This window comes from Kosakonia sp. N21 (genome assembly GCF_050587465.1).
Taxonomy (GTDB): domain Bacteria; phylum Pseudomonadota; class Gammaproteobacteria; order Enterobacterales; family Enterobacteriaceae.
Genome location: NZ_JBOBHR010000002.1, coordinates 287,113 through 402,455 on the forward strand (window position 1 = coordinate 287,113; position 115,343 = coordinate 402,455).

At 55.3% G+C, this 115,343-nt stretch carries 97 protein-coding genes and 1 tRNA gene (1 of these 98 running past the window's edge); 62 read left to right on the forward strand and 36 right to left on the reverse strand.

Annotation, left to right across the window (positions count from 1 at the left end; genetic code table 11):
- The first annotated feature begins 623 nt into the window (after positions 1–623).
- The 5 genes from entD to ACQ3G7_RS05150 all read left to right on the forward strand — a co-directional run bounded on the left by entD (position 624) and on the right by ACQ3G7_RS05150 (position 5,581).
- Positions 624–1,271, forward strand: coding sequence for an enterobactin synthase subunit EntD (gene entD, locus ACQ3G7_RS05130; RefSeq protein ID WP_430889072.1), 648 nt, complete (start codon positions 624–626; stop codon positions 1,269–1,271).
- Between the two features lie 131 nt (positions 1,272–1,402).
- A complete protein-coding gene (locus ACQ3G7_RS05135; protein ID WP_430889073.1) occupies positions 1,403–2,344 on the forward strand; it encodes a D-ribose ABC transporter substrate-binding protein in 942 nt (313 codons plus the stop codon).
- Between the two features lie 12 nt (positions 2,345–2,356).
- Positions 2,357–2,965, forward strand: coding sequence for a DUF2291 family protein (locus ACQ3G7_RS05140; RefSeq protein ID WP_430889074.1), 609 nt, complete (start codon positions 2,357–2,359; stop codon positions 2,963–2,965).
- Entirely contained in the window at positions 2,965–4,491 is a 1,527-nt protein-coding gene (locus ACQ3G7_RS05145; protein ID WP_430889075.1) for a sugar ABC transporter ATP-binding protein, read from the forward strand. Before ACQ3G7_RS05140 ends, ACQ3G7_RS05145 begins: the two co-directional genes overlap by 1 nt.
- Before the next feature lies 1 nt (position 4,492).
- Complete coding sequence (locus ACQ3G7_RS05150; RefSeq protein ID WP_263097620.1) at positions 4,493–5,581, forward strand: ABC transporter permease; 1,089 nt, start codon at positions 4,493–4,495, stop codon at positions 5,579–5,581.
- A 78-nt stretch (positions 5,582–5,659) separates the two neighbouring features.
- Here ACQ3G7_RS05150 and ACQ3G7_RS05155 read toward each other — a convergent pair whose 3' ends face one another.
- Both ACQ3G7_RS05155 and ACQ3G7_RS05160 read right to left on the reverse strand, forming a co-directional pair.
- On the reverse strand, positions 5,660–7,336 hold the full coding sequence (locus ACQ3G7_RS05155; protein ID WP_430889076.1) for a methyl-accepting chemotaxis protein: 1,677 nt from the start codon (positions 7,334–7,336) through the stop codon (positions 5,660–5,662).
- A gap of 314 nt (positions 7,337–7,650) precedes the next feature.
- Positions 7,651–8,604 carry a sugar-binding transcriptional regulator gene (locus ACQ3G7_RS05160; RefSeq protein WP_263097622.1) on the reverse strand — a complete coding sequence of 318 codons (954 nt, stop codon included), beginning with the start codon at positions 8,602–8,604 and terminating at the stop codon, positions 7,651–7,653.
- A 318-nt stretch (positions 8,605–8,922) separates the two neighbouring features.
- Here ACQ3G7_RS05160 and ACQ3G7_RS05165 point away from each other — a divergent pair, with 318 nt between their 5' ends.
- From ACQ3G7_RS05165 to ACQ3G7_RS05205, 9 genes are all read left to right on the forward strand, one after another.
- On the forward strand, positions 8,923–9,753 hold the full coding sequence (locus ACQ3G7_RS05165) for a transketolase (RefSeq protein ID WP_430889077.1): 831 nt from the start codon (positions 8,923–8,925) through the stop codon (positions 9,751–9,753).
- Entirely contained in the window at positions 9,746–10,690 is a 945-nt protein-coding gene (locus tag ACQ3G7_RS05170; protein WP_430889078.1) for a transketolase family protein, read from the forward strand. The genes ACQ3G7_RS05165 and ACQ3G7_RS05170 overlap by 8 nt, the downstream gene beginning before the upstream one ends.
- 36 nt (positions 10,691–10,726) lie before the next feature.
- Positions 10,727–12,145, forward strand: a complete 1,419-nt coding sequence (locus ACQ3G7_RS05175) for an L-fucose/L-arabinose isomerase family protein (protein WP_430889079.1) — start codon at positions 10,727–10,729, stop codon at positions 12,143–12,145.
- Positions 12,146–12,165: 20 nt separating this feature from the next.
- Positions 12,166–13,671, forward strand: a complete 1,506-nt coding sequence (locus ACQ3G7_RS05180) for an FGGY family carbohydrate kinase (RefSeq protein WP_430889080.1) — start codon at positions 12,166–12,168, stop codon at positions 13,669–13,671.
- A 173-nt stretch (positions 13,672–13,844) separates the two neighbouring features.
- Positions 13,845–15,413 (forward strand): ABC transporter substrate-binding protein, encoded by a 1,569-nt coding sequence (locus tag ACQ3G7_RS05185; protein ID WP_430889081.1) that lies wholly within the window; start codon positions 13,845–13,847, stop codon positions 15,411–15,413.
- A gap of 469 nt (positions 15,414–15,882) precedes the next feature.
- Positions 15,883–16,893 (forward strand): ABC transporter permease, encoded by a 1,011-nt coding sequence (locus ACQ3G7_RS05190; RefSeq protein ID WP_430889082.1) that lies wholly within the window; start codon positions 15,883–15,885, stop codon positions 16,891–16,893.
- Positions 16,893–17,726 carry an ABC transporter permease gene (locus ACQ3G7_RS05195; RefSeq protein WP_430889083.1) on the forward strand — a complete coding sequence of 278 codons (834 nt, stop codon included), beginning with the start codon at positions 16,893–16,895 and terminating at the stop codon, positions 17,724–17,726. The genes ACQ3G7_RS05190 and ACQ3G7_RS05195 overlap by 1 nt, the downstream gene beginning before the upstream one ends.
- Positions 17,719–18,537: an ABC transporter ATP-binding protein gene (locus ACQ3G7_RS05200; RefSeq protein ID WP_430889084.1), complete on the forward strand. Its 819-nt coding sequence runs from the start codon at positions 17,719–17,721 to the stop codon at positions 18,535–18,537. Before ACQ3G7_RS05195 ends, ACQ3G7_RS05200 begins: the two co-directional genes overlap by 8 nt.
- A gap of 3 nt (positions 18,538–18,540) precedes the next feature.
- Positions 18,541–19,245, forward strand: coding sequence for an ABC transporter ATP-binding protein (locus tag ACQ3G7_RS05205; RefSeq protein ID WP_263097631.1), 705 nt, complete (start codon positions 18,541–18,543; stop codon positions 19,243–19,245).
- A 35-nt stretch (positions 19,246–19,280) separates the two neighbouring features.
- Here the strand turns inward: ACQ3G7_RS05205 and ACQ3G7_RS05210 are convergent, their stop codons facing one another.
- A complete protein-coding gene (locus tag ACQ3G7_RS05210) occupies positions 19,281–19,994 on the reverse strand; it encodes a GNAT family N-acetyltransferase (RefSeq protein ID WP_430889085.1) in 714 nt (237 codons plus the stop codon).
- A gap of 159 nt (positions 19,995–20,153) precedes the next feature.
- Positions 20,154–21,491 carry an aspartate aminotransferase family protein gene (locus ACQ3G7_RS05215; protein WP_430889086.1) on the reverse strand — a complete coding sequence of 446 codons (1,338 nt, stop codon included), beginning with the start codon at positions 21,489–21,491 and terminating at the stop codon, positions 20,154–20,156.
- A gap of 181 nt (positions 21,492–21,672) precedes the next feature.
- On the opposite strand from ACQ3G7_RS05215, the gene ACQ3G7_RS05220 reads away from it, so the two are divergent.
- The 11 genes from ACQ3G7_RS05220 to ACQ3G7_RS05270 all read left to right on the forward strand — a co-directional run bounded on the left by ACQ3G7_RS05220 (position 21,673) and on the right by ACQ3G7_RS05270 (position 34,737).
- A complete protein-coding gene (locus tag ACQ3G7_RS05220) occupies positions 21,673–22,440 on the forward strand; it encodes an SDR family NAD(P)-dependent oxidoreductase (protein ID WP_430889087.1) in 768 nt (255 codons plus the stop codon).
- A gap of 503 nt (positions 22,441–22,943) precedes the next feature.
- Complete coding sequence (locus tag ACQ3G7_RS05225; RefSeq protein ID WP_263097635.1) at positions 22,944–23,783, forward strand: ABC transporter ATP-binding protein; 840 nt, start codon at positions 22,944–22,946, stop codon at positions 23,781–23,783.
- Entirely contained in the window at positions 23,773–24,669 is an 897-nt protein-coding gene (locus ACQ3G7_RS05230; protein ID WP_430889088.1) for an ABC transporter permease, read from the forward strand. Before ACQ3G7_RS05225 ends, ACQ3G7_RS05230 begins: the two co-directional genes overlap by 11 nt.
- On the forward strand, positions 24,669–25,745 hold the full coding sequence (locus tag ACQ3G7_RS05235) for an ABC transporter permease (RefSeq protein ID WP_430889089.1): 1,077 nt from the start codon (positions 24,669–24,671) through the stop codon (positions 25,743–25,745). Before ACQ3G7_RS05230 ends, ACQ3G7_RS05235 begins: the two co-directional genes overlap by 1 nt.
- Positions 25,746–25,799: 54 nt before the next feature.
- The gene (locus ACQ3G7_RS05240) at positions 25,800–26,813 is read left to right on the forward strand and encodes an ABC transporter substrate-binding protein (RefSeq protein WP_430889090.1); all 1,014 of its coding nucleotides are present in this window, start codon (positions 25,800–25,802) and stop codon (positions 26,811–26,813) included.
- A gap of 42 nt (positions 26,814–26,855) precedes the next feature.
- Entirely contained in the window at positions 26,856–27,503 is a 648-nt protein-coding gene (locus tag ACQ3G7_RS05245; RefSeq protein WP_430889091.1) for a TetR family transcriptional regulator C-terminal domain-containing protein, read from the forward strand.
- A gap of 221 nt (positions 27,504–27,724) precedes the next feature.
- Positions 27,725–29,119, forward strand: coding sequence for an NAD(P)-dependent oxidoreductase (locus ACQ3G7_RS05250; RefSeq protein WP_430889092.1), 1,395 nt, complete (start codon positions 27,725–27,727; stop codon positions 29,117–29,119).
- Complete coding sequence (gene preA / locus ACQ3G7_RS05255; protein WP_430889093.1) at positions 29,112–30,416, forward strand: NAD-dependent dihydropyrimidine dehydrogenase subunit PreA; 1,305 nt, start codon at positions 29,112–29,114, stop codon at positions 30,414–30,416. The genes ACQ3G7_RS05250 and preA overlap by 8 nt, the downstream gene beginning before the upstream one ends.
- Positions 30,417–30,445: 29 nt before the next feature.
- Complete coding sequence (gene hydA, locus ACQ3G7_RS05260; protein WP_430889094.1) at positions 30,446–31,894, forward strand: dihydropyrimidinase; 1,449 nt, start codon at positions 30,446–30,448, stop codon at positions 31,892–31,894.
- Between the two features lie 25 nt (positions 31,895–31,919).
- The gene (locus ACQ3G7_RS05265) at positions 31,920–33,203 is read left to right on the forward strand and encodes a Zn-dependent hydrolase (RefSeq protein WP_430889095.1); all 1,284 of its coding nucleotides are present in this window, start codon (positions 31,920–31,922) and stop codon (positions 33,201–33,203) included.
- A gap of 298 nt (positions 33,204–33,501) precedes the next feature.
- On the forward strand, positions 33,502–34,737 hold the full coding sequence (locus ACQ3G7_RS05270) for an EAL and HDOD domain-containing protein (RefSeq protein WP_430889096.1): 1,236 nt from the start codon (positions 33,502–33,504) through the stop codon (positions 34,735–34,737).
- Here ACQ3G7_RS05270 and ACQ3G7_RS05275 read toward each other — a convergent pair whose 3' ends face one another.
- The gene (locus ACQ3G7_RS05275) at positions 34,738–35,634 is read right to left on the reverse strand and encodes a LysR family transcriptional regulator (protein ID WP_430889097.1); all 897 of its coding nucleotides are present in this window, start codon (positions 35,632–35,634) and stop codon (positions 34,738–34,740) included.
- Positions 35,635–36,383: 749 nt separating this feature from the next.
- On the opposite strand from ACQ3G7_RS05275, the gene ompC reads away from it, so the two are divergent.
- Together ompC and ACQ3G7_RS05285 are read left to right on the forward strand one after the other, a co-directional pair.
- On the forward strand, positions 36,384–37,511 hold the full coding sequence (gene ompC / locus ACQ3G7_RS05280) for a porin OmpC (RefSeq protein WP_430889098.1): 1,128 nt from the start codon (positions 36,384–36,386) through the stop codon (positions 37,509–37,511).
- Positions 37,512–37,689: 178 nt separating this feature from the next.
- Positions 37,690–37,944 (forward strand): YdgH/BhsA/McbA family protein, encoded by a 255-nt coding sequence (locus tag ACQ3G7_RS05285; protein ID WP_430889099.1) that lies wholly within the window; start codon positions 37,690–37,692, stop codon positions 37,942–37,944.
- A gap of 81 nt (positions 37,945–38,025) precedes the next feature.
- Here the strand turns inward: ACQ3G7_RS05285 and ACQ3G7_RS05290 are convergent, their stop codons facing one another.
- From ACQ3G7_RS05290 to ACQ3G7_RS05320, 7 genes are all read right to left on the reverse strand, one after another.
- A complete protein-coding gene (locus ACQ3G7_RS05290; protein WP_430889100.1) occupies positions 38,026–39,414 on the reverse strand; it encodes a heavy metal sensor histidine kinase in 1,389 nt (462 codons plus the stop codon).
- Entirely contained in the window at positions 39,411–40,103 is a 693-nt protein-coding gene (locus ACQ3G7_RS05295; protein WP_263097647.1) for a heavy metal response regulator transcription factor, read from the reverse strand. The genes ACQ3G7_RS05290 and ACQ3G7_RS05295 overlap by 4 nt, the downstream gene beginning before the upstream one ends.
- Before the next feature lie 154 nt (positions 40,104–40,257).
- On the reverse strand, positions 40,258–40,590 hold the full coding sequence (locus tag ACQ3G7_RS05300) for a helix-turn-helix domain-containing protein (protein WP_263097648.1): 333 nt from the start codon (positions 40,588–40,590) through the stop codon (positions 40,258–40,260).
- A 131-nt stretch (positions 40,591–40,721) separates the two neighbouring features.
- On the reverse strand, positions 40,722–42,338 hold the full coding sequence (locus ACQ3G7_RS05305; RefSeq protein ID WP_430889101.1) for a methyl-accepting chemotaxis protein: 1,617 nt from the start codon (positions 42,336–42,338) through the stop codon (positions 40,722–40,724).
- A 261-nt stretch (positions 42,339–42,599) separates the two neighbouring features.
- The gene (locus tag ACQ3G7_RS05310; protein WP_263097650.1) at positions 42,600–42,908 is read right to left on the reverse strand and encodes a YciI family protein; all 309 of its coding nucleotides are present in this window, start codon (positions 42,906–42,908) and stop codon (positions 42,600–42,602) included.
- 17 nt (positions 42,909–42,925) lie between these two features.
- Complete coding sequence (locus ACQ3G7_RS05315; protein WP_430889102.1) at positions 42,926–43,549, reverse strand: FMN-dependent NADH-azoreductase; 624 nt, start codon at positions 43,547–43,549, stop codon at positions 42,926–42,928.
- Positions 43,550–43,579: 30 nt separating this feature from the next.
- The gene (locus ACQ3G7_RS05320) at positions 43,580–44,347 is read right to left on the reverse strand and encodes an alpha/beta hydrolase (protein ID WP_430889103.1); all 768 of its coding nucleotides are present in this window, start codon (positions 44,345–44,347) and stop codon (positions 43,580–43,582) included.
- Positions 44,348–44,476: 129 nt separating this feature from the next.
- Between ACQ3G7_RS05320 and ACQ3G7_RS05325 the strand changes: the two genes are divergently transcribed.
- Positions 44,477–45,487, forward strand: coding sequence for a GlxA family transcriptional regulator (locus ACQ3G7_RS05325; RefSeq protein ID WP_430889104.1), 1,011 nt, complete (start codon positions 44,477–44,479; stop codon positions 45,485–45,487).
- A gap of 79 nt (positions 45,488–45,566) precedes the next feature.
- Here ACQ3G7_RS05325 and yjbE read toward each other — a convergent pair whose 3' ends face one another.
- Positions 45,567–45,821, reverse strand: coding sequence for an exopolysaccharide production protein YjbE (gene yjbE / locus ACQ3G7_RS05330; protein WP_430889105.1), 255 nt, complete (start codon positions 45,819–45,821; stop codon positions 45,567–45,569).
- A gap of 303 nt (positions 45,822–46,124) precedes the next feature.
- On the opposite strand from yjbE, the gene ACQ3G7_RS05335 reads away from it, so the two are divergent.
- Entirely contained in the window at positions 46,125–46,691 is a 567-nt protein-coding gene (locus ACQ3G7_RS05335) for a LuxR C-terminal-related transcriptional regulator (protein ID WP_430889106.1), read from the forward strand.
- 632 nt (positions 46,692–47,323) lie between these two features.
- Positions 47,324–48,175 (forward strand): Vmh family MBL fold metallo-hydrolase, encoded by an 852-nt coding sequence (locus ACQ3G7_RS05340; RefSeq protein ID WP_430889107.1) that lies wholly within the window; start codon positions 47,324–47,326, stop codon positions 48,173–48,175.
- Positions 48,176–48,214: 39 nt separating this feature from the next.
- Here ACQ3G7_RS05340 and ACQ3G7_RS05345 read toward each other — a convergent pair whose 3' ends face one another.
- Positions 48,215–49,099: a LysR family transcriptional regulator gene (locus ACQ3G7_RS05345; protein ID WP_430889108.1), complete on the reverse strand. Its 885-nt coding sequence runs from the start codon at positions 49,097–49,099 to the stop codon at positions 48,215–48,217.
- Between the two features lie 162 nt (positions 49,100–49,261).
- Here ACQ3G7_RS05345 and ACQ3G7_RS05350 point away from each other — a divergent pair, with 162 nt between their 5' ends.
- Both ACQ3G7_RS05350 and ACQ3G7_RS05355 read left to right on the forward strand, forming a co-directional pair.
- Complete coding sequence (locus ACQ3G7_RS05350; protein ID WP_263097658.1) at positions 49,262–49,495, forward strand: KTSC domain-containing protein; 234 nt, start codon at positions 49,262–49,264, stop codon at positions 49,493–49,495.
- Positions 49,496–49,598: 103 nt separating this feature from the next.
- On the forward strand, positions 49,599–49,697 hold the full coding sequence (locus ACQ3G7_RS05355) for a YoaK family small membrane protein (RefSeq protein WP_139109644.1): 99 nt from the start codon (positions 49,599–49,601) through the stop codon (positions 49,695–49,697).
- 8 nt (positions 49,698–49,705) lie between these two features.
- Here ACQ3G7_RS05355 and ACQ3G7_RS05360 read toward each other — a convergent pair whose 3' ends face one another.
- Positions 49,706–50,941, reverse strand: a complete 1,236-nt coding sequence (locus ACQ3G7_RS05360) for an MFS transporter (RefSeq protein ID WP_430889109.1) — start codon at positions 50,939–50,941, stop codon at positions 49,706–49,708.
- Positions 50,942–51,147: 206 nt separating this feature from the next.
- Here ACQ3G7_RS05360 and eitA point away from each other — a divergent pair, with 206 nt between their 5' ends.
- From eitA to ACQ3G7_RS05380, 4 genes are all read left to right on the forward strand, one after another.
- Entirely contained in the window at positions 51,148–52,158 is a 1,011-nt protein-coding gene (eitA, locus tag ACQ3G7_RS05365; protein ID WP_430889110.1) for a siderophore ABC transporter substrate-binding protein EitA, read from the forward strand.
- Positions 52,155–53,195: a FecCD family ABC transporter permease gene (locus ACQ3G7_RS05370; protein ID WP_430889111.1), complete on the forward strand. Its 1,041-nt coding sequence runs from the start codon at positions 52,155–52,157 to the stop codon at positions 53,193–53,195. The genes eitA and ACQ3G7_RS05370 overlap by 4 nt, the downstream gene beginning before the upstream one ends.
- A complete protein-coding gene (eitC, locus tag ACQ3G7_RS05375; RefSeq protein ID WP_430889112.1) occupies positions 53,192–53,950 on the forward strand; it encodes a siderophore ABC transporter ATP-binding protein EitC in 759 nt (252 codons plus the stop codon). Before ACQ3G7_RS05370 ends, eitC begins: the two co-directional genes overlap by 4 nt.
- A 132-nt stretch (positions 53,951–54,082) precedes the next feature.
- On the forward strand, positions 54,083–55,015 hold the full coding sequence (locus ACQ3G7_RS05380) for a nucleoside recognition domain-containing protein (protein WP_430889113.1): 933 nt from the start codon (positions 54,083–54,085) through the stop codon (positions 55,013–55,015).
- A gap of 63 nt (positions 55,016–55,078) precedes the next feature.
- On the opposite strand, the gene ACQ3G7_RS05385 is transcribed toward ACQ3G7_RS05380, so the two are convergent.
- Entirely contained in the window at positions 55,079–55,369 is a 291-nt protein-coding gene (locus ACQ3G7_RS05385; protein WP_263097663.1) for a YciI family protein, read from the reverse strand.
- 129 nt (positions 55,370–55,498) lie between these two features.
- Here ACQ3G7_RS05385 and ACQ3G7_RS05390 point away from each other — a divergent pair, with 129 nt between their 5' ends.
- A complete protein-coding gene (locus ACQ3G7_RS05390) occupies positions 55,499–56,362 on the forward strand; it encodes a LysR family transcriptional regulator (protein ID WP_430889114.1) in 864 nt (287 codons plus the stop codon).
- A 62-nt stretch (positions 56,363–56,424) separates the two neighbouring features.
- On the opposite strand, the gene ACQ3G7_RS05395 is transcribed toward ACQ3G7_RS05390, so the two are convergent.
- From ACQ3G7_RS05395 to ACQ3G7_RS05415, 5 genes are read right to left on the reverse strand one after another with little or no spacing between them, the layout of a single operon-like run.
- Positions 56,425–57,939 (reverse strand): ABC transporter substrate-binding protein, encoded by a 1,515-nt coding sequence (locus ACQ3G7_RS05395; RefSeq protein ID WP_430889115.1) that lies wholly within the window; start codon positions 57,937–57,939, stop codon positions 56,425–56,427.
- Positions 57,920–58,954, reverse strand: coding sequence for an ABC transporter ATP-binding protein (locus ACQ3G7_RS05400; protein WP_430889116.1), 1,035 nt, complete (start codon positions 58,952–58,954; stop codon positions 57,920–57,922). Before ACQ3G7_RS05400 ends, ACQ3G7_RS05395 begins: the two co-directional genes overlap by 20 nt.
- Entirely contained in the window at positions 58,954–59,934 is a 981-nt protein-coding gene (locus ACQ3G7_RS05405; RefSeq protein WP_263097667.1) for an ABC transporter ATP-binding protein, read from the reverse strand. Before ACQ3G7_RS05405 ends, ACQ3G7_RS05400 begins: the two co-directional genes overlap by 1 nt.
- Entirely contained in the window at positions 59,931–60,776 is an 846-nt protein-coding gene (locus ACQ3G7_RS05410) for an ABC transporter permease (RefSeq protein ID WP_430889117.1), read from the reverse strand. The genes ACQ3G7_RS05405 and ACQ3G7_RS05410 overlap by 4 nt, the downstream gene beginning before the upstream one ends.
- Positions 60,773–61,711, reverse strand: a complete 939-nt coding sequence (locus tag ACQ3G7_RS05415; protein WP_430889118.1) for an ABC transporter permease — start codon at positions 61,709–61,711, stop codon at positions 60,773–60,775. Before ACQ3G7_RS05415 ends, ACQ3G7_RS05410 begins: the two co-directional genes overlap by 4 nt.
- A gap of 266 nt (positions 61,712–61,977) precedes the next feature.
- On the opposite strand from ACQ3G7_RS05415, the gene ACQ3G7_RS05420 reads away from it, so the two are divergent.
- Both ACQ3G7_RS05420 and ACQ3G7_RS05425 read left to right on the forward strand, forming a co-directional pair.
- Entirely contained in the window at positions 61,978–62,733 is a 756-nt protein-coding gene (locus tag ACQ3G7_RS05420; protein WP_263097670.1) for a LuxR family transcriptional regulator, read from the forward strand.
- 84 nt (positions 62,734–62,817) lie between these two features.
- A complete protein-coding gene (locus tag ACQ3G7_RS05425) occupies positions 62,818–63,711 on the forward strand; it encodes a proline iminopeptidase-family hydrolase (protein WP_430889119.1) in 894 nt (297 codons plus the stop codon).
- Positions 63,712–63,751: 40 nt separating this feature from the next.
- Here the strand turns inward: ACQ3G7_RS05425 and ACQ3G7_RS05430 are convergent, their stop codons facing one another.
- Positions 63,752–64,357 carry a helix-turn-helix transcriptional regulator gene (locus ACQ3G7_RS05430; RefSeq protein WP_430889120.1) on the reverse strand — a complete coding sequence of 202 codons (606 nt, stop codon included), beginning with the start codon at positions 64,355–64,357 and terminating at the stop codon, positions 63,752–63,754.
- Between the two features lie 842 nt (positions 64,358–65,199).
- On the opposite strand from ACQ3G7_RS05430, the gene ACQ3G7_RS05435 reads away from it, so the two are divergent.
- From ACQ3G7_RS05435 to ACQ3G7_RS05455, 5 genes are all read left to right on the forward strand, one after another.
- Positions 65,200–65,901, forward strand: a complete 702-nt coding sequence (locus ACQ3G7_RS05435; RefSeq protein ID WP_263097673.1) for an oligogalacturonate-specific porin KdgM family protein — start codon at positions 65,200–65,202, stop codon at positions 65,899–65,901.
- A 72-nt stretch (positions 65,902–65,973) separates the two neighbouring features.
- Positions 65,974–67,683, forward strand: coding sequence for a pectate lyase (locus ACQ3G7_RS05440; RefSeq protein WP_430889121.1), 1,710 nt, complete (start codon positions 65,974–65,976; stop codon positions 67,681–67,683).
- Between the two features lie 374 nt (positions 67,684–68,057).
- Positions 68,058–70,652 (forward strand): bifunctional diguanylate cyclase/phosphodiesterase, encoded by a 2,595-nt coding sequence (locus ACQ3G7_RS05445; protein ID WP_430889122.1) that lies wholly within the window; start codon positions 68,058–68,060, stop codon positions 70,650–70,652.
- A gap of 258 nt (positions 70,653–70,910) precedes the next feature.
- On the forward strand, positions 70,911–72,560 hold the full coding sequence (locus ACQ3G7_RS05450) for a methyl-accepting chemotaxis protein (RefSeq protein WP_430889337.1): 1,650 nt from the start codon (positions 70,911–70,913) through the stop codon (positions 72,558–72,560).
- Between the two features lie 175 nt (positions 72,561–72,735).
- Complete coding sequence (locus tag ACQ3G7_RS05455; protein ID WP_430889123.1) at positions 72,736–72,933, forward strand: hypothetical protein; 198 nt, start codon at positions 72,736–72,738, stop codon at positions 72,931–72,933.
- 51 nt (positions 72,934–72,984) lie between these two features.
- Here ACQ3G7_RS05455 and ACQ3G7_RS05460 read toward each other — a convergent pair whose 3' ends face one another.
- The 4 genes from ACQ3G7_RS05460 to ACQ3G7_RS05475 form a co-directional block, all read right to left on the reverse strand.
- Positions 72,985–74,076 (reverse strand): NADH:flavin oxidoreductase/NADH oxidase, encoded by a 1,092-nt coding sequence (locus ACQ3G7_RS05460; RefSeq protein ID WP_430889124.1) that lies wholly within the window; start codon positions 74,074–74,076, stop codon positions 72,985–72,987.
- 165 nt (positions 74,077–74,241) lie between these two features.
- A complete protein-coding gene (locus tag ACQ3G7_RS05465; protein ID WP_430889125.1) occupies positions 74,242–75,057 on the reverse strand; it encodes a phosphate/phosphite/phosphonate ABC transporter substrate-binding protein in 816 nt (271 codons plus the stop codon).
- Positions 75,023–75,988, reverse strand: coding sequence for a fatty acid desaturase (locus ACQ3G7_RS05470; protein ID WP_430889126.1), 966 nt, complete (start codon positions 75,986–75,988; stop codon positions 75,023–75,025). The genes ACQ3G7_RS05465 and ACQ3G7_RS05470 overlap by 35 nt, the downstream gene beginning before the upstream one ends.
- Before the next feature lie 146 nt (positions 75,989–76,134).
- The gene (locus tag ACQ3G7_RS05475; protein ID WP_430889127.1) at positions 76,135–76,884 is read right to left on the reverse strand and encodes an SDR family oxidoreductase; all 750 of its coding nucleotides are present in this window, start codon (positions 76,882–76,884) and stop codon (positions 76,135–76,137) included.
- A gap of 171 nt (positions 76,885–77,055) precedes the next feature.
- Between ACQ3G7_RS05475 and ACQ3G7_RS05480 the strand changes: the two genes are divergently transcribed.
- Together ACQ3G7_RS05480 and ACQ3G7_RS05485 are read left to right on the forward strand one after the other, a co-directional pair.
- Positions 77,056–77,973 carry a LysR family transcriptional regulator gene (locus ACQ3G7_RS05480; protein WP_430889128.1) on the forward strand — a complete coding sequence of 306 codons (918 nt, stop codon included), beginning with the start codon at positions 77,056–77,058 and terminating at the stop codon, positions 77,971–77,973.
- 434 nt (positions 77,974–78,407) lie between these two features.
- Positions 78,408–80,672, forward strand: a complete 2,265-nt coding sequence (locus tag ACQ3G7_RS05485; RefSeq protein ID WP_430889129.1) for a TonB-dependent siderophore receptor — start codon at positions 78,408–78,410, stop codon at positions 80,670–80,672.
- A 460-nt stretch (positions 80,673–81,132) separates the two neighbouring features.
- Here ACQ3G7_RS05485 and ACQ3G7_RS05490 read toward each other — a convergent pair whose 3' ends face one another.
- The gene (locus ACQ3G7_RS05490) at positions 81,133–81,327 is read right to left on the reverse strand and encodes a hypothetical protein (RefSeq protein ID WP_430889130.1); all 195 of its coding nucleotides are present in this window, start codon (positions 81,325–81,327) and stop codon (positions 81,133–81,135) included.
- Between the two features lie 134 nt (positions 81,328–81,461).
- Between ACQ3G7_RS05490 and bamA the strand changes: the two genes are divergently transcribed.
- The 3 genes from bamA to ACQ3G7_RS05505 all read left to right on the forward strand — a co-directional run bounded on the left by bamA (position 81,462) and on the right by ACQ3G7_RS05505 (position 84,923).
- On the forward strand, positions 81,462–83,885 hold the full coding sequence (bamA, locus tag ACQ3G7_RS05495; RefSeq protein WP_430889131.1) for an outer membrane protein assembly factor BamA: 2,424 nt from the start codon (positions 81,462–81,464) through the stop codon (positions 83,883–83,885).
- A 46-nt stretch (positions 83,886–83,931) separates the two neighbouring features.
- On the forward strand, positions 83,932–84,225 hold the full coding sequence (locus ACQ3G7_RS05500; protein WP_263097685.1) for a hypothetical protein: 294 nt from the start codon (positions 83,932–83,934) through the stop codon (positions 84,223–84,225).
- 293 nt (positions 84,226–84,518) lie between these two features.
- Positions 84,519–84,923 (forward strand): H-NS family histone-like protein, encoded by a 405-nt coding sequence (locus ACQ3G7_RS05505; RefSeq protein WP_263097686.1) that lies wholly within the window; start codon positions 84,519–84,521, stop codon positions 84,921–84,923.
- A 38-nt stretch (positions 84,924–84,961) separates the two neighbouring features.
- Here the strand turns inward: ACQ3G7_RS05505 and ACQ3G7_RS05510 are convergent, their stop codons facing one another.
- Complete coding sequence (locus tag ACQ3G7_RS05510; RefSeq protein ID WP_430889132.1) at positions 84,962–86,542, reverse strand: carbohydrate porin; 1,581 nt, start codon at positions 86,540–86,542, stop codon at positions 84,962–84,964.
- Between the two features lie 196 nt (positions 86,543–86,738).
- A complete protein-coding gene (locus ACQ3G7_RS05515; RefSeq protein WP_430889133.1) occupies positions 86,739–88,628 on the reverse strand; it encodes a beta-glucoside-specific PTS transporter subunit IIABC in 1,890 nt (629 codons plus the stop codon).
- 457 nt (positions 88,629–89,085) lie between these two features.
- Here ACQ3G7_RS05515 and ACQ3G7_RS05520 point away from each other — a divergent pair, with 457 nt between their 5' ends.
- Positions 89,086–90,501 (forward strand): DUF1593 domain-containing protein, encoded by a 1,416-nt coding sequence (locus ACQ3G7_RS05520; protein ID WP_430889134.1) that lies wholly within the window; start codon positions 89,086–89,088, stop codon positions 90,499–90,501.
- Between the two features lie 84 nt (positions 90,502–90,585).
- Here ACQ3G7_RS05520 and ACQ3G7_RS05525 read toward each other — a convergent pair whose 3' ends face one another.
- The 3 genes from ACQ3G7_RS05525 to ACQ3G7_RS05535 all read right to left on the reverse strand — a co-directional run bounded on the left by ACQ3G7_RS05525 (position 90,586) and on the right by ACQ3G7_RS05535 (position 93,775).
- Positions 90,586–91,989, reverse strand: a complete 1,404-nt coding sequence (locus ACQ3G7_RS05525) for a glycoside hydrolase family 1 protein (RefSeq protein ID WP_430889135.1) — start codon at positions 91,987–91,989, stop codon at positions 90,586–90,588.
- Between the two features lie 148 nt (positions 91,990–92,137).
- Entirely contained in the window at positions 92,138–92,965 is an 828-nt protein-coding gene (gene licT / locus ACQ3G7_RS05530) for a BglG family transcription antiterminator LicT (RefSeq protein WP_263097691.1), read from the reverse strand.
- 207 nt (positions 92,966–93,172) lie between these two features.
- Positions 93,173–93,775, reverse strand: a complete 603-nt coding sequence (locus tag ACQ3G7_RS05535) for a FlhC family transcriptional regulator (RefSeq protein WP_430889136.1) — start codon at positions 93,773–93,775, stop codon at positions 93,173–93,175.
- Positions 93,776–94,365: 590 nt separating this feature from the next.
- Here ACQ3G7_RS05535 and ACQ3G7_RS05540 point away from each other — a divergent pair.
- From ACQ3G7_RS05540 to ACQ3G7_RS05565, 6 genes are all read left to right on the forward strand, one after another.
- The gene (locus ACQ3G7_RS05540; RefSeq protein ID WP_430889137.1) at positions 94,366–95,169 is read left to right on the forward strand and encodes an efflux RND transporter periplasmic adaptor subunit; all 804 of its coding nucleotides are present in this window, start codon (positions 94,366–94,368) and stop codon (positions 95,167–95,169) included.
- Entirely contained in the window at positions 95,166–96,485 is a 1,320-nt protein-coding gene (locus ACQ3G7_RS05545; protein ID WP_430889138.1) for an efflux RND transporter periplasmic adaptor subunit, read from the forward strand. Before ACQ3G7_RS05540 ends, ACQ3G7_RS05545 begins: the two co-directional genes overlap by 4 nt.
- An 11-nt stretch (positions 96,486–96,496) precedes the next feature.
- Positions 96,497–98,605 carry a site-2 protease family protein gene (locus ACQ3G7_RS05550; RefSeq protein ID WP_430889338.1) on the forward strand — a complete coding sequence of 703 codons (2,109 nt, stop codon included), beginning with the start codon at positions 96,497–96,499 and terminating at the stop codon, positions 98,603–98,605.
- 248 nt (positions 98,606–98,853) lie between these two features.
- Positions 98,854–99,768 (forward strand): phage tail protein, encoded by a 915-nt coding sequence (locus ACQ3G7_RS05555; protein ID WP_430889139.1) that lies wholly within the window; start codon positions 98,854–98,856, stop codon positions 99,766–99,768.
- Between the two features lie 221 nt (positions 99,769–99,989).
- Positions 99,990–105,656: a putative Ig domain-containing protein gene (locus tag ACQ3G7_RS05560; protein WP_430889140.1), complete on the forward strand. Its 5,667-nt coding sequence runs from the start codon at positions 99,990–99,992 to the stop codon at positions 105,654–105,656.
- A 60-nt stretch (positions 105,657–105,716) separates the two neighbouring features.
- Entirely contained in the window at positions 105,717–107,225 is a 1,509-nt protein-coding gene (locus ACQ3G7_RS05565; RefSeq protein WP_430889141.1) for a TolC family protein, read from the forward strand.
- A gap of 174 nt (positions 107,226–107,399) precedes the next feature.
- Here the strand turns inward: ACQ3G7_RS05565 and ACQ3G7_RS05570 are convergent, their stop codons facing one another.
- The 3 genes from ACQ3G7_RS05570 to ACQ3G7_RS05580 all read right to left on the reverse strand — a co-directional run bounded on the left by ACQ3G7_RS05570 (position 107,400) and on the right by ACQ3G7_RS05580 (position 109,737).
- Entirely contained in the window at positions 107,400–108,290 is an 891-nt protein-coding gene (locus tag ACQ3G7_RS05570; protein ID WP_430889142.1) for a diguanylate cyclase, read from the reverse strand.
- Between the two features lie 211 nt (positions 108,291–108,501).
- Positions 108,502–108,984, reverse strand: a complete 483-nt coding sequence (locus tag ACQ3G7_RS05575; RefSeq protein ID WP_430889143.1) for an anti-virulence regulator CigR family protein — start codon at positions 108,982–108,984, stop codon at positions 108,502–108,504.
- A 285-nt stretch (positions 108,985–109,269) separates the two neighbouring features.
- Positions 109,270–109,737 carry an Hsp20 family protein gene (locus tag ACQ3G7_RS05580; RefSeq protein ID WP_430889144.1) on the reverse strand — a complete coding sequence of 156 codons (468 nt, stop codon included), beginning with the start codon at positions 109,735–109,737 and terminating at the stop codon, positions 109,270–109,272.
- 595 nt (positions 109,738–110,332) lie between these two features.
- Between ACQ3G7_RS05580 and ACQ3G7_RS05585 the strand changes: the two genes are divergently transcribed.
- On the forward strand, positions 110,333–110,581 hold the full coding sequence (locus tag ACQ3G7_RS05585) for a hypothetical protein (protein WP_430889145.1): 249 nt from the start codon (positions 110,333–110,335) through the stop codon (positions 110,579–110,581).
- A gap of 39 nt (positions 110,582–110,620) precedes the next feature.
- Here ACQ3G7_RS05585 and ACQ3G7_RS05590 read toward each other — a convergent pair.
- Positions 110,621–110,697: transfer RNA gene (locus ACQ3G7_RS05590), tRNA-Arg, on the reverse strand.
- A gap of 278 nt (positions 110,698–110,975) precedes the next feature.
- Between ACQ3G7_RS05590 and folD the strand changes: the two genes are divergently transcribed.
- The 5 genes from folD to ACQ3G7_RS05615 form a co-directional block, all read left to right on the forward strand.
- Complete coding sequence (gene folD, locus ACQ3G7_RS05595) at positions 110,976–111,842, forward strand: bifunctional methylenetetrahydrofolate dehydrogenase/methenyltetrahydrofolate cyclohydrolase FolD (RefSeq protein WP_263097718.1); 867 nt, start codon at positions 110,976–110,978, stop codon at positions 111,840–111,842.
- Between the two features lies 1 nt (position 111,843).
- Positions 111,844–112,056: a ribosome-associated protein YbcJ gene (gene ybcJ, locus ACQ3G7_RS05600; RefSeq protein ID WP_263097719.1), complete on the forward strand. Its 213-nt coding sequence runs from the start codon at positions 111,844–111,846 to the stop codon at positions 112,054–112,056.
- A gap of 266 nt (positions 112,057–112,322) precedes the next feature.
- Entirely contained in the window at positions 112,323–113,822 is a 1,500-nt protein-coding gene (locus ACQ3G7_RS05605) for a PTS transporter subunit EIIC (protein WP_430889146.1), read from the forward strand.
- A gap of 86 nt (positions 113,823–113,908) precedes the next feature.
- Positions 113,909–114,925 (forward strand): Mal regulon transcriptional regulator MalI, encoded by a 1,017-nt coding sequence (gene malI / locus ACQ3G7_RS05610; RefSeq protein ID WP_430889147.1) that lies wholly within the window; start codon positions 113,909–113,911, stop codon positions 114,923–114,925.
- Positions 114,926–115,035: 110 nt separating this feature from the next.
- A protein-coding gene (locus ACQ3G7_RS05615; protein WP_263097722.1) for a metal-dependent hydrolase crosses the window boundary here: on the forward strand, positions 115,036–115,343 show its 5' portion. Its footprint extends 214 nt past the window's final position; 308 of the gene's 522 nt are visible here — the first part of the coding sequence; its start codon is at positions 115,036–115,038; its stop codon lies beyond the right edge, outside the window.

Consider the following 115,343-nt stretch of genomic DNA (forward strand, 5'->3'; position numbering starts at 1 on the left):
CACAGGTCTGCAACGTTCGGTCCCCTCTCCCTTCCCGTAAGAGGGAGAAAACCGCAGATCTGCAGCGTTCGGTCCCCTCTCCCTTCCAGGGAGAGGGTTAGGGTGAGGGTAAAAATTCACAGAACTGTGACGTACTGCCCCCTCACCCCGGCCCTCTCCCCCGAGGGGCGAGGGAGAAAACCGCAGATCTGCAACATTCGATCCCCTCTCCCTTCCAGGGAGAGGGTTAGGGTGAGGGTAAAAAACCGCAGAACGGTGACGTGCTGTCCCCTCACCCCGGCCCTCTCCCCTGAGGGGCGAGGGGGAAAACCACAGGCCTGCAACGCTCTGCGCTCTCCCTTCCCGTAAGAGGGAGAAAACCGCAGGCCTGCAACATTCGGTTCCCTCTCCCTTCCAGGGAGAGGGTTAGGGTGAGGGTAAAAACCCGCAGAACGGTGACGTGCTGCCCCCTCACCCCGGCCCTCTCCCCTCAGGGGCGAGGGAGAAACCCACAGGCCTGCAACGTTCGGTTCCCTCTCCCTTCCCGTAAGAGGGAGAAAACCGCAGATCTGCAACATTCGGTCCCCTCTCCCTTCCAGGGAGAGGGTTAGGGTGAGGGTAAAAACACCAGGCAAGGATCCAACATGCACACCACGCATCGCACCGTTTCACTCGCCGGGCACACCCTGCACCGTATCGATTTCGCCCCCCTAACCCTTACTCCCGGTGATTTACTCTGGTTGCCCCATCACACTGAACTGACACACGCCGGACGCAAACGCCAGGCTGAACACCTCGCCGGGCGCATTGCCGCTGTCCACGCTTTGCAGCCCTTTGGTATTACAGCGGTGCCGGGAATGGGCGCGCAGCGCCAGCCCTGCTGGCCAGCAGGTTTGTTTGGCAGTATCACGCACTGTGACAACCACGCGCTGGCGGTGGTTGCCCGCCATCCGATCGGCGTAGACAGCGAATCGCTGTTCAGCAGCGAGTTATGTGCAGAGCTCACAGACAGCATTGTCACCTCCGCCGAACGAGCGGTACTGGAAGCAAGCGGTTTGCCGTTTCCCCTGGCGCTCACGCTGGCGTTCAGCGCGAAAGAGAGCCTTTATAAAGCGTTTTCTCACCGTGCGTTGCCGCTTCCGGGCTTCGCCAGCGCGGTCATCACCCATATTGATCCCCGGTGCCTGACGCTGCGTTTTCTGGCGGAATTTTCTCCGCAACTTGTTGATCAACAAGCTACTGTGTACTGGCAAGCCGGTCACGCGAACGTGGTGACGCTGGCTGTCGGTTAAGCCGCGGATCGTGATCCTTTTCTCCTTTTAAGAAATTAGCTGCGCAAACCGTAGACAGTTTGCCGTCATCGAATTATCGTTACTTTGAATAATAAATCATTATTGAATATATATTCAATGTGGAGAAAAAGATGAAAAAGTCCCTACTGCAATCTGTTGTACTGGCTTCCATGATCGCCGCATCTGGCTCACTGTTCGCTGCGGATGGCGGCCTGATCGCGATTATTACCCCCTCACACGACAACCCGTTCTTCAAAGCGGAAGCCGATGGCGCGGCAGCAAAAGCGAAAGAGCTTGGCTATACCACGCTGGTGGCCTCCCACGACGATGACGTGAACAAACAGAATCAACTGATCGAAACCGCCATCGCCCGTAAAGCGAAAGCCATCATCCTTGATAATGCGGGTGCCGATGCCACCGTCGGCCCACTGGAAAAAGCCAAAGCGGCGGGCGTTCCGGCCTTCCTGATCGACCGGGAAATTAACAAAACCGGTGTCGCCGTGGCGCAAATTGTCTCTAACAACTATCAGGGCGCGCAGCTCGGCGCAGAGAAATTCGCCAAATTGCTGAACGGCAAAGGCAAATACGTTGAATTACTCGGCCGCCAGTCAGACACCAACGCCAGCGTACGGTCGCAGGGTTACCACGATGTGCTGGACGATTATCCGGATATGAAAATGGTTGCGCAGCAGACCGCCAACTGGAGCCAGACCGAAGCCTTCACCCGTATGGAAGCCATTTTGCAAACCCATCCGGACATTGTTGGCGTTATTTCCGGTAACGACACCATGGCGCTGGGCGCAGAAGCCGCGCTGAAAGCCGCCGGAAAAACCAACGTGATCGTGGTCGGTTTTGACGGTAGCGACTACGTCCGCGATTCGATCATCAACAAAGGCAATATCAAAGCCACCGTGCTGCAACCTGGCTGGCAACAGGCGCAAATGGCCGTTGAACAGGCTGATTACTTCCTGAAAAACGGTAAAGCGCAGAAGGATGAGAAACAGCTGATGGACTGCATGCTGATCGATGACAGCAACGCCAGCAAACTGAAAATGTTCAACCTCAGCAAATAACGCGGAGGCGATATGTCGTTAAAACAATGGGGCGCCATCCTGACAGGGTGCGCCGCCCTGTTGCTCACGGCCTGCACCGTGGTGGATCTGGATGAAAACGGCAAGCCGATTATGCCTGCCGATCCGAATGCGAAAGCCAGCTTCGACAACCTGACCCCACAGCAGATCGCGCAACAAACCTGGCAGGAACGCGTCATGGACGCCGCCCAAAAACATGCGCTGGACGCCAACACGCTCGCCACGCAAATGAAAAACAGCAGCACCACGCCGCAAAGCGTGTTTGTCAGACTCACCAGCCAGATTGAACGTGTCGACACCAGCAACGACCGCGAGCAACAACTGGTGGTCACCGTGAACGGGCAGCCGCTGACTATTCAGCTCGGCCCGGTAGTACGCGGCAATGCCATCCGCGATGCGACCGGCTTTAAATTTGAGGATTTCACCAACCAGGTTCAGTTTGCGCAGCTCTCCCGCGCCTATAACCGTGAAGCCGTGAAGCTCCTGCCCAAAGTCGATGCCAGTTGGGCGGGAAAACCGGCCACGGTGCTGATGGCAGTGACCATCCGCGGCGGCAAAGCGGATGACGCCGTGGCCCTGACGTTGAAACAGGAGGCACAGTAATGAGCGAGGTACCTGTAGACGACATTATCCTGCGCACCAAAGGCGTGTCGATGCTGTTTCCCGGCACCGTCGCGCTGGATAACGTGGATTACAACGTCTGGCGCGGCAAGGTCAACGTGATTATTGGCGAAAACGGCGCGGGTAAATCCACGCTGATGAAAATCCTCGCGGGCGTACAGCAGCCGAGTCTGGGCGACATTCTACTGAATGGCGAGAAAGTGCATTTCGCCGATACCCGCGCCGCTGCCGCCCACGGTATCGGCATGGTGCACCAGGAGCTGAACCTGTTTGAAAACCTCAACGTCGCGGAGAACATTTTCCTTGGCCGTGAGCTGCAAAAAGGGGTCGCGCCCATTAACGAGGCCGAGCAGGAAAAGCGCACTGCCGAACTGCTCAAACGGCTGGATCAACCGATTTCGCCACGCGATCTGGTCGGTAATTTAAAAGTCGGTCAGCAGCAACTGGTGGAGATCGCCAAAGCGCTGGCGGAAGACGCGGATATTTTGATCCTCGACGAACCCACGTCGGCGCTGAGTAAGACCGAGGTCGACATTCTGTTTCGGGTGATCCGCGAACTCACCCGCCAGGGCGTATCCATTATCTATATTTCGCACCGTCTGGAAGAGTTGATGGCGATTGGCGATGTCATCACCATCCTGCGCGATGGCAAATTCCAGGCCGAAGCCCGGGTTTGCGATATCGACGTGCCGTGGATCGTGCGTGAAATGCTCGGCAACGATCCGGTGAGCAACTTCTTGTCACCGGGGCGCACGTTTGGCGCACCAATCCTTGAGGCGGAGAATATCACCTGCGTCAATGCCAGCGGCGTGGCGACGGTCAACGACGTCAGTTTTAAAGTGCATGCGGGCGAGATTGTCGGCATTTACGGCCTGATGGGCGCAGGGCGCACCGAACTGTTCGAGTGCATGCTCGGCACAGAGCGCAACTATCTCGGCAAGATATGGCTCGACAGTAAACCGGTGCCGCAACGGCTTACCCCGGCGGAACGCATCCGCATGGGCATGAGCCTGGTGCCGGAAGATCGCAAACGCACCGGGATCTTCCCGATCTCGTCGGTGGCGACCAACCTGACCATCGCCAGCCTGTGGCGTCGCTTACAGCGCGGCTTCGCCATCGCGCAAAAAGATGAACGGGAAGTGGTTACCAGCACCATTGGCAATCTGTCGATCAAAGTCTCTTCTCCGGAGGTGGAGATCCAGGCACTGAGCGGAGGGAACCAGCAAAAAGTGGTGATTGGCCGCTCGCTGCTCACCAATCCGAAGGTGCTGTTTCTTGATGAACCGACGCGCGGTATCGATGTCGGGGCGAAAGCGGATGTCTTCCGCATGATGGTGCAACTGTCGCAACAAGGGATCGCCGTGGTTTTTTCCACCTCCGATCTGAAAGAAATTATGGCGGTATCTGACCGCATACTGGTGATGTCCGGCGGCAAACTCACCGCCGATATCGTGCGCGATCGGGCCGAGGAATCGGCGCTGGTAACGGCAAGTGCTCAGGGGTTCTGATATGAAAACGACACAAACTGTGGCGCTGACGCCACGCGCGGGCGCGTCGCTATCACGCGAAAGTGTGATCCTGTTATTGCTTAAGCTGCGCACCTTTATTGCGCTGTTCCTGATTGTGGGCTTTTTTACCGCCACCGTGCCGGGTTTTCTCTCCACTGGCAGCCTGGTGATCATGATTAAACATATTGCCATCAACGCCTTCCTGGCGCTGGGCATCACTTTTGTCATCATCACGGCGGGCATTGACCTGTCGATTGGCGCGACGCTGGGTCTGTGCGGCATGCTTGCCGGTTGGATGATCACCAAAGGCATTGTGCTGCCGATGTTCGGTATCGCCATTTTCCCCAGCGTCTGGGTGATTGTGCCGCTGGTGCTGCTCATTGGCGGGTTTATTGGCGCGATAAATGGCTGGATCATCACCCGCTACAACGTCGCGCCGTTTATCTGCACCCTCGGCACCATGTACGTGCTGCGCGGCGCGGCGATGCTCACCTCCGACGGGCAAACTTTCCCCGGTCTTGCCGGCAACCCGCTGCTGGGCAATACCGGTTTTGATGAGATTGGCGCCGGTACGCTGTTTGGTATTCCGTGGGCTATCTGGCTGATGATTGTGCTGGCGGTGGCGATAGCCTACGTTGCGCGTCGCCTGCCGTTTGGTCGCCATGTGTATGCCATTGGCGATAACGAGCGCGCCGCGGAACTCTCCGGCGTGCGGGTCAAACAGGTGAAAATCTGGGTCTACACCCTCTCCGGATTATGCGCGGCGCTGGCAGGCATTGTGGTTTCGGCGCAGCTACTCGCCAGCCACCCGGCCAACGGCACCGCGTTTGAGATGAACGCCATTGCCGCCGTGGTGCTCGGCGGGACCTCGCTGGCAGGCGGTCGCGGAACCGTGCTCGGTACGCTGATCGGCGCATTCGTCATCGGGTTTCTGGCCGACGGGCTGGTGATGATGGGCGTCAGCGAGTTCTGGCAGATGGTGATCAAAGGCATTGTGATCATCGTGGCGGTCATTATCGATCAGATGCAAAACCGCATGCAGCAAAAAGCCGCGGTCGTCGCGCAAAAAGCCGTTATGGAAGGAAAATAAAACCAGCTTGCCCGGGGCGTTCCCCCGGGCCTTTTGTGTAGGCCCGGTGCGCTCACCGGGCATTTTTTTACGGTCTTATCAGAAGGATTCCCACTCGTGTTCCTGGCTGTGGCTCTTCGCTGCTGCTGACGTGCGCGAGGCGGATTTGCCCGCTTTTGTCGCAGTCGGGCGCGCGGCGACATTTTTTTGCGCTGCATCGCCAGGCAGGCGGAACACCGAGACAATTTCCGTTAACTGGAAGGCCTGCTGTTCCAGCGAGCTGGAGGTTGCAGAGGACTCTTCCACCAGCGCGGCGTTCTGCTGAGTGACGCTGTCCATCTGCGAAATCGCCGTACCAACCTGGCCGATGCCTTTGCTCTGCTCGGTAGAAGCAGAGGCAATCTCACCCATAATGTCCGTTACGCTGGTGACCGAACGCAGAATATTGTCCATCGACTCACTGGTGAGGGTGACCTGGTCAAAGCCGTTGTTAACGTTGACCACCGACTCATCAATCAGCGTTTTGATCTCTTTGGCGGCCCCGGCACTACGCTGCGCCAGGTTGCGCACTTCGCTGGCGACCACCGCAAAACCACGCCCCTGCTCACCGGCGCGCGCCGCTTCCACCGCAGCGTTGAGCGCCAGGATGTTCGTCTGGAATGCAATGCTGTCGATCACGTTGATGATGTCGGTAATTTTCTGCGAACTTTCGGTAATGTTCTTCATGCTGGCAATGACCGCCTGCACGCGTTCCTCACCTTTGTTCACTGCCGCCGAGGCGGTTTTCGCCAGTGAACTGGCTTCGCTGGCGTTATCGGCATTCTGTTTCACCACCGCGCTCAGCTCTTCCATGCTGGCGGCGGTCTGCGTCAACGCGGCGGCTTGTTCTTCGGTACGGGAAGAGAGATCGGTGTTCCCGGAGGCAATCTCGCTGGCGCCCTGGTAAATCTCACCGGCGCTGTTGCGAATCTGCGTCACGGTATTTACCCAGTTTTGCTGCATTGTCTCAAGGAAAGGGATCAACTGCCCCACTTCGTTGTGACCCAGGTTTTTGGTCGGTTTGTCGAGGTTACCCACCGACAGCACCTGCAAATGCTCTTTTACCCACTCCAGCGAACGCGCCAGGCACAGCGCCAGGTAACGCTCAGACATGACCAGCATGGCCAGACCAATGATCATCGCCACAATGATGATGGCGCGCGTTTGTGAAACCCAACTGGCAATGCGGTCGTTAGCGGCGGCTTTGAGATCGTGAATCTCCTGATTGTAGGCAACGATCGCCTGAGAGAAACCGCTGCGCAACGGGCTGAACTGATCTTTTGACAACTGCGTGTAGCTGTCGACGTTGTTGACTTTCACCGCTTCAAACATCGGTTTTATGGCCTGATTAAACAACGTCAGCGAACTGTTATAAATATTATCGGTCGAGTTGTTGCTGATATTGGCGTGGTCGGTGACTTTGAATTGATTTAACCCGCCTTGCAGAAAATCGATATCTTTGCCAATACGGTCAATGGTTTGCTGGTAATTTTGCGTATCGTTATTCGCTTTAAAAACCAATGCGCGATCCATCAATAACTTCACCTGGTAATAGCGATCGCTGGCATTGTTAATGATGTCGCCGTTAACTTGTTGCACGTTGGTGAGCGCGACTTCTTCCGTCAACCCGCTCAGCGCATGCAGCGAGAAAAACGACACACCGCCCCAAAGAAGAGTGAAAATGATTAAAATCGCAAGCATCACGAATTTAATCTTAACATTATGAATAAATTGCATATAAACCCCGACCATTGCTGTGAAATAAGAGCGTTAAGGACAGCAAAAAACACGCCTGTCTGAGATTCCATCGGCGCGGTTACGGGGTTAATTAAGATTAAAAAGAAGTAAGGCAATAACTTTTATTTAAAATAGTGATAACACTGCCTGTGAAATAGATGTAGTGAATATATCTTTCAGGGACGGCGACAAAGCGCAACATCACACCCCGTGTTATCAGCCTGATAAGCAAAGCGCCATCCGGCACTGTGCACTCAGGCATTCTGCCGGATGGTGGCTTGCGCCTTATCCGGCCTGTGCGCCAAATCGCGCCGTTATTCGCCTGTCACCAGACTGCGCGCGGTGGGGTAATCGGTAATTAACACATCAATATAGTTGCCCTGTAACGCGCCGCGAATGGCGTTGCGTTTCTCTTCTCCGCCCGCCAGCGCAATCACATGCGGGCAAGCGCGGATCTGCGCCAGCTCCATGCCAATAACCGGATCTTCGTCGTGACTGAGCACCGGGTTACCTGCCGCATCGTAATAATGCAGACAGATATCGCCCACCGCGCCGCGCGCCGAGAGCAGTTTGAGCATATCTTCGTTATAGTAGTTACCGGAGTTTTTCAGCAACTGCGACGGCTCCAGCTCACCAATGCCGACAATCGCCACATCCACTTCAGCGAATTTACCCACTACCGTCGCCACATCCGGACTGTTGACCAGCCGTGCGCGCTCCTCCACCGAGTGTTCAATACTTTGTGATGGCAGTAGCCACGCCGGGCAGCCAAGATGCGCCGCCAGTTGCTGCGTCAGGATCGTCGCCTGCACATTGCCGTTCGGCCCTACGCCGCCGAGTAACTGGATCACACCCGCAGCGCGAATATTTTGCGGGTGCATCTCATCGACCATACAGCGAATCGTGCTGCTCCAGGATGAAATCCCCACCAGGTCTTCCGGCCGCAGACGCGTTTCCACATAGTGCGCCGCCGCACTGCCGATGGCGTGTTTGATCTGCGCATTTCCCGCATTTTCGCCCACGTCCACCACAACCGCCTGGCGAATGCCATACTGCTGCTCAATGGCCTTTTCCAGCCCGACAAAGATATTCGTCGGCTGGACAACGGTGATCTTCACCAGCCCCTCTTTCTGGCAACGGGTTAACGCGCGTGACACAAAAGATTGCGAAAGATGGAGTAATGTGGCGATATCAGACTGTTTTTTATTTTCGTTGTAATAAAGCGTGGCGATCTTCACCAGTAACCGCTGTTCATCCTGCTTTGACATGGGGATCCCCTTAAATTCATTACCTGATATTTTATTCATCGCTGAATAGATAACAAGCCAGCGCAACAACCCTGCCGCGATCCAAATGTGATCCTTTTCTCCTTTCTTTCAAATTTGCCGATCCCGGACGTAGACAAACCTTAGCACAAGGCATATCTTTAATCATGAATATTAAATCAATAGTGAATATATATTCCAAGTAACAGACAACTCCCTGTCGTCGCTTGTAATAACTGCCAATAACATCCTGTGTGGATGTGTTTTTTCACTCTGATTGAATATTTATTCAAGACAGATTATACATTCAAGAGGTGTCTTATGAATCCGTTTTCGCTCTCTGTTGAGGAGCTTGAAAAAAAAGCACGCGCGGTTCGCCGTCGCATCATCGTGCTGAACGCCGAAAGCCCGGCAGGCGGGCATACGGGAGCCGATTTATCACAGGTGGAGCTACTGACCGCGCTCTACTTCCGCATTCTGAACTGCTCGCCGCAAACCAAAGAGAGCGCTGAACGCGATATCTACATTCAGTCAAAAGGTCACGCGGTGGGCGGTTATTACTGCGTTCTGGCGGAGGCCGGGTTTATCCCCGTCGACTGGCTGTCAACCTATCAGCACGCGGATTCGCATCTGCCGGGTCATCCGGTGAAACATAAAACCCCCGGCATTGAGCTGAACACCGGCGCGCTCGGTCATGGTTTACCGGTCGCCGTGGGCATTGCGCTGGCGGCGAAACGCAGCAACAGCGCACGCCGCGTTTTCGTGGTTACCGGCGACGGTGAACTGGCAGAAGGCAGCAACTGGGAAGCCGCGCTGGTCGCGGCCCATTATCAGCTGGATAACCTGATCATCATTAACGACAAAAACAGTCTGCAACTGGCTGGTCCCACCAAAGAGATCCTCAACACCGACCCGCTGGATGAAAAATGGCGCGCATTTGGAATGCAGGTCACTGAATGTCGCGGCAACGATATCGCGGATGTGGTTGCCACGCTGGAAGGCTTACGCCCTGAAGGCAAACCGCATGTGGTGATTGCGCACACCACCAAAGGCGCAGGCGTCTCCTTTATTCAGGGACGTCCGGAGTGGCACCACCGGGTGCCGAAAGGTGAAGAGATCGCGCAGGCGCTGGAGGAACTGAAAGATGAGTAATAGCGAACACCTGGCAACGGTGATGGTTAACGCCTTTATCGACGCGGTAGATAATGGAGTGGATCTGGTGCCGGTGGTGGCTGACTCCACCTCCACGGCCAAAATTTCACCGTTTATGAAAAAATTCCCGGGCCGCGTAGTGAACGTCGGCATCGCCGAACAAACGCTGGTAGGCGCTGCCGCCGGTCTGGCGCTGGGCGGCAAAGTCGCCGTCACCTGTAACGCCGCGCCCTTTTTGATCTCCCGCGCGAACGAGCAGATCAAAGTCGATATCTGCTACAACAACACCAACGTTAAACTGTTTGGCCTGAACGCCGGAGCCAGTTACGGGCCGCTGGCCAGCACCCACCACAGCATTGACGATATTTCGGTGCTGCGTGGTTTCGGTAATATAGAAATTTACGCCCCCTCCAGCCCGCTGGAGTGCCGGCAGATCATTGAGTACGCCCTCAACCACGTTGGTCCGGTGTATATCCGCCTCGACGGCAAAGCACTGCCGGAGCTGCATGACGAAAGTTACCGCTTTGCGCCGGGAAATATTGATGTACTGCGCACCGGGAAAGATATCGCGCTGGTGGCCATGGGATCGACGGTACATGAAATTGTCGAAGCCGCCACACAACTGGCAGCAGAAGGTATTGATGCCAGTGTTATCAGTGTACCGTCTATTCGCCCCTGCAATACATCACAGTTGCTGGCACTGCTGCAACCGCACCGCGCCGTGATCAGCGTCGAAGAACATAACATTAACGGCGGCGTCGGCAGCCTGGTGGCGGAAGTGCTGGCGGAAGCGGGCTGCGCCCTCCCCTTGCGCCGACTTGGCATCGCCGATGGACAATACGCCATCGCCGCCGATCGCGCCGCTACCCGCGCCCGTCATGAGATTGATGCCGCCGGGGTGGTAAAACATGCCCGCACGTTACTGGCAACGCGGTAATAACAATAAAAAGAACATCTTACTGGAGAGAGAACAATGTCCCGAATCCCGCAAAAACTGACCATGGCGGTCATTATCGGCAACCGCGGTTTCTTCCCGAGCTACCTGGTGGCGGAAGCGCGCGAACAGGCTATCGCACTGTTTGACCGTCTTGGTATTAACACCATTATGCTCAATGAGACGCAAACCGAACTGGGCGGTGTGGAAACCCGCCAGGACGCGAAAATTTGCGCCGACCTGTTCCGCGCCCACCGCGATGAGATCCACGGCGTCGTGGTACTGCTGCCTAACTTTGGCGATGAAAAAGCCGTGGCGGAAACCCTGCGCCTTTCCGGGCTGAATGTTCCGGTGCTGGTGCAGGCCGAAGAAGATAATCTGGATAAAATGGGGCTGGCGACGCGCCGCGACAGCTTCTGCGGCAAAATCTCCCTGTGCAACAACCTGCGCCAGTACGGCATCCCCTTTACCCTCACTACACAACACGTTTGCGCCTTGCGCGGTGAAGTGTTTGAGAACGATCTCAAACGTTTTGAGCAGATCTGCCGGGTAGTCAGCAGCATGCGCGGTGTGCGCGTGGGTGCCATCGGTGCGCGCCCTGCCGGGTTTAACACCGTGCGCTACAGTGAAAAACTGCTTGAGCGGCTGGGGATTGCGGTAGAAACCCTCGATCTTTCGGAAGTCTTTACCCGCATCAAAACCCTGCGCGATGACGATATCCGCGTGGATGAAAAACGCCGCCTGTTAATGGACAACGCCGACGCCAGCGCCATTCCCGCCGACAAACTGGTCACCATGGCGAAGCTGTTTGTGGTGATCAGCGAATGGGTCATCGCCAATGATATCGACACTACCGCCATCCAGTGCTGGACGTCGTTGCAGGAGAATCTGGGCATTAACGTCTGCTCCATCATGAGCGTGATGTCCGGCCAGCTCATGCCGTCCGCCTGCGAAGTGGATGTGATGGGCGCGCTGTCGATGTACGCGCTGGCAAGCGCCAATATGAGCCCGGCATCGATTGCCGACTGGAACAACAACTTTGGCGACGACCGCGATAAATGCGTGCTGTTCCACTGCGGTAACTTCGCTGCCGCCAGCCTCGACACACCGCATATGGGCACGGCCGATATCATCGGCACGACCGTTGGCAAAGAGAACACCTGCGGCGCGGTGCACGGTCGTCTGAAAGCCGGGGCGCTGACCTACTTCCGTTTAAGCACTGACGATCTGAGCGGTGAGATCAAAGCCTATGTTGGCGAAGGTCAATCCGTGGACGATCCGCTGGATACCGTTGGCTGCCGTGCGGTGATTCAGGTGCCGCATTTAGAACATCTGTTGTCATGGATCTGCCGTAACGGTTTTGAACACCATGTGGCGATGAACCACGCGGCAAGCGCGGGCATTCTGCATGAAGCCTTTACCCGCTATCTCGGCGTTGACACTTACCTGCATCAATAAACGCCTGATGGAGAAACGTCATGTCGCCAGATAAAGAGATTGTAATTGCCCTGGATGAAGGCACCACCAACGCCAAAGCGGTGGCGCTGGACAATCGCGGGCAGGTGGTAGCGAAATGCTCACGCCCGCTGACCATCCAGACCCCGCGTGAAGGCTGGGTGGAACAATCCGGCGAGCAACTGCTGGAAGCCTCGCTGGCGGTGATTCGCCAGGTCATCGATGACGTCGGCGCAGCGCGCGTGGCGGCGCTGGCCATCAGCAACCAGCGGGAAACCGCCATTGGCTGGTATCGCGCCAGCGGTCAGGCATTAGGCCCGGCCATCACCTGGCAATGCTCACGGACGGCGGATTTTTGCCATGCCTTGCGTGAGCAGGGCCATGAAGCGGCCATCAAAGCGGTGACCGGCCTGCCGGTAGCGCCGCTGTTTTCGGCGTCCAAGATGCGCTGGCTGCTCGACGCCACGCCTCACGGTAACGAACGGGCGGCACAGGGTGAAATCTGCCTTGGCACGGTAGATAGCTGGCTGCTGTGGCACTTAACCGCCGGCAGCGCCTTCTGCTGCGACTACTCCAACGCCTCGCGCACCCAGTTGCTCAATCTGCACAGCGGCGACTGGGACGACGAGATGCTGGCCCTGTTTGGCATTCCGCGCCAGGCCCTGCCGACGATCCGTCCTTCCAGCGGATTATTCGGCCATACCCAGGGTTTACACGGCATCCCGGACGGTATACCGGTACTGGCAATGATCGGGGATTCGCACGCAGCGCTGTTTGCCCATGGACTGGGCGCCGCCGGGTGCGTAAAAGCCACCTACGGCACCGGTTCGTCGGTGATGGCGCCCGTCGCATCGGCGCAGTGCGATGTCAAATCGCTGGCGACGACCGTGGCGTGGCACGATGGCGAGCGGTTGGTCTACGGGCTGGAAGGCAATATCCCGCATACCGGCGACGCGGTCGCGTGGATGGTGGAGAGCACCGGGCTGAATGAGCTGCCGGAAGCGGAACTGGCGCAGGCGCTCAGCACGCTGCCCGCGTCGGTGGAATCAACGCTTGGCGTCTATTTTGTGCCAGCGCTGACCGGACTGGGCGCGCCCTGGTGGGATGAACATGCGCGCGGTTTGATTCACGGCTTGAGTCGTGGGGTGAAACGCGCGCATCTGATCCGCGCGGCGCTGGAATCCATCACCTATCAAATTGCCGATGTGGCGGTGGCGATGCGCCAGCATGGCGACTTTACCCTCAAAGCGCTGATGGTGGACGGCGGTCCAACGAAGAATGACTGGCTGATGCAATACCAGGCGGATTTACTGGGCTGCCCGGTGATGCGCAGCGATGTGGCGGAGCTTTCCGCCATGGGCGCGGCGCTGCTGGCGCGCAAAGCGTTAATGCAGGTTGATAGCGAACAGCTGCGCCAGTTCCTGCCGGAACATGCCACTTTTCAGCCGGATATGACGCGCCACAGTCGGCTACAAAAACGCTGGTTCGACTGGCAAAACGCCGTTCAGCTTGCCCGCGCGCAAAAATAACCTTCTCTCGTTGCGGGGCTTCTGCCCCGCGTTTTTTTGGTAATGCCAAAAACGTCTGGCTTATGCGAGTGGCGCATATAGAAAGACGAATTTAAACTTTAAGAAAATTCAGAAGCGGCCTAACGTAGCGGTACAAAATAATCACATGACGTTAACTTTTCAGGGATTTTCTGATGACCAAAAAACTGCTGCCCCTCGTCATACTGACCCTCCTTTCTGCCGCCAGCCACGCGGCAACGCCCCCGGACACACTGGTAGTGGCACAAGGTCTGGACGATATTGTGAGTCTCGATCCGGCGGAAGCCAATGAATTATCCAGCATTCAGACCGTGCCAAGCCTGTATCAACGTCTGGTGCAGCCGGATCGTGAAAACCCGGAAAAGATAAACCCGGTGCTGGCGGAGAGCTGGCAGGCGGATGCGGCGGCAAAAACCCTGACCATTAAGCTGAAAAGCGATGCAAAGTTTGCGTCCGGTAACCCGTTGCGCCCGGAAGATGTGATTTTCTCCTATACCCGCGCGGTGACGCTGAACAAGTCCCCGGCGTTTATCCTTAACGTGCTCGGCTGGCAGCCGGATAACATCGCCAGCCAGTTGAAAAAAGTGGATGCCCACACCCTGCAACTGCACTGGACGGCAGACGTTAGCCCGGCGGTGGCGCTGAATATCCTCTCCACGCCGATTGCCTCTATCGTTGATGAAAAGCAGGTCAGCGCGAATGTAAACGCCGGTGATTTCGGCAACGCGTGGCTGAAAATGCACTCTGCGGGCAGCGGCGCGTTTAAGATGCGCGTCTACCAGCCGCATCAGGCCATTGTGCTGGAGGCTAACCCCACCTCTCCAGGCGGCGCGCCAGCGCTTAAAAATATCATTATCAAAAACGTGCCGGACCCGGCCTCCCGCCGTCTGTTGATCCTACAGGGTGATGCGGATGTGGCGCGCGATCTCGGTGCGGATCAAATCAGCGCACTGAGCGATAAAAAAGGCGTCAACGTGCTGAGCATCCCCTCTGCGGAGCAGAACTATCTGGTGTTTAACACCGGTAATAGCGCAAACCCGTTGCTGAATAACCCGGCGTTCTGGGAAGCAGCGCGCTGGCTGGTGGATTACAACGGCATTACCAAAGACCTGCTGAAAGGCCAGTACTTTGTCCACCAGAGTTTCCTGCCGGTGGGACTGCCAGGGGCGCTGGAAGATAATCCGTTTACCTTCGACCCGGCGAAAGCCAAAGCAATCCTCGCCAAAGCGGGTATTAAAGACGCGCACTTCACGCTGGATGTGGAGAACAAACCGCCGTTTATTACCCTCGCGCAGTCGATGCAGGCCAGCTTTGCCCAGGGCGGTGTGAAGGTGGATCTGCTGCCCGCAGCGGGTAGTCAGGTGTATGCCCGCGTACGTGCAAAACAGCACCAGGCGGCGATCCGTTTGTGGATCCCCGACTACTTCGATGCCCACTCCAATGCCAGCGCCTTTGCCTGGAACGATGGAAAGTCCAGTACTGTGGCCGGGCTAAACGGCTGGCAGATCCCGGAACTGAACAACGCGACACTGGCGGCAGTGGCTGAACCGGATGCGGCTAAACGTCGGGATCTGTACAAGAAGATGCAGCAGGAGTTGCAACACGCCTCGCCGTATGTGTTTGTTGATCAGGGGAAAACCCAGATTGTCGTGCGCGATAACGTCAAAGGTTATCAGCAAGGCCTGAATGCGGATATGGTGTGGTATGACCGCGTAACCAAATGATGATTTCCCCTCACCCTAACCCTCTCCCCGCAGGGGAGAGGGAACCGATCGGCGCGGGTTTATCCCCTCACACAAACCTTCTTCCCACCGGGGAGAAGGAAGTGATCGGGGCGGGTTTATCCCCTCACCCTGGCCCTCTCCCCACAGGGGCGCGGGAACCGATCGGTGCAGGTTTATCTCCTCACCCTGACCTTCTTCCCACAGGGGAGCGGGAAGTGATCGGGGCGGGTTTATCCCCTCACCCTGGCCCTCTCCCCACAGGGGCGCGGGAACCGATCGGTGCAGGTTTATCCCCTCACACAAACCTTCTTCCCACAGGGGAGCGGGAACCTATCGGTGCAGGTTTATCCTCTGACACACATCCCACAATCGCAGGGGAGTTAAGCGGTGGGGATTTTCCCCCTCTCCCTTTTAGGGAGAGGGCCGGGGTGAGGGTAATTATCCGCTTTACCTTAATGACGAGCTTTCCATGTCTGACATTTCTCGCGTCGCTCAGGCGCTCTTCACACTGCTGCTGACCCTGTTAGGCCTGCTGCTGGTCACCTTCTCGCTCTCGGCGTTTTCGCCGGTGGATCGGGTGCTGCAAATTGTCGGCGATCACGCCAGCCAGGCCACGTACGATCAGGTACGCCACCAGCTTGGGCTGGATCACCCCCTGCCGCTTCAGTTCTGGCACTACCTGCTGAACCTCGCGCACGGCGATCTGGGTATTGCCAGCGCCACCGGACAACCGGTGTTGCAGGATCTGCTGTCGGCGTTTCCCGCCACGCTGGAGCTGGCGACGCTGGCGCTGATCATGGGTACACTGCTGGGGGTGATCGCGGGAGTGCTGTGCGCGCGCTTTGCCGGTTCACCGTGGGATTTAGCCATGCGCACGTTTACGCTACTCGGCAATTCCGTGCCCATCTTCTGGCTCGGCCTGTTAATGCTGGCGCTGTTTTACGCCCGCCTGCAATGGAGCGCGGGACCGGGCCGGCTGGATGATATCTATCAGTACACGGTCACGCCGCAGACCGGGTTTGCGCTGGTGGATACGTGGCTCTCCGGCGATAGCGCCGCCTTTAAAAATGCCCTCAGCCATTTGTTGCTGCCGGTGTTGCTGCTGGCCTATTACTCGCTGGCAAGCATTACCCGGCTTACCCGTTCAGCCTGTCTGAGCGAAATGAACAAAGAGTACATCCTGTTGGCGCGCGCCAAGGGTGCGGGGGAGATGACCATTTTATTGCGCCATATTCTGCCGAATATTCGCGGGACACTGCTCACGGTCATCGCGCTGGCTTATACCAGCATGCTCGAAGGCGCGGTGCTGACGGAAACGGTATTCTCATGGCCGGGCATTGGCCGCTACCTGACCACCGCACTGTTCGCCGGGGACACCACCGCCATTATGGGCGGTACGCTGGTGATTGGCGTCTGCTTTGTGCTGATCAATAACCTGACCGACCTGCTGGTGCGGATCACTGACCCGAGGGTGCACTGATGCCGACCACGCTCTTTTTGCTGCGTCTTCGCCGCTCCCCTGCCGCCTTTAGTGGGTTAATCATTGTCGCATTCCTGCTATTGGTGGCGCTGTTCGCACCGTGGCTCGCGCCGCGCGATCCCAACTGGCAGGACGCCGCCTCACGCTTGCAAGCGCCGGATGTTCAACACTGGCTTGGCACCGACAGCTACGGTCGCGACCTGCTCTCAAGGCTGATTTACGGTACTCGCCCGGCGCTTGGGCTGGTAGCGCTGGTAACGCTTATCACGCTGCCTGCCGGGCTGCTGGTAGGCATCCTTTCAGGCTATTACGGCGGCTGGGTTGAACGCATCCTGATGCGTTTTACCGACGTGGTGATGTCGATGCCGCGCCTGATCCTCGCTTTCGCCTTTGTCGCCATGCTGGGGCCCGGGCTGGTCAACGGCGCACTGGCGCTGGCGCTCACCACCTGGCCCGCCTATGCACGCCAGGCGCGCAGCGAGATCCAGCGTCTGCGCCACAGCGATTATCTGGCAGCGGCGGAGATGATGGGGATTCGCGGCGGGCGCTTACTGCTGGGCCATCTTTTACCGCTCTGTTTACCGTCGGCGATTGTGCGCCTGGCGCTTGATTTGGCGGGCATTATTCTGGCCGCCGCCGGACTGGGTTTCTTAGGACTCGGCGCCCGCCCGCCGATGGCGGAATGGGGCGCGATGATTGCTGAGGGTATGCAGGTGATTTTTGACCAGTGGTGGATTGCCGCCGCGCCTGGCGCGGTGATCCTGCTGGCAAGCCTGGCGTTTAACTTACTGGGCGATGGCCTGCGCGACATTCTGGAGCCACAACATGACTGATATCCGCGTCGCCGTCAGCGGCCTGACCATTGACTATCCCGGCGCGCGGGTGGTGAACAACCTCAGTTTTACCCTCGGCAACGAGCGACTGGCGCTGGTGGGGGAATCCGGTTCGGGTAAATCCATGACCGCCCGCGCCCTGATGGGGCTGGTGCGCAAACCCGGCAACGTTAATGCTCAACAACTGGAAGTGCTGGGCCACGATCTCCGCAGCCTCACGCCCCGGGGCTGGCGCCACCTGCGTGGTAACGGTATCGCCATGGTATTGCAGGATCCCCGTTACGCCCTCAATCCGGTAAAAACTGTGCTGGCGCAGATTGATGAAGCGTTAACACTGCACCAGCGGTTGAGCCGCACACAGCGGACCGGGAAGATCCTCGACGCGCTGCAAGCGGTTGAACTGGAGCCCGCGGTACTGAAACGTTATCCCGGTGAACTCTCCGGTGGTATGGGGCAACGGGTGATGATCGCCATGGCGCTGGTCAACGATCCGAAAGTGCTGATCGCCGATGAACCCACCTCAGCGCTGGACGCCAGGTTACGAAACCAGATCCTCGAACTGCTGGTGGCGCAATGTGAACAGCGACAAATGGCGATGCTGCTTATCAGCCACGACTTACCGCTGGTGGCGCAACACTGCCATCGCGTGATGGTGATGTACCAGGGCGAATGCGTCGATGCCATGCCTGCGCAGGCGCTGCCCGGTGCACAACACCCTTATACCCGCACACTGTGGCGCTGCCGCCCCGGCGCGGAAACCTATGGTCAGATGTTGCCCACGCTCGATCGCAGCCAGTCATTCACGGAGTGAAGCATGACAGTTATTGAGATGCACAATGTGCAGGTTGCCTTTGGCGACAAAACGGTGGTCTCGGGGGCCAGTTTCCAGGTCAATCAGGGGGAAACATTCAGCCTGATTGGCGCATCGGGCTGCGGCAAGTCCACCTTACTGCGCGTACTGGCAGGCTTGCAGCGCGAGTGGCAAGGCGCGATGTCGCTGTTTGGCGAGCCCATCAAAGCCGGTACACGTTATCAAGGGGCGCTGCGGCGTAATGTGCAGATGGTGTTTCAGGATCCCTGGGCGTCGCTGCACCCTAATCACACACTCTACCGCACCCTGGCGGAGCCGCTGACAATCCACGGCGAGAAAGAGGTGGAGACGCGGGTGAGCAGCGCCCTTGAGCAGGTGGGGCTGCCTGCGGATGCCGCACGCCGTTACCCGCATCAGCTTTCCGGCGGGCAACGCCAGCGTGTGGCTATCGCCCGGGCGTTGTTGCTGCAACCGAAAATTCTGCTGCTGGATGAACCCACATCGGCGCTGGATATGTCGGTACAGGCGGAGATCCTCAACCTGCTGAACCGTCTTAAACAACAACACGGGATGAGTTACCTGCTGGTCAGTCATGATGCGGATGTGATTGCCCATATGTCAGACCGGGCGGCGTTTATGGCGGGGGGCGTGATTGCACGTTTTTTTGACCGGGATGCGCTGCGACGCGGCGAACATCGCATGGCGTAGAGAGACGGCACCGGAACAGGCCGATGCCGTTGGTGTCAGGGAGACAAGTTCGCAAAGCAGGTAGCGAGAGTCTGTTTCTGCTGGCCCTGACTGTCGAAATTACTGACGCTGAGCCAGGCGGAAATGGCGGCATCGCATTGCGGCCATTCGCTATCCAGCATCGACAAATAGTCGGTGTCGCGGTTACGCCCTTTACGCACCATATGCTGGCGGAAACAACCTTCCCAGGTGAAGCCCAGGCGTTCTGCGGCGCGGCGTGACGCCACGTTCAACGTGTCGCATTTCCACTCTACGCGGCGGTAATCGCAGGCAAAGGCGTGGCGCAGCATCAGCCACACGGCTTCGGTGCCCAGCACGCTCTTTTTCATCAGCGGCGACCAGGTCACATGACCGATCTCCACCGTGCCATTTTGCGTATTGTTCGCCAGCCAGGCAATCACCCCAACGGCGCGGTTCGTCGCGGCATCCACCACCGCGAAAGGGTGCACGGATTTGTCGATCATTTTGCCAATCACCCAACGCGCCATGCTGTCCACGTCATCCGGGCGGACGCCAGCCAGCCAGGTCCAGTCGCTGTCATCCTCCGCCTGCGAATAGGCGTGCAGCAGGTGCGGGGTATGCACCCTGACATCCAGCGGCTCCAGCCGACAGTAACGCCCTTGTAATACGCTCTGCGGCAACGGTTGTACGCCGTTCCAGTGGGGCAGCGCATTGCCCACATATTGACCATAGTGATTCAGTTCCGGCACGTTTCTCTCCCAGGCAAAAAAGATAAATGTAAAAAAGATGTTTTATCAGGAGAACGCGGCGGAAGACAGTGCTAAAAATTGGGGGTTTTTGTTAAAAAATGCTTTTGAAATCAGAGGACTGACCAGACAAGGCGTCAGGAATACCTGACGCCGACTGAATTAACGCGCAAGATTGCCAAATTGAGACAAAACCCAGTCAAAAATGGCCAAACCACGTGTCACTTCTTCCGCGCTCATGGTGCAGGGCGGCACCACGTGAATGCGGTTTTCCACCACAAAACTCAACACCCCGGCCTGGGTCAGCGCCGTTTTGATCGCCGCCATATCCGCTGCCGCCAGCGGCGTCTTATTTTTCCTGTCGCTTACCAGTTCCATGGCCTGGAACATACCGCGACCGCGCACATTGCCAATCAGCGGGTGTTTCGCCGCCAGCGCATCCAGCCCTGGCCGCAGTACGCCGTTGCCCACGGAGGCGGCGTTCTCCACCACCTTTTCTTCTTTCATTGCATCAATCGTGGCGACAACCGCCGCCATCGCCAGCGGATGGCCGGAATAGGTCAGCCCCCCGGCAAAGAAGTGATCGTCAAAGTAGTGTGAAATCGGCTCAGAAATCAGTACGCCGCCCGCCGGGACATAACCGGCGTTGACCCCTTTGGCGAAGGTGATCAGGTCCGGCACCACGCCGTCCTGTTCAAACGCGAACCAGCTACCGGTGCGACCAAAACCGGCCATCACTTCATCGAGGATCAACACAATGCCAAACTCATCCGCCAGCGCGCGGACGCCCTGCATATAGCCTGCTGGCGGTACCAGAATCCCCGCCGTCCCCGGAATGGACTCCAGCAGAATGGCGGCGATAGACGTTGGCCCCTCGCACTCAATCATCCGACGCAAATGCGCCAGCGCACGTTCGCACTCTTCCGCTTCGCTGGTGGCATTAAACTCGCTGCGGTAGAGATAGGGGTTAAAAAAGTGCACATGCCCACGCGAATATTCGTTTGGCACGCGACGCCAGTCGCCGGTTGCGGCAATCGCACTGCCGGTATTGCCGTGATAGGAACGATAGGCGGAGAAGACTTTGTCGCGTCCGGTGTACATCCGCGCCATACGGATGGCGTTTTCATTGGCATCTGCCCCGGCGTTGGTGAAAAAAACCTTACTGAAGCCTTCCGGCGCCAGTTCAACAATGCGCTTCGCCGCTTCGCCGCGCGCCAGGTTGGCGGTGGCCGGGGCAATGGTCACCAGTTCTTCAAGCTGGGCTTTCATTGCCGCCAGCACGCGGGGATGCTGGTAACCAATGTTGACGTTCACCAGTTGGCTGCTGAAATCGAGGTACGTGTTGCCGTCGTAATCCCACAATTCACAGCCTTTCGCGCCGGCGATCACCATCGGGTTGAGGTTGCCCTGCATCGACCATGAATGAAACACATACGACCGGTCCAGTTGACGCACGTCGTCATTGGTTATCGCCATCTCGCTCTGAAGTGCCAGTTTCATATCCTGCTCCTTTCATGCCGTTGTTGTTGACTGCATCATGCGGCGCGCCCTTCTTTCGCGGGTAGAGCCAGTCGTGTTGGCGATATGTGACACACGTGTCACACCGTTTGCTGGCAACTGGCTCTGTCTGGCGCAGGCCGGGGTTTTTATAGTGGCGCAACAACCGGCACAGGAGATGAAGATGACTGAAGCAACGAAAGTGGTATTTATTACCGGCGCAACATCCGGATTTGGCGAAGCGGCAGCGCAGGTCTTTGCCGACGCGGGCTGGTCACTGGTGCTGAGCGGGCGTCGTCTGGCGCGTCTGGAACGTTTAAAAGAGCAGTTACACAGCAAAGTCCCGGTGCACATTATTGAGCTGGACGTTCGCGACAAAGATGCGGTGAAAAACGCCGTCGCCTCCCTGCCCGCCGCGTTTGCGGATATCACCGCGCTGATCAATAACGCCGGACTGGCGCTCTCCCCGCAACCGGCACAGCGTGTGGATCTGGAAGACTGGCAGACCATGATCGATACCAACGTCACCGGGCTGGTGAATGTGACCCATGCGTTGCTGCCGACGCTGATTAACCATGGCGCGGGTGCCTCGATCATCAATATCGGTTCGATTGCCGGGCAATGGCCTTACCCCGGCAGCCATGTGTATGGCGCCACCAAAGCGTTTGTGAAGCAATTTAGCTATAACCTGCGCTGTGATTTACTGGGAACCGGCGTGCGGGTAACCGACCTTGCGCCAGGTATTGCGGAAACGGAATTTACGCTGGTGCGCACCAAAGGCGATCAGACTGCGTCAGATAATTTATACCGCGGCACCACGCCGCTTAGCGCGCTGGATATTGCAGAGCAGATGTTTTACATCGCCACCCTGCCGGACCATATGAATATCAACCGCGTGGAAGTGATGCCGGTACGTCAGGCCTGGCAGCCGTTCGCCATCGACAGGGATTGAGTTGCCTTTGCCCCTTTTGCGTTCAGGAGGGGCCAAAAATAAAACGCCCCGGCAAATGCCAGGGCCTGATGTTTTATTTTTTTCCCAAAGTGTTCAAAACTTCTTACCCCGCCCGGCGCTTATCTCCGGCACTCACTTTGTGGTGGTGTTAGCTCTGTATTGAGGCAAAACCACAATAGTCCATCGGAATAGTCCTGACAACAGGCGGGAGCACTCCTTTTTGAGATTTATGATAGGGATCATGCTTTCCCTTTTGCTGCCACAGCGGCGTGTGCGTTCTGTCACTAACGCCGCACGAACAGGCTTTTTATGCTGCACTTCTCTGCTTTTTCTCTCCCGCTGCCCCACCACAAAGCAAACATGTCGCCATCTGCACCAAACTGATCAAACTTATCGGTAAAAATGCCGACAAAAACCACTAAAACCCGGCAACATCACCCCTGGCACAAAAATGGCATGGAGAAAAGAAACCTAACCAGTTAGTCAAAAAACAGGGGAGCAGGATGAGCCAGTCGATGTTTGCTGAAGAATCGGTGCTGGTGTCGTTAAAACCCACCAGCGCCACGGCGCGACCCGTTATTACGGTCAGTCAGGCCAATGTGATCTACCCGGCGGCTGACCAGCCGGTGCACGCGTTAAACGATATTAATCTGACCATCCGCCAGGGGGAGTTTGTCTCCTTTATTGGCCCGTCCGGCTGCGGCAAAACAACCTTACTGCGCACCATTGCCGATCTGGAGCCGATCACCTCCGGTGAGCTGCGGGTGAATGATATGTCACCGTCAGAGGCGCGCCAGGCAGGAGCATACGGCTACGTGTTTCAGGCTCCGGTGCTGCTGCCGTGGCGCACCGTGCTGGCGAATGTGAAATTGCCGTTGCAGATCCACGGCGTACCGCCCGAACGTTGCGATGAGATCGCCCGTGAGCAACTCGCCAGGGTGGGGCTGAAAGGGTTTGAGAAAAAATACCCGTGGCAGCTCTCCGGCGGCATGCAGCAACGGGTTTCTATCGCCCGTGCGCTGGGCTTCGAGCCGAAAATCCTGATGATGGACGAACCGTTTGGCGCGCTGGACGAGCTCACCCGCGACAACCTGAACCAGCAACTCCAGCAACTGTGGTTTAACGAGCAGCGCACCATGGTGTTTGTTACCCACTCCATTTCGGAAGCCGTTTACCTGTCGACCAAAATCGTGGTGATGTCGCCGCGTCCGGGTCGCATTGTGAAAGTGATCGACTCCCCGCTGCCCGCCCGGCGCGACCTGGCGATTCGCAATACGCCCGCCTTTTTGCAACTGGCGCAGGAAGTGCGCGAAGCGCTGGTGGAGGGCCATCATGAGCATTAACGCCAGCGCCGTTCACCGACGCGTACTGCAAAGCGCGCTGCCGGTCGGCAGCGTTATGCTGGCGGCCCTGGCGCTGTGGTATCTGCTGGCCTTTGCACTCAATGCGCCGGGAGTGATTGAGCGGGTACTGACGCCACGCGGTGCATGGACCAGCAGCGATCTGCTCACCGCCGCCCTCAATGCCTCCCGCCCGCTGTTGCCCGCGCCGCACCAGATTGTGATCGACATCTGGAACAGCATCACGCAATGGTCGCTGACCTCGCCGCGCAACCTGTTATTACACACCTGGGTTACCGCCAGCGCCGCGCTGACCGGGTTTGCGATGGGCATCGTGCTGGGGGTGCTGCTGGCGATTTGCATTGTGCATTCCCGCACGCTGGATAAAGCCCTGCTGCCATGGATTGTCGCCTCGCAAACCATTCCGGTGCTGGCCATTGCCCCCATTGTGCTGATCATTCTCGGCAGCGTAGGCATTACCGGTCTGTTGCCGAAGGCCACCATCGCCATGTACCTGTGCTTTTTCCCGGTCACCATCGCCACGGTGCAGGGACTGCGCTCACCGCAAAAAATGGAGATGGAGCTGGTGCACACTTACGCGGCACGGCGGCTGGATATTTTCTGGATGGTGCGCCTGCCCTCCTCGTTGCCGTATCTGTTTCCTGCATTTCGTGTCGCGATTGCCAGCGGCCTGGTTGGCACCATGGTGGCGGAATTGCCCACCGGCGCGCAGGCGGGACTGGGGGCGCGGCTGCTAACCGGTTCGTATTACGGCAATACCCTGCAAATCTGGTCGGCGCTGGTGATGGCGTCGCTGCTTGGGCTGGCGTTAACCGGGCTGGTAACGCTGACGGAACGGCTGGTGATGCGCCAGCGCAAGGGGGGATGATGAAACGTCACGCAATCCCGGGAACCGTATTGCTGGTTGGCGCACTGCTGTTACTGATGCTGTCGCTGATCCAGCTTACCCGCACGGCGGCAGTGTCTGTGCCGCTGATCAGCATTAACGCCTTACTGGTACTCAGCGCGCTGGCAGCGTGTTCACTGACCTTTAGCGCCCTGCGCGCCGGGGTGTTTGTCGCCGCATTGAGCGTCTGCGCGCTGTGGCTGGTGTGGCTACCGCTTCACGGGCTCACCCTGTGTGCGCTGGCATTGCTGGCGGTGGTCAGCGTGCAGCGACTGGCGCGCGCGCCGGTCCCCGCTGGCGCGGTGGCGGCACTGCTTGGCCTGTGGTTATTGTGGTTCTGGCAAATTCTGGTCACCGGTTTTGCCGTGCCGCAGGTGATCCTGCCCGCCCCGCTCGACATTCTCGCCGCGCTGGTGGACAGCGCCACATTGTTGGCGGGCGATGTGCTGCAAACCGTCATCAAATCCGTGCTGGTGGGTTACCTGCTCGGCAGTGGTTTGGGCATCGGCGTGGCGCTGTTGATCGACAGATTGCCGTTTTTACAGCGCGGCTTGCTGCCGGTCTCCAACCTCACCAGCACCGTGCCGCTGGTCGGCGTCGCGCCGATTGCGGTGATGTGGTTTGGTTTTGACTGGCCGTCAAAAGCCGCGGTGGTGGTGCTGGTGACCTTCTTTCCGGCGCTGGTCAGCACCCTTGCCGGGTTAAAGGCCAGCGGCAAGCTGGAGCAGGAGCTGATGTACTGCTATGCCGCCACGCCCCGTCAGCGCTTGCTGGCGTTGCGCCTGCCTGCGGCGATGCCGTTTATTTTCAGTGCCCTGAAAGTGAACGCCACCCTGTCGCTGATTACCGCCATTGTGGCCGAGTTTTTCGGTTCACCCACCGCCGGGCTGGGTTTTCGTATCTCCACCGAATCGGCGCGCATGCATATGCCGGTGGTGTGGTCGGCGATTGTGGTGGCGTCTGTTGCCGGTTCGCTGTTTTACAGCCTGCTGGTGCGCCTCGACCGCCGCGTCAATTTCTGGCACCCCACGCTGCGTGGGAACGCGTTGGAAAAGTAAAAACAACATGATGATTAGCACGTTTACAGGCTCATTAACCCGAGGAGTTATCTAATGATAAAAGGTTTCGCTTTTCGCCGGGGTGTGTTGCTGGCGGCACTGTCGGTTCTGGCGTTTCAGGCAACGGCCGCAGAGAAAGTGACGCTGCAACTGAAGTGGTTGCCGCAGTCGCAATTCGCCGGTTATTACGTTGCACAGCAGAAAGGGTTCTACCAGGAAGAGGGGCTGGATGTCACCATTAAACCCGGCGGCACCGACATTTCCCCCGTACAGGTGATTGCCGGTAAATCGGCGGATGTGATCGTCGACTGGCTGCCGGATGCGCTGGCCTCGCGCGAAGCGGGCGTACCGCTGGTGAACATCGCCCAGGTGTACGATCGCTCCGGGATGATGCTGACCTGTAAAAAATCCACCGGCATCAAAACCCCGGCCGACCTGAAAGGGAAAACGCTTGGCGTCTGGTACGGCGGCAACGAGTACCCGTTCTTTAACTGGATGAACAAACTCGGCTTCAAACCCGGAAAAGATATCACCATCCTGAAACAGGGCTTCAATGTCGATCCGCTGTTGCAGGATCAGGCCGCCTGTATCTCCACCATGAACTACAACGAGTACTGGCAGTTGATCGATGCCGGGTTGAAACAGGAGGATTTAATCAGCTTCCCGTATGAAGACCAGGGCGTCTCCACGCTGGAAGATGGTCTGTATGTGCTGGGTTCCGAGCTGAAAGATCCGGCGTTCGTCAACAAAATGGCGAAGTTCCTGAAAGCCTCATTTAAGGGCTGGGACTATGCGGTGAAACACCCACAGGAAGCGGCGAAAATCGTTGTTGAGCAGGATGCATCCGGCGCGGCGACCGAAGAGGTGCAAACCCGCCAGATGGAAAACGTGGCGAAGCTCATCACCAATGCCGGCACAGCAAAAATCGGTTATCTCGATCCGGCAGCCTATCGCCGCACCATCGACGTGCTGCTGCACAGCGGCGGCGATACGCCAGTGATTAAGAAAGATCCCGGCGATGCCGGTATGACCCATACCGTCTGGGATGCGGCGGCAAAACTGAAATAATCCGTTCCGCCAGGGATGGCGGTCTATTGAAGGACGCACGTCATGAATGAAGTTCAGCCCGGTTACGTGGCAGACACCACGGAAAAGGGGCGCATCCGCCAGGATAACGAGGCCATTATTCTGCCCGCCGCGGAGCGCGTGTTCGCCCGTTTTGGTTTTCGCGGCGCAACCATGCAACAAATTGCGGATGCCGCTGCACTGCCGAAAGCCAATCTGCACTACTACTTCGGCAACAAGCAAAACCTCTATTTGCGGGTGCTGGAAAATATCCTTGATGACTGGCTCTCACCGCTGGAGGGGATCTGCGCCCAGGCCGATCCGAAAACCGCCATTGCCGGGTACGTCAGGCGGAAAATCAGCTTTAGCTTCAACCGCCCGGCCGCGTCAAAACTGTTTGCCAATGAGATCCTGCAGGGTGCTCCCGTAGTCCACCCGTTACTGAAAACAGACTTACGCCAGTTGGTGGCGGAGAAGGCGCGCATTCTGGATGGCTGGATAGCGCAAGGCCAACTGCGCGCGCTGGATACCACCCACTTCTTCTTTACCGTCTGGTCGATGACGCAAACCTACGCCGATTTCGATATCCAAATCGCCGCCGTCTCCGGTGAAGATCCGGCAAGCGAAGCCGCACAGGCACGCGCCACGGCGCACGTATTAAGCAGCGTCTGGCGGATGTGCGGTCTGGAATAATTCACGCCGTCTGACCGGACAAAAGGCCGGGCCCCCAGCAACAACCTTGCTGCCAAATGTAGCAAACATCGTCCAAAAATGGGCAATATGCACCAAAAAGTGACGATAGACAGAGTGCAACACGTCTCAACACACTGATTTTCCGGCTTCGCCAAAATGGCACACAAATAGCATGGTTATCCGGGAAAACTTAACCATCTGGTCAGGATTATTCAGGAGGCATGATGACTACACTCGATACGCCGGGGATCTGCTCTGGCCGACAGACGCCCGCGGAGTTCACCCAGGCCTTCGCCGACTGTACCCCGCCGCTCTCGCCCGTTCAGGCGGTGATTGAAGCCGAACGTTGCTACTACTGTTTTGACGCCCCCTGCACGCGCGCCTGCCCGGCGGAGATCGACGTGCCGAGCTTTATCCAGCGGATTGCGCAGGGTAACGATCGCGGTGCGGCGGAGGTGATCCTGCGGGCCAATGTCCTTGGCGGCACCTGCTCCCGCGTCTGCCCGACAGAAACACTCTGTGAGCAGGCTTGCGTGCGCAATGCGCAGGATGGCCGCCCATTGGATATTGCCCGGCTTCAGCGTCACGCCACCGACAGCTATTTCGCCGCACCCGGCAAGCCGCTGTTCAGTCGCGCCGCCAGCAGCGGTAAACGCGTTGCTATTGTCGGCGCAGGACCGGCCGGGCTGACCGTCGCCCACCACCTGACGCTGGCCGGACATGAGATAGATCTGTTCGATGCTCGCCCCAAAGCCGGTGGTCTTAACGAGTACGGTCTGGCGCGTTACAAAGTGACGGATGATTTTCCGGCGCAGGAAGTGGCCTGGCTGCTGTCAGTCGGCGGCATCACGCTGCACCCCGGTGTCCGCCTCGGGCAGCACATCACCTTGTCTCAGTTGCGTGATCGCTATGATGCGGTATTTCTCGGTCTCGGGCTGGCGGGTGTCAATGCGCTCGATGGCGACGCGCCAGAACCGCAAGGCGTACGCGAGGCGGTGGACTTTATTGCCGAACTGCGCCAGTGCGCGGATCTCAGCCAGCTCCCGATCGGCCGCAGCGTGGTGGTGATCGGCGGCGGTATGACCGCTGTGGATGCCGCCGTGCAGGCGAAAAAACTGGGTGCGCGTGAAGTCACGCTGGTCTACCGCCGGGGCGAAGCGGACATGAAAGCGTCCGACAAAGAGCAGCAGTGGGCCAGACAGTGCGGGGTTACGCTGCGTCACTGGGCAGCACCGCTGCGTTTTGAACAGGCTGAAAACCAGCTCACCGGTGTCACCTTCACGGTCACGCACCCCACGGCGCAAGGCGTGATCGCCAGCGGTGAAACCTTCACTCTCGCCGCCGATATGGCGCTGAAAGCCATCGGCCAGCACTACGATCCGCAGCCCACTTCAGGCATTCAACTTCTTCAGGGGCGCATTGCCACCGACGAAAGCGGTCGCACATCGCTGCCCGGCGTATGGGCGGGCGGCGACTGCTGCGCCGGTGGGCTGGATTTGACGGTGGATGCCGTTAAACAGGGCAAAGCCGCTGCCCGTTCGATTGCGCTGACGCTGGCTATTCCACAAAGCGACGCCGCTAACGCCACACTGTTTCAGGAGTCTTCCCATGGCTGATTTGCACAGCAATTTTCTCGGTATTCAGAGTCCTAACCCGTTCTGGCTGGCCTCTGCGCCGCCTACTGACAAAGAGTACAACGTGGAGCGCGCCTTCCAGGCCGGCTGGGGCGGCGTGGTCTGGAAAACCCTCGGGATCGATCCGCATGTGGTTAACGTCAGCGGGCCGCGTTACAGCACCCTGCGCGGCCACGATCGTCGCATCCTGGGGCTGAATAATATTGAGTTGATCACCGACCGCACACTGGACATCAACCTCGAAGAGATCACCCGCATCAAACAGCGCTGGCCCGATCGCGCCGTGGTGGTCTCCATCATGGTGCCCTGCGAAGAGGAGGCGTGGAAATGGATCCTGCCGCAGGTTGAAGCCACCGGCGCAGACGGCATTGAGCTGAATTTTGGTTGCCCGCACGGCATGAGCGAACGCGGGATGGGCGCAGCAGTAGGCCAGGTGCCGGAGTACATCGAGATGGTCACCCGCTGGTGCAAACACTATTGCCGTCTGCCGGTGATCGTCAAACTGACGCCCAATATCACCGATATTCGCTATCCGGCGCGGGCGGCGAAAGCCGGAGGCGCGGATGCGGTGTCGCTGATCAATACCATCAGTTCGGTCATGGGGGTCGATCTCGACCAGATGTTAATGACCCCGCACACCGGCAACCAGGGATCGCACGGCGGGTATTGCGGTCCGGCGGTCAAACCCATCGCACTGAATATGGTGTCGGAAATTGGCCGCGACGCCGCCACGCGCGGGCTGCCGATTTCCGGCATTGGCGGCATTTCCACCTGGCGCGATGCGGCAGAGTTTATTGCGCTGGGCTGCGGCACGGTGCAGGTCTGCACGGCGGTGATGGTGCACGGCTTCCAGATTGTGCGCGACATGATAAGCGGCCTGGAAAACTACATGGATGAGAAAGGGTTTCGCACGCTGGAGGATTTTCGCGGTATGGCGTTACCAAGCGTCACCGACTGGCGCTATCTGAACCTCAATCATGTCGATAAAGCGGTTATCGATCAGGACAGTTGCATCAAATGCGGGCGCTGCCATCTGGTGTGTGAGGACACCTCGCACCAGGCCATTTCGACGCAGAAGAATGGCGAGCGCCACTTTGAAGTGCGTGAGGAAGATTGTGTCGGCTGCAACCTCTGCGCCTCAATCTGCCCGGTGGAAAACTGCATCTCATTGCGTCACCTGCAACCTGGCGAAGTGGACAGCCGTACCGGCCATATCGTATCCGACCAGTATGCCAACTGGACAACCCATCCCAACAACCCGATGGCAACCACCGCGTAAAAGCGGGGTTAAGCGATAAGGAGACAAGAATGCGTAATCTGTTGATTAAAGGCGGCACGGTGGTCAATGCCGACCACCAGCGTCGGGCGGATGTGTTATGCGTTGACGGTATGGTGGCCGCGGTGGGCGATGCCTCACTCTGGGAACTGCCGGCAATGACCGAAACCGTCGATGCCGGAGGTCTGTATGTGATGCCCGGCGGCATTGACCCGCACACCCATATGAACTTCCCGTTTATGGGCACCACCACCGTGGATGACTTCTACAGCGGAACGGCCGCTGCGCTGGCGGGCGGCACCACGACGATTATCGATTTTGTGATCCCCAATCCACAGCAGCCGCTGATGGAGGCCTATCAGCAGTGGCGCGGCTGGGCGGAAAAAGCGGCCGCCGATTACAGCTTTCATGTCGCTATCACCTGGTGGGACGAGAGCGTGCGTCAGGATATGGGCACGCTGGTGCAGCAGGAAGGCGTAAACAGTTTTAAACACTTTATGGCCTATAAAAACGCCATCATGTGCGATGACGAAACGCTGATGAACAGCTTCCGCCGCTGCCTGGAACTGGGGGCTATGCCCACAGTGCATGCGGAAAACGGTGAAATGGTCTGGTTACTGCAACAGGAGATGCTGAAACAGGGGATCACCGGCCCGGAAGCGCACCCACTCTCACGCCCGCCGGAGGTGGAAGGAGAAGCCGCCAACCGCGCCATCACCGTCGCCAGTATTATGGGCGTCCCGATTTATGTGGTGCATGTTTCCTGCCGGGAATCCGCCGAAGCGATTGCCCGCGCACGTGGCCGCGGACAGCGGGTTTATGGCGAAGTACTGGCCGGGCATCTGGTGATCGACGACAGCGTATACCGTCACCCGGATTTTTCGTTTGCTGCCGCCCACGTGATGAGCCCACCGTTCCGCGATAAATCACACCAGGCTGCGCTATGGCACGGTTTGCAATCTGGCCAGTTACACACCACCGCCACCGACCACTGTACCTTCTGCGCCAGCCAAAAAGCCGCCGGTCTCGATAACTTCAGCAAGATCCCCAACGGCTGCGGCGGCGTGGAGGAGCGTATGGCCGTGCTGTGGGATGCCGGTGTCAATAGCGGTCGCCTGACCCCAAGCGAGTTTGTCGCCATCACCTCGGCCAATACCGCCCGGCTGTTCAATATCTACCCCCGCAAGGGATGTATTGCGCCGGGGGCGGATGCCGACCTGGTGCTGTGGGACCCGCAAGGCAGTAAAACACTGTCCGCCAGCAGCCACCATTCACGTAACGATTTCAATATATTTGAAGGCCGCGTGGTCACCGGCGTGCCTGCTTATACCATCAGCCAGGGCGTGGTGGTGTGGGCAGACGGCGAACTGCGCGCCCGCGAAGGGGCCGGACGCTATATCAAAAGGCCGCCCTTTGGCCCGGACTTCAGCGCCGCTGCAGCATGGGAGCGCCAGCGCGCCCCGCAGGCCGTAGCCCGTTAATCGATGTTAAGCGAGGAGGAAGACGATGAGCAGCGAAGTGATCTCCACAACACCCTATAAAACGGATACCCACGATCTCCGCATTAATGGCGAGCGCCTGTGGCAATCGCTGATGGATCTGGCGCAAATTGGCGCAACGCCGAAAGGCGGTTGTTGCCGCCTGACGCTGACCGATCTCGACAAACAGGGCCGCGATTTGGTCATCAGTTGGGGCAAGGCCGCCGGGCTGTCGGTTGAGATTGACCAAATCGGCAACGTCTTTATGCGCCGCCCCGGACGCAACAACGCCCTGCCGCCGATCGTGGCGGGCAGCCACATCGATACCCAACCAACGGGCGGGAAATTCGACGGCAACTTTGGCGTGTTATCCGCGCTGGAAGTGATCCGCACCCTTAACGATAACGCCATTGAAACAGAGGCACCGGTAGAAATGGTGTTCTGGACCAACGAAGAGGGATCGCGCTTTGTCCCGGTAATGATGGGCTCCGGCGTCTTTGCCGGGATCTTTCCGCTGGAGGTCGCCTATGCCGCAACAGATACCGAAGGTAAAACGGTCGAAGAGGAGTTGTTGCGGATTGGCTACGCCGGTGAGGCCCGACCGGGGCAACACCCGATTGGCGCGTATTTTGAGGCGCATATTGAACAGGGTCCGATTCTCGAAGATCAGGATATCGCCATCGGCGTGGTGCAGGCGGTACTGGGGATCCGCTGGTATGACTGTGTTGTTACCGGGATGGAGTCTCACGCCGGGCCGACCCCGATGGCAATGCGCCAGGATGCGCTGCAAGTCTCTACGCGCATCATGCAGGAGGTGATCGCCATCGCTAACGCTTCTGCACCACACGGGCGCGGTACGGTAGGCATGGTGCAGGTCCATCCCAACAGCCGTAACGTGGTGCCCGGCAGCGTGAAATTCTCCATTGATTTTCGCAATATGACCGATGCCGCGGTCGATGAGATGGATGCTGCCCTGAAAACCTTTATTCAGCAGCTTGCCGGGGAAACCGGGCTGAGCATAGAACTGAAGCTGGTATCGCACTACCCCGCCGCCCCCTTCCACCCAGAGTGTAAAGACGCGGTGCGCCGGGCAGCGCAGCAACTGGGCTATTCGCATATGGACATTGTTTCCGGCGCCGGGCATGACGCGGTGTATATGAGTATGCTGGCGCCCACCGGTATGATTTTCATTCCCTGCAAAGACGGCATCAGCCATAACGAGATTGAGTATTCGTCGCCGGAACAGGTCACCGCCGGGGCGAACGTTCTGCTCCATGCCATGCTGGAAAGTGCTGGCGTCGTCACCCGCTGAGATCCCCGCGTCACCACACCCTCACCCGGTTGCATGCAGCCGGGTTATTTTTTTGCGCACATTGTCAAAAGTTACCAAAAAACAGCGTAAATATGTATTATTCGCACCTGCGGAATTTGACTTAAATTCTTCAGAAGTTTACAAAAGATACTGCCTTCCCTAAGTCCGACTTGCGTCTTCGTTATTTTCGTCCAGGCTTCCATTTGACCCTGAATAAAAATAACGAAGGTTGACCGGTTCAGGTTAGCGCATTACCCGGGTTTTGAGATTTGCAGGCATCTGTGGAGTGGAATAGCGAATGTTCTCGTTTGTCGCCCGTCAGGCGATTTTTGATGAAAATATGAACACAGTCGGCTATGAGCTGTTGTTCAGAGATAGCATGACGAACCGGTTCCCTGACGTTACTCCGGAGTACGCGACTGCCCAAATCATTGTCGAGCAGTTTCTTGGCGCGCCATTGGGCCGCCTGAAAGAGTACAGCGCCATCTTTGTTAACTTTCCCTATGAGCTGCTGGTGCAGGGCATGGCGGAAACGCTGCCCAAAGATCGCGTAATTGTGGAAATTCTGGAAACCGCCGAACCCACGCCGCTGCTGCTGAGTACGGTGAAAAAGCTCTATGCCCACGGCTTTCGCATTGCGCTGGATGATTTTGAATTGGGCGAGACCTGGAATGCGTTTTTACCCTATGTCAGCATTATTAAATTCGACGTCCGGCTGAATACGCCCGAAGAGATTAGCGGTTATATCGCCAGCAAAGGCGAGCTGCTGAAAGACACGGTATTTCTGGCGGAAAAAGTGGAAACGCAGGAAGAGTATGAGTGTTACCGCAATATGGGCTGTACGTTGTTTCAGGGGCATTTTTTCAGTAAGCCGGTGATCCACTCCGCGAATAAACTGATTCAGAACCAGTCGATTACCTTAAGGCTGATGAAAGAGGTCAATGCGGACTCACCGGATTTCGGCAAAATCGAAGCGTTGCTCAAGCAGGATCTGGCGCTGTCGTTCAAAATTATGCGCTATGCGCAAAATATTGTCTTTAACGCCCGTGGGGTGAAAAATTTCCGCAGCCAGTCGCTAAAGGACATTATTTTTTATCTTGGCGCAAACGAGTTGCGTCGTTTTGTGCTGGTCTCCTGCCTGACCTCCGTCAACAAAGAAAAAACCGACGACATTTACCATCAAAGCCTGGTGCGGGCAAAGTTCTGCGAACTGGCGTCTGCACGCTCCGTCGGCCGTCACTCTTCCGATGACGCCTTCATCGTCGGGCTGTTTTCCCAACTCGATAGCATCTTTGAAATGCCGATGGCGGACCTGATCGGCCAGATAGACATTTCCGTGAGCGTAACGATGGCGCTGAAAGAGAAAAAAGGCCCGCTTTACCCCTACCTGCATCTGGTCGAGTTGTATGAAAACCACAAGTGGGAAGAGGTCAGCGCTCTGGGGCACCGCCTGGGATTCAACCGCAGCGTGGTGGCGGAACTGATCAAACTCGCCACCAGGTGGACCAACGATATCCCGACCAACGCCGCTTAATCACTGCGCCGGATAGCGCAGCGCATCAATCAGATGGGCAAAAGCGGCGGTGTGCTGCCGACGGCTCGGGTAATAGAGAAAATAGCCCTGAAAGGGTTCGCACCATGCCTCCAGCGCCGTCTCAAGTTGGCCTTGTGACAGCGCCCCGGCAACGCAATCTTCCGGCACCAGCGCCAGCCCCATACCGCTGATGGCGGCATCCACCCGTGATGCCAGGTTGTTAAACGTAAGCTGCCCCTCCACCCGCACGCGAAGGGGTTGCCCGTTTTTGGAAAATTCCCATGCATACAGTCCGCCAAGCGTGGGGAGCCGCATATTAATACAGTTGTGATGCTGCAATTCATGCGGGGTTTGCGGCTTACCGTGACGGGCGAAATAGCCCGGCGACCCGACCACCACCATGCGCCAGTCAGGGCCGATACGCACCGCCACCATATCTTTGGCCACCTGTTCGCCCAGCCTGATGCCAGCGTCAAAACGCCCGCTGACAATATCCGTAAGGGCATTGTCAATGGTGAATTCCACGTTGACGTCCGGGTAGGTGGTTAAAAAAGGTTTCAGCGCAGGCCACACCGTAGAATGAAGCGCGTGCTCACCGAGAGTAATGCGAATATTGCCCGCAACACGATCGCTGCGGTCGGTCAGCATAATCAGTTGTTCCTCAATCTCCTGAAACCGCGGACTGATGCTAGTGATTAACGCCTCCCCCGCGTCTGTGGGGGCAACGCTGCGAGTGGTGCGCGTCAGTAATCTGACCTGCAGGCGCTCCTCCAGACCGCGAATAGCATGGCTTAACGCCGACTGTGACACGCCTAATTTTGCGGCTGCACGGGTAAAGCTACGCTCCCGCGCCACCATAATTAAATAAAACAGATCGTTAAAATTATCTTTTAGCATGGCGGTCTCTTTTTCAGGCAACGGCAATACACTTTATGCTACACGCCAACTGGGATGAAATATATGTATAAAACTCACCAATCCGGGAATAAACCCGCTCGATCTATGAAATATTTAACGTTTTTTCAGGACGGCAGCCGCGTTTTGCCTCTTATTAATGAATGACGCTCATATCCTTAATTAATAAAACCGCTTAATCGTTGCGTTCACACCGTTATTATTGACTGCGGTGCGTTGACGATGATGCTGTCGAATTATCGATATCACCACATCAGTTTTCCCGGTATTTCTATCTCTTCCAGCCGATATTCAATCATTAAAATCCCCATGCAGCAGCGGCGGATATTTAGTAATTAAACATCCACGATATTCATTTAATTAAAGCCATCACCATCCTTGCAAATTTAATAGCACATTCTGCCAATAAAAACCGGGGAATTACCCCCGGAGAGCGGTACAAAGCGGGCAACATACAGCAAAAAAAAATGCAATGAGGTTAATAAAGCGCTTTCAAATTACCCGATCCACCTCACAAAGATATTAGCGATCTGTGCGCTTTAAATAAGTTCATAAAAATAACGCCGGGTATTTATCAATCTGTGCGAAAATCAATTTAAAGATTTACAGAACATAATTACAGGTGATAAACAATGCCATACAACATGAATTAGCCATGAACCATTTTCATAAATGGCGGCGTATTTCTGTTGCTATTAAAAAACAGTGGCAATCTCTAAGGGTTTATTAACATGAAAATTTCTCAACTGAGTCTGTTGATCTCTGCTGCCGTGCTGTGCTCGTCAGTGCAGGCCGCAGAAATATACAATAAAGACGGTAATAAGTTAGACTTATATGGTTTAGTCTCTGCTGAACATTATTTTTCTGATAATAGCAGCTGGAATGGAGACCAAACTTATATGCGTTTGGGCTTCCGTGGCGAAACGCAAATTAATGATCAATTAACGGGTTATGGCCAATGGCAGATGCATATTGATGCCAATAAATCCGAAGGCGACACCAATACACCACGCACCCGTTATGGGTTCGCCGGTTTAAAATTCGCCAATTATGGTTCCATCGATTATGGCCGTAACAAAGGTATTTTGTATGACTCACTGGGTTATACCGACATGCAGCCAGAATTCGACGGCATGACCTACGGCTCCGATCAGTTTATGTTCAGCCGCGGCAACGGCATGCTGACCTACCGCAATACCGACTTTTTCGGTCTGGTGGACGGCCTGAACTTCTCCCTGCAATATCAGGGTAAAAATGACGGTAATGGCGAATCCGGTGCCGGACGTAACGTACTGCGCCAGAATGGCGACGGTTATGGTATGTCGCTGGAATATAAAATTGGCGCAGGCGTCAGCGTCGTGGGTGCCATGACCAGTGCGAAACGCACGCAGGAACAGAATACCGCCACGAATATTCTGGGTGATGGCGATCGCGCCGAAGCCTATTCCGGCGCACTGAAATACGATGCCAATAATATTTATTTGGCAGCCATGTTTACTCAGGCATATAACGCCTCACGCTTTGGTAGCTCGTCCGATACCACCAGCGCTTATGGTTATGCTAACGAATCGCAGATTTTTGAAGCGTATGCCAGCTACCAGTTCGACTTTGGTCTCCAGCCTTTTGTCGCGTATAACGCACTAAAAGGTAAAAATATTGGTTCTAATTCCGCGGGTGCGAATTATGGCGATCAGGACATCGAAAAGTATGTTGATTTAGGTGCGACGTACTATTTCAACAAAAACTTCAATATGTTCGTTGATTATAAAATCAACCTGATTGACGACAGTACATTCACCCAGGCTGCGAGTATCAACACCGATGACGTTGTCGCTGTCGGTATGGTGTACCAGTTCTAAAAAACAGGCGGCGCAAGCCGCCTTTTTCTCGTGCATAGTTTCTGTTTATTCAAAGAATTGTTTAGTTTTGTTATCTGACAGCTTCGTTATTTTCACGTCAGAGAATTGTCAGCACCGGGGGGTAAAATGACTTCCGTCAGAGGCTGTTCTGGCCCGATTAAATAATGAGGTGGTAACAATGAAAAAAGTACATGCACAGGTTTTCGCAACACTGATGGTTATTTTCTCGACAGCGTCCTGGGCTGCCAGCGAAGTAACCACCGACACGGGTTTAACCGCAATTGGCAGCGTTTCCGTTGCTGGCGTCGACACCCTGCACGACGTGCAACATCAACTGGCGAAAAAGGCGGCTCAACAAGGCGCCAGCAGCTATAAAATCGTTTCCGCCGGTGGCGATGACAAATATTTCGGCGTGGCTGAGCTGTATAAATAACCGCCGGAAAAACGTGTAAAAAAAGGCCGTGACGCAACCCGTTACGGCCTTTTTGTTGACGGGCAAAACCTGATTATCGCCTTAGCCCAGCGACAGGGTAAAACCAAAGGTATTCATGCCATTCTGGCTGCTGGCGAACACATCCCCACGGTGCATATTGGCAACCGCTCTGACAATCGACAGCCCCAGCCCATGATGGGTATCGCTGTGCGTACGGGATGCATCCACACGGTAGAAACGCTCAAATAAGCGTTCCAGATGATCGCTGGCAATCGCCTCGCCGACGTTGGATACCGCCACCTGGGCATGGTGCTCGACACTGTTCAGCCGGACGATCACCGTACTGTCCGGCGGCGCATGGCGGGCGCTGTTTTCCAGCAGATTCGCCAGCGAACGGTGGAACAAGCGCCGATCGATAGAGGCCGTCACGTCCCCTTCGACCTGCACGCGCAGATTTTTCTCCGCAAATGAGGGTTCCACGTATTCGAAGGTTTTATAGGTCTCTTCCCGCAGGGAAACGGTCGTTAACTGGGTCGCATGCTCCCCGGCCTGCGCGTGCGACAAAAACAGCATGTCGTTAACAATCGAGGTCATGCGCTCCAGTTCTTCAAGATTGGATTCCAGCAAATCCTGTAGCTCGGCAACGGAACGCGGGCGCGACAGCCCCAGTTGCGTTTGCCCGATCAGATTGGTGAGTGGCGTACGCAGTTCGTGCGCGACATCGGCGTTAAAACTCTCCAGTTGCCGCCAGGCGACTTCCTGGCGCTCCAGCGCGCCGTTAAAGGAGACCGCCAGCGCTTGCAGTTCATCCGGCAGTGTGCGGGTTTGCAAGCGCTGCCCGTGATTTCCCGGGGCCAGGTGCTGCGCCTGTTCGCTCAGCATATTGACCGGTCGCATGCCGTTGCGGGCAATCAGATACCCGAGCAGGGCAATAAACATCACCCCAACAATGCTGATAATCACCAGCGTGCAGGTAAATTCATACAGCGTGCCCATATACGGCGTGGAGTCTATCGCCACCACATAGCGCAGCGCCGGGCGCTCACCGTTTGCCGGGATTTCACGCGAGTAAAGGAATAGCAGACAGGAGAGTTCCGTTTTACCGGGTGCGGTGCTAAAACCGTCTTTCAGCGATGCCCAGTTCACACCAGTTGGCGGCGGGCCGCCCATATCAAAGCGCGCGTCTTTACTCAACAGCCAGTATTTTACCCGCCCGCCTTCCGAGGTGGAGAGCGTGGTAAATTTCGCTTCCAGCGTCGGCCAGCCCTCAAGGTTGTGGCGATTTTCGATCCACGGCGTCATGAGCGACTCGCGAAACAACAATTCGTTGTGCATCTGGCTTTGCAGGGATTCATACAGCGAACTTCGCAGCACCACGCCGAAGGTGATGACCACAAAGACATAGGCCACGGAGAACAGTAACGCCATCCGCCCGGCAATCGATCGTTTTAGTACCGAGAAAGAGATCAACTTACTTTGCTCTCCTGGCGAGTTTCCAGTACATAGCCCATGCCGCGCACAGTGTGTAACAGTTTGATCGGGTATGGGTTATCGACTTTCGCGCGCAAGCGTTTGATCGCCACTTCAACCACGTTGGCGTCGCTGTCGAAATTCATGTCCCACACCTGTTCGGCAATCATCATCTTCGACAAGATTTCGCCCTGGTGGCGGGCCAGCAGGCTTAACAGCGCGTACTCTTTCGCTGTCAGTTCCAGCCGCTCGCCGCCGCGCGTTACGCGCCTGGCCAGCAAGTCGAGATGCAGATCGTGAATATGCAACTGGGTGATATCAGCGCCATCGCCGGGGCGACGACGCAACAGCGCCTGAATACGCGCCACCAGTTCAATCAGGGAGAACGGTTTGGGAAGGTAGTCGTCTGCGCCATGACGCAGCCCTTTGACCCGCTCTTCCACCGACCCTCGGGCGGAGAGCATTAACACCGGCGTCTGTTTACTGGCGCGCAGGCGTTCAAGGATCTGGTAGCCGTCCATACCGGGTAACATCACATCCAGCACGATGGCGTCGTAATCATATTCCAGCGCCATATGCAGCCCTTCGCCCCCGTGGGCCACCACATCCAGCGTGAACCCTTGTTCAGTTAACGCCCGATTGATATAGGAGGAGGTTTTCTCCTCGTCTTCAATTAACAGCAGCTTCATTTGCGTGCCTCCTTCAACGTTTCGGCACCTGCCGTAAGCACAACCTCTGGCATGATTCTAGCCCCTGCGGGCTGACAATTTGCTGACATTTTTTTCGTGTTTTAACACCAGCACATAAGCCGATGATTAATCACATATCGCGCGGTTCAGGGGGTTACTGCTGATGATGCCGCCGCCATACGCCGGGCGGCATGTGGTATTTGCGGGCAAACGTCCGGGTAAAGGTCTGCTGGGAGTCATAACCGTATTTCGTTGAGATAGTCATGATCGACGCTTCGCTGCTGATCAGTTCCTGTGCGGCGCTTTCCAGCTTCTTATTGCGAATATAGATGCCTAACGGCACCTGCATCACTTGCTGGAAAAGGCGTTGCAGGTGCCATTTTGAATAGCCCGATCGCGTGGCGACGTCGCCAATACGTAGTGGTCGGTCGAGGTTGTCATCAATCCACTGCTGGATCTCATGTATGACTGCGTGTTGCATACCCATGAATGAAGCCTCCTTTCAAAAGGAGCTTCCACCTTAACGCAGGGATACTTACTCAAAAGTGACGCGAAAATGATAATTTTGTCAGAATTGTTAAACCTACGCGACACGCTGGTCGCGCAGGTCCAGGGAGATCAGGCATCCGCCAGCGCGGAGACCAGCCGGGTATGTTCATGACGGGGCGGCGTGCCGTCGGTTTCCCGTAGATCGGTGCGAAACACGCTCATCAGTTCGACCAGATGCTGCGACTGATCGCGCAGATTGTCTACCGCCAGGGTAGATGCCCCCACCAGCGCTGCGTTTTGCTGGGTCACTTTATCCAGTTGGGCAATGGCGTCGTTCACCTGCCCCACGCCCAGTTCCTGCTCCTGGGTGGTGGTACCAATCTGGTTGATCATTTCCGCCACCTGGTGCGACTGCCGCACCAGCTCGCCAATGGTTTCGCCCGCGTTATTCACCAGCGCGGAACCGTTGTCCACCCGTTCAAGACTGGCCTGAATAAGCCCTTTGATCTCTTTAGCCGCCGTGGCGGAGCGCTGCGCCAGCGAGCGCACTTCCCCAGCGACGACCGCAAAACCGCGTCCGTGTTCCCCTGCGCGCGCAGCTTCAACGGCGGCATTCAGCGCCAGAATGTTGGTCTGAAAAGTAATGCCGTCGATAACCGCAATGATTTCGCTGATTTTGCGCGCACTGTCGCTGATCTCTTCCATGGTGTGAACAATGTCCGTAATCGCGTCACCGCCTTTGGCGGCAATTGCGCTGGCGGCGGTGGCCTGCTGGTTTGTGCTGCGTACCGTGTCTGCATTCTGGCGAATGGTCTGCCCGATTTGCTCCATTGAGGCTGCCGTCTGTTGCAGGCTGGCCGCCTGCTGTTCGGTGCGCTGGCTGAGGTCAGCGCTGCCCAACGCGACACCGCTGGCGCCGTCGGAGATCAGTTCGCTGCTTTCCCGAACCTCGGTAACAATGCGGCTCAGGCTCTGGCGCATTTCCTCCATACCGGCGAGCAGACTGCGGCTATCCCCTGGCGCCAGCGTCACACGGGCGGCCAGATTACCTTCGGCAATGTCACGCACCACGCGCAACGCATAGGCCGGTTCCCCGCCAAGCTGCCGTTTAATGTAGCGGGTGGCAAACCAGGCAATTGCCACGCCCAGCAGCGCTGCAACCGCTGCGCAGACCAGCAACAGATCGCCGGATGTCCGGGCGCTGCCCGTGGTGGCGGTCGCTGCCGAGGTGGTGCTGGCCTGCTGGCGGGCGATCATGGCTGTGATGTCATCAAATAAGCGCGCTTGCGCTGGCTGGAGTTTGTCCACCGCCATGGATTGCGAATCCAGCATCTGGCCGTTTTTCGCCATACTGACGGTCTGGCGCACCAGAGCCACGTACTCCGTCTGGCGCTGTTTGACCTGCTCCAGCCTCTGCTGTAGCTCAGCGCCCTGAATCGTTTGCTGCAACTGCGCCATCAACGCCTCAATCCGCGTGATGGATGCGACGGTCACTTTCTCTTCCACGTCCTGCTTGTCGGCGTCATCCTGAAACACCATGATAAATGTCGCTTTGGTGGCGTTGTTGAGCGTATCTTTCAGCTCCTGCATCGCCAGCAGGTTAGTCAGATGGTATTTCTCGTAATACTCAATATGCTGGCTGGTATTTAACAACGCGCTGCGACCAAAAAAGGCGACCAGAAAACTAATAATAATGATGGCGGCAAATCCGGTGCCCAATAGCGCACCGAGAGAGATGGGTTTCATGGTTGGCATATATCCCTCGTATTATTTCATCTGTTCCCCAACGAAGAGCGTTCAGGCTGTGCTGATTCACTATACGAAGCCCAAACCTGCGCGGAAAATATGAAATAGCGATGGGTTAGCGCTCAGCAAACATGAAAAGTGAGCACCGAAAAAGATTAACGCACAGACAATATAAAAGAACGAGGGGAGCGCGCCGCCAGCAATCGCTCCTCTGAAATGCAGGAAAAGAGGGGCGTTGCGCTGGCCTCTTTTCCTGTCGTGCTAGATTTTTTTCGCCTTTGCAGCCCAGGCTTCCGGGAATGCGGACGAACAGACGGCGGGATCGACCACCAGAATATCGACATCCACCAGTCCGAATGTCACAAACGGATCGCGGTGTATCTCTTTTTCCAGTGCGGTCAGCTCATTTGCAAAGGCCAGAATAAACCCGCCTTGTTTATTCTGTAGCGGCCCGGCAAAAATGACGTTGCCCTTTTTGATCATCTCCGCCAGCCAGATTTTGTGCGCATCCAGATGATGGCCTAATGCCTCGGGATCGCTGCCATATTTCAGGGTGATGGCATATAACATGATGGCATCCTCAGCAGTTATTGTGGCGACAGGGCGGCGATAACCGAATCAACAGAAGCAAAAGCATCTTCAATATGTTGACGCTTCACCTCTTCCCCTTTGGACATCCCTTCCGCCCGGATATAAAAGAGATCCTTAATGCCGAGGAAGGCAAAAAAGCCTTGCAGGTATTTCTCGTGAAAATCCAGGGCGGAAAAAGGCGGCTGTAAGTAAAACCCTCCGCGGGCCGAAACAATAATGATCTGTTTTCCCCCCGCCAACCCTACCGGCCCGGCGGAGGTGTATTGAAAGGTTTTCCCCGGCTGGGCGATGCGGTCTAACCATGCCTTTAACTGGGTGGAAACGGAGAAGTTATACATTGGCGCACCAATAATAATCAGCTCGCTGGCCAGAAACTCATCCACCAGCGCTTGCGAGACCTGATGTTCGGGCAGCGCCTGCGGTGAGTCTGCACCGCCAACCGGGCGGAACCCTGCGGCAATGTCCGCAGTTAAGTGCGTAATGGGCTGATGCACCACATCGCGATAGGTCACTTCCGCATTGGGGTATTGTTCTTTTATTTTCTTCACGGTTTCGGCGGAAAGACGGCGGGTAACGGAATCCTCCGCCAGAATGCTTGAGTCGATATGCAGGATCTTCATGATGTTCTCCGGTTATACATTCAGTCATGTTTATTTGAAGGATTGCGCAGCAGCATCAATAAAATCCGCCACGGCATCGGGGTGAGAAATCATCGACAGATGCGAAGAGTAAAGTCGCGAGACGCGGGCCTGCATATGCTGCGCAATCTGCGTCTGTACCGGGGTCGCTAATGCGTGATCATTTTCCGTAATCAGATACCAGGAGGGCTTATTTTCCCAGGCGGCATGGCTGACCGTTCCCTGAAAGGCGGCTACATTGATGGGCTGCTGCACCGCCGCCAGTTCGCGCGCTTTCGCTAACGGAATATCGCCCGCCATCACCGTGTGGAATTGTTGCGGATCGTCTAACCAGACCCAGCCATTGGCATCGGGGGTTAAACCGCGCATCGGCGCATTAAGCCTGTCGAGCAAGCCGTTAACCGACTCCCCGCTCGCCGGTGCTAACGCTGATAAATAGACCAGCCCGCGCACGTTGCGGCTATTGCCCGCCTGGCTTATCACTGCGCCTGCCCATGAGTGCCCCACCAGCAAGACGTTGCCCGACTGGCGATCCAGCACGCGTTCAGTCGCCCGGACGTCATCCTCAAGGGAGGTTAACGGGTTTTGCACCACCGCCACGTGGTAACCCCTACCCTGTAACCGCTGAACAACCTCTGACCAGCCTGAGCCATCGGCAAACGCGCCGTGCACCAGAACGATATTTTTAATCACTGCCGCCTCCACCACACCTGAAACCGCGCCCAGTAACGCCGCACAAGACAGCATGGCCCTTCCCCAACCGCGTAAACGATGCCACATACCCGCCCCCGACCTGTTCTGGTCACGTTATCAACAAGATGACGCTATTTTATGCACGGCGAAAAGCTGTGGTAAGATGGCTAACTTGACATTAAACAGGCAAAACCCGCCAAATTCAGGACAACAGCCATGCAGATTGCCATTATCGCAACGGAGGGCAGCATGATGTCTGCGGTGACCGGACTGGCGGATATGTTCTGGATCACCAACCAGTCGCTGCCCGCCGGGGAGGGCGATTTTCCACGCCCGCGCTTCGACACCGCCATTGTCAGCGCTGACGGCATGCCGGTGCGCGATGCGCAAGGCCGTACGATTCCGGTGGATCACGCATTTGCCAGCGTGCCCGCCCCCGACATCGTCCTCGCATGCGGTATGGCGCTGGGGGCGGACAGGCTTCCCGCCAGCCCCATCAACACAGCGGCCGACTGGTTGCGTGAGCAGTACCGGCGGGGGGCGCTTATCGGCGGTGCCTGCGCCGGGGGATATATGTTGGGTGAAGCGGGTTTACTGGATGGCAAAGCCTGCGCCACCACCTGGTGGCTGTATCCCACCTTCCGCCAGCGTTACCCGCGCGCGAAAATGGTCTGGGGAAAGCCGCTGATTGAAGATGGCAATATCATTACCACGGGCGGGCCGTTATCCTGGGCCGATCTGGCGCTGCACATTATTCGTCGCCAGGCGGGAAAAGAGGCGGCGCGTATTGCCGCCGATATGGCCGTCGCCGACAGTCAGCCCCTCTCACAGCAGCTCTATGCGCCGCGCGGCTTTCTTAACGCCATCGACCCGATGCTGTTGCGGGCGGAACAACTGATTCGCTATGACAATCCGGCCATCACGGTGGAGCAACTCGCCAGCGCACTGAACCTGAGCCCACGCACGCTGCACCGCAAGCTGGCCGGATTAACGCAGGAAAGCCCCCGGCATTTTATTACCCGCGTTCGCATTGAGTCCGCCTGTTTGTTGCTGGAAAACCCCACCGCCAATATTCGGCATATCGCTGCGGCGTGCGGTTACAGCGAGGATACGGCGTTCAGAAAAGCATTCGTCCAGCTTATGGGCATGACGCCCGCACAATATAAAAGATGGGTGGTCAGCAGAAACGGCACGCAGCCGCGTGTTGACCCGCAGGAGGAACAATAAAAAAAGGCAGACGTCGGTCTGCCAACGGTAATCCCTGGTGGGATAAAAGAGCGCATAAACCTACCTGCCTCATCGCCTTTTACGGTGTGGTCGAGGTTGTGGTGGTGGTACTGGTGTTTGTCGAGGTGGTGCTGCCATCGTTGCCTCCCCCCATCGACAATAAAAGCACACCGGCAACGCCCACGACGATCGCCGTGCCGGTTAATGCGGAACTGCCAATCGCAATGTCCGACGCCTGACTTCCGGCGGCGGTGCCTTTTTCTGCCGGCGCTGCGTAACAAATTTCAGTAAGCGTTAAAGTGAAAAGTAAAATAATGCATTTTACAGGTATCATAATGCTCGCCTCACTTTTTTATTAATTTCGTAATTACTCTAAAACGGTATTCCCGAAGCGGATCGCAAATTAAGACATTCCTTGACAATATGAAAACAATTGGGAGATTCCTCAGTTTCTTTCACAACTGGAGGGTATTTCACAATTTGTCACAAAATGAAATTTAAGAATATCCTCAGTTAACAACTTTTAAACGATATGATACAGATCAAAGAAGAAAGATAAGAACGCCAAAAATAGCCGTTAAAAAGGCAACTTATAAATTACACAGGCAAATTTCCAGACGCTCCGGGAGGGTGTAACATGGAAAGAAAAATAGACGTCATATTATGCAAAATAAATTGCTCATACACGAAGAAAGGTATTATTCAACTCGCCAAAGAGATACGACACGGCAGCGGTTTACAGGTGGCTATTAACTTTACCGCCCCTTATTCCAGTCGGTATATTCTGGCTGTCACTAAAGGCCACTTTACACCGTTTACGCTGGTTAATTCCCCCGTGATAGTGATACCAGATAAAATACCGGTAGAGGTATTACTGGATATACTTACTGAGTTTATATATGGCCGCTTAAGTCGCCATGTTAAAACGGTCCGACTTGGCCGTCAGGAAGTCGCAATACTGAAAGAGATGATTTTTGAGAAAAGTGATGATGACATATCCAACCTGTTAAAAATCAACAAAAAAACCGTTTCCTCACACAAGGATAATATCAAAAAGAAAATCTCTGCCAATTCAAAAATTGATATTTTTTATGCTTTCAGCATCTTTTCTTTTGGAGATTGTGAGCTGTCTTCAATCGACGATGAAACACGCTATACGCAGTCCGGTTTTTTCCCAGAAAATAAATATAAGATGGTATCCTGAATTTTTAATCTAACGTGTACGGGAATTAACATTTCTTATACATCGGGCCTCGTCTATTGCTGTCATGATTTGGCACAAGAAATGTAATGACCGATATTTCACTCAACAGCAGGAACAACATTAAGGCATCAGCAAGCAGATTGCTGATGCCTTTGCTGTTCTGACCAACAATGTTAAATTCACATGTGCTTTTTATGTCCGTTAACAAACCACGTGAATTTATAATCATCAACTCTTTTTCCGCAACCGTCGATCGCCTCCCATTTCTCTGGCGCGTAGCATTTGCGTATGCTTATAAAAAGAACAAACAATTAAAACTAATAACATGCCAATCCAAATAAAGCCCATCATAATTATTTTGCAAGTCCAGGTTGCTGTGACGTGTAATTGCGCTGTGAGACAGAAGGTGTCGCAACCGCAACATCATAAACCAGGACGCAACCCGGTGGGTATATCGATTTACCATTTCTGCTTATAAATGAGCGAGATTGCCGCGCAAACGAAGATATCCGCATTAAGCTATATCTGATCGATTTATGAAACCCAGCATATCCAGTTTCAGGAATTCTCATCCACGGCGTTCGGCCTAAAATAGGCTGCACCTGTAAAGCAAAGACCTGAGGATATCGCTTATGCACCGCACATTACCCGGCATACTACTGACACTGGCAGCCACTTCTGCCACTGCCGCCCCTTTACACCTGGAGGTGTATAACCCCCAGGAGAACGGCATTTTTGCCGTGTCATCGACGCTGGTTTCCGGGCCAACAGAAGCGATCCTGTTCGATGCGCAGTTCAGCGTGCAGGACGGTGAAAAACTGGTGAAGATGATTAAAGCCAGCGGGAAAACGCTCAAAGAGATCGTGATTACCTCTGGCGATCCGGATTTCTATTTTGGTCTTGAACCGATTGTTAAAGCCTTCCCGCAGGTGAGCGTCGTCGCTTCGCCGCAGGTGGTAAAACATATTGAGGAGACCAAAGCCGCGAAGCTGGCCTTCTGGGGGCCGCAAATGAAAGAGGGCGCGCCACAAAGCCTCACCGTCCCCCAACCTGTTGCCTCTGCGCGCTTTACGGTTGATGGTGAAACGCTGGAACTTCGCCATCCGGACAGTTATGCCGCCTATGTCTGGATCCCGGCCAACCAAGCGATCCTCGGCGGCACCGCCGTTTCCAGCGGTATCCATGTCTGGACGGCGGACACGCAAACGCCAGCAGCCCGTGCCGAATGGCGCCAGGTATTGAGTGAAATGCAGCGCCTTAAACCTCAGCAGGTGATCCCCGGTCACTATCTGGGCGCACGCCCGGCGGGTGATGAGGCGATTCGCTTTACCGCGGATTACCTGCAACGCTTTGAGCAAGCATTGCAGACCCACACGTCGTCAACGGAGGTGATCAAGACCATGACGCAACACTGGCCGCACCTTGCGGAAGAGAGTTCACTGACGTTGAGCGCCAAAGTGAATACCGGCGAAATGAAGTGGTAACAAACGGGGCGCATTGCCCCGTTTTCTGCACCAGCGCTGTCAGGTGGTTTGCCGCATTGCGTCGGCAACCGCCGCCAGAAACAGCGTTAATGCGGCGTGCTGGTGTTCGCGGGATTGATACAAACCATAAATACCCAGCCGCTGCGGCTCGAGATGTGGCAATACGCTGACCAGCGTGCCACGCGCCAGCGCTTCACGAGCCTCCTGCTCCGGTACCAGCGCCAGACCGCATCCGGCTATCGCTGCATCGCACAATACCGACGAAATCCCGGCGCTCAGGTTACCGTTCGCCAGCACCGTAAAGCGGGTTTGCGCGCTGTCGGTAAAGTGCCATGTCTGACCGGCGAAACCACTGTAATAAAGGCAGTTGTGCTGTTCGAGATCGGCTGCACATTGCGGTACGCCATGCAGGCGAAGATAGTCCGGAGAGACGCACAGCACCGAACGGCACTCCCCGAGACGCATCGCGATCGCGCCAGGCTCAGGATTGTTGGTAATGCGGATCGCCAGATCGATACGTTCACCGATCAGGTTGACGGGTTGATGGCTGATATCAATTTCAATTTTTAACGCCGGATAGCGTGCCAGAAATGCCGGCAGCACCGGCCCGACAATGTGGCTGGCGGTAAAGTGGGCGCAGGCAATACGTAACGTACCGGAAGGCGTTTCGCGCGTGGACTGCTGCTCAATATCTTCAAACAACGGCGTCAATTGCCGCGCACGAAGAAGCGTATTTTCCCCCGCCGGGGTCAGCGTCAGACGGCGGGAAGAACGGTGGATAAGCCGCGCTCCGGCCCATTTTTCCATCTCGTCCAGGTAACGACTCACCATGGGCCGCGAAATGCCCAGCGCACGCGACGCAGCGCTCAGACTGCCCAGTTCGCAAATACGATTAAACACCACTACCGCCATGACCCTGTCCATATGCCCATCCGATCGTTTAACGAAACTTTCGCCGCATTGTTGCACAAAGCCATCCTACCAAATCTTGTTGGGGTAAATCCTTGCGCTGACTGTAAATATTCACGACAGCCTGCCGATAGCAGGGAGGTATTTTTAACAGTGATGTTTGCAGGATGAATGACAATGAAAAGACACCCTTTGAGCTGTCGTGCGCTAAAAGCAGCCGGGTACGATCCGAACTCCAGCGTGCTTGAACTTGAACACAGCAACGGACGCGTCGAGCAGTATCTGGGCGTACCGCCAAAAACCTGGCAAGGCTTTCTGATGAGTCACGATCAGGAGAAATACTTTCGGGAGAATATTGCGAATAGTTTCTTAAAAATTGTCGTTGAACAGGCAAATTACAGCCGTTTCTGAACCCTGAAACGATAAATTTGCCCGCCGTTGTGCTAACGTTGTCTCGCCGCAGACGACGCGGCGTCTTACGGCTTAATGCCGGTCAACAGCGTAAAGAGGGTGTATGAGAATCGGCATTGCTTTCCCCATTCTGGTTTTTATTGTCGCGGTCGCTTTTCTGGCGTGGTTTATCCTTGGCGGTTATGCCTCGCCCGGCGTCTGATACCGTACTCAGGCGCGGTGGAGGAACGGTCGGCAGATAACGACCATCGCCAGCGCGCTGAGTAGTGGCAACACCGCTAGCCACAGCCACGCGATGCTGGCCCCAACGGAAGGCGTCAGCGCATTATCCAGTTGCCCACCCAGCAAGAAATTCCCCGCCAGCACGGTGATCCCCCCCATCGACGACAACGCGCCGTAATGCGCGCCAAGGTTCTGATTGCCGGCAAAATGCGGGATCAGATCTTTCCCCACCGGGACAATCAACATCTGCCCGAGCGTGAGTAAAGTGACCATGCAGGCGGCAGGCAGGTAGCGCTGCCAGTTATCCGGCGCGGGGAACGCGGCAAAGAGCGACACGCTAACAAACGAGGCAGCCAGCAGCGCAAATCCGATGGGTAATATACGTGCCGCGCCAGTGCGGCGGGCGAGACGCGCCAGCGGCATCTGTAAGGTAATAATCAATATCGAGGCCAGCATAAACAGCGGGCCGAGCGTTTTTTCGCTACTGCCGGAGCGGCTCAGTTCAACGGGCAACGCCAGATAGAGCTGGTTGTAGCTAAACAGATAGCTGCTCCAGGCCAGCATAAAGGCGACAAACCGCGGGTTACGAAACGTTTTCCACCACGGTAACACCTGCAATGTCTCTGCTTTGCCCTGCGTGCGCGGCAGGCAGAAAAACAGCACCAGCAAGGCGATAACAAATACCCCGGCACCCGCCAGCGCCACGCGTTGAAAGCCGAAGCCCGCCAGCAACGAACCGAGCAGCGGCCCGAGCACCGTGCCCAGTTCACCGCAAATGGCAAACAGGGCAAACCATTCGGCGCGGCTGCGTTTTCCCGCTTTTTCGCTTTCCGTTCCCGCCTTTGCCAGCAAGGCCTCAATCGCCGGAGAGAACAACGCACCACCCACGCCGGTTAAACACGCGCCCAACACCACCGGCGTCAGCGCGTCGCCAAACGCCAGCAGCAAATAACCGCTGATCCTCACAAGGCAACCGCACAGAATAATCACCCGCGCGCCATAACGATCGGCGAGCGCCCCGCCGAGCAGAAACATCCCCTGCTGAGAGAAGGTGCGTAAACCAATGATCAGGCCAATCAGCGACCCCGACAGCAATAAATCATCACGCAGGAAGATCGCCAGAAACGGCACCACGGCATAAAAGCCGATATTGAAAATAAGCTGGCTACCTGCAAGCAGATAAGGCGATGTCCCTTTCGTCGGGGCGGAAAAATGAGCAAGCATGCAGAAATCGTTAACCGTATCAGGAAGGCGCAGAGGTGACTTTAATACCGGGTTCGCACAGCACTGGCAACTCTTTCTAAATCCACAAAAAATACAAGGATTACCCGCACCGATGCCCATATTGACAAGGATTGTGCCGCTCGGTATAAGAGCCGGCATTAGAATGATTTTCATTTACAATGCTAATAATCATAAAGGTCATGATGATGCCACTGTTTAAAAAATCGTTGTTTGCACTGGGGATGCTTTTCACCGCTTCTGCGCTGGCGGAAGCGACACATTATCCGCTGACGCTGGATAACTGCGGTGTCCAGGTTACCTTCAACAAGGCGCCCCAGCGGGTGGTCGCGCTTGGGCAAAACACAGCAGAAATCATGCTGCTGCTGGGCCTGGAAGATAAAATGGTCGCCAGCGCGTTCTGGCCGACCAAAGTCCTGCCGCAACTGGCGGCGCAGAATGCGAAAGTCAAAGTGCTGACCGTTGAGATCCCGACGCTTGAGTCGATCATCGCGCAGGAGCCGGATTTTGTGGCCGCGCAGTTGCCGATCCTGCTGGGGCCGGACAGCAAAGTGGCGAAGCGTGAAGATTTCGCCGCCATTGGTGCAAACAGCTACCTCTCCCCTGGCGTGTGCGCAACCAAACAGGATAACGGCGATATCTACGGTAGCCGCCACACCCTGTGGAACCCGTCGCTGCTGTATAAAGAGATTGACGATCTGGCGAAAATTTTCGACGTGCAGGCGCGCGGCGATGCGCTGATCGCGCAGTTTAAACAGCGCGAAGAGGCGCTGCGCAAGCAGTTCAGCCACGGTAAGAAAAATCTCTCCTTTGTGTTCTGGTTCTCCAGCGCTTCCCCGTCTGCGGACGCCTATGTCGGCGGTAAGAACAGCGCCTCGGGCTACATTGCCAACCTGCTGGGTGGGCACAGCGCCGTCACCTCCGAAAGCGAATGGCCGACGCTCGGCTGGGAAAGCATTATCGCCAGCAACCCGGATGTGATTGTGGTCTCCAGCCTCGATCGCAACCGCTGGGCACTGGATAACGCCGAAGAGAAGATCAAATTCCTGAAGAGCGATCCGGCAGTCAGCCAGCTCGAGGCGGTGAAAAAAGGGCATATTGTGGTGATGGACGGTCAGGCGATGAACCCGACGATTCGCACGCTGTACGGCGCAGAACAGGTTGCCGCCCAACTGGAGAAGCTGGGGCTGGATAAATGACCACGCCCGCCACGGCGGCGCTGAAAAATGCGCCGCTGATTCTGTTACTGCTGCTCTCGCTGGTGCTACTGGCGTTGGTGATTGCCATCAGCGTTGGCGTGGGTGAACTGGCGATTCCGCTCAGAACCACCTTTTACGCGGTGAGCAATAAGCTGGGTCTGACCCATGAGCCGTTAAACCGCATTCACGAAACGGTGCTGTGGGATTTCCGCCTGAGCCGGGCGCTGGTTGCCGCCTGTTGCGGCGCCGGGCTGGCTATTTGCGGTGCGGTGTTGCAAAGCCTGCTGAAAAACGCGCTGGCGGAACCCTATGTGCTGGGCGTTTCCGCCGGGGCATCGACAGGGGCAGTGTCGGTGGTGGTACTGGGCATCGGCACCGGTGCGGTGTCACTGTCGGCGGGTGCATTTGCCGGTGCATTCGCCGCCTTTCTGTTTGTCGCCGTGCTGACGAACGGTGCGCGCGGCGGCAATGAGCGCACCATTCTCGCGGGCGTCGCCGCTTCACAGTTGTTCAATGCGATAACCGCTTACAGCATCAGCACGTCGGCCAGCGCGCAACAAGCCCGCGATGTGATGTTCTGGCTGCTGGGCAGCTTTAGCGGCGTTCGCTGGCCGGAGTTCCAGCTTGTTCTGGTGGTCGTGATCCTTGGATTACTGGCCTGCCTGTATCACGCCAAAGCGCTGGATGCCTTCACCTTCGGTGACGATGCCGCCGCATCGCTGGGTATTCCTGTTGGCATCGTCCGCTTGATTCTCTTTTCCGTCACCGCGCTGATTACCGCGACTATCGTCAGTATGGCCGGTTCAATTGGCTTTGTCGGGCTGGTGGTGCCGCATGTGATGCGCTACTTCATTGGGCCACTGCACCGGAAATTACTGGTGGCCTGTGCGCTGGCCGGGGCAATTTTAATGGTGCTGGCGGATATCGCCTCGCGCACGCTTATCGCGCCGCAGAGCCTGCCGGTTGGCGTGGTGACCGCGCTGGTTGGCGTGCCGTTCTTTGCCATTATTCTCTATCGCTCAAGGAGGTTTGCATGAGCATTAGCGCAAGCCACCTTTGCTGGCGGGTCGGTAAAAAAACCATTGTTAACGACGTCTCCCTTGAAGTGCCCAAAGGGCAAACGCTGGGTCTGCTCGGCCCGAACGGCTCCGGCAAATCGTCACTGCTGCGCATTCTGGCCGGGCTACGCCGCCCGGATAGCGGCAAGGTGATGCTCGATGGCAGCGATATGGCGGCGTTGAAAAAGAAAGCGCTGGCCCGACGCGTGGCGTTTGTTGAGCAACATGCGGCGACGGAGGCCAATATCCGCGTGCGTGACGTGGTGAAACTGGGGCGTATTCCCCACCATTCGCCGTTCAGCGCCTGGTCCCATCAGGATGACGAGATTGTCACTGCGGCGCTGGCGAGGGTGGAGATGCTGGAGCACAGCGAACAGGGCTGGCAAAGCCTGTCCGGCGGCGAACGTCAGCGGGTACATATCGCCCGCGCGCTGGCGCAGACGCCGAGTGAGATTTTGCTGGACGAGCCGACGAACCATCTTGATATTCACCATCAAATCCATCTGATGCGCCTGGTTAGCGAACTGCCGGTAACCAGCATTGTCGCGATTCACGATTTAAACCATGCCGCCATGTTCTGCGATGCGCTGATCGTGATGCAAAAAGGGCAAATCGTGGCGCGGGGAACGCCGGACGAGGTGCTAACGGAAGCGATGCTGGCGGACGTTTTCCAGGTCAAAGCGCGTATTGAGATCTCGCCGGATCACGGCAAAAAGCATATCCACTTTTTATAAGACAAGGGCGCTAAGCGCCCTTTTTCCTGCCACGACCGTTTACAGAAAATAAGTAAATACAATGGCCTGAACAGACCTGTCTGACGGTTGCCGGGTGTACTATATCGGTGAAAACAGTCACCGGAGTCAGTAATGAATATCATTGAAGTCATCATGTCGGCGGGTAAAGTCTCGGTAGATGTCGCGTTATATACCCTGCTGCCGATCATGGTGGTGATGCTCATCATGATGAAATACCTGGAAGAGAAGGGCGTGCTGGATGCCATTGTTCGCCTTACCGCCCCCCTTCTGAAACCTTTTGGCATCAGCGGTATGGGCATTTTTGCGCTGATCCAGCTTAACTTTGTCAGTTTTGCCGCCCCCCTTGCTTCGCTGGCGCTGATGGAAAAAAGAGGCGCTTCTGATCGCCATCTGGCGGCAACGCTGGCGATGCTTTTCGCGATGGGTCAGGCGAACGTCTTTTATCCGCTTACCCCATTTGGTCTGCACTGGGGAATGGCGATCGCCATTTCACTGGTCGGCGGGCTGGCCGCCTCCACCCTGACCTATTATGTGATCGGGCGAAAGCTCTCGCAGGTCACTCTGCGTGACGAAGAGAGCGAGCGGCAGCGGGATAAACCACGCGCAGGGTTGATTGCCGTGATTAATGGCGCGGGCGCGGATGCGATTCGTCTGTCGCTGGGTTCATTGCCGATGCTGCTGTTGTCGTTAACCGTGGTGGGATTGCTGAAAGCGGCAGGCGCGGTAGAAGCGTTAACCTCGTTGCTGACGCCGTTGCTCTCCTTTTTCAATATCTCAAGCGTTTATGTGCTGCTGGCGCTCACCAAGTGCATGGCGGGCGGTACCGCCTATTTTGGCGTGGCGTCGGAAATGGTGCAGCACGGCCAGCTCACGGCACAGCAGATCAACGCATCCGCGGGGTTCCTGGTGCAGACGCTGGATTTACCCGGCATCGGCATCTTTTTAGGCATCGCCAGCCGCTTTGTCCGGCTGTTTCGCTTTGCGCTGCCCGGCGCGATTGTCGGCATTTTGGTGCGCACCGTTTTGCATGTGGCGGTGTTTTAACGCACGAGGGCACGCGATCGAGGGCACGCGGTGTGCCCTCACCCGGCAATCGCCATGACGACTCTATTTTGCCAGCGCGGCTGCCATCCCGGCCGTGCATTTGACCGGGTCGAATTCAATGACCTCATAATCGGCGATCCCTTCCCGGTAAAAGGGATCGTTTTGCAAAACCGCATCCAGCGTCGTACGCGGCAGCGCACGGGTTAAAATCACGCCACCATTGCGCGGATTCAACGGGCCAGAAGCCAGAAAATAGTCCTTTTTATAGCCCTCATCGAGAAAAGCGCGGTGCGCCGCAACAACCTCATCCACCTGATTTACCGGTTTCTTATATTTCAGCATGACAATAAACATCAGCGTACTCCTTTGAACGAATGGTTTTTTATCAATAGGTTACGTATTCAGTATTCATGCCGATAATATTGAGGTTAACTATCCACTCTGGCCAGTGTCATTTTTAACCCAGTTGAGACCCAATTTGTTGTGGACATAAAACTGCTGCGATCGTTTGCCGTTGTTGCCCGGCTTGAACACATAGGGCAAGCGGCGGAAAGGCTGAATATTTCGTCATCGCCGCTGAGTCGGCAAATTCAACTCCTTGAAGATGAGCTCGGGGTGGTGCTGTTTCATCGTGAGAAAAAGCGACTCCATTTGACGACCGAAGGTGAGAAATTCCTCGACGAAGTGGGCCCTTTTCTTCAGCACTACGATCGTCTGAAAGAACACGGAAAGCACCTCGGTCGGGCGAATAGCGGGCGGATTGATATTGGCTATGTCGAAGCCGCCATTCACTCCCGCCTCCTGCCGGATACCCTCGCCGCGCTGGATTTATCACCCGACATCGACATTCGTCTGCATGCCATGCGTTCAAAACAACAACTTGAACAGCTACAGGATCGGGTCATTGATATTGCGTTTTTACACACGCCGCCTGCCGCAGACGCGCCGTTTTGTCAGAAAAAGATCTTCAGCGAACCCGTGATGCTGGCGATGCCGAAAGCGAAAGCCCTTCCCGATCCGACGCCCGCCGGGCTGCATAATCACCCGTGGATAGCGGAGCAAGAGAGCCTGAACCCGGCGGCACGCAGTCGTTTACTTGAGGCGTGCCAGAAAAGAGGCTTTACGCCACGCATCAGCCTGGAGGTGTGTGGGCCACTGGCGGCGCTGTCATGCGTCGAAGCGGGCCTGGGCTTCACCTTCATTCAACAAAGCCTGGCGTCCATTGCCTCGGATAACGTGACCGTCGTTACGCTACCGTGGCTACCGCTGGACGTGACGCTGCACATGGTATGGAGAAAAGAAGAAACAAAGCCGCTGGTGCAACGTTTCCTGGCGGCTTTCCGTTAACGCCTCTCCCCGGTTAGCGAACGCCTGCTAACCGGGGACACGCCGCGCTTTCAGGCTGGCGCTTATTTCTTCACCGTATCTTCCAGGAAGAAACGGCCCAACGGGTTCTGGTAGAAACCGTCGATATTTTTCCGGGTAACGTTGCGGTACGGGCTGTAGTAGAGATCGATCCAGTTAACGTCCGCTTTCGCCATTTTTTGCAGGTCGATATACATCTGCTCGCGTTTTTTCGCATCCATTTCAACACGGGCGGCCGCCACAAGCGCCTTCACCGTGTCGTTTTTATAGCGCGTCATGTAGTTCATGTTGGTGTCATGGCCCAGCACAAAGGTGGTTTTCTGGTCCGGGTCGAGAATATCGTTGGTCCAGTACATCACCGAAATATCGTACTCACCCGCCACCAGCATATCCCAGCTCTGGCTCGGGTCGACTTTCTGCAGATTCACCTTCACGCCCGCTTTCGCCAGTTGCTGTTGCAGCAGGATGGCGATTTGTTCGTCCACCTCGTCCCCGGCGTTCACCACATAATTCAGCGTCAGATCCGACGCCCCCGCCGCTTTCAGCATCTGTTTGGCTTTTTCCGGATCGTAAGCGCGGCGCAGGTTATCGTTGTAGTGATACACCGCACCTGCGGGGATATAGGAGTTCGCCACCTGGCCATAGCCAAAGGTCACGGTTTTGACGATGGCGTCTTTATCAATCGCAAAATCCAGCGCCTGGCGCACCTCCATTTTGCCCAGCGCCCCGTGCGAGTGGTTAATCAGCAGATGATCTTCACGGGTTGATGGATCTAACTCCACCTTCAGATTGCCGTCTTTTTGCAGCGACGCAATTCGCGAGAACGGCACCGTCAGCGCGGCATCCAGCTCCCCGGCCTGCACTTTCAGCATGCGGGTGTTGTCATCCGGAATGGTTAACCAGTCCACTTCATCAAGGCTGACATTTTTCGCCTGCCAGAAGTTCGGGTTCTTCACCAGCACGATTTTTTCGCCGCGCACCCACTCCTTGACGCTAAACGCGCCGGAGCCGACCGGTTTTTCTGCAAAGGTCTCCGCCCCTTCCGCTTTCAAGGCTTTCTCGGAGATGACCGAGGCATTTGGCAACGCCAGTTGCGACAGGAACGGCGCGGACGGGGATTTCAGGGTCACCACCAGCGTACGCGGGTCCGCCGCTTCGGCGCTGGCGATAATGCTGTAGGAGTCACGCCATAGCGATCCGGCATCATCCCGGATACGCAACAGGCTGAACGCCGCATCGCTGGCGGTGAGCGGCGTGCCATCGGAAAACTGGGTGTCGCGAATTTTAAAGGTATAGACCTTGCCATCCGGCGAAACGCTCCAGCTTTCCGCCACGCCGGGCTCCAGCTTGGTGCCGGTTTTATCCACCCGTACCAGCGGATCGAAAACGTTGGAAAATACCCAGTTGTCGGCGTTTTGCGCCGATTTGATCGGATCGAAGGTGGTGCTGTCTTCACGACGACCAATGGTTAACACCCCGGCCGCCTGCGCCATTTCGCTCACCACGCTCAGCGCAAGGAACACGCTGGCCGCCAAAAACTTAACATGCTTGTGCTTCATCAAAGGATCCCTCAGTTAAAGGAAAAACCGTCTTATCGCCTGCATGCGTCAGCACACAGGTCCAGGCGTGATCGGCTATCTGCCGGGTGGGGGGTGCGTCGGTGCGGCACTGCACCTGCGCGTGGGGGCAGCGCGGATGAAAAGCGCAGCCCTGTGGAACAGCAATCGGACTCGGCGGCTCGCCGCCCAGCGCCGTATCCGGTAACGGTTTATCCGGATCGATTTCCGGGATCGCGGCAACCAGCGCCGCGGTATAAGGATGACGAGGCCGGGTGAATACCGCTTCCGCAGGCCCCTCTTCCACAATGCGCCCGAGGTACATTACCGCCACCCGATCGCACAAGCGGCGGACAATCGCCAGATCGTGGGCGATAAACAGAATCGCCAGCCCCATCCTGTCGCGCAGATCCATCAGCAAATTGACAATTTGCCCCTGAATCGAGACATCCAGCGCGGCAACGCACTCATCCGCCACAATCAATCGGGGTTCAATCGCCAACGCGCGGGCGATCCCTGCGCGCTGACACTGACCGCCGCTTAACTGCCCCGGTCTGGCACTGGCCTGCTCCGGGCGTAGCCCTACCAGCGTCAGCAGCTCCGCCACTCTGGCAGCGACCGCATGGCGTGGGACTTTTTGATGAACCCGCAGCACTTCGGCAATGCTCTCGCCCAGCGTCTGGCGAGGGTTGAGCGAGGCGAAAGGATCCTGAAAAATCATCGCCGTCTGCTGGCGTAAACGCGCCACATCGCTCTTCAGACCATGTGTAATACGGCTCCCATCGAAACGCACTTCGCCTGCGGAAATCCGTTCAAGCTGTAGTAGCGCCCTGCCAAGCGTGCTTTTGCCGCTACCGGACTCGCCCACCAGGCCGAGGGTCTCCCCGGCGTGAAGGGCCAATGTCACCTGGCTCACCGCCTGGACGACGCGTTTTTTGCTTAGCAGACTGCCGGAAACCGGAAACGTCACCGAGACGTTATCCGCCTCCAGCAGCGGCCAGGTTGCAGAAGTGGACATTATCTCTCCCGGTGTGTGAGTGGCTGTAAAGCGTGATGACAAGCCGCCGCATGGGTCAGACTGTCGCGTCTGGTCAGCAACGCGGGTTGCTGTTGGCAATCGGCGCTGGCCCGCTGGCAGCGGGGATGAAAACGACACCCCACAGGAAACCGATCGGCCATCGGCGGTTGCCCCTCAATGGTGACAAAGCGCCCCTGCCCGCCTTCGCTTAACGGCTGGCAATCAATCAGCCCGCGGGTGTAAGGATGCAGCGGCTGCGCCAGAACGTCGCGTTTGCTGCCCACTTCGCACAGCCGCCCGCCGTACATCACCGCAATACGGTCGCAGGTTTGCGCCACCACGCCGAGATCGTGGGTGATCATGATCATCGCCACGCCCAGCTGCTGGCGCAGATCGCTCAGCAGTCGCAGGATCTGCATCTGCACGGTGACATCCAGTGCCGTTGTCGGTTCATCGGCAATCAGCAGCGACGGTTCCGGTGCCAGTGCCACGGCGATCATCGCCCGCTGGCGCATACCGCCCGAAAACTCGTGGGGATAGTTGTTGACCCGGTTTTGCGGATCCGGAATACCCACCTGGCGCAGCAATGCTTTGGCGTCTTCCCGCGCCTGCGCCCGGCTGACGCCAAAGTGCAGGCGACGGCTTTCCGCTATCTGATCGCCAATCGTCATCACCGGATTAAGGTGACTGGCGGGGTTCTGGAAAATCATGCCGATTTCACGCCCGCGCACCGCCGACATCTGTGCTTCGCTGAGCGACAAAATATCCCGCCCGCCGAGCACCACTTCGCCGCCGGTGATCTGCAACCCCTGGCCGGGCAGCAAGCGCATCAACGCCCGGCAGGTCACGGTTTTCCCGGAGCCGCTCTCGCCCACCAGTCCCAGCATCTCCCCGGCGTTCAGTTGAAACGAGACCTTGTCCACCAGCGCAATGTCCGGCGCGCGGGAAATGGTTAACTGCGTTACCTTCAGCAAGGTCATACTCGCTCTCCCAGTTTGTCGCCCAGGCCATCGGCAATCAGGCTGAACCCCATAGCGAGCAGGACGATCGCCAGCCCCGGAAAGGTGGTTATCCACCATGCGGTCGTGATAAAGCTCTGTCCTTCCGCCACCATGACGCCCCACTCCGCCGTCGGCGGTTGGACGCCAAGGCCGAGGTAACTGACCGCTGCGCCGTTCAGCAGCACCAGCACGCAGTCCGACATGGAAAACACCAGTGCGCCGGTCAGGGCGTTCGGTAACAGATGGCGAAACAAAATACGCGTATGCCCGTAGCCAAGGCTGCGCACCGCCAGAATGAAATCCCGCTGTTTTAGCGTCAGTACCTGTGCACGCACCAGCCGGGCGTAAGAGACCCAACCCACCATTGCCATGGCGATATAAAAACTGCCGAGACCGGGACCGAGGATGGCGATGATCGCCAGCATCAGCACCAGAAACGGGAATGCCAGCACGATATCGATAACCCGCATGATCGTCGCATCCGCCACGCCGCCGAGATAGCCCGACAGCGCGCCAAGCGTGGTGCCGAGCATAAAGGGGAACAGCACCCCTAACAGGCAGATTTGCAGATCCACCCGTGCGCCCCATACCACGCGGGAAAAGATGTCGCGACCGAAGTTGTCCGTGCCGAGCAGATGAACACGCCCCGGAGGCAGTAAACTGGCGGCGGCATCCTGCGCGATGGGATCAAACGGTGCCAGCCAGGGTGCCAACAGCGCGGCCAGCAGCCATAACCCCACGATGATGATCCCGGCGCTGAGCGCATGCTGGCGGGGCAAAACCCGACGCCGTAACCCGGCAATGGCCGTTATCGCACTCATAATGTCACCCTCGGGTCCAGCGCCACCGTCAGCACGTCCGCCAGCAGGTTGACCATCACCGTGGCCAGCGCAAAGACCATCACCACGCCTTGCACCACCATGTAATCGCGGCTGAAAATCGCTTTCACCAGCAGTTGCCCCAGCCCCGGAATGGCAAACACGCTTTCAATCACCACCGTACTGCCAATCAGCCAGCCAATATTGACCGCCAGTAAGTTGAGGGTCGGCACCAGCGAGTTGGGAAAGACGTGACGCCAGAAAATGCGGCTTTCGCGCTGTCCGCGAGCTCTGGCGGCAATCACATAATCGCTGTTCATCTCCATCAGCAGGCTGGCGCGCAGGTTACGAATCAGCACCGCCGACAACGCAAGCGCCACGGTCAGACAGGGCAATGCCATATGGTGCAATTGGTCGGTAAAATCACTGCCGTAGCCCGACACCGGGAACCAGCCGAGCACCACGCTGAAGACAATGATCAGCATGATCCCAAGCCAGAAGGCGGGAAAACCCAGCCCGGCGGTGGTGAACAGGCGAATGCACTGATCGGCAATGCGTCCTCGCTGCCGCGCCGCCAGCGCCGCCAGCGGTACGGTCAACAACACCGCCAGCACGACGCTGCCGAGTACCAGCCACAACGTGGGCTCGATACGCGAGCTGATGAGTTTGAGCGTATCAACGCGGTAAACGATGGATTTGCCCAGTTCACCCTGTAACAGATTGCGCAGAAAGTAGCCGTACTGTACCCACAGCGGTTCATCCAGCCCGAATTGCGCACGGATGCGCGCCAGCGCCTCCGGGGTGCTGCGCACGCCCAGCAGAATGCGCGCCGGATCGCCGGGGATCGCCCGCACCATCGCAAACGTAATGATGCTGATCCCCAGTAATACCGGCAGCAGTTGCAGCGGGCGGAATAACAAAAATCGGTAACGATGCATCAGCGAACTCCTGTGGTGCAGCATGCCGGAAGCGGTAAAAAAAGCGCCCTGCGTTGGTGCAACACACCGTGAATGATCTGCGTACTGCCCGGTTATCCGGGCGTTTTCTTTACGCTAACGGCATCGCCGGGAGCTGGGTAGTTAGCAAAAATACTAGTTTTGCGTCCTCTCCCGGGGCGGCACCGGAATTGCATACCTCTGTGGAGGTGACGGTGAATTTGCACAAACCATGCCCGTGGCATGGCGGCACGTAACGTGAGGGGGTAATGATGCGGGTTGAAATCGAACGTCCTGCCGCTGCGGGCGTCAACAGGCTGGAAGAGGCTTTCGACGGGCTGTTCGCGCAAACGCAAGCCCTGGGTTTTGATGCGGTGATTTATGACTACACGCCGGTCCCGCGCTCGCTGGAAGGCGACCTTATCACGCCATCGCTACTGGAAATGCGCAATGTGCCGCAGGACATGCGCCAGCTATGGTGTGAACGGGGTTACTACCAGGTGGATCCGGTTCAGCACTTTGCGCTGGAAAGCTGCGCGCCGTTTGTCTGGTCCTATCAGCGCCCGGATCGCAGCGCGTTGCAGGGACGGCTGGATAACACCGCCCGGCAAGTGACCCACTATATGCGCGATCACAATATGCCGTGCGGCGCGACGGTGCCGTTACATCTGCCAAATGGCGGGTTTGTTACGCTGACCGGCATTGTTGCCCGCCAGCAGCAGGAGCGGGATATCAGCGATACGCTGGCGCAACTGACGTTCCTCGCGCACCGCTTTCAGGAGTCGGCGTTTCCGCTGTTCGATGCCTCAATGCGCACTTGTCGCCATGTCAAACTGAGTAACCGCGAGCGTGAATGCCTGGCGTGGTCCGCCGAAGGACTGACGGCAAAAGAGATTGCCCGCAAACTGCATCGTTCGGTCGCGACGGTCACGCTGCATTTGAACACTGCTGCCAAAAAACTCGGCGCCACAAACCGCGTGCAGGCGGTGGTCCGCGCATTGCACTACCGTTTGCTGGACAGCTAAGAACTAGCATTTTTGCTAGTGTTCAGTCGTGCCTTCGGCGTTCTAACCTGAAAGTCGGTTCACTTAACAGGGTAAACGTCATTCATGTACACCATTCGCGAAGGCTATGCCCCCTTCCGGGAATACCAGACCTGGTTTCGCATTTGCGGCGATCTGCACAACGGACAGACGCCGCTGGTTGTCGCCCACGGCGGACCGGGCTGCACCCACGACTACGTCGACGCCTTTAGAGATATCGCCGAAACCGGGCGCGCGGTGATCCACTACGATCAGTTGGGTAATGGTCGCTCAACCCACCTGCCGCAGAAAAGCCCGGATTTCTGGCACCCTTCGCTGTTTCTCGACGAACTGAATAACTTGCTGCACACGCTGGCAATTGCCGATGATTACGCCCTGCTCGGCCAGTCCTGGGGCGGCATGCTGGCGGCGGAGCATGCGGTGAATCAACCGCACGGGTTAAAAGCGGTGATCATTGCCGACTCCCCGGCGTCGATGGCGTTGTGGCTGGAAGGCGCAGCGAAGCTACGGGCAGAGCTGCCGCCGGAGGTGCAGGCGACGCTGCTGGAACATGAAGCGGCAGGCACGCTGGACAGCGCAGACTATAAAGCCGCAAGTCAGGTGTTTTATCAGCGCCACGTTTGTCGCCTCTCCCCCTGGCCCGACGAGGTAAAACGCACCTTCGAGGCGATGGATGCCGATCCCACGGTGTATCACGCAATGAATGGCCCGACGGAATTTCACGTTATCGGCAGTATGAAGAACTGGACGATTATCGACAGGCTGCACCGGGTTCGCGCGCCAACGCTGCTGATTTCCGGGCGCTACGACGAAGCCACGCCGGAAGTCGTTCAACCGTTTATGGACAATATTACCGGGGCGCAATGGGTGATATTTGAATCCTCCAGCCATATGCCCCATGTCGAAGAGCGGCCGTTATGCATGAAGACCGTCAGCGACTTTTTAGCGAAAACCTGTTGATGTACTTTGCCAACACCGTGTTGATTGTGTTTGTTCCTCTTTAAGCGCCGCAAGGCGCTTTTTTTAGCGCTTTGACACCCGCAGCGCTGTTCGCCGATGGCCGCTCTGCGCCGCTGCGCATTGCCGCATACACCGAGCACAGCTCCTGCAGGCTACGGGTGCCGGTGCGCTTCATCATACCGTTGCGTTGCACACTAACCGTGGTCGGGCTCACGCCGCGAATGCGGGCGATATCATCTACCGAATGCCCGCGCAGCAATAGCCGCATGATCTGCTGCTCGGCGCTGGTGAACTTAAAGGTGCGGTGGTGATAACCAGGATGCCGGTTTTGCTCCGACAGGAGCGTCATGACATTCAGCGCCTGACGCAATTCTTCAGGACGGATATTTTCCGCCAGGCACAATTTCACCAGTCCGGGGAAAAGCAGCGTTAGCGAATCAAAATGGCGTTCGGAAGAGATAAAAATGGCGTAATGACCGGGGGGATAGGAGAAAAACAACGAATACATTTCCACAATATCCATACCCGTGGTCACGTATATTGCCGATTCGCTGCCGGGGGAATGGCGACGCTTTTCCGGACGCAGATCCCTGAGTATTTTCTCAATTCCATAGATGAAAAGGCGATCCTTCCCATAGATTGTCATGTAGGTACTCCAGAGGTAATGTTTTTATTTTGACTCTCCGTGGACGGAGGCATTTTCTGTTTTTTCCTGATTGTTAGTGATGTTTTCAGGCAGATCAACTCACCAGAACCGGTTTGTTTAGGTTTCGTTTATGCGGCAAAGACAGCAACGCGGTGATGATGTCCCTTGCGTTTCGCTTACCGATGTTCCCAGTGTATTGCATTTTTTGTCAAATGTTCGCGTTTTATTCCAGGAATAAATTTACCACGCTATTTATTTAGCCCCCCCAAATACTATTATAACGATCACATACACCACTGTATGTAAGTATCAAATCTTATTGATTTTAAAGAAATTATTTACATTAAGATTATCTTTATAAACGCATTTTTACTATTTTTTATTCTCTCTTTAAAGTTCGATCTTAGTCTCAAAACATCATTTCAAATTGTGTAAAAGTGCGTTCCAGTTAATTCATTGTTATCGATTAAAACAAAGAAAGCTGTTGCTGAGCAATCATTCAATGATCCTTAACAACGTATTCTGTGTGGTGAATCCCCCTAAGCGGCGGGGTCATGCTGATATGAGATTAACCTCAATGAGGTTCCATTTTTATGGACGAATTGTGGAGATCGGCCTGCAATTCACCGGGAGGCACCCGGCACCACACGCCACTTTAAATATGCAGTATCGCCGCGGTTATCTTTAGCCATCGCAGGTGACTATATTCGGCATAATAATTAGGCCTGCTAATTATATCGCTTTGCAATGAGAGTGAATTATCCATTCCTCGTTGAATTAAACCATCTGCAATTTCGCAGAGGACATCTTGTACCTTTTGACTATAAATAATAGGGGTTTTTATGTTACGCACGCTTTTATTCGTTACCGTACCTTTAATGAGCATTGCCGCCCATGCTGTGACATTTGATTATCGTCATGAAATTAATGACAGCGGAGGAAATAATCACAAAGACCGTTTATTAATGTCACACCGTTTTGCCAATGGTTTTGGTTTGTCGCTGGAAGGCAAATGGAAAGGTTCACAGAATAAAGACAAGGCTTATCACGAAACGGTCAGCAACGGCACTGAAGTGGTTGCCAGCTATGTTTATAAAATCAACCCCACTTTCCAGATTGAACCGGGCTTCTCACTGGACTCCAGCTCCAGCTCTAACAACTACCGCCCGTATCTGCGCGGAAAAGTGAACATCACCAGCGATGTCGGCGCCACGCTGCGCTACCGTCCTTACTTCAAGCGCAACTCCGGCAATATCGGCACCACAAAAGATACCAGCGAAAACGGCTACAACCTGACCGCCGCCATCTCCTGGAAACTGTTTAATGATTATCAGCTCGACTACGAGCTGGATTACAAACACGCCACCTCTGCGGGCGTGCTGATTGCCGACAACGAAAACTATGACTGGTCACATGATTTTAAATTAACCTACAAGCTGGATAAAAACTGGTCGCCTTACGTTGCAGTGGGCAACGTTTCCGGCAGTAAATACACCGATGAGCGTCAGACCCGTTATCGCGTGGGTGTGAAATATAATTTCTGATGCCACGTGGCAGGTATTCTAAATTAATCAGGGATTTCGGCGGAAATCCCTTTTTTAGCGATGAGATGAAAAATGAAACGTTCAACACTGGCGCTAACGATTGGCCTGATAAGCCTCTTCTCTTATAACGCCGCTGCGCAGGAGAGTGCACGACTGAGCAGCGTAAAAACCTTTGCCGATACGGTTATCGACAAAGCCGGCGATAAGCAACACCCTGGCGTACCGTTGCTGGCAAATGGCGTGGATCCGCGCACCGGCAAACAGATGGAGTGGATCTTCCCCGACGGGAGAACCGCTGTGCTGTCAAACTTCTCGGCACAGCAAAACCTGATGCGCGTTCTGGTGGGGCTGAGCAATCTGACCGGCGATCCGAAGTATAAGCAACTCGCCGAAAACAACGTGCGCTACTACTTCCAGCACTATCAGGATAAGAGCGGCTTACTGCTGTGGGGCGGGCACCGCTTTATTGACCTGAAGACGCTGCAACCGGAAGGGCCAAGCGAAAAAGAGAAAGTACATGAGCTGAAAAATGCTTACCCGTACTACGAGCTGATGTTTGCCGTCGACAAACCCGCCACCGCACGCTTTATCCGCGCGTTTTGGAATGCACATGTTTATGACTGGAAAATACTGGAAACCAGTCGCCACGGCGAATACGGCAAAGCGATGGGCAAACTGTGGGCCAGCGATTTTGAACAGCAGCCGCCGTTCTTCGCCACCAAAGGGCTGAGTTTCCTTAATGCCGGGAACGACCTGATCTATTCCGCTTCCCTGCTCTGGCAATACGATCATGAGCAAGGCGCACTGACCTGGGCGAAGCGGCTGGCGCACCAGTACGTTCTGCCCCGCGATAAAAAAACCGGACTGGGCGTTTATCAGTTTACCCAGGCGCTGAAACGCGCTGAAACCACCGATGATACGGATACCAACTCGAAATATGGCGATCGCGCGCAGCGTCAGTTTGGCCCGGAATTCGGCCCGGACGCGCTGGAAGGCAATATGATGCTGAAAGGCCGCACCAGCACCCTCTATTCGGAAAATGCATTAATGCAGCTGGCGCTGGCGAAATCGCTGGGACGCGACGGCGAGGATATTAAAAAATGGACGCTGGATGGCCTGAAAGCGTTCGCCCACTATGCCTATGATGCGCAGACCAACAGCTTCCGGCCGATGCTGGCTAACGGCACCGATCTTTCGGGCTTTGTGTTAAAACGCGATGGCTACTACGGTAAAAAAGGAACGGTGCTTAAACCCTATCCGGCAGGCAATGAGTTTCTGCTCTCTTACGCCCGTGCCTGGACACTGGAGCAGGACGCAGAAATCTGGAAAGTGGCGCGCGGCATTGCGCAGGGCCAGGGGTTGGGAGACATTGGCGAGCCAGGCGGTAAAAACAGCAAGCTGGATCTGAATACCCAAAACAGCGAACCGTACGCCATTTTCGCACTGATCGACCTGGCGCAATCCACCGGCAATAAAAGCTACCTTGAACTGGCGGATAACGTGGCGAAGAACATCATCGCCAGCAAACGTCTGAACGGCTTCTTTGTTGACGATCCCGGCTATATCTATGCCAATATCGACAACATTGCGCCTTACGCTCTGCTGGCGCTGGAAGCCGCGTTTCGCGGGAAACCGGATGCCGTCGCCCCGTTCCTGAACGGCGCGGGGTTCACTGAAGGGGCTTACCGGCTGGAAGATGGCAGCGTGCGATACTCGACGCGTGATGATGAGCTGTTCAGCCTGAAACCCGGCGAGCAGCTTAAACCGAATGGGAAAAAGTAATCCTTTCAATCCCTCTTACGGCGTCGCCGTGGGAGGGGTTCCCGCGTTATCGCCCGGTCCTCTCCCTGGCAAGAGAAATAATAAAGAGTCTTTCACATTCCTGTTTGCGTTTTTTCTTAATAAAAATAAAAATCATAAAATTCAAAACAATAAAAAAACGCATCCATTATGGCTGTTACTCAATTAATCTTATTTATTTTGACTTAATCTAAATTAATGTCAGCAAGAGCATTCCCTCTGCTAAAAATAAAAAATGGCAGCATCACAAAAACGAGCCCACACTCAATTAACACGCACAATGTCTTAAATAAATTCACCATTCTGCCGTTAATGATGATAAGAACCAGAACGATCTCAGTATCACAGGGTATTGTATGAGTATAGCTGATGGCAAAACGCCCTATCCTCAGACCGGCAACACGCATAGCATCATGAAGCAAACCATCATTCTGATGGTTTCGTTGATGAGTTTTATCTTTCTGACCACCCTGTTTGCACTGATTCAAACGGAAAATGACTTAATTCAGACGACCTACAAACGTGACAGCCATTTATTAGTCAAAGCGCTTGAAAATACGCAGGAAAACATCCGGTTGCATCTCGCCGATAATGCAGACTGGGACGAAGCGTATGATAATTTACATCGCCAGATAAACACGCGCTGGGCGTGGGATGAGAAAAATCTGGGGGCATCGCTATACACCAAATTTGGCTATGACGGCGTATTTGTTATCTCACCGACAGGCACCACCCCTTACAGCGTCGTTGACGGTCAGTTACAGGCCATTCCGCTTGAGCAAGCACTCGGCTTTAACCCTATTAATGCGTTAAAAAAAGAGCTGCTGGTCAGTAATGGCCAGGCGCTTTCGCATCTGGTTATGCGCAACGGAACACCGGCAATCCTTGCCGCGGCCTGGATCATCTCTGACGATACCGATGACGTTATCAGACCGGCTGAGCGTTCGCTCATGGTGTTCGTGGATACATTAACGCCTGCGAAACTGCAACGTCTGGGGGAAGAGTACGGCATTAACCAGCTTACGCTCGCCACACCTGACGCCAAAGGCAAAAATAAAGCCACGATTAACGTCGGCAGCACATCACTTGAGCTGCAATGGAACAATAAAAACCCGGCGGATACGCTGCTAACCTGGGTGCTTCCTCTGCTGGTCCTGCTGATGACAACCTCCGTGCTTTTCGCCTGGAGCCTGGCACGTAAAGCATTAGCCAGGGCGCGAATGAACGACGAAAAAACCTTCCTGCTGGAGCAGAGTCGTCAGGCGCTATCCACCAGCGAACGCCGTTTTCGCGATGTGGTGGAGACCACGACCGACTGGATCTGGGAAGCGGATGAACAATTGCGGCTTACCTGGATTTCCACCCGTTTCCCGGTGGTTACCGGCAATCATATTGAGGAGTGGCTGGGGCGCAGTTTTCTCGACTTTCTGGTCGGGGAAAACAGCGCACTCGCCACCTGGCTTGAGTTACCGCATCCGGGTAACTGCCTTACCCTCTCGCAATGTGGTTATGTCTCAGCGCTGGGCAGCCCGCGCTTTTGTAATTTAACGCTCAAGCGTGTACTGCTGGCGGATGGCAGTCTTGGCTTTCGCGGAACCGCCACCGATGTCACGCTGGAAGTAGAAACCAGCGCGCGTATTCAATATTTGTCGCATCACGATGAAATAACCGGGCTCCCGAACCGCTTAATGATGAAAGAGTTTCTGGATGGCAAGCTGCTGTCGAACAATGCGCAGGCCGGAACGCTGGTCATGATGAGCATTGATATCAATGACTTTAAAGCCATTAATGATATTTATGGTCATGCGGCGGGAGATAAAGTATTGAGCGAAGTCTCAGAAAGATTACGTAAATGTGTACGCAGTACCGACCTGGTGGCTCGCCAGGGTGGCGATGAATTTATTGTTATCTTACCGGATGTTGAAAACGAACAAGATATTCAGGTGTTCTGTCAGCGGATCATTACGGAAATTAACCAGCCGCTGTTTATTCATGGCAATGACATTCACCTTGGTGTCAGCATTGGTATTGCACAATTACCGAAAGATGCGCTGACCGCAAAAGATTTACTGCGTTACTCGGACATTGCTCTTTATAAAGCTAAAAACGCCGGCAAAAATAATTATGTCTTTTATCAGCCGGATATGGAAAGACAAATTGTGCAACGCCGTGAACTGGAAAGAGAATTACGTGTAGCGATTAATGATGGGCAGCTGTTTTTGTTATACCAGCCGCGCTACGATCTTCGTAGCTCACGCATTACCTCTGTAGAAGCGCTGGTCCGCTGGCAACATCCGGGTTACGGCTTATTAATGCCAGATCTGTTTATTCCGCTGGCGGAGGAGACCGGTATTATTGTTGATCTTACCGATTGGGTATTATGCAAGGCGTGCGAAGAAGTGGGTCAACACTTTGAAAACATGTCGGTTTCCGTCAATATCTCCCCCGTTGAGTGTCGGGATCCGTCGATGGTGTCACGGGTAAAAAATGCGTTGCAGAAAGCGGCATTCCCGGCATCAAGGCTGGAGTTAGAATTGACTGAGAATATTACGCTCAATGGGCCAGATACCACCAAGTCAGTGATGCATGAGTTAAAATCATTAGGCGTCAAATTACTTATTGACGACTTCGGCACCGGTTATGCCTCATTGCATTATCTGAACTGTTTCCCCTTTGACGGCATCAAAATTGATAAGTCATTTGTCTTTGGCATGAATGATTCTGAAACCGCACACAAAATAGTGGAAAAAATCATTGACCTCGGAAAAGATTATAATCTGGAGGTCACCGCGGAAGGTGTGGAAACACTGGAACAACTGGAGCAACTTAGATCTTATCAATGCGACATTGTTCAGGGGTATTTTATTAGCCGCCCCACCACCCTCGAAAAAATTAAACTTAACGCAAATTTTACCGTCGAAGAGACATTATTATCAGCAGAAAAACACTGAGTCTGCTAATCATCAAAACACCACTGCAAATATAATTATTTCTGTGACGAAACCACTGGAAAAATATCATCTCTTATGTTCTATTATCCATAAATTGATTTAAATCAATTTTCACATCGTAAAACGCTTTTTCAAAAAAACAAAAGACCGTTTTATAAACGCCTGAGGCGTTCTGGTCACGATAACCAGGAGGGTAAAATAGCCGGACTGCAGGCCAAACCAACCTGAAGGGTAATATCTATTACCGGGGGAAACATGATGACAATACTTCGCGATATAACTATCCGTAAAATGCTGCTGATCATTCTGTCGTTATTCAGCATTATCTGGGCAATGGCCACCTTCCTGACGTTTCAAAATTTCTCGAGAATCGATCACTTATTAACGCAGAATGCTGAACAAAAAAATGCCTACTCATTACTGGTAAAAGGCAACGATCAGTATTTCCGCTCAGTAACCCGGATGTTACGCGCAGTAGATTTTCAACAGTCTGGCGATGAAGCTAACGCAGAAAAAACCTTTGCCACCTCAGGTAAAGCGCTGGCCATCACGCAAGATATGCTGGCGAAGTTTCGCCAGGCCCAGCACCCTGGCGTGGATAAAGAAGTGGTCGATGCCATGGTTCGTGACTGGGAAACCCTGCTGAATAATGGCATCGTGCCGATGCTGAATGCTGCACAAACGAAACAAACCGATCAGTTTCGCGAACTGTTTCGTAAAACCTACCCGCCGCTGAGCGTACAGTTTGGCGCCACGGCGGAAAAATATACCCAGGCAATCCAGTCTAATGACTTACTCGACCAGACCCGTTCTCAGGTCGTCTTTAATAAATATGTCCTGATCAGCGCGCTGATAGCCGGTATTTTGACGCTGCTTCTCACCGACCGCTATCTGGTGGGCTTCCTGGTAAAACCGATTGGTATGATCAAAGGTCACCTGGAACTGTTAACGGCGGGCAAACTTAACCATGAATTGAATGAGTTTGGCCGTAACTGCGCCGGGCAATTGATTCCTTATATTCGCAGCATGCAGGAAAGCTTACGCACCACAGTTGAAACGATTCAAGATAGTTCCACTGCTATTTATCGCAACACCAACCAGATCCGCGAAGGCAATGATGAACTCTCCGGGCGTACCGATCAGCAGGCCGCCGCGCTGCAACAGACCGCAGCCAGTATGGAAGAGTTAACATCGACCGTGCGAAATAATGCCGACAACGTCCGTGACGCGCGCAAACTGACAGAAGAAGCGCAACATACCGCACAGAAAGGGGGCGAAATCACCGCCACGGTGGTGAAGACGATGCACGGAATTTCCGAAAGCTCGCAGAAAATTGCCGACATCACCACGGTGATCAACGGTATCTCCTTCCAGACTAACCTGCTGGCACTGAACGCAGCGGTAGAAGCGGCACGTGCGGGTGAGCAAGGTCGCGGTTTTGCGGTGGTCGCCAGCGAGGTTCGCGCATTGGCGCAGCGCAGCGCGCAGGCAGCGAAAGAGATCGAAACATTAATTCAGGAATCCGTCACCCGTGTGCAAACCGGTGCGGAGCAGGTTCAGGAAGCGGGTGGAGCAATGGCTAAAATTATCACCTCTGTTGAGCAGGTGAATAAATTAATGACCGAGATCTCCGTTGCTTCAGAAGAGCAAAGCCGCGGGATCGAACAGATCGGCCAGGCCATGACCGAAATGGATGGCGCGACGCAGCAAAACGCCGTGCTGGTTCAGGAAGCGAAAGCGAACGCCGTCTCCCTGGAAAAAGAAGCTGAGCAGTTAAACAAAGCCATCGCCCTGTTTGATTCCGGGGTAAGCACAAGCCGGCATACCGCTGAGAAGAGCAGTAAAAGCTTACGCAAACCTGCCAATCTGGCGCTGGCCTCATCCGGTGATAACTGGCAGTCGTTCTGATCCATTTCGGCATGATTGACTCTGCGCCTGAGGCCCCCCTCAGGCGTTTTTTATTGCTTCCACCCGCTAAAAATCTCCCTAGCCAACTGATATTCCTTCTTTTTCTGCTGAATGGCGAAAAATACACCTTGTGCTAATTTTTTTGAGGTGCAGAAAAGAAAAAGAGGGTTTTAGCATGAAGTTCAATGATGAGCAGACGGGACTCATTGGATTAGCCATTGGCGCAGCAGTGATTGGCCTGGTTGCAGAACGCAAGTCGATTAGCCGGGATGCAATCATTGAGGAAATTGAACGGCAAGGCAGAAACCGGGGCGACGGCGTTGAAGATACGGTTTTTCTGAAAGCAGCGGATCTGGTGCGTAAAGGTGTGTGACCGTCAGCCCGCCAAAGGAGGGTGGGCTGACGTTTAACCGGCATTGACGTGTTATTTCACCGTGCCCTTCACGCCATGCGGCTCGGCGCGCCGGTATTGCGGCGCAATGTGCACAGCGCCATGCAGCGCTGCTGCGGCATGCCACGGCCAGCGGGGATCGTAGAGCACGCCCCGCGCCAGGGCGATCAGATCGGCCTCACCCTGCTGGAGAATGCTTTCAGCCTGTTGCGGTTCCGTGATCAACCCGACGGCAATGACCGGCATCCGGGTCTGCTCACGCAGCGCTTTAGCGAACGGCACCTGATACCCCGCCGTCACCTTAATGCTCTGCAACGGTGAGAGCCCGCCGCTGGAGACGTGAACATAATCGCCGCCTGCCGCCTCAATTTTCTGCGTCAGTACCGTAGACTGGGCTAAATCCCAGCCGCCTTCCACCCAGTCGGTGGCGGAGATACGAATCCCCACCGCCACCGCTGAAGGCACCGCCTCACGCACCGCACGGAAGACCTCCAGTGGAAAGCGCATCCGGTTATCGAGGCTGCCGCCATACTCGTCACTGCGTTGATTAGAGAGCGGCGAAAGAAACTGATGCAATAAATAGCCGTGGGCGGCATGGATCTCAATAAGCTCAATGCCCAGCGCCACCGCGCGCAGGGCGCTGTCGACAAATCCCTGTTTCACCCGCGCCAGATCCTGTGTGGTCATTTCTCGCGGCGCACGTTCCGCAGGATCGTGGGGCAGATTCGATGCAGAAAGTGTTTGCCAGCCGCCCTCTTCAATTGAGAGCTGCTTGCCGCCTGACCACGGGGCGCTGACAGAGGCTTTACGCCCGGCATGACCAAGCTGGATACCGATTTTTATCGGCGAATAGTGGCGAATATCCTCAATAACCTCACGCAGTGCTGCCTGCGTTTCATCATCCCACAGGCCGAGATCCTGGGGAGAGATACGGCCAGCAGGCTCTACTGCCGTGGCTTCAATGATCAGCAACCCCGCGCCGGATAACGCCAGGTTACCCAAATGGATACGGTGCCAGGCAGTGGCTTTCCCCTCGACGGCGGAATACTGGCACATCGGGGCTATGACGATACGGTTATCCAGTTCAACCTGACCCAGGTTGACTGGCGAAAACAATTTGCTCATTCATCATCCTTATTCCGGCTGTTCAATGACGCGCCAGGACAGCAAAAGACAACATTATCCGCCCATGACTCTCCGCCGGATGCCCAAGCTTGTCGTTGGCGGAATGTGCCCTTTTTGGGCTGTTCATTTTCAAAACCTGTTTAAAGAGGTGGAGATATCCCGTCGTTATAGCTGCGTCACACCGCGCGCCGCCGCCTCGTCCCGCCACTGCAACAAGGGAATATACGTCTGGCGAGTGACCGGGGAGAAACCACCAATCAACGCAGCCGCACAACGATCCTGGTAGCGCACGTCATTCACTAACTGGCGCAACGCTGCCTGCAAGAGCACCACGGTCTTCGCGGTCGTCTGGCTGGCTGTGATCAGCGGTAATCCCGGGGATAGCGGGCTTTGCCCTATCACCGCCAGCCCGGTGAGTAACGCAGGTTGATGGCGTTGCAAAAGCGCGTACGTAACGCAATCAATCGCGGCGAGATCTGCCGTTGCCTGCCGGAGTTCAACCAGTGATTGCCGGTGGCTACCGCTAACGGCGACATGGGCAAAGAAGCGCCCCGCTCCCGGTAGCTGCGCAACCCTATAGCGCAGGGCGTTATAGCCGGATTGGGAGTCCACGGCATTGCACACGGCACGGCGACCGCGAAAATCCGCCAGTGCCTTTCCGCGATCCGCTTCGCGCGCCACCAGCAGACTGCGATAGTGGATACCTTCGCACCCCGGTACCAGATAGTGAAAACAGCCCACGGTCTGCACCTCGCTCAGGGTGGTCATCAACGGATAGCCGCAAGTCTGGCTAAGCAACACATCGTCCCGTTGCCAGTGGCTAAGCAGATCGTCGCCGGGCCAACAGCGCTCCGCCCGCAGACCGTGCTCCGCCAGTATGGTTTGCAAGGCCTCCAGCAGCGCACGCGTGTGCGGGCGACACAGGTCATACATCGGCAACGCAATGTTACTCATCGCGCTGTGGGAAGCCAGGGTGTGCATTCACGTCCACCGGGGTCAATAAAAAGCGCCGTAACCATTCACTATAGCCGCGCACCAGAAAACCACGATTGCGCTGCCGCCAGGCGGCCTGGTCACGCAGATAAATCGTGCGTAAACCATACCAGGGCACACCGGGCAAATCATGGTGGATCGCATGATAATTCAGGTTGAGAAACAGGATGCGCCACGGCAGCGCCGCTTCGTTGATCACCGAACGCGCCAGCGGATCATCTGCTGCCTTGTGTTCAAGAAATGAGCGGATTTTAGTGATAGCCAATGCCGGGTAACTCACCATTAGCACATACCACAGCGCCGGGAAGTCGCAACAGGCCAGCCAGGTGAAAACCACAGCCAGCAGCGCCATATGGACAATCCACATGGTTATCGTTTTACCTTGTCGCTGACAGAATGCCCGCACCATGCCCGCCAGCAGTTGCCCGATGTCCAGTAACGGCGACAGCAGCAGACGGCCAATAAAAGTATTACGTAAATGAATAACCGTTCGCCGCCAGCCCGACAGGTGTTGCCAGCGATGAGGAGAAAAATAATAGGACTCCGGATCGTCTTCCGGCAGGGTCAGTAAATGGCTGCGATGATGCGCCAGGTGGGAGTCGCGGTAGAGGCCGTAAGGGTACCAGATCGCCAGCGGCAAGCTCCCCAGCAGTTGATTGAACCAGGCAACACGCGTAGGGTGACCGTGGATCAGCTCATGCTGGACCGACATATACCAGCAGGTAAACACCACCAGCAGCGCCGTTGCTGGCAACAGCCCCAGCGTGTTCCACCAGGCCAACGTGGCGAACCAGCCGCTGTAGACCGCAATGATCACGCCCCAGGTAGGCAGTTCGCTGCGCCATACCCAGCTACGGGATAGCTGGCGGATAAAATCACGCTGCTGTTGATGTAAATAAACCGGACGCCCTTTCGCCATTCACGCACACGCTCGCTGCTTGCTCTTTTCAGCGCAACGATGCGAGAGGAAGCCGGAAATGACAACGTACTTAAATCACTTAGCTATTGCACAAAACGGAAAATCTCACGCCCCCGCCGCTGACGGGGGCGTGTTGTTTCTCGCGCTTAAATCTGCGCCATACCGCCGTCGACGAACAGCTCAGCACCGTTAATAAAGCTGGCGGCATCGGAGGCCAGAAACGCGACCACTTTACCAATCTCTTCCGGTTCGCCGAGGCGGCCCAGCGGCACTTGCGCGGCAAGCGCATCGAACAATCCCTGGCGATGTTCGTCCGGCACCAGCTCCCCCAGACCCGGCGTACGCACCGGCCCCGGACTGACCACATTCACGCGGATCCCGCGCCCTTGCAGATCCAGCGACCAGGAGCGGGCAAAGTTACGCACGGCCGCTTTACTGGCGCTGTACACGCTAAAGTTGGCAGTGCCTTTGATCGAAACGGTCGACCCGGTCAGCACAATGGACGCACCGTCAACCAGCAGCGGCAGGGCTTTCTGTACGGTAAACAGTACACCGCGCACGTTGGTGGCAAAAATACGATCAAAATGCGCTTCCGTGATGGCGCCTAATGGCAACATATCGCCGCCGCCTGCGTTGGCGAACAGAATGTCGAGCCGCCCGGCGCTTTTGGCGATGTGTGCATACACCGTGTCGAGATCGGACAGTACCGATGCGTCAGCACGGAAGCCGGTGGTATCGTGGCCGATCTCCGCGACGGCGGCGTCCAGTTCTTTTTGCCGACGACCGGTGATAAACACGCGTGCCCCCTGCGCTACCAGCTCTTTCGCCGTTGCCAGACCGATCCCGCTGGTCCCGCCCGTTACCAGCGCAATTTTTCCGCTCAATGCAGTGTTCATGATTTATTCCTCATATCAGTATCGGGTTAATGGATGCGCCTGAACGTTCACCGCGTGTCGCCTCAGGCATGGCGGTAATGTAGCGCCGGGACTTTTATTGAAAAATAGTGAAAAATGAAAATGACTATTCACCACTGTGTATAATCATGCAGAACATTGCAGGAGAAGATCATGGATCAGTTAATGGCAATTCGGGCCTTTGCCCGCGTCGTGGAAGCAGGCAACTTTACCCGGGCGGCGGATTCGCTGGAGATGCCGAATGCAACGCTGAGCAAGCTGGTGCAGGAGCTGGAAGCGCACCTCGGCGTACGCCTGCTGCAACGCACCACCCGGCGGGTTACCGTCACGCCGGAAGGCCGTGATTACTATGAGAAAACGGCGCGTATTCTGCGCGATCTGGAAGATATTGATACCGGCTTTAACGTGGCGCGCAGCACACCACGCGGCCAGTTACGCGTTGATATAGGCGGTTCGACAGCCAGAGAGGTGTTGATCCCCGCCCTGCCCGATTTTATGGCGCGTTACCCGGATATTCGTCTCGTTCTGGGCGTGTCGGATCGCTCCGTGGACCTGATCAGCGACAATATTGACTGTGTGATCCGCGGCGGTCCGCTGGATAACTCCTCGCTGATTGCCCGCCATATTGGCGCGGCGACGCTGATCACCTGCGCAACACCGGGTTACCTGCAAACGTTCGGCACGCCGGCTTATCCGCAGGAGCTGAAAAACGGTCACCGGCTGGTCAGTTATCTCTCGCCGCAAACGGGCAGAGCGTTCCCTTTCCGCTTTGCCCGCGACGGCGAAAAAACCGAGATCAAAGTCGACCACCGCATTGGTATTAATGAGAGCAACGCCCATCTCGCCGCCGGGCTGGCGGGGCTCGGCATCATCCAGACGTTCAGTTATGCCGCCTGCTCAGCGCTGAAAGAGGGGGCGCTGGTGGAGATCCTCAGTGCGTGGCGCCCGGCACCGTACCCTTTCCACGTGGTCTACCCACAAAACCGCCACCTCACACACCGCCTGCGCGTTTTTATTGACTGGCTGCTGGAATGTTTCCCGGCGCGAATCAGCGGTCGCGTGATGAAATAAAAAATAGCGTGCGGAAAATATTATCCCGTTAAACATTGTTGAATAAAAAACATCATGAAGAAAATATGAACAAAATATGTGTTAAATAAGTAATCTTGTATCTTTAATAAATGTTCAATAATGCAAGCTCACTCTAATAATATTTTAACTTACTGTTTATAAACGATATTATATTTGGTAATGTTTGAATGATTATTATCTTGATAATCAATGCCGTTTCCACTACCGTCGTTAGTGCATGATTTAGCTTGCTAATAACGTCATGCATTAACCTCTCTCGCTTTATTCCTTTTTCGCTGGCGCTGAAAGGCCGGGTACCGGCTTTACCTTATATCTTTAACGCCACGGCATAAGGAGGCGTCACGACGTCTGCAAAATGCGTCGGCAGTGGAAAGCGAGAACCGAGCGTACAAGAAGAAAACAGGGAATATGGCATGAAACATACTTCGCACTACTCACTGGCCATGCTGGTTCACATGGCTCTCTGGGGACTGGCGCTTCCGGCATACGCCGCTGACACCAACAATACGTCTGACGCCACCCAGAAAACCGACAGCACAGCCGCGCAAAATGAAGATACGCTGGTCGTGACCGCCGCTAAACAGACCTTACAGGCCTCCGGCGTTTCCACCATTACGGCGGATGAAATCAGCAAGCATCCCCCCGCACGGGATGTGTCGGAAATTATCCGCACACAACCCGGCGTAAACCTGACGGGTAACTCCACCAGCGGACAGCGGGGAAATAACCGCCAAATCGATATTCGCGGCATGGGACCGGAAAATACGCTGATCCTCGTTGATGGCAAACCAGTCACCAGCCGTAACGCGGTGCGCTATGGCTGGCGCGGCGATCGCGACAGCCGCGGCGACAGCAGTTGGGTACCGGCAGAAATGATCGATCATATCGACGTGATCCGTGGCCCGGCCGCCGCGCGTTATGGCAACGGCGCTATGGGCGGGGTGGTGAATATTGTCACCAAACCGAACCAGAACGAATGGCACGGCTCCTGGAACACTTACCTGAACGCACCGCAGCATCGCAAAGAAGGCGCGACAAAACGCACCAACTTCAGTCTTAACGGCCCGGTTTCGGATACCGTCAGCGTTAACCTGTGGGGCAATCTGAGTAAAACTCAGGCCGATGCGCAGGACATTAACTCCGGCCACGAAGCGGCGCGTACCGGCACCTATGCGGGTTCCTATCCGGCGGGTCGCGAAGGGGTGATCAACAAAGATATCCATGGCAAAGTGCGCTGGGAGTTTGCGCCGATGCAGGCGCTGGAATTTGAATCCGGCTACAGCCGCCAGGGCAACCTGTATGCGGGCGACACGCAGAATACCAACACCAGTACGCTGGTGAAGAGCAAATACGGCAAAGAGACCAACCGCCTCTACCGACAGACCTATGGCGTGACCTGGACCGGCGGTTGGGACAATGGCGTCACTACCAACACTTACGCTCAATATGAGCGCACCCGCAACTCAAGGATCAATGAAGGCCTGGCTGGCGGCACGGAAGGGATCTTCTCCAGCGATAAGTTCTCCGATATCGACCTGGCAGATGTACTGCTGCACAGCGAGATCAACATCCCCTTTACGCTGGGTGTGGACCAAAACCTGACCGTCGGTACCGAGTGGAACCAGCAGAGGATGAAAGACGGGGTATCCACCACCCAGTCGCTCTCGTATGGCTCGATCTCCGGCATCGACAGCACGGGTCGTAGCCCTTACTCCAGCGCCGAGATTTTCTCTCTGTTCACCGAAGATAACCTTGCACTCACCGACAGCACCATGCTGACCCCGGCGCTGCGCTTCGATCACCACAGCATTGTGGGCGATAACTGGAGCCCGTCGCTAAACCTGTCGCAGGGGCTGGCGGAAGACTGGACGCTGAAACTGGGGATTGCCCGCGCTTACAAAGCGCCGAACCTCTACCAGCTCAACCCGAACTATATTCTCTACAGCAACGGTCAGGGTTGCTACAACAGCAGCGCCGCCTGTTACCTGATGGGTAACGACGATCTGAAAGCTGAAACCAGTGTCAACAAAGAGATCGGTATTGAGTACAAGCACGACGGCTTCCAGACGGGCATTACCTGGTTCCGTAACGACTACCACAATAAGATCGAGTCTGGTTACGCCGCCGTCGGCACCGCCAGCAACGGCAAAACCAGTATCTATCAATGGGAAAACATTCCCAAAGCGCTGGTGGAAGGTCTGGAAGGCACGCTGAATGTGCCGGTAAGCGAGACCGTTAACTGGACCAACAACATGACCTGGATACTGCAAAGTAAAAATAAGAAGACCGGCGATCGTCTGTCGGTGATCCCGCAATTCACGCTGAACTCTGCGCTCTCCTGGCAGGTACGTGACGATCTCTCTTTGCAAAGCACCTTTACCTGGTACGGACGCCAGAAACCGAAACGCTTTAACTACAAAGGTGAAGCAGTTTCCGGTAGCGAGCTGAATGAAATCAGCCCGTACAGTATCGTTGGCCTGAGTTCGACCTGGACGGTGAATAAAAACCTGAGCCTGACCGGCGGCATTGAGAATATCTTTGATGTCCGCCATTATCGCGCAGGTAACGCCCAGACCACCGGTAACTCTACCACGGGCGCGTATCTGTATGGCGCAGGTGCGGAGACCTATAACGAATCCGGCCGTACCTTCTATGTCAGCGTCAATACGCATTTTTGATGCTCATCGCCATGCCGGAATATAAGGATATTCCGGCTTTTTATTCAGCAACGCGCGGTATGCCTGCATTGTTATATATGATGACAAAATCTTCACCGCTTCTGCATAATCCGTTCACGGTGTAGGTTTATTATTGCCTCGTTGGTTCTGCTGGAAATGAATTCCGTCAGGGTCAATAGTGGCGCAATGCCGCTCCTTCATATGTAGTACCTCTTCCCCCCTTCCAAATCCCAACCGCAGCAATGCGGTGAAGGGGGGAACCCCACGCGCTTCGCTGCTCGCATCATCCAGTCCTCTGTTATTACCGCAGAAGTCTGTTCAGTTCATTTGCCAGAATATAGCCACGTTAGAGACAGGGTTTTCTTTAATGAATAAAACGTCAACACCAGCCCCATAATTTATTCATGCTGGCTCCATTTTATCTGGCGTATTAAAGGTTATTGTTATCGCGTTCTTTGTTTTATTCAAAGGACTGTAATCCTAACAAACTTTTCCCCCTTCCCCCCGTTGAAGAAGGGGGCTTTTTTTTTGCATTTAATACGCAAAATAAAACAATATTAGATTCATCGCCGACGCCATTTTGATGGGATAGTTGCAAAAAAGTTCCATCATTAAATAACTTTTTACTCACCGGAATTATCCATCCTTTCTCCATTGTTTCACCATAATTAAATGTGATTCTGCGTTTTTATTCGGGGTGTTTTGGGTAAATTCGATCGTTGTTCAGGGATCGCCCAGAGTTAACTTCGGCAGGCTCTCTACGCTATATATCTCTTAGACGACATATTCATGTTTAAAAAACGCAATATCATCGCCGGACTTTTGCTCTCTCCTTTTGCCTTGCAGGCCGCCACCACGTACCGGATAGATGACATCCGTTTCGACGGGTTGCAGCGTGTCACCGTTGGCGCAGCATTGTTAAACATGCCAGTAAGAACAGGCGAAGACGTGAGCGATGACGATATCAGTGAGTCAATACGCGCGCTGTACGCCAGCGGAAACTTTGAGAATGTGCAGATCCTGCGCGACGGCAGCACATTATTGGTTAACGTAAAAGAGCGGCCGACCATCGCCAAAATCAGCTTTTCCGGCAATAAAGCCATTAAAGATGAATTATTGAAGCAGAACTTAAGCGCCAGCGGAATTGATGAAGGAGGATCCCTCGATCGTAATAACCTGGCGAATATTGAAAAAGCGCTACAGGATTTTTATTACAGCGTTGGGAAATACAGTGCGCAGGTGCATGCGGTGGTCACCCCATTACCGCGCAATCGCGTGGATTTAAAATTTGTTTTCCAGGAAGGCGTTTCAGCACAAATCGCCCAGATCAATATTATTGGTAACCAGGCTTTTAGCGAGGAAACGCTGCTCAATCAGTTACAGTTGCGTGACCAGGTGCCGTGGTGGAATGTTATTGCCGATAAAAAATATCAGAAGCAAAAATTAGAAGCCGATATTGAAACACTGCGTAGTTATTATCTCGACAGAGGTTATGCGCGCTTTGATATCACCTCAAGCCAGGTCAGTATGACCCCGGATAAAAAATCGTTATACATCACCATCGCTATTTCCGAGGGCGAGCGTTATCAGGTCACCGGCACGACGGTAACCGGTGATCTCGTGCAGCACAATGAAGAAGTTAACGCGCTGGCGAAAGCGCTTGAAGGCAAAACTTACAGCGGCGCAGCCATTACCGGCATGGAAAGTAATATCAAGAAGCTGTTTGGCAAATATGGTTACGCCTGGCCGCAGGTGAAAACGCAGCCTGAAATCGACGATGGTCAAAAAACCGTCCGCCTGCATATTAACGTGAATGCGGGTCGTCGTTACTCCGTGCGCCAGATCCGCTTTGAAGGCAATGATACGTCTCGCGACAGAGTATTACGTCGACAAATGCGTCAAATGGAGGGGTCATGGCTGAACGACGACAAAGTGCAGCAAGGGAAAGAGCGCCTCGATCGCACCGGTTTTTTTGAAACCGTCGACACTCAGACTGTGCCGGTTTCCGGCGTCCCGGACCAGGTCGATGTGGTGTATAAGGTGAAGGAACGCAACACCGGCTCCTTTAACTTCGGTATTGGTTATGGCACCGACAGCGGCATTAGCTATCAACTGGGCGTCACTCAGGACAACTGGCTGGGTTCGGGCAATAGCGTCAGTTTCAACGGCACGCGCAGCAGCTACCAATCCTATATCGAGCTGGGTATCACCGATCCCTGGTATACCGTTGATGGCATCAGCCTTGGCGGGAAAATTTTCTACAACAGCTACGACGCATCCGATGCCGATACCGGCAGCTATAACCAGCAAAGTTACGGGCTGGGCGGCAATTTGGGCTTCCCTATCAGCGAAAATAATACGCTCAATGTGGGGCTCGATTATGTGCATAACCGGATAACCAATATGGAGCCGGAGCTGAACACCTGGCGCTATCTCAACTCGCGCGGTATTTACCCGGATGTGGTCACCAAAGATGGCGACAGCAATGCGGAGTACAGTGCTAATGACTTCTTCACCAGCCTCGGCTGGAGCTATAACGATCTTGACCGCGGCTACTTTCCACGTGCGGGGAACAAAAGCAGCTTAACCGGGAAAGTCACCGTTCCGGGCTCGGATAACAGCTACTACAAGCTGACGTTTGATACGACGCAATATGTGCCGTTAGCCGAAAACAAAAACTGGGTGTGGATGGAGCATCTGCGTGCAGGCTATGCCGGTGGATTGAATGGCAAAGAAGTGCCGTTTTACGACAATTTCTACGCGGGCGGTTCATCGTCGGTGCGTGGTTTCTCGTCGAATACCATCGGTCCGAAATCGGCTTACTATCGCTGTAATGGTTCGGAAAGCAGCTACAGCGCCTGCCCGTTAAAAACCTCGTCCGATGCATCTGGCGGCAACGCTATGGTGGTGTTGAACAGTGAGTTTATTGTGCCGACGCCCTTCATTAGCGATAAATATGCCGACAGCGTTCGCACGTCGCTGTTTGTGGATGCCGGTACGGTCTGGAATACCACCTGGCGCAATACCGCACAAACCCAGGCAGCGGGACTTCCCGATTACAGCGACCCCTATAATATTCGTTTTTCTGCCGGTATTGCTCTGCAATGGATGTCACCGCTGGGTCCGCTGGTCTTTTCCTGGGCGGAGCCGTTTAAAAAATATGACGGAGATAAAGCGGAGCAGTTCCAGTTTAATATAGGTAAAACCTGGTAACCGTTATAACGGACGATCTCTTACCCTTGCTTTGCGAAAAACGGACATGAAGAAAAAATCACCAACCAGTGTTAACAAAGTGGATTTTTTCGACTTCAGATATGAACTGGAGCGCGCGGTTCTGGCAACAACCGAGGAATATTCCCGGCAGTGCCTGACGCGCGCCAAATTCCTTAGCTACCTGTTGTGCCGAAATCTCCGTCATGAATATGTGGAATTATTTAACGAAACATTTAGCAGCGCTGAAATCGCAGCACACGCCACCACGGACCGAAAAGAAAAAACGCGGGATTTCAGAAATAATTTTTCCCGGCTGAAACAGGCGATATATCATGAATAAGCAGGCGAGGATTTCGTTCGCCACAGCGTGTGAAAACGGCTGTATGCGGCATTATTTCTACATGTATCGATTGGCAAGCATCTCTTTTGTTGAGACGTGACGCCATTAAATGTAACGCATTTTTTCAGCTATCCCTGATGGTTGAATTGCGATGAGTAAGATATCTATTAAGTCATACACTTGCAAAGCAGGGTATATATTTGCTAAAACAGCGTTCCCTGTATTGATCTTTATGAAGATATCACTAAAAATTAGGTGGAAAGCTTTTTAATTCCATCACAAGGAGTGACGCTATGTCAGAAGCCCTTAAATCACTAAATAACATTCGCACGCTGAGGGTTCAGGCCCGCGAAGTTACTCTTGAAACACTTGAAGAGATGCTCGAAAAGTTGACTGTGGTTGTTGAAGAACGCCGTGAAGAAGATGTTTCTTTGCGCAAAGAACAAGAAGAGAAAGAGGCCAAACTGGCTGCGTTCCGTCAAAAATTAATTGATGAAGGCATTGATCCGACTGAACTTCTCTCCTCTCTGAAAGGTCAGGTATCAAAATCCAAATCTGTCCGCGCGCCTCGTCCGGCAAAATATAAGTATGTGGATGAAGATGGCAGCGAAAAAACCTGGACCGGCCAGGGTCGCACGCCAAAAGCAATTGCAAAAGCCATTGAAGGCGGCAAGAAACTCGAAGATTTCGAACTCTAAAAATAAAAAGGGCGGCGCAATACCGCCCTCTTTTTTTGTCAGAACACCACCTCAGCCTGCACCCCGAAGCTTATTTGATAATCTTTACCGTCGTTAAATGTCTGGGTATCGATCTCATTCTCCAGCGCTTTCAGGTAAGTGCTATAGAAGCGGATTTCCGGGCGCGAGTTAAGAATGCTGGTATCAACTTTGTACACCTGCGCCAGCGTCACCTTATAACCTGACTCATCCATCGTCGCATTGTTCACCTTGTTTTTCTGCGTGAAATACCCTAACTCCAGCGCCGTTTGCATGTTGCGACTCCAGATCCACGACGGGCGAATAACGGCGCGCGAGGTTTCAAAATCGGTATGCGCCCCGGTATAGGTGGAGTAGAGATCGTGACCGCGACCGTATACCAGCGCATGCGCCATGATGATTTTCTCACCCAGATAAAATTCCCCCTGATTCACCAGCCGCCAACCGATACCCCCGCTGTGAATACCGTAATACGAACTGTTGTAATCAAAATCCGGGTTGGCGCTGGAGATATTCATAAACTGACTGGCCAGCGAATTATCCGCCACCTGCAACGTCAGCTCGTTAGACCCTTTCTGCACCGGGTTGCGCAAAATAGCCTGACCCAGCCAGGACGATTTCACCTGATAATATTCACTGTTCGCCTGCGCCTTTTTCTGCTCGTCCGTTTGGTTGGCGAAGGCATATTTCGCCCCCAACTCCAGCGTCATATCACCGGTTATCGGCAGGTTTTTGTAGCGCGCTTCGGCAATATTCACGTTAACCTGCGTGGTATCGCTACAACTGGATGCGCCCGCTGCACAGACGGTACTGTAGTTATCAATGTCGTTACGTGTGATCGCCATACTCACTGCGCCAACCGGCAGCTTCATATTTTCGATCCCCACCCCAGCCCCTGAAAGAGTACGGTTGCTCTTCCAGTCCAGTTGCTGAATTTCATACTGCGGCAGCGTATGTTTTCCGACCCAGACCGAGGCTTCCGGTGCAAAAGGCAGCAGGCCATTACCTTCCACATAGAGTTTACTGAGTTTGCCCATTCCACCGCCGGACATTCCCTTCTCGAAAGATTCATTACTCTGCGTTAAGCCCAGGTCACCTTCAAACTGCACATTTGCCCAGATGGATTTGTCGCCATCGCGCCATGCCCGCTTCTTCAGCGACAAGTTGTACCAGCCATCATATTCATTGCCAAAACGCCCCAGCGATCCTACCGCCCAGGATTTTGGTCCGCCATTGGTGGTGGTCGCCCAGCCCGAGCGGAAATAGCCGGAATATTTAAAGCCGGTATCATCCTGCACGTACTGGCTGATTTTCTTCAATGTTGTCGGCGACAGCTCAGGCTCCGCCGTTGGCACCGCAGCGGTCTGCGCGGTTGCTGTCAGCGGCGCCGCAGTCGAGGCAACAGCGGTGCGCGGCTGCGCTTTCTCTTTTTCTTCATAGGCCTGTAATTTTTGCTGCGTGACGCGTAACTGCGCTTCGAGCGCTTCCATACGCTGCTCCAGCGTTAAATTTTGCGCCATGGCTTCACCGCTGGCGGCATAGCACGACATTAATGCCATGGCGATAATGGTTTTTTTGCAGGACTGTTTTTTAATCTTCATGATGACCCCTCAATATGCATCCCCCAAAAACAAAAAGACCCGCAACTGACAGGTATTTACTCCGCCAGTTGCAGGTCTCGCCTGAATTAAATCAGTTACGTCCTGTAGGGATATTTCCGTTAACAAATCAACATTATTTTAATTAATCGCGGTGACAATCACGCTCACCGCCGCTATTTCCCGCTAAGTGGGAATGTTATACCGACAGTGCTATCACCGGTTCGCCGAAGCGGGAATGCGGTTTATCGCTGATCTGTAACTCGCGCCAGGCATCGCTATTGGTAATAATCACCGGTGTCACCGTGTCATAACCCGCCTGCTTAATTTCATCGAGATCGAAGATCAACAGTAACTGGCCTTTTTTAACCGTATCGCCCTCTTTTACCTGCATATGGAAATATTGCCCCTCGAGCTGCACCGTATTAATACCGACATGGATTAATATTTCCGCGCCGCCCGTGGAGTGGATGCCAATCGCGTGTCCACTGGCGAAAGTACTGGCGATATAACCGTCGACCGGGGAATAAACCCGTCCCTCTTCCGGCACGATGGCAAAACCCGGCCCGACGATCCCGGCCGAAAAAACCTTATCATCCACCTCGCTCAGCGGGATCAGGGCCCCGGAAACCGGGGCGGCAATGTGCTCTGAGGAGACGGAGGGTGACGCCGATTCGTGGGTTTTACGCGCCATCGCCTTGTTCTCTTTTGCCACCGGAGCGGCCTGTGCTGGCTGCGCGTTTGGCTCGTCAAACCCGACGATCAGGGTTAACGCAAAGCTGCCCATAAACGCCACAACGCAACCGATAATAAAGCCAACAAACCCTTCCCCGTAGAAGATGGGCAATGTCAGTAAACCGGGCATTCCCATGGAGATGGCCGAACTTTTCGCGTAACCCACAACTGCACCGCCGAAGGCCGCGGCAATCACCGCACAGATAAACGGTTTTTTCAGCTTAAGCGTGACGCCATAAACACCCGGTTCGGTAATGCCAAACAGAGAGGCAATGAAGGAACTGCCCGCCAGCGCTTTCATTTTTTTGTCTTTCGCACGCAGCATCACCGCCAGCAATGCACCGGACTGAGCAAACACCGAGGGGCTGGAAGCGGCTTTGAGAAAGCTGTGCCCCATCACGGAAATATCATTAATGAAGACGGTGACAAATCCCCAGTGCACGCCAAAAATAACCAGCACCTGCCACGCCGCCGCCATCAGCGCACTGGCTATAATCGGGTTGAAACCGTAAATCGACACAAACAGCGATGCGACCGTTTCACTGATGGTGATACCAACCGGTCCGATGGTCATCAGCGTCAGCGGCACCATCAGCGTTAACAGGAAGAATGGCGTAAGGATATTGCGCACGCTTTCATGAATATGGCGATTCAGGAAACGTTCGATGATCGACATCAGCCAGACGCTGAAAATAATCGGGATCACCGTCCCGGTGTATTTCATCATCATCACCGGTAAGCCAAAAAAGGTCACCGGCTGGCCGCCGTCGAAAAGCCCCTGAATGCTGGGATAGATCAGTGCCCCGGCAATGGAGACCGCCACAAAGATATTGGTTTCAAATTTCCGGGCGGAGGTGATAGCCAGCAGCAACGGCAGGAAATAGAACAAGCTGTCCGACGCCGCATGCAAAATAATGTAGGTGGTCTCTTTATTACTCATCCAGCCCGCGGCCAGCACAATCGCCAGCGCGCCCTTCAGCACCCCCGCCGCGGCCATCGCGCCAAGCAGCGGTGTGAAAATGCCCGCCACCAGATCAATCAGTCGTCCCAGCACCGAGGCGTTGTTTTTCTCCTCCGATGGCGCTTTTTTGGCTTTATCATCATCCAGCAGCCCGGAAATGGCGCCAAACGCGCGAAACACTTCCGGAACACGATTGCCGATCACGATCTGTAATTGCCCTGAGCCATTCACCACCGTAATGACGCCATCCAGCGCTTCGAGCTCCGCCAGCCTGACCTTGCTGTGGTCAATAATCTTAAACCGCAGCCGTGTTGCGCAGTGCACTAACGTTGCGACGTTGTCTTCCCCACCCACCAGCGGCAGAATATTTTCTGCCAGAACGTTGCTATTCATAATGAGACTTCCCGTTTCATAAACGACAAAAATTGCCAGTTCATATGCGCTCGTTGCCTGTATCCGCTGGCCAGCAGAAAAAAAAGCAAAAAAAAACCTGGATAAAATAGTGTGAAAAAACACACTGCTTTATCCAGGTCTCGCCCAGAATATTCTGGTGACGTCCTGACGAACGTCCTCTTTCTAGCAAGCTCCGGGAGGAATTACTACTGAAACCTCCCGTTTTGTGAAAATCATCACTAAATTTGCCGCCACATGGGAAGCAAATAGCCGGGAAATACAAAACACACGTCACATTTATCGACATTATACATTGCCGATCCCGGCGACTCTTTTTATAACCAAGCCCTCAGGGCGTTACATAGATTTTTTTGGCGAAACCTGCTTTCCGTTGCTTTCACCGGCAACGGAAAGCAGGTTTTTTTGTTTTTGGCGATGGACAAACAAGGAATACCTCATGCCCTCTTTGAACAAACTCTTCAGCGCGCTGCTGGCATGCACCCTGACGACAACGTGCGCGAGCGCGTTTGCCGCACCCGATCCGGGTGTTGCAGAAAAGACGCGAATTATGGTGCTGTCGGACATCGGCAACGAACCTGACGACGCACAGTCGCTGGTGCGTTTTTTGGTGTACAGCAATGAGTTCGATGTTGAAGGGTTGATTGCCACCACATCAACATGGCTGCGCGATAAAGTGAACCCGGAGATGATGTTGAAGCGCATTGACGCGTATGAACGCGTATTACCCAACCTGCGTAAACATGCTGACGGCTACCCAAGCGCCAACGCGCTGCGTGAAGTGGTGCGCGCAGGCCGGGCGGGTTATGGCATGGACTACGTTGGCGCGGGGAAATCCACACCGGCATCCACACTTATCATTCAGGCGGTCGATAAACAGGATACCCGCCCGTTGTGGATCGATGTCTGGGGCGGCGCGGTGGATCTGGCGCAAGCGCTGTACGATGTGCGCGCAACCCGTACGCCGGAAGAGGTAAATGCGTTCGTGAGTAAGATCCGCGTCTACGCCATTTCCGATCAGGATAATACCGGTGAATGGATCCGCGCCCAGTTCCCGACGCTGCGCTATATCACCAGCATTCATGCCTGGAACGACTACTTTATTGCCACCTGGAGCGGCATGTCGTCGCGCTTTGCCGAAGGCGGTGATATGCGCCAGGTCAATAACGACTGGCTGAAGCAAAACATTCGCAACAAAGGCCCGTTGGGTGAGGCTTACCCGGCCATTGAATACACCATGGAAGGCGATACGCCTTCATTCCTCTACCTGCTGCAAAACGGGTTAAACGCGCCGGAACACCCGGAATACGGCGGTTGGGGCGGTCGCTATGCGGCCGTAAACCCCGACAGCCGCAGCGGCCTGCGCACCAGCACGTCTGATACGGTGATGGGCGTAGACGGTAAAAGCCACCGTACCGCTGCCGCTACCCTCTGGCGCTGGCGCGAAGCCTATCAGAATGATTTTGCCGCGCGCATGGACTGGAGCGTCAACAGCAACATCAGACAGGCCAACCATAACCCGTCGCTGGTGCTGAATGGGGAACCTGGCAAAGGGATCGTGGCGATGCAGGTGAAAGCGGGCGACGTCGTCAGACTGTCGGCAAAAGGCTCCCGCGATGTGGATAACGATCGCCTGAGTTATCGCTGGTGGCAGTACAAAGAACCCACCGCCACCACGATGGGCATCCATTTTGCGCCGGAGCTAAAACTGGAACAGAGCGAAACGATGGACGCCAGTTTTGTTGCGCCCGCGGTGAAAACCGCGACGCCGTTCCATATCATTCTGCAGGTGCAGGATGACGGGACGCCGTCGCTGTTCTCTTATCGCCGGGCCATTGTGACGGTGACGCCTTAAGCAGGCTGCGAATTCAGCGGGGGGTTATCCCCCGCTCGTGTTTTTCATCACCCTGGAAACCGTACGCGACTGTCAAAACAGCCTTCAGTACGGATCGTTCAGACTCGCTCCGTTACTGCTAATCACATCGCGATACCAGTAGAAGCTCTTCTTACGGCGGCGCTCCAGTGTGCCATTCCCCGCATCATCACGATCAACGTAGATAAAACCGTAACGTTTCGACATCTGCGCCGTACCGGCGCTCACCAGATCAATCGGCCCCCAACTGGTGTAACCCAGCAGTTCCACGCCATCTTCTATTGCCTCTCTGGCCTGCTGCAAATGCGCCTGCAAATACTGAATGCGGTAATCATCCTGAATGGTGCCATCCGCCGCCGGGACGTCTTTCGCGCCCAGGCCATTCTCCACAATAAACAGCGGCTTTTGGTAACGATCGTGCAGTTCATTCAACAAAAAGCGCAGCCCCTGCGGATCGATCTGCCAGCCCCACTCTGAGCTTTCCAGATGCGGGTTGGGGATCATCCGCATAATGTTGGTGCGCGAGCTTTGGTACAGTTCAGGTTGTGCAGCCGCGCAGCCACTCATGTAGTAGCTGAAGGAGATAAAATCGACGGTCTCTTGCAGATCCGCGGTATCCTGGTCGGTGATGTTCAGCGCAATATCATTTTCACGGAAAAAACGCTGGATCCATGCCGGGTACGCCCCTCTCGCCTGCACATCGCCAAAGAACAGCCAGTCACGATTCACGCGCTGCGCCTTTAATACATCTTCCGGTTTACAGGTGATAGGGTAGCGGATGCCGCCCAGCAACATGCTGCCGATTTTCGCATCCGGAATGATCTCGTGGCAGGCTTTCACCGCCCGGGCGCTGGCAACCAGCTGATGGTGAATGGCCTGATAAATCTCCTGCGGGCGTCTTTCACCCTCCAGCCCCACGCCGGTAAACGGCGCATGCAGCGCCATGTTGATCTCGTTAAAGGTCAGCCAGTATTTCACTTTGTCGCGGTAGCGGGTAAACACGGTGCGCGCATAACGTTCAAACAGGGCAATCACCTCCCGGCCGCCCCAGCCATCGTACTGTTTTACCAGGCCGTAAGGCATTTCGTAATGGGACAAGGTGATCAACGGCTGAATGCCGTAACGCGCCATTTCATCAAACAGGCGGTCGTAAAACGCCAGCCCTTCTTCATTGGGTTGCGCTTCATCGCCATTGGGAAAAATACGCGCCCAGGCAATCGAGGTGCGCAGCACGGTAAACCCCATCTCGGCAAACAGCTTAATGTCTTGTGGATAGCGGTGATAAAAATCAATCGCCACATCTTTGATGCAGCTGTTCACCCCGTCGCGCGCGACCACGCTGCCATGTACCCCCTGGGGTTGCAGATCGGACGTTGACACGCCTTTTCCCCCCTCATTCCAGGCTCCCTCAACCTGATTAGCGGCGACCGAGCCACCCCACAAAAAACCGTCCGGAAATGCCATTTGCATCGTTTTTTCTCCTTTCTCATCGGCTGCCTGCCGCAGTTGCCCGGGCAGATCAGAAATAAAAAAACCCGCGCAGCGCCGACAGAAAAACATGTCGGTGCTGTCGCAGGTTTCGCCTGAATCACTCAGTTACGCCCTGTAAAAAATGCGTTTATACGCCGCTTAACCGGTTGATATGGATAGTCAGAAACATGACCTCATCGGTGGTGAGCTGGCAGTCATAATTTTTCTCAACATAATCATAGACCTTCATGGCGCAAGCGTAAGCCGCCGGCATCATTCCGGTAATGCCCTGATAAATGCTGTCATCGCCATGCGTCACCGTATCGCGGTTCAACAGACGCAGGGCAAAAAACTTCAGGTGGGTAATAAAGCGCTGATAATCCAATGATTCCTCATTAAGCGTAATGTGCAGATCGTATTTCAGGATCGTCAGCACATCTTTAATGATGGTGGCGCTTTGCATGGTGCTGTGCATATCGCTGTTGTTTTTGGCATTCGCCAGATGCAAAGCGATAAAACCGGCTTCATCCTCCGGCAACGTGATGTTGAGTCTGGCCTCAATCAGCGCCAGCGCCTCCCGCCCGACGGCAAACTCCTGGGCATAGAAACGCTTGATATCCCACAGCAGGAAGTTTTTGATCGCCAGACCGTTACTGTGCCGCTGGAGGGCGAAGTTGATGTGATCGCTTAGCGCCAGGAACAACGTATCCTGCACGCTGATCGCCAGTCGCTGCTGCGCGAGCGCAATAATCTGCTCTGTCACCGCCAAATGCGGCGGTGGTATTTCAGCCAGTAACTGCGCAAACACATCCGTCAGCCCGGCGGATTTTTTTACAAACTGGCTTTCAATCTGGCTCTCGTCTACCCGGTCGCCCGGCTTTTTGCCGAAACCGATTCCCCGTCCGATTGCCACGATCTCTTGCTTTTCATTCGTGAGCAGGACAGCGTTATTGCTGAGTATTTTTTCTACTTTCATTCCAGCTATCTCACTGTATGGTCCTGATACCCTTCCCGGAGGTGGCGACGCACGAAAAAAAGACAAAAAAAAACCTGATTCCGTTGCGGCCGCAGTGGCTGCAATGGAATCAGGTTTCGCTCAGTTTTCCGATGACGTCCCTAAGCGACTCTTATAACGAATCGCCCCGCCAGTCTCAACCCTTCAGGCTGTGAACTGTGATGATAATCATGGATGAATCTGCAATGGGGAGCAAGATATGCGGCAGTCGCAGACATTCGTCAACTGCGCGGGCAACACATCGAACGCCACCCCCATGCAGCAGGCGTAAACCCACTCCTCAAGGGCAGACGTCTCCTGCTGCTGGCCGAAGCAGTAAACCGGCGGGCAACTCCCGGCAAGCAGCGCGCAGTTTTCGTAAGCCTGAATCAACGCCATGGCCTGTACCAGATTTAATAATGGCGCGGAACCGAGTTCAGGCAGACAATCCGCCATATAGAGTAAATAAGCGTCAACCGCGGTTTGATGGCTTTGACCGCACAGGTTTTCTTTTAAATATTGCCAGGTCGTGCACAAATATCGTGCATGTAACCGGTTGCCGTCATCAGAAAACCAGACAGAAGAAAAAGGGGCGGTTTCTTCCCGGACACGCTTCTCAGTTAATAATAGCGAGGCGCTGCCATTATTAATCAGTAATAAGGCGAGAGAAACCTTTTGCATTTCAAATGATAAATTTTTATTCATAATATCGGAAATAAAAAAGTGGCTTCGCCGTGGTAACATTCTTATAAATATACATCTTAAATGAAACTTTTCCAGGCAAATTTTCAATTATTGGGAATCAATTGAATATAATTAAAAAAAATGCAACAGTGAGTTTACCTTAAGGTTTTCTTAATAAACAAACCGCCAAGCCGCATCAGATATGCACTGCCGTCAGGCTACAGGAGGAAATTCATACAGTTAATGCACTTTTTTTGATCTTTTTTAGAATAAAACAAACGCAGCAAATATAAGATAAGAATATTTCAGCAAGTTTATAACAATAATACAAAACACGATTTCTATTATTCGGGTGAGAATAAAACGCTTTTCGACATCGACATAATGCTGAATACATCACAAAAAAATGTATGCCCGCGCCGCAATCCAGGTCGTCTTTTTGATTGCCTTATCATCTGATTCACTAAAACCGGCATCGCGCTAACCGAAAAGCACCGCAACCACAAAGGCACACCGCTGTTCATTTTCGTGCTTATCACAACAAATTCGTAACCTTACGCTTACCTTTCATCGCCTTTCAATTTTTGCTGGTTTACTATACTCGTCACAATAAGTACGACTAATCGGTGAAGATTCAGAAGGTTGTCTCCCGTGCCTTCTGGTTTGCACACACCCCAGCGGAATCAAGGCAGGTTAGTGTGAATAAGGTTAAACACGCAGTTTTCCGTCGGGCCATTGGCCTGATGACGCTTTCCCTCTGTTTTTTTCAGCTTCCGGCGCAGGCTGCTGATCCGTTATTGAGCCCCCCGTCACATTCCACGCAACCGGACAACCCGGCGGACAATCAGGCCCGCGGCATGCTGGTAGCGGTCGATCAAGCGACGATTTCCAGCGATCTGGCGGGACGTATCGTCGAGATGCCGTTCCGGGAAGGCGACCCCTTCAAAAAAGGCGATTTGCTGGCGCGTTTTGATTGCGCCATCTATCAGGCTCAATTAACCGCCTCTCAGGCGGCAACACGGGAAGCGGAAGCCGAACTGAATCAGAACCAGCAACTGGCGCAGATGAAATCGGTCGGCAGGCATGCCGTGTCCTTATCTGCCGCGCGCCTGGCGCAGGCGCAGGCAGAAAGCCAGGTTTACCAGATTCAGGTTAACCGCTGCCGGATTGTGGCACCGTTCGACGGTCAGGTGGTCAAACGGCGCGCTCAGGCTTATGAGAGCGTGGCGGCTGGCGTGCCGGTGATCGATATCGTCAATAACCGGCATCTGGAGATTGACCTGCTGGTGCCCTCCAGCTGGTTATCCATCCTTAAGCCAGGGCTGACCTTTACCTTCACACCGGATGAAACCGGCAAGCCGCTGCGCGCCAGCGTCTCCCGGCTGGGGGCGCGTATTGATGAAAGCAGTCAGACGCTGAGCCTGACTGGGGCTATCGACAGCAGCGACAACACCCTGATGGCGGGTATGAGCGGGACTGCGCATTTCCAGGAGAAACCGTGAGCAACACGCCTCCCCTTTCCGGCGAACGCGTCTTCGCCCAATTTCTGGGCATTGAACGTCAGGCGCGTTCGGCAGACACAATCGAAGCACTGGCTTACTGCATCGTCAACGACAGCCAGTCGCTGTTCGGATTTCGCCACGCCGCGCTGGTGATCAACGGCACGGTGCGCGCCGTCACCGGCGTAACACAACCGGCCCCTCACGCCCCCTTCGTGGCTTTTATCGAGCGGGCCAACGCCCGACTGCAACGCCAGCAGCAACATAACCAATGCGCCGTCGTCGACGCCACCGCGTTGGATCAACAAAGCCGTAATGACTGGCTGGCGCTGTCCGCCCCGGAAGCGCTGTGGGCACCGCTGAAAGATCGCCAGGGGCGCGTATTTGGCGGTATCTGGTATGCGCGAGAGCAGCCCTGGCAACAGGCCGAACTACTGCTGGCGGAGCAGTTGGCGCACGCCTTTAGTCATGCCTGGCTGGCACTGGAGCCACAGCCGGTCTGGCGACGTCCTCGCTGGCGCTGGAAACTGGCGATACCCGCCCTGTTGCTGGTCGGGTGCCTGTTTATTCCCGTACACCAGTCCGTGCTGGCGCCAGCGGAAGTGATCCCGCTTAACGGCCGCATTGTCGCGGCCCCGCTGGACGGCGTGATTCAGGCCTTTGCCGTGCAGCCCAATCAGGCCGTGCACAAAGGCGACCTGCTGGTGCGTTTTGACGATACCACCTTAAAAGCGCAGGCAGATGTCGCCGAACGGGCGTTAAACGTTGCGGAAGCAGAATACCGCGCCAGCGCGCAGCGTGCCTTTCAGGATACCGATTCCAAAGCGAGGCTCGATTTCCTTGCCGCACAAGTCGCGCAAAAGCGTGCCGAGCGTGACTATGCCAACGCGCTTCTGAGCCGCAGCGAAATCCATGCCGAGCGGGATGGCATCGCGGTTTTTGCGGACGCTGAGCGCTGGGTGGGGAAACCGGTTCGTACCGGAGAACGGTTGATGGATCTGGCCGATCCGGCTTCCGTGTCGCTGCGTATTGAACTGGATGTCGGTGACGCTATCCGCCTGAAGCCGGATGCGCCGATTACCCTGTTTCTCGACAGCGATCCGCTCACCCCGCACGGTGCGCTGTTAGATCGCATTGCTTACGAATCAGAACAGACGCCCGCCGGCAATCTGGCGTACCGCCTGGACGCCCGTTTCACCGGAGAGCCGCCGCGCATTGGTCTGCGCGGTACGGCTAAAGTATCCGGTGAATATGTGCCGCTGGCGGTGTATCTGTTCCGGCGTCCGCTTGCCGTATTGCGCCAGTCGGTTGGATTATGACAAACGATGTAATGAGCCGCATCCTGCCCGCGCTGCGCCGCGACCTGCAACTGGTGGAGTCAGCGAAAGGGCTGGACGGCGCACCTCAGTGGGTGCTGGCGGATCCGGTCACCGGGCGTTACTTCACGCTGACACCCTCCGCGATACGTCTGCTACGCCACTGGCCTTTGCGCCAGCCCGGCAAGGTGCTGGATGCGGCAAACCAGGAACCCGGTTTGCCGTTGCAGGAAAAGGAGCTGGAACAACTGCTGCGCTTTCTGCGCAATCACGATCTGATTGCCGCCAGCGACCCGCTGCAACGCCAGGGGTATGCCCTGAAAGCCGCAGCCCAGCGGGTCAGTCTGTGGAAAACCCTGCTGCACCAGTATCTCTTTTTCCGCATTCCGTTATGGCGTCCGGACCCGTTGCTCAGCCGTTGCTGGCCGGTGCTGCAACGTTACGGCCTGCCTCTGCTGCGCGTGGTATTACCGTGCATATTGCTACTGGGGAGCTTTCTCGTCAGCCGTGACTGGGTGCGCTATACCCAAACCTTTCCGCATATGTTCAGTCTGCAAGGGATGGCGGTCTTCGGCATGGCGCTGGTCTTCGCCAAATTTTTCCACGAGCTGGGACATGCGTTTATGGCGAAACGCGCAGGCTGCCGGGTGCAAACCATGGGGGTGGCGTTTATCGTGCTGTTCCCTCTGTTTTATACCGACGTCAGCGATGCCTGGAAACTGAAGGATCGGCGTGCCCGATTGTTGATCAGCGCAGGCGGCATTCTGGCGGAGCTGATCCTCGCCTGCATTGCGTTGCTGACGTGGGCGCTGCTGCCCGATGGCCCGCTGCGCACGGCGGTGTTTATGCTCTCCAGCGCCACCTGGATCACCACGCTGGTGGTCAACCTCAACCCGCTGATGCGTTTTGACGGTTATTTTTTACTGAGTGATTTCTGGCGAGTCGAAAATTTGCAGGATCGCGCCTACGCCTTGTGCCGCTGGCGTTTGCGTGAAGCCCTGTTTGCTTACGGTCACCCACCGCCGCACACCTGGTCGCCCGCCCTACAGCGCAAACTGCTGCTGTGGGGATATGCCTCATGGATATGGCGCTTTTTCCTGTTTTTTGGCATCGCGCTGCTGGTGTATCACTTTTTCATCAAAGTCATCGGCATCCTGTTGATGCTGGTGGAAATTGGTTGGTTTATTGCCCTCCCGGTGCTGAAAGAAGCCTCTATCTGGTGGTCTATGCGTAAAACTGCTCACCCTGCCAGGCTGCTGCGTTCCGGCCTGATCCTGCTGGCGCTCCTTGCTGTCCTGCTGTTCCCGTGGCGCGGCAGTATCCGTATTCCGGCGGTGCTGGAAGCGGAAAATGTGAGCGTACTTTATGCCCCGAGCGCCGCCCAGGTGCGCACATTGCATGTCCGCGACGGTCAGCAGGTGAAAGCCGGCGATGTGTTGCTGGAGCTGACCTCGACCGATCTGGATTATCGCCTTGCCATTGAACGCCAGCAGATTAGCGTCCTGCAACAACAGCGCCAGCGAGGCGCTGGGCGGCAGGAAACCGCCAGCGAAACGCAGGTGCTTGACCGCCAACTGGCGGAATCACTGGCCCGTTACCGCGGGCTGGATGCGCAGCGCCAGCGGCTATCGATCGCCGCACCGCAGGCGGGACAGGTGAGAGACGTGGCGCGGGATATGACCGAAGGACGCTGGTTGCCTACCGACTTACCCCTGTTGCGCGTGGTTGAGCCAGGCGCTGGCAAAGTCCAGGGCTATTTGCCTGAAGACACCCTCAAGCGCGCGAAAACCGGCATGACCGGGGAGTTTATTGCTGACGATCCGGCCTACCCGCGCCTTGCAGTTCGCTTAAGCGATATTGCGCCCACCGGCACCGCCTGGTTACAGCAAGAGATGCTGGCCTCCGATCGACACGGCCCCATTGCCGTACGTCGCGATCGCGACCACAACCCGCAACCGGTGCAGGCGCAGTATCGTGTCCGCTTTGTGGTGCAGGACGGTCAGTTCCAGCCGCCGCAACAACCGCTGCGGGGTAGCGTCATTCTGCAAGGGGAAAAAGAGTCGATCCTGGGTGCCGTCTGGCGACGGGTCGCTGCACTGGGGATCCGCGAGAGCGGATTCTGATCGCCGGAAACAGACGAAACGGCGGTCTATGGCGATCTCAAAAAAAGATTAAGAATATATCCTTGAATCTATAAGACAAATCTCATTTGTCTGGCTATGTTTTAATCGTGGCCGGACATTCCAACACAACACCGTTCTGCCGCAGCATACCCGAACCTCCCCCACCTCTGGGGCTAAACAGCATGATGACTGTTATCCGATGGGCTTAGCTATACCGTGAAGCCGCTTTCTGGCAAGGAGAGATCTGTATGAAACGCGCTCAATATTTGCTTACAAAAACCACCATTGCCGCTACGTTGGGGATCGTTTTTTCGCTACCGCAGTCGGCTTTCGCCTGCAACGGGGCGGGTGACGAATTTATTGGCAGTGTGTGTTATATGGCGATCCGCTATTGCCCGGAAGGCTATCTACCCGCCGACGGCAGAACGCTGAACGTCAATGGTTACCAGGCACTCTATTCCCTGATTGGCAATATCTACGGTGGCACCGCGCCCACAACCTTTACGCTACCCGACCTGCGCGGCAAAACGGCGATTGGCACGGGTACAGCAGCGACGCCGTCAGGTAACGTTACCTACACGCTCGGCAAAGCCATCGGTCAGGAAACCGCCGTTGGCAGCGGCACCAGTTCAGTGGTGCTCAACGCCGCGCAAATCCCGCCGCATACCCACCCGGCAACGCTTTCACTGAGCGGGACCAGCACCGCGGTCACCCTGCCCCTTAGCGGCAGCATCACAAACCTGCCTTTTAACGCCGTTGCCAGCCTCGGCGTAACCGGTATTGCCAAAATCGGCTCATCAACCACCAGCGGCCGCACGGTTAACCTGACGGATAAAAGCCTGCTCACCTCCGTTAGCGGCCCCGCCGCACTGCTCTACGCACCTGCGGGCGCAACCAACGACAGGCAGTTGGGGCCAGATGGCAGCGTGACAGGAACCGCCAGCGGTTCGGTCGCCGGCACAGCCAGCGGCGGCCAGTTATCAGGTTCGGCGGCCGGCACCGTCACTCTGCCGTTAACCGGAACGGTCAATGTGGGCGCCAATGTCACCACGCCAAATCCTGTTACGGTGCCGGTGTCGGTATCGGTACCGGTGCGCGATCCGTCACTGCCCCTCACGGCGTGTATCGCCGTCACTGGGCTTTACCCGGTTAATCCAGGCTGATTCGCCGCTGCAGATGGGCAGTTTTTTGCTGCCCATCACACGCAGCGACGGAACAGAGACAAAAAAAGCACAAAATGCAAATATATCTATTCAATTACATAATTAAGACATAAATTACATTTAAGAAACAAATTGAAACGTTTTCCCGCAACCTGACGGCGCTGAGTCCATGGCATGCGGAAATGATGATCGGAATGTTATTCGTCTGCTGGGGTACCTCTATGTTATGGCGTGATCTGTTCAGTAACCGTCGCGTTGCCCGTCAACAACGCACTCACTCTCCCCGGCCCGTTGAGATAACGCAGCCCGTCCCACTGGGGTACGCGCTTGAGCCCAGGATGCTGTTTGACGGCGCGGTTGCCGCAACCGTGGATCAAACTGCCGCCGCGCAGGAGACCACACCAACGCCCACCGCAGACACAGCGACGCACGCCGACGATAGCCACGCGCAAAGCAGCGAGAGTCAAACCCAGGCCGCCAGTCAGGACACCACAACCGATAGCACGAAAGTCGCGGTCGCCGCCGATAGCGCACAAACCCACAAAGAAGTGGTGTTTGTCGATACCTCCGTGGCGAATTACCAGACACTGCTCAGCCAGGTGCCCACCGGCGCGGATGTGGTGTTGCTGGATAGCAGCAAAGATGGCCTGTCGCAGATGGCGGAATGGGCGCAAACGCACAGCGGCTATGACGCGATTCACATCATCAGTCACGGTGCGGAAGGCCGTCTCTATCTCGGGGATTTAACGCTGGACAGCACCACCCTCACCTCACGTCAGAGTGATTTGAGCGCGCTTGGCGCGGCGTTAACAGACAGCGGTGACATTCTGCTGTATGGCTGCTCGGTGGCATCCGGCGAAGGGGTGAATTTTATCAATTCGCTCGCCAGCGCGACCGGCGCAGACGTAGCGGCCTCCAGCGATCTTACGGGCAGCGTGGCGAAAGGCGGCAACTGGACGCTGGAAAAAAGCGTTGGCAGCGATGGGATCCAGGCGGATGCGCTGGCGTTCAATGACTACAACGAACTGCTCACTGTCGTCGTGTTTGATAACGCAGATTTAAATAGCGGTAGCGGGATCTACAACAAAACGGTCAGCTCCGTCGGGTTCACCTTTTCCGGCCAGGACGGGTATTCGTTTTCCAATAACTACGGCACCAACTACAACGTCTTCCCTGACAGCGCCGGAAACCCAACCGGCGATGCCACCAAGCTGACGATTGCAGTGGCCTCCGGCTATACCTTCGATCTGACCAGTTTCAGTTACTACACCTCGCTGAATGACACGATTACGGTCACCTTTACCTATGCCAACAACACCACCGTCACCGGGACACTGACAGCTACTGCGAATGCCAATATCACCCTCTCGAATTTCTCGGTGTTCCGTGACGCGTCAAATAATGCCCTGTCCACCTCCGCGAACGACGTCATCAAAGTGGTGATCTCCAGCGCGAACGGGACGGGGGGCTTCGACTTCGGAACCAATAACTTTGATATTTCCGACGTCAAAGCCATCGTGGCGTCAAATGCGACCTCCACCGTCACCGCCGGTCCGTCTGGTGAAGCCACCACGTTTTCCACCACCGCGACATCGGCTGCCAGCGCCACCTCGCTGATGGACTTTACGATAGCCGACCCGGGAACATCCGATGGCCTTGCCACCAATGTTAGCGCGTTCTACGCGACCGTAAGCGGAACAGCCACCTCGTCGGAACTGGCGAAGATGAGTTTCTTACTCAACGGGCCGGACGCCACCAACGTGCTCGGCACTTATGACAGCAGCACCGGCAGGATCACCTTCTCCGGACTGAGCCTGTCGATTGCTGATGGTGGTAGCGAAACCTACACCATCAAGGCGTATTACAACGACAACACCAGCAGTAACGATATTACCGATCACCACACCGTGGTGTTGTCGGTCAACGCCAGCAATTTTACCTCGGTCTCCGGCGGTTCGACCTTCGCCAGCAGCCAGGCCAACGTTACCAATGGCAGCGGCGCGAGCATTGACATCGCCGCCACCAAACTGATTTACAGCCAGTCGCCGTCCACGTCGGTGGTCAGCGGCATCAACTTCACCACCCAACCGGTGGTGATCGCCGTGGACGATCGCGGCAATATCGATACCGATTTCAACGGGTCAGTCACGCTGAGCGAAAATGGCAGCGGTTCACTCACCGGCACCACCACCGTCACCGCCTCGAGCGGTACGGCCACCTTTAGCGGCGTGAAATACACATCAGCCAGCGATGCAGACGCCAACTTTGTACTCACCGCCGCAGCCGGTAGCCTGGTGAGCGCTACCTCGGCCTCCATCAACCCGGATGTGGTCGCAACAAAGCTGGTCTTCAGCACACAGCCTGTTCCCACCGCCATCCAGAATGGGCAAAGCACCAGTTTTACCACCGTCCCGGTTGTCCAGGCCGTCGATGCGAATGGGATGGTGGACCAGGATTACACCACCAATATCGTGCTTTCAGTCACCGATCCTAACGACGGAACCGTCGATGGCACGGTCAACAGCTTTACGGTCACGTCCGGCGATCAGGACGCCAGCAGCACCACGGTCACGCTGACACCGTCGGGCGGTATCGCCACCTACAGCGGCCTCGTCATTATGTATACCAACAGCGGCAGCACCAACACGCTGGCGTTACGGGCCACATCGGGCAGTTTGACGGCGATTAACAGCTCGTCGATCACCGCCACCACGAATTCCGCGCCGGTCTTTAGCAACCTGAACGGTGGTGCGACCTACACCGAAAACGGCAGTGCGGTGGTCATCGACAGCGATGTGACCGTCGCCGACACCGAACTGGATGCCCTTAACAGCGGGCTGGGTAACTATAACGGCGCGTCGATCACTGTCGCCCGCAACGGCGGGGCCAGCAGCAATGATCTCTTCGGTAACAGCGGCCTGCTGGGGGCGCTCACGCAAGGACAAAGCTTTACCTACAACGGCACCACGGTAGGCAGCGTCACCACCAATTCGGCGGGCACGCTGACACTGACCTTCAACAGCAACGCCACGTCCGCCATTGTGGATGCAGTACTGCAATCCCTGACCTACGCCAACAGTTCTGACGATCCGCCCACCAGCGTGACGCTGGGCTGGACCTTCAACGATGGTTCCATCAACAGCAGCGGCACGAATCAGGCGGTATTGAGTATTACGCCAGTGAACGATGCGCCGGTGATCAGCAACACCGCTGTCAGCAAAACCTTCAATGAAGACAGCGCGCAGACCTTTACCGCTGCCGATTTCGGCTTCAGCGATGTGGACAGCGGCGACACCCTGCAATCGATCACCATCGTCACTGCGCCGGGCGCGGGCGAGCTGTTTATTGACGCCAATGGCGATGGCGTGCGCGGCGTTGGCGACACGCTGCTGGGCAACGGTGCAGTGGTCAGCGCGGCCAACATCAGCAAACTGACCTTCCGCCCGGCGGCGGATGCCAACGGCGCAGGGTATGCGGCCTTTACCTGGACCGTCAGCGACGGTACCGTCTCGTCCGCCAACCTTGGCACCATGACCCTTAACGTCACGGCAGTAAACGATGCGCCAGTCATCAGCAACACGGCTGTCAGCAAGACCGTCAACGAGGACAGCGCGCAGACCTTTACCGCTGCCGATTTCGGCTTCAGCGATGTGGACAGCGGCGACACCCTGCAATCGATCACCATCGTCAGCGCACCGGCTGCGGGCGAGCTGTTTATTGACGCCAATGGCGATGGCGTGCGCGGCGTTGGCGACACGCTGCTGGGCAACGGCGCGGTGGTCAGCGCGGCCAACATCGGCAAACTGACCTTCCGCCCGGCGGCGAATGCCAACGGCGCAGGGTATGCGGCCTTTACCTGGACCGTCAGCGACGGTACCGCCTCGTCTGCCAACGTCGGCACCATGACCCTCAACGTCTCGGCGGTGAACGATGCACCAACCTTATCTAACGGCGCGACCGTCACACTGACCACCACCAACGAAGATAACACCTCATCCGCCACCACCGTCTCCTCATTGCTCAGCAATGCGGGCTATGGTGATGTCGACAGCGGTGCCACCAGCGGTATTGCCATTACGCTGACCACGGGCAACGGCCACTGGCAATACTCCACCGACAGCGGCGCAAACTGGTTCAATGTTGGTACGGTATCGGGCTCATCCGCCCTGTTACTGACCTCAACAGCGCAGGTTCGCTATGTGCCGGACGGGGCCAATGGTGAAACCGCAACGTTTGCTTTCAAAGCGTGGGATCAAACCAGCGGTTCCGCCACAACGGGGGCCAGTACAGGCCTTGCAGACACCTCAACGTCTGGCGGCAGCAGCGCATTCTCAAACGCCAGTGCTCAAGCTTCCATGACGGTCAGCAGCGTCAATGATGCGCCCACTGTCGGTAGCGCCATTGGCAGTCAAAGTGCAACAAAAGACGCCGTATTCAGCTTTGCCGTTCCTAATGGCGCATTTGTTGACGTCGATACCGGTGACACGCTCACGCTGACCGCGACGCTGGCCGATGGCTCAGCGCTGCCCGCCTGGCTGAGTTTCAACCCGTCGACACGCACCTTCTCGGGAACACCAGCCAGAAGCGATGTGGGCAACCTGAGCATCCGGGTCACCGCAACGGACAGCAGCAGCGCGTCGGTCAGCACGACCTTTGGCTTAACCGTCAATAACAGCAACCTGCCGCCGGTCGTTGCCACCCCCGTTGCCGATCAGGCGGTTACACAAGGCGGCAATTTCAGTTTCACCGTGCCAGCGGGCACCTTCACCGATCCGGACGTTGGCGAAATTTTGACGCTGAGCGCGACGCTGGCGGATGGTTCTGCGCTGCCTGGCTGGCTGAGCTTTAACCCGACGACCCGCACCTTCTCTGGCACACCGGCAAATGGTGATGTCGGGAATCTGGCGATTCGGGTGACCGCCACCGACAGCGCCAATGCGTCCGTTAGCACCACCTTCGGGCTGAACGTCACCAATGTTAACGACGCGCCGGTGCTGTCGGGCACACTGAACGCGCAAACCGCGACACAAAACAGCAGCTTCAATTTTACCGTTCCGGCAAGCCTCTTCACCGACCCGGATGTTGGCGACACGTTGACGCTACGCGCCACCCTGGCGGATGGTTCCGCGCTGCCAGGCTGGCTGAGCTTTAACCCGGCGACCCGCACCTTCTCAGGTATACCGGGTACGGGTGATGCCGGAAGCTTATCTATTCGGATCACCGCCACCGACGGCAGTAACGTTTCGGTTAGCACCGCCTTTACGCTGACGATTGCCGCCAGTAACGACAGCGGCGGCGACCCGGAATTCCGCATGAATGCGGGCAGTTCTCAGCCTCCAGCGCCCTCTGCCCCGCCGATGATCACGGTGGTTGCGAATGCGCCGGTCACCTTAGGCGCGTTGTTCTCTCCGCCATCTCTCGGCGCGCTGAATAGCGCACGAACAGCAGACGTCGCAACGGTCACATCGACGATTTTTCAGTCATCCCAGCGGACAGCACCAGACAACAACACACCGATCAGCCAGGTGGCGGGCACGTTTGCCCAGGGTGCCACCTCCAGCAGCGCCAGCCTGTTTGAAAGTTCGCTCGGTTCGTTCCCCAGTTTCAACAATGGCGGTGCGCTGGGTGGGGCATCTTCACTGGCGAGCATGTTCTCGGGAAACAGCCTGCCTTCGCTGTCGCCCATGGCGGTGTTCTCCGGCGGGAGCTGGCGCAACATCAATGCCAGTGATGGCGCGACCACACCCATCGCCGCGCAGATGCACTTCGCGCCCGATCTGGAGTGGCAATTACACCGTATTGGGGATGACGCGCAGCAGCGGCTGGTCGTCATTGAGCAGGCGTTGAGGGAGGTCGGGCAAATCACCGACGACAGACAACGCACATAAACGCGCCTCAGGGTCAGGGCGTGGGTGACAATAACAACAAGAGTCAGCAGGGGTGGAATCGTGTTAAAGGGTCGTAAACTTTTCAGTCTGAGCCTCATCATAGTGGCCATGAGCGGCTGCGCCGTCAACAGCCAGCCGGTTTCCAAAACGGAAGGTGAGCAGCGTATTCAGCAGGACAAAATCGCCATGTTCAGCAAACAGGAGCCGGTCACCGCGCCGATAACGCTCTATGACGCCATGGCGAGGGCACTTAAATACAACCTGGAAGCCCGTCTTAAGGTGATGGAGCAGGCGTTATCGCAACAGCAACTGGAGCTTGCGCGCTATGACATGCTGCCGCAGATTGCCATGTCGGCCGGCTACGTTGGCCGCAGCAATACCAGCGCCTCCAGCAGCCGAAGCGTTGAAACCGGGCGGCAATCACTGGAGCCGTCTACCTCGCTGGATCAGAACCGTGACGTCGCCGACCTGACCATGGTCTGGAACGTACTGGATTTCGGCGTTAGCTATGTCAGCGCCAAACAACGGGCCGATCAGCGCTGGATCGCCGATGAACGCAAACGCAAAGTCGTGCATACCGTTATTCAGGATGTGCGTTCAGCCTACTGGCGGGCCGTGGCGGCAGAACGCCTGCTGGGCCGCATCGACAGTCTGATTGACCGGGTTAACCAGGCGCGTGAAGCGAGTGAGCATATGAGCGCGCAGCAGGTGGGCGATCCGGTTGAAGTACTGAGTTATCGCCGCACGCTGATTGATGCCGTGCGTCAACTGGAAGAGCAACGGCGGGCGTTATCGCTGGCGAAAACCGAGCTGGCGACCTTAATGAACCTTCCGCTGGATAGCGCCTATACGCTGGCGTTACCGGAAAAAGATGACATGACGGTACCGCAACTGAATGTCGATTTCGCCACCCTGGAGCAGACAGCGCTGTTAAATCGCCCGGAACTGAAAGAGCAGGATTATCAGGTGCGCATTCATGCAGCCGAAACCCGCAAATCGCTGCTGCGGATGCTGCCGGGGCTGGAGGTCAGCGCCGGCGGTCACTATGACAGCAACTCGTTTATGGTGAACCAGAGCTGGGCGGATGTGGGAGTGAAGGTCACCTGGAACCTGTTTAATCTGCTGTCCGGTCCTGCGGCGTACAAAACGGCGAAGGCCAATGAGAGCGTCTCGGAAGTTCAACGCCAGGCGATGTCGCTGGCCATCATGGCGCAGCTGTACGTCGCCCGTGCGAATTTCAATGAAGCGCAGCGCCAGTACAAAACCAGTGAGGAGCTGAGCGATCTGGATGGTCAGATTGCCGGGCAGTTGAGAAACCGCTACAAGGCGAACAGTATCGGGGAGTTGCAGCTGATTCAGGGGGAACTGAACGCGCTGAATGCCAATCTGCGTCAGGATCTGGCCTATGCAGAACTGCGCAACACCTACGGTCAGATCCTCTCAACCGTCGGGCTGGATTTACTGCCCAAAACGCTGCCGTCCGATCGTCTGGTCGACATCAGTCAGGCGCTACGCCAGTCAGAAAGCAACTGGCAAAAAGGCAATATCAGCGCCATGCAGTCGTTCTGATCTATGGCTATTGCTGGCGCCTGCAACAGGGGCGCCAGCCCATCTGGCAGGCTTCAGTAATAACCTTTCAGGGTTTCCAGCAAAGCGCTACGAGAAAAAAGCCACCCGCAAACACGGGTGGCTTAAGGCATTCCTGATACGTAAATATCGTCACGGTTGCCTGTACCGATCATTTCATACCGCAATTTTGTACATATCACTATATCGGTTTACATAGATACACCGATTCCGCCCGGTATGTTTGCCGTGATAGAGGGCTTTATCGGCTCTTTCCAGTACTCTGTGCAAACTTTCATTTTCATGCACCTGGGTTAACCCGGCAGTAAACGTTATGCCGTGATCGCCAGCGGCTATTTCCGTATTGGCGACCAATAATCTGATCCTTTCCGCGATGGCAAAGGCATCTTCATCACTGGAGGCATGAAGTAAAATAATAAACTCTTCACCACCGTAACGATAAACAGGCTCACACTTGCGCGTCTCATCTTCTAACTGAATAGCCAATGCGCGTAACACCTGATCGCCAGTTAAATGACCATAGTTGTCATTTATTTTCTTGAAATGATCAATGTCCAGAAGCAGCAAATAGAGACCGTCTTTCGCAAACTTTTCTGATGTCTTATCAAAGGACTCATCAAGCGTCCGACGCAACGGCAGGCCGGTTAAGGCATCAAAGCTGGTGCGCCGCTGCAAAAGGTGCGTCTTGTAGAGTGTCAACGACTGGTTAAAGGCCAACAGCGCTGATGCAAACGCCCCAAATGAATCAGCGGAGGCTTCATTGAACGTCAAGACCGCCATCAGCTCACGGCATTTTTCATGTATGCGGATGTGCTTATGATGAATATCCAGCAGATAACTTTTATCATCTCTGTCTTCCTTGAGTTTTTGCTGAAGCCAGATACCGAATTCGCAACGCGAATGTGCATTACAGCTTGTGATATCTGAAGCATGCTCATGTTTCTTCGAAACATAATACAGCACTTTAACCAACCATTTGAAATGCGCATCCGATGATTTATTAAGCCCGGAAATAGTGGCATCAATATACTTATATTCCCTATTCATTATTCGTTCCTCTCCGTTATATTTTTCAAATAATAACAAAAAGCAACTATAATTCCGTAAAGCAAACCGGCATGACAAGTAAGGTTATTGTCAAAAAACTTCAAGCCGGCAATAAACGTAGCGTTGCATTTCCTGAAGGCAAAAGGCTGCCAGCAATGCTGACAGCCCTGTGTTATCGTTGGATATATAAAGGAGGAGAAGCGCCTGACGTTTAATCAAACACGCCATTGATGATGGCGGTCACAATTGCCGTACTCAATGCAACCAGCACTAAGTCATCACCCACAATGCGCCACTCATAGCCCGGATAATAGGGCAACTGACCCAGCATTGAGGCCGGGACTGTCTTTTTGGCAATGCCCGGAGGGAGCGGTTTGCCGCGGGCCAGGTTTTTCGCGATGCCCGGAGGTAAGGCCTGATACCCCACCAGACCATAGTTAACCGCCAGCTCGCGCGCGGTTGAGAAACTGATATCGGATTCTACGTGATCGGGTTTGCCTTTATTTTTACCCTGCCCATTTGATTGCTGTGCAGAGGCGCTATTGTTACCGTGATTGCCACTATTGCCGTGACCGCCTCCGTTCCCATTACCATTGCCATGCCCGTTACCGGGATTAGCCAGTACAGGGGTAACCAGCACAGATAATGAAATCACTGCGGCTATAGCGGTTGAAATACTGCGACGCGTAAACATGATCATTCCTTCAGGGTGGTAGTACTGTTTTTAATTCTAAAATAGACATGCGAATTTTCTATCTCTCTAATTCTTATTTTTTCGCCTGCAAAAATTTGCATTAAAGATTAAAAAATAACCCTTACCACTGAAACATCATTATATTCAGCGCGATACAAAACCTTAAGAAATTAAGCTAACGCTTGGTGTTTTATTATATAACGGTCACACTATTTATACCGATTAGAGTTACAAAAAGGCCCGCTTTCGCGGGCCTCAGACAGACATCACATTAACACGAACCTATCAGGCATGATGCTCGATAACGTTGTTGGCGTTTTCGATCGCAATTTTGCGCGGTTTTTCACTCTCCGGAATGTCCTGATAAATAGAGAGCTGTAAAAGCCCGCTTTCAAGTTTTGCGTTGCTGACGCGGGCATGTTCCGGTAAGGAAAAACTCAAACGAAAGTCTGAACGACGTATGCCTTTGTATATCCAGCCTTGTTCATCCTGAGATTCGTTCTCAGCACGGTTACCCGAAATATTAAGGTTACCGCCGACGGTCTCGATTTCGAGTTCATCTTCCTTCCAGCCCGGCACGCTGACATTTAACAGGTAGTTGTTTGCATCGACTTTTTTCAGATCGTAGGCCGGTAACGATGCAACGGGGGAGTCCCCGGTTAACTGGCTAAATAGTCTGTCGATACGGTTAAAACGGTCAGCAAAAGCAGAATCAGAAAAGCCTGGGAGTGCTGACAAGGTTCTGAGTGCCATAAATTAACCTCCTGAATAATCGATTCAAAAGCTCAAGTTACAGGCAAGCGTTGCTTGTCCGTTGGTATAAATAATTCCTGCCAACCGTTTTTCAAGGGGAAAAGTGGAAATTTTTTCAACCTTGCATGTTAAGGGCTCAGAGGCGGTGAGTGATAAACCATCCAGGCCAGGCAGCCCGACTATCCGTTCGCCATAACGTAATCGTATCGAAAATTTAGCCGATGACCATAAGCCAGCTTGAAGTCGCAGCCAGCACTACTACCAGGATCATTAATTTTATGAATCGGAATGCAGCAATTTGCGATTAGTCTGTTTTCGGACGGTGCGCTATAACATGTATAATGGATATGACTTATGACAAGAACCAACTTATTTACTGGCGGTGCCGATGTCGCATCTGCCAGTTTTTATTTTATATGAAACAAACTTCCCCCCGCTATGCCATCCCGATTAACTCCCGGTCCAATTTGGTGATGGCGTCCGCTGGTTTTATTTGTCTATCTGAACGATATTAAATATTCACATCGCAGCGATATGCGCGACAGAGCATTTCTTGTTTGTCGGTGAACGCCATAGAGTTTCTTGAGGAGAGGTTATGAAGCCAGTAGAAGACGTGATTAATGATCTGCAGTCTCGTGCTTTAGCGTATGAGATAATTTTTCAGTCCCTGTTCACAGAGCTGCCTCAATTTTTCAAAGATAAAGCCATTGAGAACATCGAGCTTAACTTCAAAGCATTTGAATCGGGCACACAGTCTGAATCGGGGAAAGCAAAGCTCGACGCGGCAAAAGCGGTGGCATCCAGAATTACGGGAGTGAAGCTTAAATCGTCTTCCCAGGGTTGATGCTGAAGCGGTAGCGGTTGACGTCTGGTTACTTCGAAATGGTACGCCCTACAGGGTTCGAACCTGTGACCTACGGCTTAGAAGGCCGTTGCTCTATCCAGCTGAGCTAAGGGCGCATTTCGTGGATGATGCTCCCTGCAAGGGGAAACGCCTGGAATTATACGGTCAGCGCCTGGTGAGTCAATGACTTTTCCGCCAGTTGCTTGCTTAGTGAACGGCAGTGCACACTTTCACAACGTTTCCCGGTCGCGAACCGCCAAATGCGCCCCGCTCTTGCTCCTGTTTCGGGCGGTCGCGGGGAGGAAAACCGCAAACGGTAACTGACAGCACGTCGCGCTTCTGACAAAATAGTCGCATCCCCCTTAGTTGAATGACAGATGGAATCCTCTCTCTGATGGCAGCAAAGATTATTGATGGTAAAACGATTGCGCAGCAGGTGCGCTCTGAGGTTGCGGAAAAAGTTCGGGCGCGTCTGGCGGCCGGAAAACGCGCACCGGGCCTGGCTGTCATACTGGTTGGCAGCAATCCTGCATCGCAAATTTATGTCGGCAGCAAGCGCAAAGCCTGCGAGGAAGTGGGTTTCATCTCCCGCTCTTACGATCTTCCGGAAACCACCAGCGAAGCTGAATTACTGGAGCTTATCGACAAACTGAATGCCGATAGCGCCATTGACGGCATTCTGGTTCAGTTGCCGCTGCCTGCTGGCATCGACAACGTGAAAGTGCTGGAGCGCATTGCACCAGACAAAGATGTGGACGGTTTTCACCCTTATAACGTCGGTCGCCTGTGTCAGCGCGCTCCGCGCCTGCGCCCGTGCACGCCGCGCGGTATCGTTACGCTGCTGGAGCGTTACAACATCGATACCTACGGCCTGAATGCGGTCGTGATTGGCGCATCCAATATTGTCGGTCGCCCGATGAGCATGGAACTGCTGCTGGCGGGTTGCACCACCACCGTGACGCATCGGTTCACCCGCAACCTGCGCCACCATGTGGAAAACGCCGATCTGCTGATCGTCGCCGTGGGAAAACCGGGGTTTATTCCCGGCGAGTGGATCAAAGAAGGCGCTATCGTGATTGATGTCGGCATTAACCGCCTGGAAAACGGTAAAGTCGTCGGCGATGTGATTTATGAAGAAGCCGCGGCGCGCGCCTCATATATCACCCCCGTTCCGGGGGGTGTCGGCCCGATGACCGTCGCCACCCTGATCCAGAACACGCTGCAAGCGTGTGAAGAATATCATGATGTAGAAGGCGCATAAGATGGCAACATTTTCCCTTGGTAAACACCCGCACGTTGAGCTGTGCGATCTGCTGAAACTGGAAGGCTGGAGCGAAAGCGGCGCGCAGGCGAAAATCGCCATCGCCGACGGCCTGGTGAAAGTGGACGGCGCAGTCGAAACGCGCAAGCGCTGCAAAATCGTCGCCGGGCAGATCGTGAGCTTTGAAGGCCAGAGCATCACCGTTACCGCGTAAGCCTCACTCCCCGTTCGGGGAGAGCGAAAACTGCCCCCCCTCTTCTCCTGGAGAAGAGGATTGGGTGAGGGGAACGTGTTGTTATCTCCCCTCACCTATCACGGTTAATTATCGATCAACCTCAAAGAATCACGATCTCATTTGGCTGAATGTAAAAATTTAGTTGCGGCTGACGCTTGCTTCTCTCACGATAAGTAGAACGTTCTACTAAAACGTTCTACTTACAATAACAGCGCTAAAAGAGCGCACTTTCGGGGGAGATCAGCATGAGTCTGATATCAGGGTTTGTTAAATCGTTGTCTAAATTGTCGATGATCGGCCGCGCCTTAATGCTGCCCATCTCGCTGCTACCTGCCGCGGGCTTGTTACTGGCCTTCGGTGATAAATTCCACTTACCGCTGATGATGAATGCAGGCGGGGTTATTTTTGACAACCTGCCGATGCTTTTTGCTATCGGCTCGGCGGTTGGGCTGGCATCGGAATCCGGCATTGCGGCACTGTCGGCGGCGGTGTCCGTATTTGTCACCAATATTACTATCGGCACGATGCTAAGCATTACGCCGGAGATGGCCTCGCAGGGCGGTAAATACGCGATGGTGGTCGGCATTCCGACATTGCAAATGGGCGTCTTCGGCGGGCTTATCTGCGGCATTCTGGCCGCCTGGTGCTACAACCGTTTCCACACCATGCAACTGCCGGAATTCCTCGGGTTCTTCTCCGGTAAGCGCTTTGTCGCCATCGCCACCGCATTCCTGTCGTTTATCCTTGGCCTGCTGCTGCCCTATGTCTGGCAACATATCCAGGCGGGAATCGATGCGCTGTCGATTATTGTCAATGGTGATAACCAGGCCGCCTCAACCTTTATTTTTGGTCTGGTCGAACGCGCGCTGATCCCGCTCGGTCTGCACCATATCTGGTATCCGTCATTCTGGTATTCGTTTGGCGATTACACCACCCAGGCAGGCCAGGTTATCCACGGCGACCAGACTATCTGGTTCAAAATGCTGGAAGAAGGCACCAAAACCTTTAGCAGCGACACCTACCAGAATGCCGGTAAATTTATGCAGGGCGAGTTTCCGCTGATGCTGTTTGCACTGCCTGCGGCTTGCCTGGCGATGTACCACGAAGCGCATACCCGCAATAAAAAAATTGCGTTCGGGATCCTGTTCTCTGCGGCATTGACCTGCTTCCTGACTGGGATCACCGAGCCTGTCGAATTTACCTTTATCTTCGTGGCGCCGATCCTCTACGTCTTTAACGCTATCATGGCTGGTCTGGCGTACATGACCATGTACTTGTTGCACGCGCATATCGCCAAATCGTTCTCCGCCGGGTTTATCGACTATCTCTCTTTCGGTATTCTGCCGTCGTTTAACGGTTACCAGACCAACTTTTTGAATGCGGTTATCGTCGGTATTCCGATGGCGCTGATTTACTACTTCACCTTCCGCTTCGTGATCCGTCGTTTTGATGTAAAAACGCCAGGACGAACCGAAGTCACAGCCACGGCGAATGATAAAACGGATAGCGAACTGGCCACCGAAATCATCAGCATGCTGGGCGGCGCAGAGAACATCGACTCTGTCGGATCCTGCATTACCCGTCTGCGCCTGGAAGTGGCGAAGAGCGACAAGGTGGATAAAGATGGTCTTAACGGACTGGGGGCGCGCGGCGTGGTGTTCGTCGGTGATAGCGGCATTCAGGTTATTTTCGGCGCGAGGGCACAATTTATCGCCCAGACCATGTCCACAATGATCGGCAAATAATATGATAACGGCCTGATGCGTCTCCAGGTATTGCCGGGGGACGTTGTGGTATCAGGCTGATTATCGTGAAATTTCAGGGAGCGGGTTTGAAGAAAGTCAGCATCATTGATGTCGCAAAACAGGCCGGCGTTTCGGTCTCAACCGTTTCGCTGGTGCTGCGCCAGAAAGGGAAAATCTCACATGCGACCATCGATAAAGTCCATGCGGCTATCGATGCGCTCGGTTATGTTCACAACGTTGCCGCCGCCAACCTGCGTGCCAACACCTCTAATCTTATCGGGCTGATCCTGCGCGATTTCAGCGACAGCTTTTCCATCAAAGTGATGGCCAGCATCGTTCAGGAGCTGGAAAAACAGGGCTATATGGTCTTCCTCGGGCAGCCACTGAATGACGGCGAGCACCTGGAACGCTGCCTGCTCTCTTTCAAACAACAAGGCGTCGCGGGTGTGATTTACCTCGCCTCCGATACGCGAAGCACTACCCTGCCTGCGCAAATCCGTGAATGCCCGCTCCCGTTGGTCGTGGTGTCCCAGACTCTGCTCGATGAGCCGTGTAATCTGGTGATGCGTGATAACCGCCAGGCGGCAAATCTCGCCACGCGTTATCTGATTGAGCGCGGCCACCGAAATATCGCCTATATTGGCGGTATCGAAGGCGACCTGATCCGCCAGCAGCGCTTGTCAGGGTTTCGCAATGCCATGGCGCAATATGGGTTGGTTCTGCGTGAAGAGTCCACCCCGGCATGCAGCGATGACACCCGGGCGGCAGGCTATGCTGTCCGGGAATTACTGGAAAAAAACAGCACCATTACGGCCCTGCTCTGTCACTCCCCGGACGCCATGATCGGCTCCATTTCGGGTATTCACCAGACCGGTCATACGGTCGGTAAAGATGTGTTCCTGTCGCAGCAGGTGGCGCTGGTCGGCTTCGAAGATATGCTGCATGTGAACCTCACCTCCCCTTCGTTTACCTATGTCTCGTCCGCCAGCGAGGAGACCGGGCGTCAGGCGGCTGGGCTGATCATGCGAAAGCTGAAAGATCCGACGCTGCAAACGCAGCGGATTACGCTCTCTGGTCAGTTAATCGCGCGGGAATCGGCATAAACAGCGCGGAAATGCGGGCACGATTATAACGGCAGAAGATTCAGATAACACCGCACTCATTTTGCCTGACGACAGCGCTATAATTCCCTTTTTGCTCAGAGACATACCCCATGCCAACGATTGTCACCCATGCTGCCGTTCCCCTTTGCCTTGGCTTAGGCCTCGGCAGCAAAGTTATTCCACGCGGTTTATTGCTGGCGGGTATTGGCCTGGCCATGCTACCGGACGCCGACGTACTGGCGTTTAAATTTGGTATTGCCTACGGCAATGTGTTCGGTCATCGCGGGTTTACACACTCCTTGCTGTTTGCCTTCGTGGTGCCGCTGCTGGTGACGTGGCTGGGGCGAAAATGGTTTAAAGCCAGTCTGTTGCGCTGCTGGGCATTTCTGACGGTATCGCTGCTGTCGCACAGTTTGCT

Bases quoted from the DNA above. Each gene is read 5' to 3' on its own strand.
- entD (WP_430889072.1), top strand. From the start codon at position 624: ATGCACACCACGCATCGCACCGTTTCACTCGCCGGGCACACCCTGCAC.
- ACQ3G7_RS05135 (WP_430889073.1), top strand. From the start codon at position 1,403: ATGAAAAAGTCCCTACTGCAATCTGTTGTACTGGCTTCCATGATCGCC.
- ACQ3G7_RS05140 (WP_430889074.1), top strand. From the start codon at position 2,357: ATGTCGTTAAAACAATGGGGCGCCATCCTGACAGGGTGCGCCGCCCTG.
- ACQ3G7_RS05145 (WP_430889075.1), top strand. From the start codon at position 2,965: ATGAGCGAGGTACCTGTAGACGACATTATCCTGCGCACCAAAGGCGTG.
- ACQ3G7_RS05150 (WP_263097620.1), top strand. From the start codon at position 4,493: ATGAAAACGACACAAACTGTGGCGCTGACGCCACGCGCGGGCGCGTCG.
- ACQ3G7_RS05155 (WP_430889076.1), bottom strand. From the start codon at position 7,336: ATGCAATTTATTCATAATGTTAAGATTAAATTCGTGATGCTTGCGATT.
- ACQ3G7_RS05160 (WP_263097622.1), bottom strand. From the start codon at position 8,604: ATGTCAAAGCAGGATGAACAGCGGTTACTGGTGAAGATCGCCACGCTT.
- ACQ3G7_RS05165 (WP_430889077.1), top strand. From the start codon at position 8,923: ATGAATCCGTTTTCGCTCTCTGTTGAGGAGCTTGAAAAAAAAGCACGC.
- ACQ3G7_RS05170 (WP_430889078.1), top strand. From the start codon at position 9,746: ATGAGTAATAGCGAACACCTGGCAACGGTGATGGTTAACGCCTTTATC.
- ACQ3G7_RS05175 (WP_430889079.1), top strand. From the start codon at position 10,727: ATGTCCCGAATCCCGCAAAAACTGACCATGGCGGTCATTATCGGCAAC.
- ACQ3G7_RS05180 (WP_430889080.1), top strand. From the start codon at position 12,166: ATGTCGCCAGATAAAGAGATTGTAATTGCCCTGGATGAAGGCACCACC.
- ACQ3G7_RS05185 (WP_430889081.1), top strand. From the start codon at position 13,845: ATGACCAAAAAACTGCTGCCCCTCGTCATACTGACCCTCCTTTCTGCC.
- ACQ3G7_RS05190 (WP_430889082.1), top strand. From the start codon at position 15,883: ATGTCTGACATTTCTCGCGTCGCTCAGGCGCTCTTCACACTGCTGCTG.
- ACQ3G7_RS05195 (WP_430889083.1), top strand. From the start codon at position 16,893: ATGCCGACCACGCTCTTTTTGCTGCGTCTTCGCCGCTCCCCTGCCGCC.
- ACQ3G7_RS05200 (WP_430889084.1), top strand. From the start codon at position 17,719: ATGACTGATATCCGCGTCGCCGTCAGCGGCCTGACCATTGACTATCCC.
- ACQ3G7_RS05205 (WP_263097631.1), top strand. From the start codon at position 18,541: ATGACAGTTATTGAGATGCACAATGTGCAGGTTGCCTTTGGCGACAAA.
- ACQ3G7_RS05215 (WP_430889086.1), bottom strand. From the start codon at position 21,491: ATGAAACTGGCACTTCAGAGCGAGATGGCGATAACCAATGACGACGTG.
- ACQ3G7_RS05220 (WP_430889087.1), top strand. From the start codon at position 21,673: ATGACTGAAGCAACGAAAGTGGTATTTATTACCGGCGCAACATCCGGA.
- ACQ3G7_RS05225 (WP_263097635.1), top strand. From the start codon at position 22,944: ATGAGCCAGTCGATGTTTGCTGAAGAATCGGTGCTGGTGTCGTTAAAA.
- ACQ3G7_RS05230 (WP_430889088.1), top strand. From the start codon at position 23,773: ATGAGCATTAACGCCAGCGCCGTTCACCGACGCGTACTGCAAAGCGCG.
- ACQ3G7_RS05235 (WP_430889089.1), top strand. From the start codon at position 24,669: ATGAAACGTCACGCAATCCCGGGAACCGTATTGCTGGTTGGCGCACTG.
- ACQ3G7_RS05240 (WP_430889090.1), top strand. From the start codon at position 25,800: ATGATAAAAGGTTTCGCTTTTCGCCGGGGTGTGTTGCTGGCGGCACTG.
- ACQ3G7_RS05245 (WP_430889091.1), top strand. From the start codon at position 26,856: ATGAATGAAGTTCAGCCCGGTTACGTGGCAGACACCACGGAAAAGGGG.
- ACQ3G7_RS05250 (WP_430889092.1), top strand. From the start codon at position 27,725: ATGATGACTACACTCGATACGCCGGGGATCTGCTCTGGCCGACAGACG.
- preA (WP_430889093.1), top strand. From the start codon at position 29,112: ATGGCTGATTTGCACAGCAATTTTCTCGGTATTCAGAGTCCTAACCCG.
- hydA (WP_430889094.1), top strand. From the start codon at position 30,446: ATGCGTAATCTGTTGATTAAAGGCGGCACGGTGGTCAATGCCGACCAC.
- ACQ3G7_RS05265 (WP_430889095.1), top strand. From the start codon at position 31,920: ATGAGCAGCGAAGTGATCTCCACAACACCCTATAAAACGGATACCCAC.
- ACQ3G7_RS05270 (WP_430889096.1), top strand. From the start codon at position 33,502: ATGTTCTCGTTTGTCGCCCGTCAGGCGATTTTTGATGAAAATATGAAC.
- ACQ3G7_RS05275 (WP_430889097.1), bottom strand. From the start codon at position 35,634: ATGCTAAAAGATAATTTTAACGATCTGTTTTATTTAATTATGGTGGCG.
- ompC (WP_430889098.1), top strand. From the start codon at position 36,384: ATGAAAATTTCTCAACTGAGTCTGTTGATCTCTGCTGCCGTGCTGTGC.
- ACQ3G7_RS05285 (WP_430889099.1), top strand. From the start codon at position 37,690: ATGAAAAAAGTACATGCACAGGTTTTCGCAACACTGATGGTTATTTTC.
- ACQ3G7_RS05295 (WP_263097647.1), bottom strand. From the start codon at position 40,103: ATGAAGCTGCTGTTAATTGAAGACGAGGAGAAAACCTCCTCCTATATC.
- ACQ3G7_RS05300 (WP_263097648.1), bottom strand. From the start codon at position 40,590: ATGGGTATGCAACACGCAGTCATACATGAGATCCAGCAGTGGATTGAT.
- ACQ3G7_RS05305 (WP_430889101.1), bottom strand. From the start codon at position 42,338: ATGAAACCCATCTCTCTCGGTGCGCTATTGGGCACCGGATTTGCCGCC.
- ACQ3G7_RS05310 (WP_263097650.1), bottom strand. From the start codon at position 42,908: ATGTTATATGCCATCACCCTGAAATATGGCAGCGATCCCGAGGCATTA.
- ACQ3G7_RS05315 (WP_430889102.1), bottom strand. From the start codon at position 43,549: ATGAAGATCCTGCATATCGACTCAAGCATTCTGGCGGAGGATTCCGTT.
- ACQ3G7_RS05320 (WP_430889103.1), bottom strand. From the start codon at position 44,347: ATGTGGCATCGTTTACGCGGTTGGGGAAGGGCCATGCTGTCTTGTGCG.
- ACQ3G7_RS05325 (WP_430889104.1), top strand. From the start codon at position 44,477: ATGCAGATTGCCATTATCGCAACGGAGGGCAGCATGATGTCTGCGGTG.
- yjbE (WP_430889105.1), bottom strand. From the start codon at position 45,821: ATGATACCTGTAAAATGCATTATTTTACTTTTCACTTTAACGCTTACT.
- ACQ3G7_RS05335 (WP_430889106.1), top strand. From the start codon at position 46,125: ATGGAAAGAAAAATAGACGTCATATTATGCAAAATAAATTGCTCATAC.
- ACQ3G7_RS05340 (WP_430889107.1), top strand. From the start codon at position 47,324: ATGCACCGCACATTACCCGGCATACTACTGACACTGGCAGCCACTTCT.
- ACQ3G7_RS05345 (WP_430889108.1), bottom strand. From the start codon at position 49,099: ATGGACAGGGTCATGGCGGTAGTGGTGTTTAATCGTATTTGCGAACTG.
- ACQ3G7_RS05350 (WP_263097658.1), top strand. From the start codon at position 49,262: ATGAAAAGACACCCTTTGAGCTGTCGTGCGCTAAAAGCAGCCGGGTAC.
- ACQ3G7_RS05355 (WP_139109644.1), top strand. From the start codon at position 49,599: ATGAGAATCGGCATTGCTTTCCCCATTCTGGTTTTTATTGTCGCGGTC.
- ACQ3G7_RS05360 (WP_430889109.1), bottom strand. From the start codon at position 50,941: ATGCTTGCTCATTTTTCCGCCCCGACGAAAGGGACATCGCCTTATCTG.
- eitA (WP_430889110.1), top strand. From the start codon at position 51,148: ATGCCACTGTTTAAAAAATCGTTGTTTGCACTGGGGATGCTTTTCACC.
- ACQ3G7_RS05370 (WP_430889111.1), top strand. From the start codon at position 52,155: ATGACCACGCCCGCCACGGCGGCGCTGAAAAATGCGCCGCTGATTCTG.
- eitC (WP_430889112.1), top strand. From the start codon at position 53,192: ATGAGCATTAGCGCAAGCCACCTTTGCTGGCGGGTCGGTAAAAAAACC.
- ACQ3G7_RS05380 (WP_430889113.1), top strand. From the start codon at position 54,083: ATGAATATCATTGAAGTCATCATGTCGGCGGGTAAAGTCTCGGTAGAT.
- ACQ3G7_RS05385 (WP_263097663.1), bottom strand. From the start codon at position 55,369: ATGTTTATTGTCATGCTGAAATATAAGAAACCGGTAAATCAGGTGGAT.
- ACQ3G7_RS05395 (WP_430889115.1), bottom strand. From the start codon at position 57,939: ATGAAGCACAAGCATGTTAAGTTTTTGGCGGCCAGCGTGTTCCTTGCG.
- ACQ3G7_RS05400 (WP_430889116.1), bottom strand. From the start codon at position 58,954: ATGTCCACTTCTGCAACCTGGCCGCTGCTGGAGGCGGATAACGTCTCG.
- ACQ3G7_RS05405 (WP_263097667.1), bottom strand. From the start codon at position 59,934: ATGACCTTGCTGAAGGTAACGCAGTTAACCATTTCCCGCGCGCCGGAC.
- ACQ3G7_RS05410 (WP_430889117.1), bottom strand. From the start codon at position 60,776: ATGAGTGCGATAACGGCCATTGCCGGGTTACGGCGTCGGGTTTTGCCC.
- ACQ3G7_RS05415 (WP_430889118.1), bottom strand. From the start codon at position 61,711: ATGCATCGTTACCGATTTTTGTTATTCCGCCCGCTGCAACTGCTGCCG.
- ACQ3G7_RS05420 (WP_263097670.1), top strand. From the start codon at position 61,978: ATGATGCGGGTTGAAATCGAACGTCCTGCCGCTGCGGGCGTCAACAGG.
- ACQ3G7_RS05425 (WP_430889119.1), top strand. From the start codon at position 62,818: ATGTACACCATTCGCGAAGGCTATGCCCCCTTCCGGGAATACCAGACC.
- ACQ3G7_RS05430 (WP_430889120.1), bottom strand. From the start codon at position 64,357: ATGACAATCTATGGGAAGGATCGCCTTTTCATCTATGGAATTGAGAAA.
- ACQ3G7_RS05435 (WP_263097673.1), top strand. From the start codon at position 65,200: ATGTTACGCACGCTTTTATTCGTTACCGTACCTTTAATGAGCATTGCC.
- ACQ3G7_RS05440 (WP_430889121.1), top strand. From the start codon at position 65,974: ATGAAACGTTCAACACTGGCGCTAACGATTGGCCTGATAAGCCTCTTC.
- ACQ3G7_RS05445 (WP_430889122.1), top strand. From the start codon at position 68,058: ATGAGTATAGCTGATGGCAAAACGCCCTATCCTCAGACCGGCAACACG.
- ACQ3G7_RS05450 (WP_430889337.1), top strand. From the start codon at position 70,911: ATGACAATACTTCGCGATATAACTATCCGTAAAATGCTGCTGATCATT.
- ACQ3G7_RS05455 (WP_430889123.1), top strand. From the start codon at position 72,736: ATGAAGTTCAATGATGAGCAGACGGGACTCATTGGATTAGCCATTGGC.
- ACQ3G7_RS05460 (WP_430889124.1), bottom strand. From the start codon at position 74,076: ATGAGCAAATTGTTTTCGCCAGTCAACCTGGGTCAGGTTGAACTGGAT.
- ACQ3G7_RS05465 (WP_430889125.1), bottom strand. From the start codon at position 75,057: ATGCACACCCTGGCTTCCCACAGCGCGATGAGTAACATTGCGTTGCCG.
- ACQ3G7_RS05470 (WP_430889126.1), bottom strand. From the start codon at position 75,988: ATGGCGAAAGGGCGTCCGGTTTATTTACATCAACAGCAGCGTGATTTT.
- ACQ3G7_RS05475 (WP_430889127.1), bottom strand. From the start codon at position 76,884: ATGAACACTGCATTGAGCGGAAAAATTGCGCTGGTAACGGGCGGGACC.
- ACQ3G7_RS05480 (WP_430889128.1), top strand. From the start codon at position 77,056: ATGGATCAGTTAATGGCAATTCGGGCCTTTGCCCGCGTCGTGGAAGCA.
- ACQ3G7_RS05485 (WP_430889129.1), top strand. From the start codon at position 78,408: ATGAAACATACTTCGCACTACTCACTGGCCATGCTGGTTCACATGGCT.
- ACQ3G7_RS05490 (WP_430889130.1), bottom strand. From the start codon at position 81,327: ATGGAGAAAGGATGGATAATTCCGGTGAGTAAAAAGTTATTTAATGAT.
- bamA (WP_430889131.1), top strand. From the start codon at position 81,462: ATGTTTAAAAAACGCAATATCATCGCCGGACTTTTGCTCTCTCCTTTT.
- ACQ3G7_RS05500 (WP_263097685.1), top strand. From the start codon at position 83,932: ATGAAGAAAAAATCACCAACCAGTGTTAACAAAGTGGATTTTTTCGAC.
- ACQ3G7_RS05505 (WP_263097686.1), top strand. From the start codon at position 84,519: ATGTCAGAAGCCCTTAAATCACTAAATAACATTCGCACGCTGAGGGTT.
- ACQ3G7_RS05510 (WP_430889132.1), bottom strand. From the start codon at position 86,542: ATGAAGATTAAAAAACAGTCCTGCAAAAAAACCATTATCGCCATGGCA.
- ACQ3G7_RS05515 (WP_430889133.1), bottom strand. From the start codon at position 88,628: ATGAATAGCAACGTTCTGGCAGAAAATATTCTGCCGCTGGTGGGTGGG.
- ACQ3G7_RS05520 (WP_430889134.1), top strand. From the start codon at position 89,086: ATGCCCTCTTTGAACAAACTCTTCAGCGCGCTGCTGGCATGCACCCTG.
- ACQ3G7_RS05525 (WP_430889135.1), bottom strand. From the start codon at position 91,989: ATGCAAATGGCATTTCCGGACGGTTTTTTGTGGGGTGGCTCGGTCGCC.
- licT (WP_263097691.1), bottom strand. From the start codon at position 92,965: ATGAAAGTAGAAAAAATACTCAGCAATAACGCTGTCCTGCTCACGAAT.
- ACQ3G7_RS05550 (WP_430889338.1), top strand. From the start codon at position 96,497: ATGAGCCGCATCCTGCCCGCGCTGCGCCGCGACCTGCAACTGGTGGAG.
- ACQ3G7_RS05555 (WP_430889139.1), top strand. From the start codon at position 98,854: ATGAAACGCGCTCAATATTTGCTTACAAAAACCACCATTGCCGCTACG.
- ACQ3G7_RS05560 (WP_430889140.1), top strand. From the start codon at position 99,990: ATGTTATGGCGTGATCTGTTCAGTAACCGTCGCGTTGCCCGTCAACAA.
- ACQ3G7_RS05570 (WP_430889142.1), bottom strand. From the start codon at position 108,290: ATGAATAGGGAATATAAGTATATTGATGCCACTATTTCCGGGCTTAAT.
- ACQ3G7_RS05575 (WP_430889143.1), bottom strand. From the start codon at position 108,984: ATGTTTACGCGTCGCAGTATTTCAACCGCTATAGCCGCAGTGATTTCA.
- ACQ3G7_RS05580 (WP_430889144.1), bottom strand. From the start codon at position 109,737: ATGGCACTCAGAACCTTGTCAGCACTCCCAGGCTTTTCTGATTCTGCT.
- ACQ3G7_RS05585 (WP_430889145.1), top strand. From the start codon at position 110,333: ATGAAGCCAGTAGAAGACGTGATTAATGATCTGCAGTCTCGTGCTTTA.
- folD (WP_263097718.1), top strand. From the start codon at position 110,976: ATGGCAGCAAAGATTATTGATGGTAAAACGATTGCGCAGCAGGTGCGC.
- ybcJ (WP_263097719.1), top strand. From the start codon at position 111,844: ATGGCAACATTTTCCCTTGGTAAACACCCGCACGTTGAGCTGTGCGAT.
- ACQ3G7_RS05605 (WP_430889146.1), top strand. From the start codon at position 112,323: ATGAGTCTGATATCAGGGTTTGTTAAATCGTTGTCTAAATTGTCGATG.